This window comes from Streptococcus infantarius subsp. infantarius ATCC BAA-102, assembly GCF_000154985.1.
Lineage (GTDB): Bacteria > Bacillota > Bacilli > Lactobacillales > Streptococcaceae > Streptococcus > Streptococcus infantarius.
Genome location: NZ_DS572692.1, coordinates 1 through 115343, shown reverse-complemented (window position 1 = coordinate 115343; position 115343 = coordinate 1). Strand labels below are relative to the sequence as shown.

The following is a 115343-nucleotide window of genomic DNA, read 5'->3' as shown; positions in this document are numbered from 1 at the left end:
TTCACTTCCGACAACTATCAACTCGATGAATTTTCGTTATCACGTGAAGGAATTTTATCAAATGGGAGCAAGCAGATTAACCTTTCTCCAACAGAAAATAAAATCCTTAGTATTCTATTTGAACACCAAAATCAAGTTGTGCCAAAGGAAGAGTTGTTAGAGAAATTGTGGGAAAACGAAAGTTTTATTGACCAAAACACCTTAAGTGTCAATATGACACGCTTACGTAAAAAAGTTCAACCATTAGGATTTGATCGCATTCATACCGTGAGAGGAGTCGGTTATCTTTTAAAATGATACGACAATTTTTTAAAGAATTTGGTGTTTGGTATCTTACCTACACCATTTTAACAACCTTATTTTTAACCACTTTTATTCTATTTCACTTGCCGATTGCCTACTTTAAAGTCAGTTTTAGTGTCAACATCACCATTCTTATCTTTATCACGATTTGGCAATACTATAAATTTAAGCGCAAGCAATTAATTTTACAACAATTTATTTACGTAAAAGAATTGAATGATTTTCACTTGCCGTCTGAACAAGCTTTTAGAGCAATCATCTGTCAGCAAAAAGAAACTCATGCTAGTGAGCTCTTAAAACTTCAAACTCAGATGGAAAATATTCAAAACCTCATTAAAATGTGGTCACATCAGATGAAAGTTCCTTTGTCAGCTCTTTCTTTGATGGCTCAGACTGACCAACTTGACCCAAAAGAAGTGGAACAGCAGTTAAATCGTCTACAAAATTATTTAGATACCTTGTTAAATTATCTTAAATTCAGCCAAAATAAAGACGATTTTCGATTTGAGAAACTATCTGTCAAAAATATCACAACCTCAATCATCAAAAAATATCGTATTCCTTGTTTATTAAAACACCTTTCTGTTGAGGTGACAGGTGATTGGGAACTCAATTCCGACAGAAAGTGGGTTAATTTTGCTTTAACTCAATTAATCGATAATTCTATTAAGTACTCAAAAGAGGGGGGAAAAATTGCCATTCGTATCCCTCAATCTAGCATTGAAATATCAGATGATGGTATCGGCATACTTGAAGAAGATTTACCACGTATTTTTGAAGAAGGTTTCACAGGCTTCAACGGTCATGAACATCAAAAAGCCACAGGTCTTGGTCTTTATATGACAAAACAAGTCCTAGATAGCCTTAATCTTGATATCACAATTCAGAGTCAAATTGACCAAGGAACACAAGTTTTCATCACACCTAAAAAACGTTAAGCAAGACTATTTCGTCTTGCTTTTTTACTGAATATTTTTTATAATATTGTTAGTTTATAAACTAACATAGAAAGGAGGAAGCTATGTTTTCTGGAGAAAAATTAAAAGCACTGCGTCAAGAAAATGGCTATTCTCAAGCTGATTTAGCCAAAAGACTACAAATATCAAGAGCTTCGTACTTTAATTGGGAGAATGGTAAAACAAAACCAAATCAAAAAAATTTAGGACAATTAAGTCAGATTTTTAAAGTTGATGAAACGTATTTTCTTTCTGAGCATGATATTGTCAATACTTACTTACAATTGAATCCAGATAATCGCTTAAAATTAGAGAACTACGCAAAAAATCTCCTAAAAGAGCAAGAAATTGTTAAACCATTACCAAAACTTTACTCTTATAAGGTTTTTGAAAAGTTATCTGCAGGTACTGGTTACTCTTATTTTGGCGATGGCAATTACGATACAGTCTTTTATGATGAGCAGTTAGACCACGATTTTGCATCTTGGGTTTTCGGTGATTCAATGGAACCAACTTATCTAAATGGTGAAGTGGTCCTTATTAAGCAAACTGACTTTGATTATGATGGAGCCATTTACGCCGTTGATTGGGATGGACAAACTTACATCAAAAAAATTTATCGAGAAGAAGATGGATTACGTTTAGTCTCTCTCAATAAACATTATGCTGACAAATTTGCACCTTATTATGAAAATCCACGAATCATTGGAAAAATCGTTGGGAACTTTAAACCTTTAGAAATTTAACTACATAATATTATTTATGCAAAATGGCTAATTAACAGTTTTTAAAATTACTTTAACATATAAAAATCTGGACTAATTTTATAGTCCAGATTACTTTTTACAATTTATCAAGCGCATTTTTTTGTTCATCATTAACGATATGGGTATACAAGTCAGTAACCTGAGTGCTGGCATGCCCTAATTGGTGACTAACCAAAACTTGTGATTTAGTTGCGCCATACAGTCTCGTTGCTAATGTGTGACGAAGTTTGTGGGGAGTCACACGAACCTTAAAATCTTGCGAATACTTGGCAACCAATTTTTCAATACTTGAAGCATCGATACGATTTGGAACACCACGGTATTCTGTTAAAAATAGTGCTTGATCTTGTTTTTCTGCTTTATAACGAGGTGCACGAATTTTTAAATAGTCTTCAAGATAAGGTTTGGCAAAAGCAGCAACATTCACAGAATCGCGTTTGCCACCTTTACGAGTGATTTCGATAACCATCATATTCAGATGTAAATCCTTCAAATCAAGATTAACAGCCTCAGAAAGACGAACACCAGATGCAAGAAGAAGTGAAATAATCGCTAAATCACGCTCCTTGTTCTTCTGAAAGGAGGAGAGAGCGCGGTGTGAGAGCTTGTTTTGGTATTCCTTATCGATGTATTCGATAAATGCCATGGTCTCATCGCCTAAAAAAAGCTTCCCTTTAATATTTTCAGCCCGAGCTGCCAAGGTTTCCTTCTTTTTCTTGGTTGAAATCTTTTTCATGACATTTCGATAGAAGTAGGGGTCACCATTTTCGTCCTCGACCTCTTCTGTCAGATACTTAAATAAGCTTGAAAGTGCTGAGAGAGTGCGGTTGATAGTGGTTTGTGAAACTCCTTGCTTGGTTGAATAGGTGTTTAAAGAAGGACGTTCACGCAGATAAAGTACGAAAGATTCCATATCTTTTTTTGACAAATGTTCTAAAGTACCTAATTCAATATCAGTAATCTGATTAGCATTTGAAATACCTGAATCAAGAATCCATTCAAAAAATCGTCGATATTCCTTGAGGTATTCATACAAGGTTGTAAAACTATATGGTACAGAAAGTTTTGATTGGTAATAGTCAAGGACATACCAAGGCATTATATTTTTTAGTTCATCAATTTTTTCAAGTAATTTTTCTCGTTTCATCTGAAAATCTCCCTGGATATCTTTATAGTAGTAGTTTATCATAGACTGATTTGTTTTTCAAGAAAATTACAGTTTTTCGGAAAGATGTTATGAAAAATTTTAGAAAGAGCTGATTTATATTAATTTTATATTATCGTCAAAAACATTTGATTTTATACGTTTTTCTGCTCATTAGTTTTTATTGACTACTTATTCTTCCTATTCTCATGCTCAAAATTTTTTTCGAAAAAATTTTCACTGGATAAATGGCAAATTGTCTTTAGCAAATCTTTATAAGGTAAAATTTTGACTCTTTATCTGTCTTTTTAGGCTTTATAACTTACCTACTTTTTTAAGTGTTTTTAGGCGTTTTTTTGTCTTTTCTTCGTGTCATTTGTCATGAAATTTGCTAAAAACACCTTCTATTTTGGTTTTTTAGACTTGATTTTTATTATTTGTAAGCGAATTCAGTGTTTTTCACACATTAAAGAACCCCATAGCTTTTAAACTGCGGGGATTTTTTATTCAACAAACTCAATAATATTACCTTTGCAATTCTTGATTAACTCATAATCGTGCGTCACAACGATAATTGTTTTTCCATTATGTGCCATTTCTTGTAAATCGTCAATCATTTTGGTCATTTGTCCGTTGTCCGTGACACAAGCCGCTTGTAGGCTCATCTAAAACGATGATAGGTTTATTGGAAGCTTTTGCCATCGCTAATAACAAACGTTGATTTTCTCTTCCTGATAAACTTTGCGGATGTCTTTCCAGCTTATCGCTCAAACCAAACTAGGTGAGCGCATCTTTTTTAGCTTTCTTGTTATCGCTAACAATGGAAATTTCCGTGTCTTTTTCAATCATCATCAATCGCTTCAATTCCGCCTACACAAACATTCTAACTATCATATTCTTAATGTACACTTTACACAAAAAATAATTGATGACTATTTAGTTGGACAATACGAATTAAGTCAAGAGCTGATTTTTCAAATTTTCCAAGAAACGAAATGTTTTATTAGTGATAAGATAAGTAAAATTGCTGATGAAATTCTCAATTATAAGATTTCATCCGTAGGGAGTGAACTTTTTTACGAAGTCAAAGCGAAAGAGTGGCTAAGCATAATCATCGATGATTACTATAGTCAACAAAAAGAGAAAAAGATTAACCCTGACGATAATCAAGTCCTGGATAATGTCAAACATTACATCAATGATCATTTGACCACCACTATCCCCCAAGATTTACTAGCAAAAATCGCTATGATGAGTAAGACAAAGCTAAAAAATCTATTTAAATTCAAATATAACATGACAATCACTGAGTATATTCAAGAGCAACGCATGAACTTGGCTGAACATTTGTTAACAACAACGCAATTAGAGATTAAAGAGGTTGCTAACGCTGTCGGTTATAAATCACATAGTCGTTTTTCAAGCCTTTTCAAAAAATATATAGGTGTTTATCCTCATGAATTGAAAAAGCAAACAACTCTTCTTACAACAAGACTCCCTTGTGACACTTGTTGTAATCAGACTTGTCAATTACAAAATAACAGCTAATACGTGACAGAGGCTAAACTAAAGGCTGATTTCAAAGTCAAAAATAGGCTCTACAATCTTGTCGAGAACTTCGTAACAAAGATTGTAGAACCTATTTATAAATTTATCCTTCCATACTCAAATGTATTCTTTTCTTGAGTATGCGAAGGAGTAATAATTTCATTTTCTTCCCAATTGATCTGCTATTAGGATTGCCTGTTTGTATTTTTCCGGATCAAACGGTGTATTTTTGTATTCATTTGTCGTCATTGCAACTTCAACAATTTTAGGAACATCTTTTTCTTCTAGTCCCAAATCTTCCAAGGTAACTGGAAGGCCTAGCTTTCTATTAAATTCAGCTACTTGTGTAAGTTCATCCATTTCATCATAATAAGCATGAAGGACTAAGACACCAAACGAAACTACCACACCGTGCAAATATTCTCCCTGACGAGGAATTGACATAGTGGCGTTATAAAAGGCATGAGCGTGGGCAGAATTGTAATAAAAGTCTGGTTGATTAACTAGATTTGAGGCATATCCTGTTGAGACAATGATATCAAGGGCGATTTCTTCGACAGCCTTGCTAGCACGACTGCTTTCCACATCTTTCATGGCTTCTTCACCATAACGATAAAAGGCTTCCTTAGATGATAAGGCAATTGCACGTCCCAAGGTTGCTGTATGTGACAGGATTTGTCCTTTTTTTAGAGCCTCATCTGAGGCGTGTTCAACTTCTGGCGCTTTTGAAATACCATCTGCAATCCCTGCCCAAAAGTATTTTGTTGGTGCTTCCGCAATAATACGAGTATTGATAAAAATATGTAACGGAGCATCGGGATAGCCATATGAGTTGACAGAATGGTCTTCATTGTAAACAACAGCGATAGCTGTTCCTGCTGAACAATTAGAACAAATGGTTGGAAAGGTAAATACAGGCTTATCTAGTGTTTTTGCGACCATTTTAGTTGTATCTAGTGCTCTACCACCACCAAAACCAAAAATAACATCTGCTTTTTGGACATTTTCATCAGCGGCTAACCGCTCAATGGTAGCTAGAGTAGAATTTTCACCATATACTAGACTTGTTAAAATGTCATAGGAAGTACCTTCTAGCACTTGTCGAACTTCCTTCTCAGCACTTGCTAAGGCATTTTCTCCTCCAATAAAAGCAATCTTCTTAAAATCATACTTTTTGAGAACGTCTGGTAATTCTTTGTATGCATCTACACCATAACTATAATTTGACATCATTGTTGTTGTCATATTAAACCCTCTTTTTCTAAAGTATTATCATTATTATACACCTATTTTGAAAATATATACTATTTTTTTAAAATTAATTTATCAGTACTATTGAAATATTTAGCATTTGTATAACTGCATACAGCTACAAGGATCATCCAAAACTGATGATGTCACTTGCTAGTTATCGGTTTTGGGGCAGTGGCTCATTTCATATTAGATTTTGATTTTCTTTGAATAGCTCAAATTATTAAAAACAAAGAGAGCACTCGAATGTAACAAGTGTTCTCCTTCTTTTTTCTATTTGCGTTTTTTCTTAGCTTTCTTAATTTTATTAGCCTGACGCTTCATAGCTTGTTTCATGGCAAATTGTCCGACTTTTCCTTTTAGACCACCACCAAACATTTGGCTCATATCCATATTACCACTCAAAGCAGATAAATCTGGCATACCACCTTGTCCCATCATACCTTCAAGTGATGACATGTCCATGCCGTTTGGCATGTTTTTAGGAAGGTTATTTGGGTTGATACCCATTTTCTTCATCATTTTTTCCATGTCACCAGACATGACACCTTGCATCATTTGTTTTGCTTGGTTGAAATCTTTGATGAATTTGTTGACGTCAACAAAGCTGTTACCTGAACCAGCTGCAATACGACGACGACGGCTAGGTGTTAGCAAATCAGGATTTTCACGTTCTTCAGGTGTCATTGATGACACGATAGCACGTTTACGAGCGACAGCTTTTTCATCAACCTTGAAGTTCTTAAGAGCTGGGTTGTTAGCCATACCAGGAATCATTTTAATCAAGTCTTCCATCGGTCCCATGTTTTGAACTTGGTCAAGTTGTTCGATGAAATCGTTAAAGTCAAAGGTGTTTTCACGCATTTTTTCAGCGAGTTCCATTGAACGTTTTTCATCGTATTCTTGACTTGCTTTTTCGATCAATGTGAGCAAGTCACCCATGCCAAGGATACGGCTTGACATACGGTCTGGGTGGAACGTTTCGATATCAGTGATTTTTTCACCAGTACCAGTGAATTTGATTGGTTTACCAGTGATTTCGCGGATAGAAAGTGCCGCACCACCACGAGTATCACCATCAATTTTAGTCAAGACAACCCCAGTGATATCCAATTGTTTGTTGAATTCGTCAGCGACATTAGCAGCTTCTTGACCAATCATGCTATCAACAACCAAAAGAATTTCATTTGGTTTCGCAAGAGCTTTAACATCACGAAGTTCTTGCATCAAAGCTTCATCGATTTGCAGACGACCAGCTGTATCGATGATAACGTAATCGTTGTGGTTTTCTTTGGCTTGTGCCAAACCATTTGTCACGATTTCAACGGCTGAGTGGTCAGTTCCCATATCAAAGACTGGAACATTGATTTGGCTACCAAGAGTCTTCAATTGGTCGATGGCTGCTGGACGATAGATATCAGCCGCAATCATCATTGGACGTGCATTTTCTTCTTTAATCAGCTTGTTAGCCAATTTACCAGCAAATGTCGTTTTACCAGCACCTTGAAGACCGACCATCATAATGATTGTAGGAATTTTAGGTGATTTTTCAAGCTCAGCTGTTTCAGAACCAAGGATTTCTGTTAATTCTTCGTTAACGATTTTAACGATTTGTTGTGTTGGGTCGAGCGTATCAATGATTTCATGACCAACGGCACGTTCACGAACACGTTTGATAAATGTCTTAACGACCGGAAGAGCAACGTCAGCTTCAAGCAAAGCTAAGCGAATCTCTTTGGTTACTTCTTGAACATCTTTTTCAGATAGCTTTTTCTTTCCGCGAATATTTTTAAAAACCCCTTGCAGGCGTTCTGTCAAACTTTCAAAAGCCATAATAAATTCTCCTACCTAAATCTATAAATTATCAATTATCTGTAAATTAATCTCGGTTATCAATACTGCTCAAAATGGCAATCTTTTCTTTCAAGAAATCATCTGATGGGTATTTATCCAAAAGCTCATCAAAAATCTGACTGCGAACAATATAATCCGAATACATGTGCAGCTTCATCTCATAAGCTTCTAAAATCTTTTCAGTACGTTTGATATTATCATAAACTGCCTGACGGCTAACACCAAATTCCTCAGCAATCTCAGCCAAGCTATAGTCATCCGCATAATACAGTTCGATATAATTCATCTGCTTATCTGTCAAAAGCGCAGCATAAAACTCAAAAAGAGCATTCATACGATTGGTTTTTTCAATTTCCATAGCCTTTATTTTACCATATTTTGCCTAATTTTAATAGTTAGAATTGGTTAATCACACCCAATAAGTCATAAAAGTCGTAAGCGATATCAGTTTAGAAGCAAAAATTAGTGTAACTTTCTCTAAAATGATACAATAAAGCAAGGTTGAGACTGAGTTTAAATCGGTGACGATTTATCCAAAGAGTGCAGTTGTACTAGGTAAAGGTGCTGCCGCCTTGATTTTTTCAAGGAAAATCCCCGAGGGTTCTCAACCTTTTTATATTTGATGACAAAAGAGAGCAAGAAAACTTGCTCTCTTATTTTTAATTATTCTCCAAATAAAATTCGAAGCGGTCGCCGACATACTGACTGTGTACGTACTCAAATGGTCTACCATCTGTGAAATATGAGACCTGTGTCAAAGCCAGTACGGCATGATTTTTCGGAACCTTAAGGTAGTTAGCCACGCGCTCACTCGCATTTTTGGCATAAATGGTTTGTTGACTCTTACCAATCTCATAACCATTATCCGTCAAAGTCTGGAAAAAATGCTCCGTGATATCCTCACGCTTAAACTCACGAATCAACTTCTCTGGGATTGACGCCACCTCAAAAACAAGCGGCATGTTATCCGCATAACGCACACGCTCCATGCGAACCACATAATCACTAGGTTTCAGTTGCAACTGCTGAATTTCAGTCTCATTAGCAGGCTTACGCTGATAAGAAACCACCTGAGATGACGGGCTCTTGCCTTGTGAACGCACAATCTCTGTGAAACTCGTTGTTCCTCGCATCTTCTCTTGCACGCGATGACTCGCCACATAAGTCCCGCTACCCACACGGCGCTCAAGAATCCCTTCTTCCACCAAAAGCGTAATCGCCTGACGAAGCGTCATACGACTCACCTCGTAGTCATCCGCCAAATCACGCTCACTCGGCAAACGCTGACCAATCTCCCAAAAACCATCGTCAATCTTTTTCTTTAACGCATCATGAATTCTAATATATGCTGGAATCATAACCTCTACTCCCGTTCTGTTCTAAATAACTTAGCTCTATTTTAGCATAAAATCAAGGAAGTTTTTAGTCACGATATTATTTCTTTTGGAAGTTGGCAGGGCTGTAAAGAATTATGAAAGAACAATGTTTGTGTGAATTCTTTGTGAGTATGTAGAAAATTAGCTAGCGCTGGAAGAATTGGGGAAGGAGATAATCACGCTTGGGAACTGCGTAAGTTAGATAAAATTATTGATGTTCATTCTGGTAGAGACTATAAACACCTTAACAAAGGAAATATACCTGTTTATGGTACTGGTGGATATATGCTAAGTGTCAACGAAGCTTTATCAGAAAAAACTGATGCCATTGGTATCGGACGAAAAGGAACAATCGATAAACCATACTTGCTTAAAGCACCATTTTGGACTGTAGATACTTTATTCTATGCTACTCCACAAACAAATATTGACTTACAATTTACCTTAGCAATTTTTAAAAAAATTAATTGGAAGAAATATGATGAATCAACAGGTGTTCCTAGTTTATCTAAAAGTGTGATTAATAATGTTTTTGCCTTTCTACCAAGTTTCAAAGAGCAAAAAAAAATTGGCTCATTCTTCCAACAACTCGACGACACTATCACTCTTCATCAGCGTAAGGTATTTTATACCTTAAAACAGATATTTTATAGGTGTTGTGATACATTATTGTCAGGAGGCTTATAAAAATGGATGAAATGATAATCAATTCTGAAAAAATGTTATTCTGTGACTACTACAAACAATGGATTATGGTTTATAAAGAGGGAGCGATTCGACCAATCACTATGCAAAAATATTATATGGCCTATCGATGGCTTGAAAAGCTTGTACCAAAACTACAGATACAGCATTTAGACCGTATTTCTTATCAAAAAATATTAAATCAATACGCTAGTGTTCACGAAAGACAAACAACTATGGATTTTCATCATCATTTAAAATGTGCGATTCTTGATGCAGTAGATGAGGGACTTATTCCACGGGATCCAACTCGAAAAGCTATCATAAAAGGAAAACAGCCACGCGAAAAGAAGCCTAAATTTCTCAATCAATATGAACTCCACAAACTTCTTGATGATTTGGATTTAAAAAGTGAGATTAATATGGATTGGCTCATTCTTCTTATTGCTAAAACAGGCTTGCGATTTTCCGAAGCTTTAGCACTAACCCCAAAAGATTTTGATTTAACAAGACAAACTCTCTCTGTCTCAAAAACATGGAACTATAAAGAGAACGGTGGCTTTCTTCCTACAAAAAACGAATCTTCTGTTCGTAAAATCCCTATTGATTGGCAAACCGTTATTCAATTTGCTGAGCTTTTAAAAAGTTTACCCGAAGACAAACCTATTTTTGTCAAAGGAAAAGTGTACAATTCTACTGTCAATGACCGTCTAGCGCGTCATTGTAAAAACGCTGGCGTTCCAATTATTTCTATCCATGGTTTACGTCATACACACGCTTCACTACTGCTCTTTGCAGGCGTTTCTATAGCAAGTGTGGCTAGACGACTAGGACACTCAAACATGACAACAACACAAAAAACATATCTTCACATCATTAACGAACTAGAAAGCAAAGATATCGATATTATCATGTGGTCATTATCAAGTTTGAATTCGTAAAAAAAGAAGGAGACTCTCTCCTTCTTTTATTTTTCATCGACTATTTCTATATCAAATCCACCACTTGTAATAAAATTTCGTAATAATTTATCTACTTTTATTCCAACTTTTGGAGGAATGATTTTCTTTCCTTCAATTTTTTCCAGATACTCTTTTGCTTTTCCTTTATCAACAGTATCTTTTAACTCTGAATAACGTCCAAATTCATTAATATTTGCTTCATTAAGCTTCAAGTTCATTATATAACGTAATTTCTCTTCATCGAGACCAAGGTTTTCAGCTAAATTATGAATTTGATCATTTTTATTCCTTGCTATATATTCTGTTATATAATCTCTAAACGTTTTGTCCTCAGATACCTCTACTTCTCCTCGTTGAATTTCATGAAGAAAAATATTAGCAAATTTTTGTTCTTCTTGTGTCAAAGTTGCAAAAGTTTTATGAAGCTCTTCCTCAGCATTTGATATTGCTTTACTTGATGAAGAATCATTTAGTAATTTTAAATACTTGCTGAATCGTGAATTCATATAATCTGCATCAATCACACCAGTATCAAGTTCTGTAATGTAAGAACTTATATCATACGGAACTATATCTTCTCCAACATCAATTCCATCACCAGAGTCTTTAGAATAAAGTTCTTGATATCTCAATGATAGTACGTAATATTCCGTTTTAGTAAAATTAACTTTTATTTGCTGAGATTCATCTGTATATATATCCTTTTTCCAGGTAAAACCTTGAATTTTAGCAGCCTCTAAACATGCTTTGAATTCACTAAAAAGTTTGGCAAATTTACGAGAAACTGATTTATCATCTGGAATTTTCTCAAAATTCTTAATACCTGAGTGTATAAATAAATCGGAAATTTCTTTATACAAACGATTCATATTTTCGATATTTTTAACAATATGCTGAACAAATAATCCTAATGGCTTATCTCCAGAATACAATTTTACAGCATCTTCTATATTTCGTTCCATCGTATGGGGTTTTCTATAATAACGAATTGTACCAAATGGCTTTTCGTCACCAAATAAACGATTAGTTCTAGAAAAAGCTTGAATGATGTTTTCGTATTGAAGGATTTTATCCATATAAAGAGTATTAATCCATTTAGAATCAAAACCAGTTAACATTTGATCAACAACGATTAATAAATCAATTTGTTGACCTGTAGATAATCTTTGATATGGTTTCTTATGAGCTAAACGAGCTGAAATATCTTTCTTCATTTTAGAAAACGTTGGAATAGCAAAGTTTTGATCATATCTTTTGTTATAGTCTTTAATAATTTCAGACAACCCATCTTCTTTAAAATCAATATTTCCACTATTGTCAATATTAGGATCGAATAATGCAGTAACTTTTAAATCAGGTTTCAATTCTTTTAATTTTCGGTAATAGACAATAGCCTCTGGAATACTGCTCGTGGCAAATATTGCATGAAATTTGCCACCGCGACTTAACCTTACCCAATTTTCTAAGATATCATTAACTACACTGTTAATATGATCATCAGTTTGATATTGGACCATTGGAACATAATCTTCTATTCCTTTTACGTATCGCCCATTATCTTCAGTATGTCCTGCCATTCCAATTTCATTTGAAGCCATATATTTATAATATATTTTAGCTTTTTGAGGATCAGAAATAGCTTCTTCTTCAGTTTTAGCTTTTGCTTTTTCTAAAGCAACTGATTGTCGTATATCTTTATCTCTAAAAGTAAGAACTTTATATGGATCAAAACCTAAAACATTTTTATCTCTTATACCATCAGCAATACTGTAACGATGTAATTCATTTCCAAACACAGTCGAGGTTGTATTGTTTTTCTTTTGATTTTCTTCTTGAATTGGTGTACCCGTAAATCCAAAGAAGATTGCCTTTGGAAATGTCTTTTTAATCGTAATAAGCATATCACCAAAAGTTGAACGATGAGCTTCATCAATAATAAACACTATGCGTTTACTGTTCATTAACTCAATATCACTAGAATTAAGCCCTTCTGGTTCATTCTTGATATTACTCATTTTTTGAATAGATGTCACAATTAACGTATTTGAAGGCTCAGTACTTTTTAACTTAGCAATAAGAACACCAGTATTTTCTGTTGCTTGTACTCCTTCATTCTCTGAAGCAAATCCTCGGTATTCTTTTAAAGATTGAGTTCCTAGTTCAATGCGATCCATTAAAAAAATGACTTTATCTGCATCCTTAGAAGCTGCGATTAATTGAGCAGATTTAAAACTTGTCATTGTCTTCCCTGAACCTGTTGTATGCCAAACATAACCACCTAATTGATTATCACCATCCCAATTTGTTTGAGCTACTTTATCGGATATAGCATTTGCTGCAAAATATTGATAACTACGCATAACTTTTAAAACGCCATCTGAATTATCTGCAACTGTATAAAAACCAATTAATTGGTGTGCCATCGGAATCGATAAAAGTGTGGACACAATTTTATCCCACTCATTAATAGGTTCATTATTAAAATCAGCCCAATGGAAATAATAACTTTTATTAAATTGACCATCTGGACCCGGATTTGCAAAATAGACCGTTTCATCAGGCTCCATTGCAACAAAAATTTGAACTAATGAAAATAGTCCTGTGAATACTCCCTCTCGCGAATATTTCTCAATTTGGTGGTAAGCATCACTGACAGGAACGCCACTTTTCTTTAACTCAATATGAATAACAGGCATTCCATTAATCAAAAGCATTAAATCACCACGACGGTCGTTGAGTATTTTAGATTTTGTAGGGAATTTAGGTTGCTGAACAATCTGATAACGACTTTGACCAGCAGCAATTTCACGGCGATCATAAATTTTTAAACTCACTTCTTTTCCATAATGGAGTTTATCATCTGGATTATCCCTAGTTATTGAAACACTTTTACCATTAATAAAGCCATTTAATTTTAATGGTGTACGCAAATTTTCAATTTGCTCTAAAATCTGTTGCATTTCAGTATCTGTAAGTGGATAATCATTTAGACGATCAATACCACGATTATTTTCAAAAAGAATATCAGCCCAGTTACGTAATAAATCCTTTTCTGTATAGTTTTTTAAAACTTTTTTCTCCCAGCCCTTTTCAGAAAGGAGTTTAATTAAGGCTTCTTCGAATTCTGATTCACTATTAAAAACCATAATATTCTCCTAATTACTAAATAAACATTTTTTCAAGCATTGCTTTTTTTACTGTTTTTAACTTATCTAACTTACGCTGATGAAGAGTGATGAGGCTGTCGAGGTGGCTGAAGAATCCAGCAATCTTTTCTTGTTCATCATATGAAGCTACGTCCACAATAAATTTCTGCATCTCAGAAGCGAGGATATGTTTAATGGTATTACCTGTTGTTATGTTCTCGATTTTCTTTTTTGCCTTGACTGTCTGGTACTGATAATTCAAAAAATACGGTTCAATCTTAAACTTTGGATTTCTGAACATAATAAGTGCGTGGGCGGCTGAACAGTCCAGCTCTTCTGGAATTACAGCAGCATGACCAACATGTCCAGATTGAACCATAACCATATCACCAGTGTGCAGCCATTTATCTTTTTGTTTCTCATAAAACTCATCATTAATAAATACTTCGGTATTATGGTTTATCTGTCCGTCTTTTACATTATTGGATTCAAGATAGAAATGTCCCTCTTCAACATAATACGGAGTAGCAGTTCCAACAAATGCATTTCCAATATCTCTGTATATATCCGACAACTTACGCTGTTCCCAATCATCAGTAAATCCTGAAAAACGAATTTCTGGAACACTTTCACCATTTTTAGGAAACATTTTTTCAAGCATAGCTTTTTTTACATTTTTTAGACCATTTAACTTACGCTGATGAAGAGTGATGAGGCTGTCGAGGTGGCTGAAGAATCCAGCAATCTTTTCTTGTTCATCATATGAAGCTACGTCCACAATAAATTTCTGCATCTCAGAAGCGAGGATATGTTTAATGGTATTACCTGTTGTTATGTTCTCGATTTTCTTTTTTGCCTTGACTGTCTGGTACTGATAATTCAAAAAATACGGTTCAATCTTAAACTTTGGATTTCTGAACATAATAAGTGCGTGGGCGGCTGAACAGTCCAGCTCTTCTGGAATTACAGCAGCATGACCAACATGTCCAGATTGAACCATAACCATATCACCAGTGTGCAGCCATTTATCTTTTTGTTTCTCATAAAACTCATCATTAATAAATACTTCGGTATTATGGTTTATCTGTCCGTCTTTTACATTATTGGATTCAAGATAGAAATGTCCCTCTTCAACATAATACGGAGTAGCAGTTCCAACAAATGCATTTCCAATATCTCTGTATATATCCGACAACTTACGCTGTTCCCAATCATCAGTAAATCCTGAAAAACGAACTTCTGGGTTTAACTTATTTGTATCTTTCATCAGTTATTCTCCCAATAATTTAATGAGTTCTTGAATACCACTCATATCGAATTCGTTACCTTCTAAATCTTGTAACATTGAAGCTAAAGTAGACTCTGCTTCTTTTATTTCATTATCGATATCAGATAGTGTTTCATCATACTTCTGAGAAAGTTGTTCAATTTTTTGAACTAACTCATTGACTAACTCTTGAGTCAGTGATTGCATTTGTTCGATGAATGGAGTAATCCATTTTTTCTCCAATAGCATGTAAACTTGGGCATTAGACAATTGTTCAATTTGAACTTTAGTTTTATTTTGGAGATTGTCAACAGCTGATTTTACATCAGATTTAAGAGATTTTTCTTCGTTTTGAAGACTAACTACTTGTTTTAAGATATCTCTTACCGCTAGATCCAGTGTCTCATCCTTTTGAGCTTTCTTAACTTTAGCATTAACAAATGCATCCTTAGCATCATTGACGAAGTCTTTTTCTTTTTCTTCTTCTGGTAATTCTTCAAAAAGTTCTTCGATTTCTGCTGAAATATCATTTAAGCGATTTTCCTTATTAGAAATTGAGTTAACTTCATCAGCCAGTAATTCCTTTTGGACCAAATCAAATGGCAAAACATGTCCCAGCCATCCTTCTTGAACCTCTACTTCTTTACCTGATTTTTTCTTGATAACTAGATTAGGATCAACTTTTTTTGCAGCGTCAAATCCTTCTGTTTGAAGAATCTCAATATCAGTTTGCATATACTGCCATTGTGTATCTAATTTCTCATACGCATCATATTTATCAATTAGCGGCATGCTTTCTAAACGTTTAAATATATATTGTGCTAATTTTTCTTCTTCTCTCTGAACATGTACTTCATTAATATGATCAATTAATTCCTCTCGCATATATTGCGGAATGTCTGAGAAAACTTTTCGAGATGTTTCAAAAAACTGTTGAATTTCTGGATGAGAAAAAACAGCTTTCTTGATATCAGACACTTTTAATTGATACGTAGATGCATTTATCTCTTGGAATAAATCTGATTTTAAATTTGGAAAAGCATTCCAAAAATCACTTAAATCTTCTAATTCAGATTTTGGAATACCACCAAACATTGTTGCAAAAATATCCCAACTTTCAGTTTTCTCTGAAGAATCAACATAACGAGGAATATTAAGATTGTAATTATTGTTTCGAATTTCATCGCGAGATACCACGCGCGAAAAGTTTGCAACATTTTCACGATTTATCACAACATCAACAATACGTTTAATATCAGAAGCTCGTAATTTATTATTTTTTCCTGATTTAATAAAACCTTTAGAGGCATCAACTACCAATACATCAGTATTTTCACGTTTTTGTTTCAAAATCATGATAATCGTTGGAATACCGGTTCCAAAAAAGATGTTTGACGGTAAACCGATAATAGCATCGATATGATTTTGTTCAATTAAGTTTTTACGAATTTCGCCTTCTTCACCACCTCGGAATAATACACCGTGTGGCAATACGATTGTCATGATTCCATCGCTTTTAATGTGAAAAAGATCATGAAGTAAAAAGGCATAGTCTGCTTTTCCTTTTGGCGCTAATCCAAAGCGAGCATATCGTGGATCAGTTTCTTTATCAGTAGGATCCCATGATTGTGAATATGGCGGATTAGAAACAACTGCATCAACATACAAAGGTTCATAAGTAGCAATTGGATCTTTGTCATCAAAATAAGGCCAATCATCCTCCAAGGTATCTCCATTTCGCGTAACAATATTATCTGGCAAAATACCTCGCATAACAAGATTCATACGTGTCAAATTATATGTGTTCTGCTTTAACTCTTGGGCATAATACTTAATATTGTCCTTATTAGATATATATTTTGAGGCACTTTTACCAATATTAATCAGCAATGAGCCAGAACCACTTGTAGGATCGTAGATTTTAATTGACTCTCTATCTTTTAAATGTTCAGCAACAATTTCTGACATTAACAGTGAAACTTCGTGAGGGGTATAAAATTCACCAGCTTTTTTACCAGCATTTGCAGCAAACATGCTAATCAGGTATTCATAGATAAATCCTAAAACATCATAATCTTGTTTTCCATCCATAGGAATATCCCTAATAAGATAGATTAAATCACTAATAGCTTTTGTTTGAGAAGCTGAACCTTCACCTAATTTTGAAAGTCCAGTTTGCAGTGTATCAAAAACACCTTCAAAGACATCTTTGTGAGCAGAATCTATTAATCGACTAAAAGCTGATAATGCATCTCGTACATCTTGGACACTAAAATCACTACCCTTTTTAATCCAAGTAGAAAATAAATTATTGTATGAAATAAAATATCCAAGATTTTTTTGAATACTTTCAACAACTTCTGGATCTTCTTCAGTTAGTTCACATAAATATTTGTCAGTCCAGTCATTTTCCTTTAAATATTTTTCTTCTTGTTCAGAAAGGAATTTATAGAATATAAAACCCAAAATATAGTCTTTATATTCGTTAGCTTCAATTTTAGAACGCATTTTATTAGCTGATTCCCAAATTTTTGAAGCAAGTTGCTGTTTATTCATAATCTTCCTCCGATTACTTGATTTTCTAATTTATATACCAATATATAATACCATATATCAATACTTTTATCTTTACTATTCCCTTATCCAGCTTCTATATAAAACCAGGTAAGGTGATTTTTATTTAGTCTTCTTGTTCTTCCTCTTCCAATCCCACTAACTGTCTCTGGCGTTTTTTGGCTTGGTCAGCAATGTATTTCATAACGGTTTTAAATTCTTTTGCGGTGCCATTGTTAGACAGCTCAGAAAAGCTTTCGTCATATTTATCAACGATTCTTTTTACTTCATCCTTTGTGGTCATTGTAGTCTCCTTATATCTTTTCCTCACACTCCTTCGACTTCAACGCCAATGGCTAGGATGTCCTTGGTTTTGATGAGGTGGTATTGGGATTTTGTTTTGATGGTGATTTCGTGTGGGGTGAGGTCGGTGATTTTGCCCCTTAGTTGTTGGCTGTGGTCTTTGTCTTTTGCGGTTGTACAAACACCAGTGAGATGGCTGGTGTAGAGTTGGCTTAGGAGAAGGGCTTTTTGGTCTTTAGTAAGGTTGGTGTGTAGGAGTTCTTTAGTTTTGTCAGCTTTTAGTGAGCTGGTGTGTTCTGATAAGAAAAAGCCCATCCATTTTTCCATGCCTCTGTCGTAGTGCTCACGCGCCGCTTGAAATGGTAAATAACTGCGGTCAATCATCTTAACTTAATCCATCCAATCCTCCTGCTGAATGCCCTCCGACCAATTTGCTGCGCTCTAAACTGCGTGAGGCTTCCTGCAGAGCATTAGCTTTTTGAATAGTCGTAAAGCCAAACTGGTCACGAATAGCATCAATAGCTGATTGGAGCCTTTCTTCTTTTTCTATTTTTTCAATGTCATCAAATAAAGAAAACGTAGTGTATGATTCATCGACTAAGCCTGAATAAGATACCGCGATATGTCTGACTGCACCCGAATCATATTTTTTGCGCAGCAGAGTTAAAACGTGCTCAGTCAGTTGCTTGGTGTTATTGCTAGGCTCGATTTTCATTTGCGCCTGAATGCGGTGCTTTTTCTCTTGCTTTGAAAAGCCGATATAAATCGACACATTTGTCGCCTTCTTGTGAGCTCTTCTCAGGCGAATAGCAACCTGCTCTGCCATTTCCCTAAAAACTAACTCGATATCGGCCTTCTTGCGATAATCGCGTGGCAAAACCTGAGAATTGCCAATGCTCTTAGACTTAGGCTTGTAGGGCTGGTGAACGTTGCTTTCATCAATGCCGTTAGCATGAAAGAAGAGGTCAACCCCCACGATACCAAGCTCTTTCTTGAGAATATCGGGATTGAAATTAGCGAGTTCTTTGATGGTAAAAATGCCAAGCTTATTAAGACGTTTTTCCATACGGCTGCCAATCCCCCAGAAGTCAGTCATCTTAGGTATCGCCCAAACCTTAGTCTCGACATCCTCGTAAGACCAATTGGCACGCATGTTCTGATTGTGCTTGGCTTCATTATCGAGAGCAAGCTTTGCAAGCAATGGATTGGCATTTGACATGCCAACTGTTGAGTAGATGCCTGTTTTTTGCCAAATTTCTCGCTGAATCATAGCAGAAACCTTATCTAACTTTTCTTTCTTACCTAGGGTCTTATCTGGGATAAAATAGTTCAGCGATGAGGTCAAGTCGATAAAACCTTCGTCGATAGAGTAAGGCAAGATATCTTCGATGCTACCATAGTTTTGAAAGATATGCTGAATCTCTAGATTTTTCTCAATGTAGCGGTCCATTCGCGGCGGTACTATCCAAGTCGCCTTTGCCCAATTTTCAATGAAAGCCACATACTCAGGCGTGGTTGGTAAACCTTGACGTTTGGCATTGTAATAAGAAAACTTGCGCGTGTGAACATCAAACGGCAAATCATAAGCTCGGCTGACATTTGATGTTCCAAAAACTTTCTTAAATGTCGGTGAAGACGCTAAAATCAAGCCACTGGCATTTTCAGCTCGGCTCATAACGCAAAGCGAAGTTTTCAAAGGATGCAAGCCACGGTCCACGCACTCCACACTAGCATAAAAGGACTTCATATCCACAAAGGCGATATCAGAACGCGGCTCTCGTGAATAATCAAAATAGCCCATCTAAGTCTCCATGGTGATTAAAATCGAATCATTAACCAAGAAAGCATAAGGTGAGAGTTCGCTCTCTTTATCCTCTGGTAAATAAACCTTTGAAAAACGCTGATGCATGACAGAATCTGCAAAATCATCCATATCAAAAATTTCGACCTTGCTATCTAGTGCTAAATCATATGAATCCAAATCTAAAATATCTTTTAAATGCATCTTATCCTCCTATGATTGGCATGAAGTTGCCGACAATTTTTCCAACAATACGTGGATTTTCACTATATGGCGCAAATTTATCATCGTAATCTTTATTGATTGATACTAAGCGCAGCCCATTTTCCTCACGATAGACCTTTTTGATGTAAGTCTGTGAGTTCCAAACGACTGCATAAACCGCACCATCGTAGTCAAACCCAGTCTCACGAATGAGAGCCACAGAGCCATTGTGATAAGTAGGCTCCATAGAATCCCCATCAATCCACGAGGCAAAATCATGCGCCAAGTCTTTATCAAAATAAACTGTGTCGTAATCCATATCATCATAGACATTAGCACCGATACCAGCTGACAAACGTTCGTAAACCTTGTAGGCAAAACGTGGTTCTTGAACCATAGTAACCACCTTGCGCTGCTGTTCAAGTAAATCTTGAACATAAGTCAAAGCTTTTTCTTGATTCTGGTCAGTTAATTGCTTGTACAAAGTGGCAATTTCAAGCTCAGAAAAATAGCCGTGCGACACCTGCAAAAGTTCTTCTAACTTAGCCAAGTTAGCTTTTGTTGGCTTTGCCGTACCTTTTTCCCAAGCAAAATAAGATTGCTTAGAAATACCAAGTTCCTTTGCCAGTTCTGTCTGCTTCAAACCAAGCTCCAAACGACGATTTTTTAACTTTTCAGGAAAATACATCAAACTCACCTCTTTTATCGCATTTTGTAAAGATAAACTGATTTGTTTTTAAAAAGTCAGTTATATAACTGACTTTATTATATAAAAAAAGTGAATCATTGTCCACTTTGACATGTAGATGAAGTCGCAAAGATTATTACCAATTTTTCCATTAAATCTGGATGTTTAGCAGAAAAAAAGCGAACTTAGGCCCGCTTAGATTTTTTATCATTATTTATCGATATCCATTTCACGAAGTTGTTCAATGACAGCCTCAAATGGAACACCTACTTGCAGTAAAGAGGCTGCTGTATAAGCCCCTTCAACGAGAGGAACTTTACACATAAGGATGTTCTTTTCAGACAATTCCCAACCATTTCTAGATTCATCTTTGAAGAGCCAAAATCAAAGAATCCTAATATAGTGTCTGCGGCATTATTGTCGACTGTTTCTTTGATTTGTTGGAAACTTGTTCCGATTCTGCCATCTTCAGTCCCACCAGAGAATGTAATGGGAACGTCTGTCGCAACTTATGAGATTAATTCTACAATGCCTTGAGCAATATCTTTTGAGTGTGACACAATAACAATACCAGTTTTCTTAGACATAATTATTTTCCTCCGCTTCTAATAATGCTTTAAACAATAGACCTGATGAATACGAACCAGGATCGACAAGCCCAAGTGAACCATCTGCAGCATATGCATGACGTCCCTTTTTAGCTCTCAAAAGAGCTGTCTTTAGAATATACTCATCAATACGCTCTGGTGTTAGCTGATGATTTTTCAAATCTTCTACTACAGGCGCCCAGACGTCAACCATAGTTTTATCACCGATTTCTGCTCGACCAAGCCTTTGAATCATGACCAAGCCTTCTTTGATATCATAGTAAAGCTAGTCACCTGCTTCTTCAGCCCTTGCCATTCCTAAAAATGCTGAATCATATCAGGTTCCAGATACGCCACCGACTTTTGTAAGAAGAAGCATTCCTGTCTCCTTAAATAAATCAGATGTCGATGCAAATTCCTTTGGTTCAACGGTATTGACAACAGCTGTCATACCACGTAGCATGTTTTCACCATGGTCTCCATCTCCTCCCATCGTTGAGTCCAGTTCAGCTAAAACAGCTAGATTTTCTTGGATTTTTTCGTAGAACAAGATGAGCCATCTTTTTGCAGTCTCTAATTTCATATAAAACACTCCTTTTATCATCCTAAACACTGCAAAAAAGAAAACGCTATCATAGAAACCTTTTTCTTCGTTATAAAACTTTTTAATCAAAAGGTCTCACATAAAGTCGTAAAACGGCCTATTTTTTGACAATTTGTCAATTTTGGTGAAAACAGCTTATTTAATGGTATTCATCCATTTTCTACTGCGGAACATAAAGACTGATACCATAAAACGGAACAATTCCTCTTGCGATAGAATAAAATAAACCCAAACAATTGGAAGTTTAAGAACCAGTCCCGTAAAGAGCCCTAAAGGCACACCAATACACCATGTACCCAAAATATCGATAATCATGATGTACTTGGTTCTCCCACCACTTCGGATAATACCACCACCCAAAATCATATTTTGGACTTTAACTGGTGCTAAAATCGCAAAAGTCAACAAGAGTTGTAACCCGACTTGTCTAACATCAGGACCAACATTATATAAGTCAATGTAGAGATTTTCACCTACAACTAAGAAGATTGATAAAATGAGTGACCCTACAAAGCCATAAAAACACAAACGTTTCGAATCATGATAAGCTCGTTCGTAATCATGCTCACCAAGCCTGCGTCCGATTAAAATCCCCGCAGCTTGTGACAACCCAGACAAAGCCCCGATAAATAGCCCTTGAATGGGACCAGTTAGAGACATCCCAGCAAGTTCGCTCGTTCCCATGTGCCCATAAATGTAGGTATTGACATTTTGCCCCAAAGTCCAAAGCAACTCATTAACCACAATAGGCGTTAGTATGATGAGATACTGACTAATCTCCGAAGCCTTCATCCGCAAATCAAAGCTAAATTGACAAGTTCTATGGTAAAAATAAACCATCAAAGCCAGATTCACTACTTGAGACATTAAGCTAGCTAGCGCTGCCCCCTTGATTCCCATGGCAGGAAAACCAAAATGTCCAAAAATCAAAAGATAATTTAAGCATGTATTGACCACCGCAGCGACTGCACTGATATAGAGCGGATACTTAGCGTAATTTCGGCAACGCAGCTGAACCGCTAAAAGTGTTGCAACCCCAGATAAAGGATAGACCCAAGCTAAGAGCTGAATATAGGGCTTAGCCGTCACCACAACTTCAGTATCCTTAGTGAAGATTCCTGCCAAAACATCAGGGAAGATTAAGCACAAGCCCATGGTAAATAAAGCCAAGCACAGCATGACTAAGAGGTTAACTGACATGCTGGTATTAATCTTTTTCTGATCATTTTTTCCCATATATTGAGAAATCATGATACCTGTTACGGTCGCAATCGCTCCGCTAACAAAGGCAAAGACAAACTGTGGCTTTCCGCCAACTTCCACAGCTGCAATGGCAGTCTTTCCAAACTGCCCAACCATTAATTGGTCAATCATTGAAAAGGATGACTGCAGCATGGCTTGTAAAGCTACAGGGATTGCAATCGTCATTGCTTCTCTCAAGAAATGTTCTCTTTTTGCCATAATTTTTCTCCATCATTATTACTAAGTGCATTATATCGCAAACGCTTGCATATCACTAGTGTTCTATCTGCACAATTTTTTTGGTCATTTAAACCCAAAAAAAGCACCCCAGCCAAATTCAGCTAAGAGTGCCTATTGTAAGATTTCAGTTAAGATAACCAATGAATCAAGGTAGCTATCACATCGCTACTATTGCCGATAAGATTTCCAATAAAATGCGCCGTCATAACAACGTAAATATTTCTAGTTTTGATATATGATAAACTCAACGGAAATGCCCAAATCATAGTCAAGAAAATTCCCCAAAAAGAAAGCGAATGTCCCAAAGCATAAAGTAACATACTAAAAAAGGTCGTGAGGACAATTATTTTCTTGCTAGCAAAACGAATCATATTTTTTCTATGAAATGTTTCTTCGGTCACTGCTGGCAAAAAGATGGTCGAAATAACAAATACGATTAAGGTCAGCCAACTATCTCTTCTTAAACTGATACTCCCTATCTCAAAGTTTGGAAAAAATCCTTCTAACATCCTTGTCAAAGCAAAGGTAAGCACGAATCATAAAAACGTCAATAAAACCTGAATCCAGTACTTTCTGCCGCTTTTAAAACTCCTAAACCATTCTTTTAAATTAAGGTCTTTAGAGATGAGAAAATAAACCAAAAGCAAAAAGTAAAACAAAGCATTGGTGTAGATAAGGTAGCTTGACGGGACAATCAAACACGACAAGATAAAAACCACTTCAATCAAAATAGGAATAGCATTTGAAGCAATATAATCTCTAAAACTAGTCTTTTTCTGTTCACTCATCATAGCCTGAAATCTCCTTTTTAGATGTTAACTTATCTTAGTATTGAAATACTAAAGAATCTTCCTTCACCAAAACTATACACCAATGCTAATGAAACTTAAAGTTTTCAGCATAAAAAAGCTACCAAATACTAGCACGCACATCACTAGATTTGATAGCTTTTTATTATGAAGTTATTGCTTGTTTAAATCCATTTAGTATTGAAATACTAACATACTTTTTGATGACTGCTTATGCTTCTACAAGAGCTACATCTTCCAAATCTCCAGTTTTTGCATCGTAATAATGTTTGTTCCCTTCAGCGTCTGTTGCGAATCCGCCTTTAGTTTGAAGACCATTTTCATCGAAATGCAATTCTTGACCGTTGATTTCTTGGTCACCAGTTACCACTTGACCATTTTCGTCAAAGTAATACCAGTTGTCACCGTCACCGATAAATTTATTTGTGGCAAGGTCACCTGAATCTGGATCGTAAAAGTGACGGTTTCCTTCAGCGTCTATCACAAAAATACCTTTAGCTTGAAGGCCATCTTCAGCAAAGTAAAGTTTTTGACCACGGATAACTTGTGAACCTGTTGCCAAGTTACCATTTTCGTCAGCATAATACCAGTGGTTATCACCTGTTGTGAAGAAGTCACCAACAAATTTTTCACCAGATTTGGCATCGTAGTAACTACGTGTACCGTCTTCGTTTGTTACGAAGATACCTTTTGCTTGGATACCATTTTCATCGAAGTACAATTGTTGACCGTTAATTGTTTGAGCACCTTTAACAGCTACACCATCTTCGTTGAAGTAATACCATCCACCATTGATAAGAGCGAATTCAGAAGCAACCATTGCACCTGAGTCACCTTTGAAGTAACGTGTATTACCATCTTTGTCTTTAACAAGTTGGCCTTTAACTTGGTTCCCATTTTCATCGTAATATTGGTAATCTTCACCAATTTTAACAAGACCACGCGCCATGATACCATCTTTACCGAAGTAGCGCCAGTTAGTTACAGTTTTGGCAACACCATCAACTGTTTCAGTTGTGTTGAAGACATAGTAATGACCACCTTCATAACGGCTACCTGTTTTACCGAAGTAGTATTGGTTTCCTTCTGCATCTTCATAGATAGCGTCACGAATTTCAATACCATTTTGCAAGAAGTAATAAGTTTGACCGTCGATTTCACGCATACCAGTTACCATGTGACCATCTTCGTCAAAGTAGTAATGGTTTCCGTTGTAAAGAACGAATGAAGATTTAGCTTGGTAACCACTTGTTGAGTAGTAAGTCATACCTTTACCATCATAGTAGAAACCAGTTTGAGCTGAATCTGATGTCATTTGTTTTGGAAGGAATGCGCCATTTTCATTAACAGTGAAGTAAGTACCTGTTGCTTGGTCGTTAAGAACGTAATCTGAACCTTTACCAAGGATGTTTGTTCCGTTGAAGTATTCAGCTTTCCAAACTTTAATCTTAGTTGATGGATCGATTTTCTTACCGTTAGAAATCATAACACGTTCAAAGATTGATGGGTATTTTTCTTGAAGGTATTCTAAGAATTCACCACCATATTGTGCTTGATAGTCTTTACCACTACTTTTAGTGTTTGCAGCATATGGTTTGTTCTTAATTTGAGCACCTTCGCGTTCTTCACCGTAGTCGTTAACACGTGTTGCAGTAACGATTTCTTCACCTGGAAGAGCGTAGATTTGGTCTGGAACCCAGTCAGCAATGACTTGAATACCTTTAGAGTGAAGGGCTTTGATAGCATTTCTAAGGTTTTCTGCTGAACCGTATTTATTGTTTTTGCTCATTGCCAAGTCATAACGGTCGCTGAAGGCATAACCATTTTGAATGATTGAGTCAAGGAATGTACCATCAGTTGATGACACGTATTGTGGTGCCAATTCAAATAATGTGACACCCCATGAAGCAAAGAGATCAGCATTTTCAGCAATGACTTTGTTAGTGTATTGTGATGGGTCTTTAACAAAGTCTTGGAAGTTTGAGAATCCTTCAAAGATAATTTGTGAGTCAAGAGCTGCTGAAGTTTCGTAAGTTAATTTGCCTGCTTCTTTAGCTTCTGTGCTTGCTTTCACACGGATATCTTGATCAGCAGATGCACCAACTGGTACCCAAACAGTAAGGAAACCATTCATATCAACTGTTTGGAAGCCTTTGATTTCATCACCTGTGAAGTAGATAAATCCGTTTTCGTCAACCAATTTAGTGATGTCTGTATCAGAATCGTTGAGGTAAGCTTGCAAACCATTTTCAGTTGGTGAAAGCAATGGACGGTAGTATTGACCTGCGTGAGCAATACCAACTTGTACAGCAATCACATCAGAACTGTTCAATTTAAGGTTTGGATTATTAGAAATGATTGTTACAATACCTGAAGTTGTTACAGAATCGTCAGTCACTTTTTGATCAGCTGTCATGATACCTTTACCAAAACGAACTGATGTCAAAACGCCACCGTTAGCGCCATCAGGGTATTGAACATTCATTGCTTGACCACCAGCTGCGTATTTAATACGTGATTTAAGAAGAGCAACGATTTGATCATAGTATGGAGATTTAACTGCCATATATTGACCATTATCAGTGAACAAGTCACCGTAGTAAACACGTGGAACAGATTCCATATTTGTCAAAAGCAAAGCGTATGCTGCTGGGATATTGAAATGAGTGTATTGTTTATGAACGCTGTTCATATCAGCGTTATAAATTTCGAAAGCTTGTTTCAATTCATCAAGTGTGAATGTGAAACCATCTGTTTTAGGATTGATTTGACCAGCGATGATTGATGCAATGATACCTTGAACTTCACTATCGTGTGCACGAACGAAAGCATATGATGGCATAGTATCACCATAAGCGCTATCTACGGTACGGTCAGTCATACCAAGATCATTATGAATCAATGATTCCAAGTTTGATCGGCTACCTTCTGGACGTGTTAAAACATCAAGGAAAGCCATACGAAGACCGTTATCGATAGCAAGTGCAGCACCGTTTGTATCGTGGTTATAATCAGGGTCGTTAAAGCTCCAAGCTTCTAGGATAGAAATGTGAGCAAGAGCTTGTGCTTCTGTTTTGTTAACGCCGTAAGCTGCTTCAAACAAATCAGTGTAAAGTTGAAGAAGGTCAGCGTCCACGTTATCAACGGCATCGACACGAACACCATCAAAGTTAGCGTCAGCGTCACCAAAGACGACTTTACCCCAGTTCATAAGGTAGTAAAGTTGGTTCAATTGTTCTGCTTGAACAACTGGGTTTGAGTTATCAACGTCGTTTGCAAGTAAGAAGTCATAACCACCTGTACGGTCAGCTTTGTGGTAGTTTGTTTGACCATTTTGGTAAGTAGGTGCGCGGTTAAGAAGACGATAGTCTGAATTAGCCCATTCAGTCAAATCACTGTTAACGTAAAGAAGGGCACCACCTTGCAAGTGGTCAGTGTCACGATCTTCTGAGTTTATGTTCCATTTGTCTTGAGTTGATACAAATGAAGCAATGATATCACGCAACCAAGCTACGTCACCACGACGTTTGATTTCTTGTTCAATTTTAATTTGAATAGCTTCTGCTGCAACGTTTAATGTTGATTGTTTATCAGTTGCAGAATATGTTTTATCCAAACCAAAGTATTTAGACATATGGTTAAGGTAGTTCACTTGTGTGTCAACATCAGGCCACCATGCCATTACCAATGGACGGAAAGTTTCTTCAGTTGAATCTATCCATTTTTCACCATTATTATCTAAAACTTTAGTAGGGCGATACCAAGAATTAGCTGTTAAATAACCATCAACCAATTCAAAGCTTTTTTCTGTTGAATCGTAAGCTTGGTTATTTTTTGAGAAGTTATCGACAAGGTCTGTCAATCCTTCTGTAAATGAGTAAGTTGATGTTGATGACAATGCACCTGTTTCAGCATCAAAGTAAAGCAATTGACCATTTACTGTGATGGCAAAGTTTTTCTTAACTGTACCATCTTCTTGGATGTAGTAGTATTTTCCATCAATTTTTTTGATGTTATCCAAGCTCAATTGGTCAACAGCAGCTTTTTCGGCGTCTGAATCAGCAGCTTTGTTTGTTTTGTCATCACGTACTTCTTCATCAGTAGCTTTGTGTGATTCTTCTGATGGGTTAGTTTCAGAAGTTTCACTTGTTTCTGTTGAAGTAGCTTCTGAAGGTTTAGTTGTTTCTTCAGATGATGCTTTTGTTTCTTCAGATGCTTCAGTTGCTGAAGTTTCAGTAGTCTTGTCATCAGCTTTAGCAGATGTAGCATCTGTAGTTTTTTGTGAGTCTTCCGCAACTACTGTTTCTTCTGTTGATGAAGCTTCAGTTGTTGTTTCTTGACTTTGTTCTGTAGCAGTACTTGTTTGTGTTTGGCTACTACTTGACGCTGGGGTATCACTTCCTCTTGTAACAGCAACAACGTTTGTTTCGTCGGCAGATACTTCATGTGTAGAGCAAGCAACTCCAACACCAACTCCAACCAATGCCATACTTGTAACAGCAATGGTTACCCATTGTTTTTTAACTTTGTGTAGCTTATAGCGAATCTTGTTTTCCATAAATCCTCCTAAATAAATTCCATAAAAAGACTACACGTATAGTTTACTTAAAATTACAAATGAGTTAATTCTTTTTGCATATGTGATGTTTCTTGTTTTAAATCAGAAATTCTATCCAACATTTGTTGAGCAATGCTATGACATTCAAGAAACATCATGATTTCTGCGCATTTTTCCATCGTTTGAAGGCCAGATAGATTACCTGTTTTAAGTAGGTAATAACCTCGACAATACTTGACCGCATTGCGAATGAACAAATCGGTTTCATCTTTTTTCAAATTATCAGCATAGTTAAGCAATTTGAAAGCTAATGAAAAACGACTTCTTTCAATACAAACGTTAATCACGTTAAACAACATTTGATTGACCAAGCGACGATTCTCAGGAATTTCTTGATAGAACTGCGTGCGGTTAATCATTTCACAAGCGAAAGTTTCAACCAAGTTACTTGTCATCAATGAGGCACTGTAAGTGAAAAGCCAGAGCTCATAACGTCCCCATTGTTCAACTGAAAACAGGTAATCTACCAAGAATTGAACGTCCTTTTTTGCGACCTTTTCTTTCTTGTCACACTGCTGCAAAACAGCTTTGACAATGATTGTATTGAGTTTGTGAAATTTTTGGTGTGGCGATGAAGCTTCAAGTTGCTGACATTTGACTAGATAGTGTTTTAGGGTTAGTGTATTTTTTTCAATGTAAGCCTTAGCCACTTCATCTTGAAAAAGCAGTGTTTGATTTTGTAAGTAATTCCTACAAACACACTGAAATTCTGCAATAGAGACATTCATATTCTCCAAACACTGATAAAGCGTATCAGCGTTAATATTACTAACACCACGTTCAAAACGTGATAACTGCGCGATGGAAATAACCTCCCCAGCTATTTCCTTTTGCGATAAGCCTTTTGATTCTCTCAAAAGCTTAAAGCATTTTCCCAAATTATTTTCCATGATGTATCCCTTTCCATAAAAAATAGAACATTATCTATATTACTCCATTTTTAGGTTTATGAAAAGACATTTTTGTATGTTTTCAAGAAAATTTCAGAAAAATTAAAATTATCATTCGAATTTTGCATCATTGCAAAGCATTGATTTGATAATTGAAATTATTTTTATTGAAAAGGTAGTCAATAAATAAAAAAGCCATTTCAAAAAATGAAATGACTTTACTAAATATAAGGAATTAAGCGATAACGAACTTTTTTTGATAAACTTCATAACCTTGCAAGTCACGTACCAGAACCACTTCTTCATTACGGATACGTTTGACAATAAGAGGCAAGTAAGCAAGTAATATGAGAAATGATACAAGGCTCCCGAGAACAAGGCCCATCGCTAAGAATAAAAGTAAAGTTGCAGCATACATAGGGTGGCGAACAATACTATACAATCCTGTATCAATCACTTTTTGCCCTTCTTGAACCTCAATCGTTCGAGCTAGATAGGCATTTTCACGCAAAACTTCTGCATATAAACCATAAGCTAGTAAGAATATCACAGCTGCAACATAACTGATATTAGGTGATAAGCGCAGCCAATGGAAACGAAAGCTAAAACCAGCTGTCAAAAAAGCTGTGATAAACATCAGCGCGCTAAACTTAATGACCTGCTGCTGCTCTTTTTCACTTTCTTTGGCATTAAGACGCTTTTTAAGCAATTCTGGACTAAAAATCATCATGACAAGCCCTGAGATAAACATGGGAATAAACAGAATCGCTAACAAAAGCCAAGCGTTCCAATAATACAAAGTCCCTGCTGAAAGAAATAACAAAGTAGCAACAAACAAAAAGCCAAAGAAAAATTTGCTGATAGCTTGCATAAAAAGTTTCTTACTCATTTATCTCACCCCATTCAAATCAAATAGGCAACCCAAATAAACAAAAGCGAATAAAATCAACGGTACCGTGAGCAATCATAGCTGATACAATATCTCGTTTTCTCTGCAAAAAAGCAAAAATCAGTCCAAAAATAAGGATGTATAAAACCACTGAAATCAGCCATTCCAGCAATCCAGATAGAAAACCATTGTTAAAACACTCCACCGTATGCGGTAATATATGCGGAACAGTCATCATGGCATAAGTTGTCAATTCCTGACCTTTCGTATTCAGCTTCTCACCACTTATCATGGTTAAACAAAAAGCGTAAAAAACAGTTCGATAAGCAACTTCTTCAATAATAGCTGGGCTTAAAGAAAGTAAAAAAGCTTTAAAAATACTAGAAGGCTGAAGGCCATTACTTCCCAACATCAGTATACAATTAATAGCACCCCAAATGAGTCCACATAGTATTCCAATACTAACACTTATTGCAATACTTTTCTTGAATGTCCTTTAAACCATTTTAGTGCTCCTTCTGGTTTTTGAGCAAAAACAGCCATCACAGCACAAGCCGATAAAAAGACAAGTATGATATTAAAAATCGACAAGGGTGTTGGATGAATCATTTCAGACAAGGTATACAAGCCACAAAGTCCGCATGAAATAATCAGGTGCTTAGGCTGCAAATAACGATGGTATTTCCAAAGGATAAAACCAGAAATCACAAGCACATAAAATTCTAAAAGAAGCCAAACAAGCTGTTTTTGATTAAGTATTAGACTACCTAGCCAAAAAAACAGCAAATATATCAAAAATGATAGCCATACTCTATTTAATTTCGTATTTTCTTTTTTCATAATTCTCTTCATAGTGATTATTAATTATAGTTATCATATCATATTTAAAATCTTTACCCAAATTGAGTAAAAGATTTTTTTATTTTATAAATGCTTCTAATTCTGTCACATAAGCTGCCGTATTACCAGCAAAATAACCACAATGTGGGTAGCCCTTTCGGATAATCACATCAACTTCTGGAAGATATTTTTTAAAAGCTTTTTTAGAAACGCCGAGATCAAAATCTTTCTCGCCATATTCTAAATGAAGTTTGCTTTGTTGTTCTGCTGTTAACAGATGTAAATCATAATGGCAACAAGCGTGACAATTAGCATCGATATCCTGACTAGTAATTCTATCAGAATTTTTCGTCATCAACTTAGCCAAATCCTCGCCATACATTTTAACAAGAGATTGTGATGCAGCTGCGCCTGACTTTTTTAGTGCTCATTTCTTTTGTCTAAAAAGAAGGCGCGTGACATTTTCCAACAACCAAGCATTTTTCTTCAAAGCAACTCCATCAAACCAAGCGTATTCAATTTTGAAACGTTGGTCATTAAATAATCGCCATCCAATAGCTACACCCAGTGAGGCGCCATAAACCAGTTTAATATCAAAATACCCTTTTTCGACAAGATAATCTTTCAATTGCCGATATTCATCATCAACACTCAAATACTGTCCCGCTTTACCATGACCACCTTGGTCGAGTGCGATAATGCAATAATCACCTTTCAAATATGGTTTCATCAAATGATATAAATTTTCACCAGATATCATCATCGGTGCTAAGAGGATTACCTTAGGATGTTCAGGATTACCAAATTTATGGATATACATGTATCATTCACTTCTTTCACTAACTTTTTAATCTTTATTTTTCAAGAGCAATAAGCCATAAACGCCTAACAGAACATAAGCTACAAGTGACGTTATCAAGGCTATAATAAAATTTAACATCAATGTAAAATACATTGGTTTAATATCTTTGAAAGTTACTTGACCTAAAAAAGCTGCAGGTAGGGCTGAGAGCTCCATAAAAGCCATTAACAAAGTTAAAATAAGCACTTTCATTCTTGATAGCTTATATGTCATCGTTATCTCCTGATTCTAAGTGTCGCTGCCACAACTATTTTCATTAAATTTTCAAAACATTTTTATTATACGTTACCTGAAAATGCATTTCAAGAAAGAAATCAAAAAGCCTCAAAGAAATTCTTTAAGGCTTTAGGCTATATATTCTATTCAAAATAAATATCTGTTGTACCGAGACCATTATCAATGTTAAGTTTCAACAATGGCAATGTTTCATCTGTTGCTGGATTACCATGAGTGTTAACGGTACCGAGACCATTATCAATATTGACTGATACTCTAAATTCTTTTGGAACGTAAACTTGCAGTTTACCTAGACCATTATCGATATCAATCGTAGCACCCGCTTCATCTAAACTTGTGCCATTAAGATAAACAATCAAACTACCTAGGGCATTTTCAATTTTACCATGTCTTAAATCATTCACAGACATATAAGCTGTTCTTTCACCAAGACTATTGTCTACTGTAAATGTCCCGTCAGCATCCGAATATTCCTTAGAATCTGAAACATTACTATAGATGTACTTGCCTCCAAAATCATGACGAACATATGCCTTCTTACCAAAAATCATAGAAAGACCAACTCCAATCAAAATAGAAACCAAAATGATGATAAACGGAGATACCATACCAATCCCAAGCAAATCAGAGAATAAACAAGCAATAATACCAAGTGAGAATGTCACACCAAGAAAACTTCTTTTACCGATACCATTCACAATGATGAAGTAAGCTAAAATGACTATCAAAGCAATTTTCATCTAATTTTCGCCTGGTTTTGTAAATGTCCTGCGAAGTATGAATAAGAATATAATTACCATCTGATTCCATAAAAATGATTGTTTTTAATTCTAAAAAATGTTCAACATCATCCTGAAAAGCTGAGATGCGAAGACTTCCCACAGATTTACTGACTAAACTTTTTTGAAGTTCTAAAATATCATCTGTCAGCTCTTTACAATGAATGGTTATATAATCTTGCTCCAGAGAATCATCTACATCAATAGTGATTTTCAATCCTTTTCCCTCCTTTTGATTATAGTAAAACATACTTACTTTTAATTCGCAATAGTTTGGGATAAGAGGTAAATTTATTGTGATGAAAGGTCAAAATCAAAACAAAAAAGCTAACCAAATCTGGTTAGCTCATCACATTGAATTTAGGTTTATCCTAATTCTGCAATAAAATTTTGGATTCGTTGTGTAGCAAGCTCCTCTCGAGACATGCCACGCAATTCATCACAAGTCACCCATTTATAAGCAGAGATTTCACCTTCTTGTAAAACAATACTATCCTTATCGACGTCTGTATGACAAAGATAATTGACATAATAAGTTTGATGCCTTTGGTGTAAGACGCGCCCTACTTCAACAAAATCATCTGTCACGATTCCTGTCTCTTCACGTAATTCTCGTTTTGCGCAATCTAAAGGACTTTCGCCTTGCAAAGCTGAGCCACCTGCGCTCGCTTCCCACATGCCACCTAGATTTTTTCTTGGATCTCTTTGTGTTAATAAATAAGTCCCATCACTATGCTTAACAATAATTTCACTAACTAAATGAAAAACACCACAAGGAATCTTTTTCTCACGAACCAAAACTTGACCACCGATAACATTCAAATGCGCATCATAAGCATCCCAAAGTTCCATTTCAAACCTCCTTTAAAAAGCGAAAATAAACAATACAAAATTGCTAAAATATTATATCATACAAGAAATTTTTCTGCAGTGGAAAGTATAAAAAACGTTTCCGCAGATTCATCCAAAGCTCCATAAATAACGAATAATTTCCATGAAGATAGTCATAATTTCCATCTACACTACATGCCCAAAAGTTGCAAGTCACATAGTCATATCCAATCACTGATTCAATTATATCGCCGCAGTGCTTACACTGGATGGCATTCTAATTATCTTACGCATACTATTCTCCAATATTATTTGATTAAGCGGATATTGCTTCACACCACATCTCTATCTTTTCCACTGCATTTTCTTTACCCTGCAAATGAGCTTTAACATGAAGCGGATTTATCTTATATAGAAAGCAAATAACATCTCTTGCAGTTCTTCGTTTATCTGCATCTGAAATGTAATCAAAGAAATTCATATCGTCTATTGTTTTTACCTTTTCCTCCATGTGGCTGCCCGTATTCAATACAAGCCTATACATTAAATTTTCGTAATAAGCCTGATCTTCTTTTGAAAGATTTGCCATAATGCTTTCATCTGTAGAAAGCTGAGCCATTCCTTTCTTATACACAAATGTACCGAATGCCTCCATTACTTTTCGCATAACATTACCAATACTGACAGAATATTGTGTATCAATCTCCTCAGCATCAGCATAATCAAACACCGTTCCAAGTAAAGCTGTATATTCATTCCTCTTTTGTATATCTATTTTATCGACGCTCTTATTTTTAAGCTCCCAATCTCTAACATACTTGCTTGCTCCGTTTTTATATTTAGAGCTTAGCAATTCAAGCACAAAATGGCGCATATCATAAAATGTCTGCATATCATGAGTAAATAACAAAAATTTCGATTTATCATTTCCCTTCAAATATTGCCCCAATTTATATTTCAAATAGGATAATATACCTATGCGATTTTCCATATCGAAACTCGACACTGGATCGTCGATAACCAGCAAATACTTAGAATTAAAGACTTTCTCTTCATCCTTGTTCTCCATTATTCTATTAAAGAAATAGCAAAGCCCTATTGCATTTCTTTCTCCAACCGAAACGTTTCCGGGTTCCACTAATCTTTCATGTGAATAAAGGACGTATTTATCATGGTCATAATCAATCCTTAATCTTGTCTTAGAAAAGAAAATATAGGCCAAATCGTCATTAATAGCTTTCATGGCTATACGTGCATTTTTCTTCTCCTGCTCTAATACCTCAATTTTCTTTCTAAGATCATTTGCAGTTTGATTTAATTTATTAGATTTTTCCTCTTCTGTTTTCTTCTCTGCAATTTGCTTTTGATACTTTTCGTATAATTCCTTCAAATCATAATATGCAATCTCATTATTTACATTAGTAAGCTCTTTTATAAGAGGTTTAGTAGCTGTGGTTTTTTCATTAAAAGATTTTCGCGCCTCCTCCAACTCTTCCAAAGAAGCTACACACTCATCGTACTTATTCTTTAAACAAAAACCTTCGTTCAATATCGGTTTATATACGTTTTCGATTTTCTGATTAATCAACTCATTTACTTGTTCTATCGAAGAATTAAGTACCCCGATTTTTGTCTCACACTCTTTGACTTTTTCTGGTGATAATTCATTAAAGGCCACAAGGTTTACCTCAAAAATAGATAATCTGGCTTTCAACAATTTACCTTGATGTTCTTCGACCTTTTTACTAAGAATCTTCTCTATACTCTGCACCAAATCATCCGCATACTTCTCATCAACATCTTGAAAACAAAACGGACAAGTTATTTTCTGAGGACCAGTAAAATGATTTTTTATATTAGTCAATTTTTGATTACCGTTATCATCTTGAAGAATATGAAATAGTGATTTCTCCCTTTCTGACAAAACAGGTTTTTCTATTTTTTCTTTAAGAAGATTTACAATATCGTTCTCAATATCCTCAAACGTTTCTAAAGTTGGAACAACAGTCTCAATTCTTTTACTACCACTTTTTGCAGCTTCCAACTTTTTCATCGTAGCATCATAAACCAACACTAACTCATCTCTGCTTTTTGTTGGATGTAACTCTACAAACTGAGTATATGTATTACGTCTAACCTTGCTATTAGTCTTGTTGTTACGAATCTTTGCATCTCGTGAAGCCCAACTATTATCACCTTTTAGCGCTTCCTGCATTTTGTTTATATAGTATTCTGGACAAAGATTATTGTCACTATCTGAGTATTTATTAAAAACTTCTTTCTGTGCTTGCGCCTCAGATAAACTCTTCTCATAAGTAGGCTGAATCTGTTTTATATTGTCGTCAACATCTTTAACTGCGCCCATTACAACTATTGCACTTAATCCGTCATCCTCGATTTTAATATTGTCTTCTATAAATTCTTCATTAAATACATAAGTATTATTTTTTTCTTCTTCACAAACCTCTATAGTGGAGCCGTCCGCGTCGAGTAATTCCATTGATTCGATTTGCAACTCCTCATCGCCAGTAATCTTTCTAAATCCACGCGATATGGTACTCTTGCCACTTCCGTTTTTTCCATAAATCAGAGAAAAATTTGGTTTTTGGGTCTTTTCTTTTTCAAATATAGGCAAATCTGTTTCTGTTTCAAAAATACCTCCTTTAATCTTTATTGATGCAATATCTTCAATCATGTCCTCGTTGTCTCCCTCCAAAATATATTATTTGCTCTCTTTACTATTATTTCCCTATTTACCCTTACTAAAATTTTATTATTTTCTCAATAAATAAGATTCCATCAATAATGGATATACAAGAGTTTCTTATCAATTTTCTCTCTTACCTTTGTCTCCAAACTAATTTTTATTCTTACCTCATCCTCATCAATAATAAATTCACAGAGATCCTCTATATTATAACTCAGTGTTCTACAATTTTTCCAGCACTTGCGTACTTATAAGTTCATTTTCTAATTTAGCTGATGCATTTACAATAAGCCATGATTAAACTTTGAAATATTTTTACTGTTTCCTTGTCAATCAAATGAAGTGTCTAAGTCTTGTCAGCCACCATATAGTTGCTGGTTTTTCTCTGTGAGAAAAACTGTCTTGAAATCATCCATAGTTTCTGCTTCTTGTTCTTAGGCCACTATTTCAGGGGGGACATCAACTCTGATGGCGCTTCACTTATCAGTCGTTGTATCATTTAAACTCGCAGCAGTTCATGGCTAGCTAAAACTAATCACATCATCATTTTTACTCCTTGCTCTTAGACCGCTGTTGCAGGGGGAGGGGGAATACATCAGCTCTCTTGTACTTGGATTTTTAAACTAAAAAAGCTAGTCTAATCTGACTAGCTTTCTTTATCTCCAGTGGTTCGCTGTTAACTCATCACGTCGTCTCTTTTTACTCCTTGTTCTGAGACAGCTATCGCAGGGAGATATCAGTTCTGATGGTACTTCTTGTGTCGAACATAAAAACCACTTAGACTAGCTTGTTCTAAGTGGTTATATCGTTTAAACTCGCAGCAGTTCGTGGCTAACTAATCGCTGCGTCGTTTTCACTCCTTGCTCTTAGGCCACTATTGCAGGGGTCTTGTACTAACGTACTGCGAATCGCTGTGCATTACTCCCACTCAACTGTTGCGGGTGGTTTACTTGTAATATCGTATACGATGCGGTTAACGTGGTCAACTTCATTTACGATACGAACAGAGATTTTTTGAAGAACATCCCATGGGATACGTGCAAAGTCTGCTGTCATACCGTCGATTGATGTGATTGCACGGATTGCGATTGTGTAATCATAAGTACGTCCGTCACCCATAACACCAACTGAGCGCACACCTGTGTTAACTGTGAAGTATTGCCAGATATCACGATCAAGACCAGCTTTAGCAATTTCTTCACGAAGGATAGCATCAGATTCACGAACTGTTTCAAGACGTTCTGCTGTGATTTCACCCATCACACGGATAGCAAGTCCTGGTCCTGGGAATGGTTGACGCCAAACGATTTCGTCAGGCATATCAAGAGCTGTACCAAGCGCACGAACTTCGTCTTTGAAAAGTGTGTTAAGTGGTTCAATCAATTCAAATTGCATGTCTTCTGGAAGACCACCAACGTTGTGGTGTGATTTGATTGTTTGGGCTGTATCTGTACCAGATTCGATAACGTCTGTGTAAAGAGTACCTTGTGCTAAGAAGTCAACACCTTTAAGTTTTCTTGCTTCGTCGTCAAATACACTGACAAATTCATTACCGATGATTTTACGTTTTTTCTCTGGGTCATCAACGCCAGCAAGAAGGTCTAAGAAACGTTTTGAAGCATCAACACGAATGATATTCAATCCGAATTTACCACCAAGCATGTTCATAACTTGGTCACCTTCTCCTTTACGAAGAAGACCGTGGTCAACGAAGATACATGTCAATTGGTCACCGATAGCACGTTGAAGAAGGACACCTACAACTGATGAGTCAACACCACCTGAAAGTCCCAAAAGAACTTTACGGTCACCAACTTTTTGACGGATTTCATTGATTTGCAAGTCAATGAAGTTATCCATTGACCAATCGCCTTTAGCACCACAGATTCGGAAAGCAAAGTTACGTAAAATATCCTTACCATATACTGAGTGACGAACTTCTGGGTGGAATTGGATACCGAAGATTTTCTTCTCAGTATTTTCAATTGCTGCGTAAGGGCAATCAGCAGAGTCCCCAACCAAGTGGAAGCCTGCAGGAATTTCAGTAACAGCATCGCCGTGGCTCATCAAAACAGTTTGTTCATCTGGTGTTTCAGCAAAAAGTTCTGATTTAGCTTTTAGACGAAGTGTTGATTGACCGTATTCGCTGTGACCAGTTTGTCCAGCTGGAACAACTTTACCACCAAGTTTGTCAGTCAACAATTGCATACCATAACAGATACCAAGAATTGGAATACCCAATTCAAAAATTTCCTCATCAATACCAAAGGCATTGTCAGCATAAACTGAATTTGGACCACCTGAAAGTACGATACCAATTGGGTTAATTGCGCGAACTTCATCAGCTGTTATTTTGTGGCTTCGTAGTTCAGAGAAGACACCAAATTCACGGATACGACGAGCAATCAATTGGTTGTACTGGCTACCATAGTCAAGAACAATGATTTTTTGAACATCGTTCAAAGTAGATTTGTCAGTCATTATTACCCTTTCTATTAACGTCAGCCCTTTGGCTAACAGTATTCACTTTAATTGTAGCATAAATTTATACATTTGGCAGTAGATTTTAGGTATCTTATTAAAATTAGAAATTTAACAACTATTCACATAATTATATAATTAACTAAAGCGTTTTCTACGCTTGATTTTGGAAAATTTAGTTGCTAAAAAGCCACGATTGCTCGTGACTTCTATTTTTTAATCAATAATCTGTTCCATGCGTGTTTCTTGAGGTGTCATGTCTTGGCGTTCATAGAAGCGAACTGCTGATTTATTAGCACTCCAGACATTCAACGTTAAGTTGTAACAACCAATCTCTTTGGCATACTGCAAGGCAAACTGATATAACTGCTCACCAATCTTTTGCCCACGCGCAGCTTCATCCACACACAAGTCATCAACAAAAAGTGTCTTTTGCGGCACTTTTGGCGCTGATGAATGCTCGATAATGGTAAACATATGTCCAAGAACTTCTCCCTCTTCGTCTTCATAGACAAAAATCGGACGATTATCATCAGCAATCAACTCAGCTAATTGGGTTTCCGTATATTTGACACCCTTTTCTTGGAACAAATCAGGTCTAACCTTGTGGTGCACCAAGAGAACTTGCTCTAGTAAATCAATCAGTTTTGAAATATCACTTTCTTTTGCTCGTCTAATCGTCATATTAGTCTCTCCTTCTTACAACTTGCCGTCCCATTCTGCGTAGAATTCTTTTAAGAATTCTTCCAAAACAGCGTGGCGGTGCTCAGCCATTTTTCTAGCGTGGCTTGTGTTCATCAAGTCTTTAAGTTTAAGCAGTTTCTCGTAAAAATGCATGATTGCTGTGTCCTTGCTATTACGATACTCCTCAGCAGTCAAATGTTCACGGGCAGTCATGCTGGGGTCATGAATTGGACGACCCTTGCTGCCCGAATAAGCCATACAACGCGCAATACCAATCGCACCAATAGCATCCAAACGGTCAGCATCTTGCACAACTTTTCCTTCTAAAGTTGCTGGAACACTGCTACCATCTCCTTTAAAAGACATGGTATTGATGATTTGAATAATGTGTTCAACGTCTGCTTGAGAAAGTTGCTGCTCAACGAGCCAAGCTTTTAAATTAGCTAGAGCTTGCTTAGGATCATCATTTAACTTTTCATCAGCCATATCATGCACCAAAGCTGTCAACTGACAGATAAAGCTATCTGCTCCTTCTTTTTCAGCTAATTCACGCGCTGTATTTCTCACACGAACCGCATGCCACCAGTCATGACCACTAGCTTCTGCGTGTAATTTATCATAAACAAGCTTTTCAGCCCTTTGTAAAATATCATTTTTATCAGTCATAAAATGATTATATCATAAAAGCAGGACAAATTTGCCCTGCTAAAAAATAGGAATATGTTTAAAGAGAATGTTCTATTGGTATTCTAATGCTCCTGGCCACGCTGATGTGCCACCATCAACATTTACCACTTTATAGCCTTGGTCATCTAGAAAAAAGCAGGCTTGTTCTGAACGGGCACCACTTTGGCAAATGATATGATATGTTTTATCTTTATCAAGTGCTTGGTAGACAGATACAAATTCACTCAAAGGAAGGTTAACTGCTGTTGGAATGTGTCCCATGGCAAACTCCACTCGCTCACGGACATCAATAATGTTTAATGGCTGTTCCTTTAAAGCCTCTTGTAGTTGACTAGCTGAAATGTATTTAATCACGTTTAATCTCCTCTGGTTTTACAGTACTATAGAGGTGGTATGCCCCATCAAGGTTCTTCACTTTAAAGCCATTTTGTTTCAAGATACGTTCGCCAATGTAAGAACGAAGACCGCTGTGACAGCTAATAATGTATTCCTTGTTAGGGTCTAACTCAGACAAACGGTCACGCAAACTATCTAGTGGTATGTTAATACCATTTGCAATATAACCTCTAGCAACTTCTGCTTCAGTACGGACATCAAGAAAGACCTTGCCTTTGGCTAATTCGTCAGCTAATTCATACCATTGGATAGATTCACTAACGCCTTCAATGATATTAAGTGCAGCATATCCTGCCATATTAACCGGATCTTTTGCTGCTCCAAATGGTGGCGCATAAGTAAATTCTAATTCAGGAAGATCTACCACGGTCAAGCCTGCTTTAATGGCTGTCGCTAAAACATCGATACGTTTATCAACACCTTTTTGACCAACTGCTTGAGCTCCATAAATAACACCAGTTTTCTTATTGAAAATCAATTTCAAAACAACATCAGTTGCTCCTGGATAGTATCCAGCATGGTCCTTGTTATTCGTATGAACAACAGCAACATCATCAAAGTTTTGACGAGCAATACGTTCGCTAAGTCCTGTTGAAGCAGCTGCTAAATCAAAGACACGCACAATAGCTGTTCCGATACTACCTTTATTCTGACGCGCAATGCCAGCAATGTTATCCGCAACTTGACGGCCTTGACGGTTAGCTGGACTAGCAAGAGAAATAAGCGCATCTTGACCAGTAATTTCTTGTTTGACAATAATGGCATCACCCACTGCGTAAATATCTGGGTTACTTGTTTGGTAGTTTTGGTTAACCAAAATACCGCCACGAAGGCCGAGCTCAAGACCAGCTTCTTTAGCGAGACTTGATTCAGGTTGAACCCCAACAGACATAATAGTAATATCTGAAGTCAACTCACTACCGTCTTCCAAAATAATCACTTTTCCATTTTCTTTGAAAGCTTTGGCAGATTGATTAGTGTAAACTGTGATACCGTTTCGAGCCAATTCGTTTTTCACAAAGGCTGCCATTTCTTCATCGAGTGGTGGCAAAACATGCGGGGCTTTTTCAACGATAGTCACGTTCAAACCTTTTTTAGCCAAGCTTTCTGCCATTTCAAGCCCGATAAATCCAGCACCGATGACTGTCGCATTTCCTGATTGTACATCAGATAAAGCAGTCATGATTTTATCCAAATCTGGAATATTGCGAAGCACAAAAACATTATCTGCACTGTCTAGACCTTCCATTTCTGGGACAAATGGTTTGGCACCTGGTGATAGGATTAATTTATCATATGATTCTGTGTAGACCTTATCATCATGACGAACAGTGATTTCTTTTTTGTCTGCATCAACTGATAAGACCTCTGATTCTGGACGGACATCAATGTTAAAGCGCGCCTTCAATCGCTCAGGTGTCTGAACTAGCAAATTATCACGCTCTGCTATTTCTCCAGAAACATGAAAAGGTAAGCCACAGTTAGCAAATGACACGTATGGTCCTTTATCAAAAACAATAATTTCAGCGTCTTCCATCAAGCGGCGAAGACGTGTCGCAGCTGACATACCCCCAGCGACACCACCAACAATAATAATCTTAGTCATTTCTTTCCTCCAATGATTTTTCCTTGCCAAGCCATCATGCCACCTTTGACCGAAATCGCATCATAGCCTTTTTGACTCAAAAGTTTAGCTGCACGCTTACTACGTGTGCCAGAGTGACAAATCAAGTAAATCGTACTACCTTTTTTACCCTCGTAGGTATGAATTCTGTCAAGCGGGAAAAGCCGTGCTCCTTTAATATGCCCCCCAGCGTATTCTTGAGCTGTTCGCACATCTAGTAAAACCGTAGACTTGTCCTGCATAACAGCTTCTAGTTCACTTGTCGTAATTGTTCTCACTGACTGAGAAAATAGTTTTTTAAGAAAAATAAGCTTTTTCTCCTTTCCATCGAATACCCCTATAGGTATGATAAAATAATATCATAGCTACTTTCATCCTGTCAACGAAAAGGTCTTAGGTTTGACAATTATACCTACCACCGGTATAATAAAATCAAAGGAGTCCTCATGAAAACAGATAAAAAAGATATTATCAACCGTTTAAAACGTGCCGAAGGCCAACTTCGGGGCATTCAAAAAATGATTGACGAAGACCAAGAATGTATTGATATCGTGACACAACTAACTGCTGTTCGCTCAAGTATTAATCGTACCATTGGTATTGTCATTGGCAATAAAATCAATCAAGTCATCGAAGAGCCCGTGGCAGACCCTAAACAACAAGAAGAGAATCTTGCTAAAGCTATTGATTTGATTATTAAAAAGTAGAGATTGACCTCAAAGTAATCTCTACTTTTTTAATTTCAACTTTCAAACTTCTTTTTCTTGATGCGAATTCCTTAAAAAGGTGATATACTAGTATTTGGGAAAGCGATTTTAAAATTAGTAAGGAGTCCATATGACTAAGAAAGAAATGGTAAGCTTCCTATTAGATTACCTTATTATGGAGAATCCGCAATTTAAAGCCATCGATGTTCCAGATGACTTACCTGGACAAGAAACTCTCTTGCGTGCTCTTCTTAATGTCAGACCGCCAATGGCTGTCTCAACGCGTTTTTTAATCATGCAAAATGATTACCTTCAATTAAAAAAAGCTGAACGGGTGGTCGTTTTTTTAAATCATTTACAGCCACTTGCGACAGACGACCGCTTGTATGTCTGGAAAGGTGATATTTCACGACTTCAAGTCGATGCTATCGTCAATACGGCTAATCGCCAAATGCTAGGTTGCTTCCAACCGCTTCACGAATGCACTGACAATACCATTCATACTTATGCCGGTGTTCAACTGCGTCTGGAATGCTATAATCTTATGAAAGACCAAGGACACGATGAACCAGAAGGTAGTGCAAAAATCACTCCTGGTTACAACCTTCCAGCAAAATTCATTCTTCACACCGTTGGTCCTGCCATCAACGAGCACTTAACAGAGTCTGATGCTGATTTGCTTGCCCAAAGCTACCTCTCTTGCCTAACCCTGGCAGAAAAAAATCAAATCGAATCTGTTGCCCTATCATCCCTAGCAACTAATCATGACAAACACTTTATCAACGAAGATGCTGCTAGAATTGCTGTAAACACTGTTAAAGCATTTCTAGATCAAAGTCAGTATGTCAAAAGAATCATTTTCAATGTTGACCAAGACGACGAAGCAGCTATTTATCACGAATTGTTGCATTAAACAACTCAAAAGGAACTGGATTATCCAGTTCCTTTTTTAGTTTTATCATACTAATTTGTAATTTTTCCAAGTGCCTTTGCGGTAGCGGATTTCATAGATGAGTCCCTTAACAAACCAATCTAAGAACATGGCTACCCAAGTTCCAAGCATTCCCATACCAAAATTGACCGATAAAAAGTAGGCGCATACTACGCGAACTAAAAGCATTGAAGCGATACCGATAATCATCGGGAAATTTGCATCTCCCGCACTACGAAAGACTACAGGCAAGACATAACCTGAATTCCAGAAAATACTCACTAAAATCCCATGAGCAAGCACAATAATCCAAACATAATGTGTCGCTTGGTCTGACAAATCATAAATCATCATCAAAAAAGGCATTAAAGCAACGACAACTACTGAAAATAAAGCATTTGCAGCATGAATGATGCAGCTAACTTTTCGCTTGTAAAACTCAGCCTGCTCATAGTCACCAGCACCGACACATTTTGAAATGATAACAGCTAAACCAAGTACAATTGAAATTCCTGGCAAACCTTGAAACATAATGATGGTTCCACCAACTGAATTTGCGGCGATAGCTGCGGTTCCAAAAAGGGAAACAACTGATAAAACAATCAATCGTCCAAGGAAAAACATACCATTTTCAAAACCAAATGGTAGTCCAATACCAAGAACTTTTTTGATCATCTGCCAGTCGACTTTTTCTTTTAAGAAGTTTCCTAAGGTCAAATCTGACTTGATATGATGCGCAAATCACAGAATTAACAGCATGGCACCAACACGAGAAAGAAGAATTGGAACAGCCACTCCTTCAACTCCCCAACCGCAACCATAAATCAAGCTGACGCCCATGACAATATTCAAGCCATTCATCACCAGCATGATATTCATTGGCAGACGAGATTTATTTAAGGTTCTGAAAATCGCTGCGCCCGAATTGTAAAGAGCGATAAACGGTGTTGAGAGTGCAACGATATTAAAATAACGATCAGCTTGCGCGTGAACTTCAGGCGTGATTGATCCAAACAAATGACTCAAAATAAAAGGTTTAATCACAAAAATCAAAAGCGTAATTGCTAAGCTAAAGTACAAAGTGAACTTCACCAACTGGTTGACCGCTTTATTGGCATTTTTACTATCACGGTCACCTAAATATTGACCAGCTACAATCCCACCACCAGTCGCAAATGCCGCAAAAATACTGATAAAAAGAGCCATCAAGAATTCAACCAAGGATACACCTGACACCGCTGCTTCACCAACCCTTGAAACCATGATTGAGGCAATAAGACCAACCAAAAATTCTAAACCCTGCTCAATGATCAAAGGGATAAAAAGTTTGGTTAAATCACGATTACTAAAAAAGTAATTCTTTTCTAACGCCTTATCCGAAAAACTATCCATTCTTTCCTCCTATTTTTGAATTGCTACTATCAATATTACACCTTGGAGCCTACTCAAAGTCAAGAGCTTTTTTAATTTTTCTGTATCTTTTCATAAAAAACAACTAAACATTGGTTTAGCTGTTTTTCATTATTTTGTGGATTTCATTTTCTTCGCTTTAGCTGAATAATCTGTTACCACGACTTTTATCACGGCTACTGGCTTGGTCATTTTCTCGGTGAATTCAAATCTTTTTCCAGTTTGATGTTGCATTAATTGATTTAAAGCGTGTGCTTTTTCATCATGTTTTTCTAAAAGTTCTGCTTTTCCACGTCCGATAAAAGAGGTAAAGAAAGCACCGTACTTACATGGAATCTCGTGGTCATAATCTGGTATGACTTCACCTTCAATTTGGATACAAGCATTTGGATTTTGATGGATTAAATCAATCTTATGGCCTTGTTTTGCACCGTGCATGTAAAAAATAAATTGATTCTTTCCTTCATCGTATTCATAGCCATAATGAAGAGGAACCACGTAAGGAAACTCTTTATCAAAAAGCCCTAAATGTAAAATCATATTTTTCTCAATAATCTCCTTAATTTCTGCTAAATCTGTCACTTGACGATCACGGCGTCTCATCTCTGACATAAATCTACCTCCATACTCTTTTTCAAACATTATAACAAAAAGTAGTTTTCTCTTTAATAATAGAAAACGTCATTTTCAAAGTGTTTCTTTGCGTGCTATCTTCTAATATGCTAAATTAGTAACGTTTCACAACTTTTACAAAGGAGTATTTTTTAAAACACGAAAGCTATTTTGACAGCGGTTTGCTAAGTTATATTGGACACAGCATTATTGCAAGTTTGATTACCTTTTTAACACTTGGTATTTGTGCCCCATGGGGAATTTGCATTATGATCAATTGGAAGGTCAAACAAACTGTCATCGACGGTCACCGTCTTTACTTTGATGGTACAGCTATGCAGCTATTTGGAAATTGGATTAAATGGTTAATTTTAACAGTCATCACGCTAGGTATTTATTCATTCTGGCTTAACATCAAGCTATAACAATGGATTACCAAACACACACATCATTTAGATTAATAGATATAAAAACCAGCTAGTAATTGCTAGCTGGGTCCTTTTTCATTCCACGATTGCTCCCGCAATTTCTTGTGGGGTGATATTAGTGAAATATTGTGTAGTCTCTACGGTTAGGAGTTTGTCTAAGACGTCTTGGTATTCATAGCGAAGACCAATGAGTTCTTCTTCAATATCTGAGACGTCTTTGATGCCAAAAAAGTCACCGTAAATTTTAAGACCTGTTATCACAGATTTTTCGACTTTCACATAACTTGTCAGCTTACCTGCTGGGTAGCGGACTGAACGTTTAATGGTGTAGTCTGGTGATTTGCCGTAAGTCCAATCCCAAGTGGCAAATTGGTTATCGGCTAGATTTTGAATGTTTTCTAAATCAGCTTCAGAAAGAACATACTCCGTCATGTCAGGGTATTGTTCTTTTATTTTGTTAAGTAATTGTTCTGAAAATGCTTCAACAGTCATTTTTTCTGGCAATTCATCTAAGATATTAGTCACACGTGCACGCACTGATTTAACACCCTTTGATTCAATTTTATCCTTTGAAACTTGCAGGGCATTACCAAGAACAGTCATGTCCACGTCAAAAAGCAGGCAACCATGGTGCATCATGCGTCCTTTGTAATAAGCTTGTGCATTCCCACAGAATTTCTTGCCATCGATTTCAAGGTCATTTCTTCCAGTGAAGGTCGCTGTCACACCAAGATCAGCAAGGGTTTCAATGACAGGTTGTGAGAAGGTCTTAAAATCAAAGGCACCTTCTTGGGTTTTATTAGAAATAATGGTGTAGTTCAAATTATTAAGGTCGTGATAAACAGCTCCGCCACCTGACAAACGGCGAACGACATGAATCCCGTGTTCATCAGTGTAAGCCTTGTTAATCTCTTCAATTGCATTCTGGTGTTTTCCAATCACAATGGTCGGCTCATTTATCCAGAGAATAAAAAGCTCATCTTCGTCTCGCAATTCACGAAAAGCGTAAGCTTCCAAGGCAATATTGTAAAAGGGATTGTGGGACTTGTTAACGATGTATTTCATCTAAAAGCTCCTTCATTTTTCATTAGACTTAGTATATCAGAATCAAATTCCACCGTCTCTTAATTTGCTCATTAATTCTCCCAAGCTTTTCTAAGGCGTCTGACACAATCTGGGATGTCTTCCAAATCAATTTTACTAAATCCAAGAAAGAGGCTTTCCTGCGGACAAGCCGCTTTTTCTTGCCAAAATTGCATGGTATCGTAGACTCGAACACCTTCTTTTTCTGCACGCTTGATAACATCACACTGGTTGATTTTATCCGGAAAAGTCACCAAAAAATACTGTCCACTGACGTTTGAAGAGAGTTTTATGGGAGCATTAAACTGCTCAAATTCTTTTTTAAAGGCTTCATAGCGCTTTTTAAAAACATGATTCATCTTGCGAACCAAACGGTCGTAATCACCACTTGATAGAATATTTGCTAGAGCAATCTGATTCAAGAGATTGACCGTGCTGTTGTAAAGCTTGAATTTTTCTAGAAAACTCTCAGTGAACTGTTCTGGCAAAACCATATACCCCATACGAAAAGACGGTGAAAGGATTTTTGAAAAAGTCCCCAGATAAATCACACGACCCAGATAGTCAATTGATTTCAAGGCTGGAATGGGACGTTGGTAATAGCGGAGCTCGCTGTCATAGTCATCCTCAAGAATAAAAGAATTGTACGCTTCAGCAAAACTCAAGAGTTCACGACGTCTAGAAATCGGCATAATCATACCAAGCGGAAATTGGTGAGATGGTGTGGTGTAAATCATCTCAATCTCCGAACTCCTATCAACCTTAGTCAAGTCCAAACCCTTCTCATCAACTTCTGCCGTCACGATTGGATAGGCATTTTTCTTAAAAATTTCACGCGCCTTGGGATAACTCGGGTCCTCCATCAAGACACTTCTTTTCGTATTCCCTAAAAACTGGCAAATATAATCCAAAGATTGTTGAAGCCCGCTAGTGATAATGATTTGGTCTGGGTGACATTTTACCCCTCGAATACGCTCCAGATAACGACTAATTTCCTTTCTCAGCTTGTACTCTCCCTGAAAAGGCTGCAAGGTCGACAATTGCTCTGCTTTATCTAACTCATCAAAGGCATTTTGATAATGTGTTTTCCAAACTTTCTTGGGAAATAGATTACTCGTATGGCTGCTGTTGGTCAAATCGTAAACAATGTGGTCGTCATCAGACTTGGCTTCAGTTTTTAAAATGGGCTCGGTCAAAGTTCTTTCTGACTGAAAAGCCTTTGGCATTTTTAAAACGTAAAAGCCTGCATTTTGACGGCTCTCGATATACCCTTCTAGGGTCAGCTGCATGTAAGCTCGGTCAACCGTATTTCGACTGACGCTCAGCATTTTTGCTAGGGTTCGTGTTCCTAACAGTTTCTCATCAGGCGCTAAATAGCCCTGCAAAATATCTGATTTTATCTGCTGGTAAATCTGCTGGTATAGGGGACTACTCCCTGCACTGCGATTAAGATGTATCATATTTCCTCCAAAGTGGCACCTAAAAATTTTTAAATACCGGTACTTTTTATTATACCACGTATCCTTTACAATTTAGACTGAGGTGAAAAAATGAAGCAAAATCGTACAAATGATAGCAAATATATTTTCTTAATTTTTCTAGCTATTTGTTTTTTAGCAACTGGTGGCATCTTTGTCAAACTCTGTCCCCTACCACCAATCAACACTGGATTTTACCGCGTTTTATTTTCTATCCCCATGCTGATGCCTTTTCTCAAGAAGTCTGAGTTACAGGCTTTAAACCGCAAACAAATCGCAACAATCGTTTTAGCGGGAGCATTTTTAGCGGGTGATTTAACTTTATGGAATAGCTCATTTTCGTATACTAGTGTGGCTAATGCCAATGTTTTGGTGAATCTTACCCCATTCACTGTTATTCCAGTCAGTTATTTCCTATTCAAAGAAAAAATGACGCCTAAATTTTTGTTTGGCGGTCTCGTTACACTTATTGGTGTGCTGGTTCTCATGTCAAATAAAGTGAGTATGTCTCCAGACCGTCTGCTTGGAGATTCACTGAGTCTTGGCTCATCTGTCTTTTACGCCATGTTTATGATTACAGTTTACAAATTGCGCGATTCGGTAACATCAACCATCATTATGTTTATCAGTGCTTTTGGAACTCTACTGGTACTAGCTACTGTGATTTTCTTTACCGAAGGCTTTTATGTGCCACAGAATTTTGGTGAGCTTTGGCCACTTTTGGCACTAGCTCTCCTCTCTCAAATTTTAGGACAAGGCTTATTAGCTTATTGTTTGGGAAAAGTAAATGCTTGCCTATCATCCTTAATTACCCTATCTCAGCCAGTCGTTGCCGCATTATACGCTTGGGTAATTTTTAACGAGAACTTAAATCTGCAAACTGTCATCGCCATTTTAATTACATTAACAGGTGTTTACCTTGCTAAAACACAAACAACAACTAACATCGCACATGAAAAAGCTTAGTCTTTTTAATTGTTACATTCAAAACAGAAACATCCTCAAAACTTAATTCGCACTTCAATTTTTATGCTCAGCTAAAAAGGATTGCAGTAAACACTTAATTGTGACTGCAATCCCTTTTTTATTTGTAAAAAATTCACATATAAAAAGCATGAGAATCCTATCTCATACTCCTTTTAATCTATACTAACTGGTAAGAACTTGTTGAATCATAGCACAAACAAATGCCAAATTTATCAGTAAATAAACCTGAAGAAATCTAATTTCACCTGGGAAAAGTAACGGAAACTCTTATGTATTTCCTTTTTTTCGATAATATTTTGAAAAAAAGAATACTGATTTCACCAATTAACACAGAAATAATAAAGAATACATAAAGAAATAATCTATTGTCATAACCATCAGGTATACCATTATTGAAATGCACCACAATTATCTCAGGTTAGAATAAAAATAGAGCCGTTACAAAGACAAATACTAAAAAATAAAGCAACCTAAGATATAAGGAAAATTTGTTCATATTACACTTCCAATAAACTAGTTAATTTCATAATGTCTAATTTCTTGAAAAGTATAGAACTTAAAAATAATTTTTCAAGTGTTAACATTCTTAGTACATGTCAAATTATTTCTTCGGTGGGTTGTGAATGGCTTGTCCGATGGTGTCTAGAAAAGCTTCGTACATGTTTTCTGAGAAAGTCGGGTGCCCATGGATAGCTTGGGCCACATCATCAACGGTCAATTCATTTTCCATAATAGTTGCTGCTTCGTTGATGAGCTCTGCAGCTGCTGGTCCAATGATATGAACCCCCAAGATTTCATGGTACTTGCTATCTGCAATGACTTTGACAAATCCTTGGGCTTCATTTGAAGCGATAGCACGTCCATTACCAGAAAAACTTGATTTGCCAATCAAAATATCACCGTATTGCTTGCGCGCAGCTTCTTCGGTCAATCCGACCATGGCAACTTCTGGATGCGTATAAACTGCTGCGGGAGTGTACTTGAGTTTTGCTTTGCGATGATTACCAGAAAGAGCATTCTCAGCAGCCACTTCTCCCATGCGGTAAGCAGCGTGCGCCAGCATTTTCTGACCGTTGACGTCGCCTGGGGCATAGATGCCTGGTATTGACGTCTCTTGATAATCGTTAACTTTGATACGATTGCCGTCCATCTCTAAGCCAAGATTTTCAAGACCTTTCATCTGTGGCACACGTCCAATAGATAGCAGAGCTTTATCAGCTTGGATAGTCTCACCATTTGATAATTTCAAGCTTAAGTAACTTGTCTCATCAATGATTTCGCTCACCCCAACATTTGTCTTAATGGTCATGCCCTTTTTAGTCAAGATCTTTTGCAATTCTTGTGAGATTTCTTTGTCCATTGCTGGAATAATGCGGTCAGCCATTTCGATAACAGTCACCTCAACGCCGTAAGATGCCCAGACCAAACCAAGCTCGATACCAACAACGCCACCACCCATGACAACAAGAGATTTCGGCATCTCACGTAAATCAAGAATCTCATCTGATGTCAAAACACGTGGCGAATCAATGCCAGGAATATTGATACGTGACACTTTGGAACCTGTAGCAAGAATAATTTTGCGCCCTTTAATGATTTCAGAACCGATAAGGACTGTTTTATCAGGGTTGACTTTGGCAAGTCCATTAAAAATGGTTACTTTATTAGCCTTTAGAAGTGAACGGACACCGCCAGTTAGCGTTTTTACAACCGTATTTTTAAAATCAACGGTCTTATCCATGTCAATGCTATAATCCGTTGAGGCAAGATTAATACCTCGACCTGCAGCAATTTTAAGGCCGTCTAAAATTTCAGCATTCTTTAGATAAGTTTTGGTTGGAATGCAGCCGACATTCAAGCAAGTCCCACCGAATTCTGATTTTTCAACGATAGCAACTTTAGCCCCTAGCTGAGATCCGCGAATGGCGGCATAGTAACCCGCAGGGCCACCACCAACGACAATCAAGTCATATTCATCTGCCGCTAAATCAGCTGCGCTAAAAACTCCAGCTTTAGCAGAAACAGCATTCGGCACTTCAAGACCTGCAGACTCAAGTTGACTAGCAGCTTCCTTGAGACTGACCTCTTCAGCAATCACTTCCCCTTCTGCTCCGATATATCCAATCACTTCAGTCACTGGCACCACATCACCAGCTGGATGCACAATTTTTAAAAGCACACCAGAGTCGTCAGCTTCGATTTCCATGTTAGTTTTGTCGGACATGATTTCAAGAAGAATATCACCTTCGTTCACTACATCGCCTTCAGATAATTTCCACTCGAGAATCTCACCTTCTTGCATGTCCACACCAAGCTTTGGCATGATAATTTCTACTGCCATAAATTTCCTTTCTTATCTTTTTAATCTCAGATCAGTAGTTCCAAAGGATTTTCCAGCAACGCTTTTAAATCCAACATAAATTTAGCGCCATTCATCCCGTCGACCAAACGGTGATCAATGGTCAAGCTAAGTCCCATAATTGGACGAATCACTACCTGTCCATCAATGGCAACCGGAGTGTCAACAGTCGCTGAAATTCCTAAAATAGCAGAGTTTGGCTGATTAATAATTGGGTTAAAGGACTTAACCCCAAACATCCCTAAGTTTGTGATAGAGAAAGTTGACCCAGACATATCAGTTGCTTTTAATTTGCCAGCTTGCGCTTTTTGAATCACATCTTTTGATGCAACCACAAAATCAGACAAGGTCATCTTATCAGCTCCATGAACAACTGGAACCACCAAACCATCTGGCAAGCCAACGGCAATACCCAGATTGACAAAATGATGCAGCTCAATAGCTTTCGCGTCATTAATCAAAGAGGCATTTAAATAACGATGCTCCTCTTTCATCAAGGCCTTCGTAACCGCAAGTCCAATCAAATCAGTTACAGTCACCTTGTAGCCCGTTTTTGCCATGATTGGCTCAATCAACTGCTTACGAAGCGCCAAAAGATTCGTCATATCTATGTCATAATCAAGCGTGAAAGTTGGAGCTGTAAAGTAAGACTTCGACATGCCTTTTGAAATCGCCTGACGCATGCCAGACATTTTAATCACTTCGATACCATCTGGCACACTGTGAACCTCCTCACTACTCTCACTCTTATCGGCACCTGCTTTAGCAAGGACATCATCTTTAGTAATCTTGCCACTAGCACCAGTGCCAGCGATACCAGAAAGCTCAAGGCCCATATCTGCCGCAATCTTACGAGCAAGCGGCGTCACGCGCACCTTAGCAAACTTCGCCACGTCATCTTTATGAATACGCCCATTTTCACCAGTCCCACTGATGCTATCAAGCGCGATTCCACGCTCTGCGGCTAGCTTTCTTGCTGCTGGTGTCGCACGTATCTTACCTTTTTGAAAAATAGCTGGCGCATCAGACGGTTGAGAGAAATCAGCTGATGCTTCCTGAACAGGCTCTAACTGTTCAGCCTGACCTTCTCCCACCAAATCATCAACGTTTTCCCCTACTGCTCCGATATAGCCGATTACCTCAGTCACTGGTACCACGTCGCCAGCAGGATGCACGATTTTCAGTAGAACACCTGAGTTTTCAGCTTCGATTTCCATATTAGTTTTGTCGGACATGATTTCAAGAAGAATATCACCTTCGTTCACTACATCGCCTTCGGAAAATTTCCACTCGAGAATTTCTCCCTCTTGCATGTCAACGCCAAGTTTTGGCATGATAATCTCATTTGCCACAGAAAGCACCTCCTTTTAATTCGCGCGCCCGTTTCGAGTCATCTTATAAATAGCCGCTTTAATCTTTTCGACATCAGGTAGGATAGCTTGTTCCAAAACACTGGCATAAGGCACTGGTATATCTTCACTCGCCAAACGCACAATTGGATAATCAAGATAATCAAAAGCTTCGCTTTCTGTAACCTGAGCAGCTATTTCTCCAATAAACCCACCCGTTTTATAAGCGTCATTGACTAACATCAACTTTCCCGTTTTCTTAACCGAGTTGACAATCAAATCCTTATCAAGCGGAATGAGGGTGCGAGGGTCAACCACTTCAACACTAATGCCGTCAGCAGCCACTTCATCAGCAGCTTTAAGAACACGTTCCAACATACGACCATAAGTCACAATCGTCAAATCAGTTCCTTCACGTTTAACGTCTCCCTTACCAAGAGGAATGTAAGCATCACTATCTAGAGAAACCTCTTCTTTCTTGCCATAAAGCGCCTTAGGCTCCATGAAAATGACAATATTGTTATCTCGAATGGCTGATTTTAAAAGACCTTTGGCGTCATTTGCAGTTCCAGGTGCCACCACTTTGATGCCTGGAATATGCGTCAGCCAAGCCTCCAAAGATTGCGAGTGCTGAGCCGCTGAACCGATTCCTGAACCTGATGCTACCCGAAAAGTGACCGGCGTTTTCAACCCACCACCAAACATGTAATTGTTTTTAGCACCATTGTTGACAATGGCATCCATCATAATGGTGATAAAATCCATGAAAGTCACATCAACAATCGGACGAAGACCTGTAATAGCAGCTCCAATTGCACTCCCAGCAATAGCCGCTTCTGAAATCGGAGTGTCTCTGGCACGTTCTGGACCAAATTCTTCAAACATTCCTACAGACGTGCCAAAATCTCCGCCGTAAATTCCGACATCTTCTCCCATGAGAAAAATGGACTCATCTTTTCGCATTTCTTCTGTCATGGCAAGATTGATTGCCTCGCGCAAGGCCATTTGTTTTGTTTCAGTCATTATTTTTCTCCTATATTAATGAAAGGCTGCTTAGTCTACCCAGACATCTTCAAAAGCGACTGACAAATCTGGTGCAGGACTATTTTTAGCAAATTCATAAGCCTCATCGATCTCTTTCACCACTTGAGCATCAATAGCATCAAGTTCGGCAATACTTGCTAGCTCATGTTCCGTCAAATAAGTACGGAATTTGACAAGCGGATCTTTTTTCTTCCACTCATCCACCTCTTCTTTGCTGCGATATTTTCCAGCATCAGCTGTTGAATGCCCGAACCAACGGTAAGATTCTACCTCAACAATCGCAGGGCCATTACCAGAACGCACATGTTCCACTGCCTTGCCCATTGTCTCGTAAACTGCTAAAACATCATTGCCATCCTCACAATAAAATCCTGGAATACCATAAGCTTCTGCGCGTGTATAAAGGTGAGGTGTATTTGTCGCACGCTTGATGTTCATCGAAATTCCGTAGCGATTATTGATGATATAAAAAATCACTGGGAGTTTCCAAGTAGCTGCTAAGTTGACCGATTCATGAAAAGAGCCTTCGTTGGTTGCCCCGTCGCCAGAAAAAGCCACAACGATATTGCCAGTTTTTTGATAATCTTGCGTAATGGCTGCGCCGACAGCCAGAGCATAACCACCACCGACAATGCCATTAGTCCCATAATTTCCTTTTTCAAAATCGGCCAAGTGCATAGAACCACCACGACCTTTTGAAACACCAGTACTCTTTCCAGCTAACTCAGCCATCATTTTATTCAAATCCATGTCTTTAGCAATACACTGCCCATGGCCTCTGTGATTTGAGAAGATAATGTCATCATAAGTCAAATGAGCCATCGCCCCAACACTTGCCGCTTCTTCCCCTATAGAAAAATGCGTCATGCCTTGGACAAAACCACGTCGAACGAGTTTATTAATTCGCATATCAAATTCGCGAATACGCTGCATCTTCAGATACATTTCCATATATAGTTCTAGAGACAAAGTCATCTTTTGCCCTCCAATTATCTTTTTCGTAGTTCTTTCATCATATGATAATATCCAGCAAATCACAAATTATTTAACCGCTTTTTTGCAAACGCTTCGAGGTAAATTAAAAAGACGCTTGCTACGCCTTGGATTAACAAGATTTCTAAAATTAGTCGGCCAATAAAAGAGGCAAGTGGCCGGGAAAACCACTTGCTTCGGAGTTATATGAAAAGTTTTTAGGATGATTATATTATATGATTTTCACTTTTATTGCTGCATCCGTCTTAAGACCTATTTTACTTTTTTAAAAAAGTTGACTTATCTCTAAAAAGTTTTACAATGATAGCAGTAAAGAAAGAATCAGATGGGAGATTAGTTTTTGTTTCAACATTACAAAATAATTCAACGCTTAATTCATATCCTATCAGCACTTATCTTTATCATATCTTGTGCCTGTATTTTCTGGCTATATCAGCACGGTTATCTGACCAATCAGGAAAAAATTCAAGCACTCATCGGTCAGGATAAAGTCTGGGGAGCAATCTTGTTCACCATCTTCCAGATGATGCAGGTTGTCGTTCCTATCGTTCCTGCTAGCCTTACTATGATGCTTGCTGTCATGACTTTCCATCCTCTTGTTGGCGTTTTGACAAGTTGTATCGGAATTATTATCGGCACAATGATTTTATTTTTGCTAACGCGTTGGTATGGTAAGCGATTTTGCCTTCTTTTCATCAAAGAAGCCACACTAAAAAAATACGAGGACTTAATTTCTCGTCACAGTTCCTTTACCGCGATTTTCATTATTTGTATGCTTCTACCTTTTGCCCCTGCAGACTTACTGGTTATGTTAGCAGCTCTCAGTAACATGCCGTTTAAAACCTTCGCTAGAATCATCATTTGCTGCAAACCCATCTCAATTATTGGTCACATTTTACTACTTTTTATTGTGGTGAATGGGTCATTCATATCATCTAAGTTCTGGGAATTTTTCTTAGAACTTTTTAGTTATTTTTATAACGCAAACGTTTGCATTATTTGAACTTTCTGCTAAAATAAAAGAAAAAGTCTTTCTCTTTGAGGTACTCTATCATGACAAATGAAACTTTGATGCAATACTTTGAATGGTATTTACCAAATGACGGCAAACACTGGAAACGTTTGGCAGCCGATGCTTCTCATCTTGCCCAAAAAGGTATCACCAAAATTTGGATGCCCCCTGCTTTTAAAGCGACTCATGACAGTGATGTGGGCTATGGCGTCTATGACCTTTTTGACCTAGGTGAATTTAACCAAAAAGGAACCATTCGAACAAAATACGGAACAAAAGCTGATTACCTAGAAGCTATTTCAGCTCTTAAAAATAATGGTATTGAGCCTTTAGCTGACGTCATTTTAAATCATAAGGCTGCTGCTGACCACACCGAAACCTTTAAGGTTGTTGAAGTTGCTCCAGAGGACCGAACAAAGGTTATCAGTCAGCCTTTTGAAATTGAAGGGTGGACAAATTTTACCTTTGAGGGTCGCCACCGTGCCTACAACGACTTTGAATGGCATTGGTACCACTTTACGGGCACAGACTATGATGTCAAAACTGGTAAAACTGGCATTTTCCTAATTCAAGGAGACAACAAAGGTTGGGCAAACCAAGAATTGGTTGACGGTGAAAATGGAAATTACGATTACCTCATGTATGCCGACCTAGATTTCAAACATCCAGAAGTCATCAAAAATATCTACGATTGGGCAGATTGGTTTGTTGAAACAACTGGAGTTAAGGGGTTCCGTTTAGACGCGATTAAGCACATCGATTCTTTCTTCATGAGAAACTTTATCCGTGATATGAAAGCCAAGTACGGCAATAGTTTCTATGTTTTTGGTGAATTTTGGAACGGTGATGAAAAGTCAAATAATGATTACCTAGCAAGTACTGATTATCGGTTTGATTTGGTCGATGTTCGCCTCCACCAAAATCTCTTTGAAGCAAGTAAAGCCAAGGAAGCTTATGATTTACGTCAGATTTTCGAGCAAACTTTAGTGAAAAATCATCCAGATTCTGCTGTTACTTTTGTTGATAATCATGATACCCAGCGTGGTCAAGCACTGGAATCAACTATCGAAGAATGGTTTAAACCAGCAGCTTATGCCCTCATTTTACTTCGTCAAACTGGACTTCCTTGCATTTTCTACGGAGATTATTATGGCATTTCAGGACAATTTGCTCAGGAAAGCTTCCAAACTGTCATTGATAAATTGCTTGAACTTAGAAAAAACGCCGTTTATGGTCAAGAACTAGATTACTTTGACCAAGCTAACTGTATAGGCTGGACTTGCCTTGGAGATGACAAACACCCTACTGCTCTTGCTGTTCTCATCAACAATAGTAAAGCCACATCAAAGCGCATGTTTGTTGGAGAAAAATGGGCTGGAAAATTGTTCACTGATGCTCTTGGTAACCAAGCTGCGCATGTCCAAATCGATGAGCAAGGCTATGGCGATTTCCTAGTCGGTGAAAAATCAATCAGCACTTGGATACCACTAACAAAATAATGATCTAAAAAAGCGATTAGAAAATATTTCTAATCACTTTTTGCATATTTATATTTATGTAACAAAAATGGCCTATCCAGCTTGTACTGTTTGCATTTGATAATAAACGCCTTGTTTTGTCATTAGCTCGTCATGAGTACCGTATTCTACGATATCACCATCAACCATTACCAAAATACAATCAGCTGATTGAATCGTTGATAAGCGGTGAGCGATGATGAAACTTGTACGACCTTTCATTAATTTTTCAAAGGCTTCTTGGACAAGAATTTCAGTACGCGTATCAATTGACGAAGTTGCTTCATCCAAAATCAAGATTTTTGGTAATTTGACAAAAATACGAGCAATAGTCAAAAGCTGACGTTGACCTTGTGACAATGACGCTCCCGCATCAGACAAGTAAGTGTCATAACCATTTGGCAATTGACGAATGAAGAAATCTGCGTTGGCTGCTTTTGCTGCTGCAATCACTTCTTCACGAGTAGCCTCTGGATTACCATAAGCGATGTTATCATGAATGGTACCGACTTTTAACCATGTTTCTTGAAGTACCATGCCAATTTGTTGGCGGAGCTCTTCAACTGAGTAATCAGCCATTGATACACCATCTAGATAAATAGCTCCGCTATCGACTTCATAAAAACGCATCAAAAGATTAATCAAAGTTGATTTACCAGCACCAGTCGGCCCAACGATAGCAACTTTAGAAGCGGCAGGGATTGAGAGATTCAAATGATTAATCAAAGTTTTCTGTGGTGTGTAACCAAATGACACATCTTTAAATTCAATTTGTCCTTGAATCTTATCAGCATCAAGCTGTGCTTTTACTGGAAGTGGCTCGTATTCTTCATCTAAAATATCGTAAAGACGTTCCGCACAGGCAATGGCACCTTGCAATTCAGACAAAACTGATGAAATATCATTAAATGGTTTGGTATATTGAGTGACGTAATTCAAGAAAGTTGTCAACTGACCAACGGTAAAGGCACCTGACATGATACGGAGAGCCCCGACACCTGCAAGCAAAGCGTAAATCAAACTATTGATAAAGCGTGTTGATGGGTTAACCGTTGATGAATAGAAAATGGCACCTTGTGAATAGTCCGCATAAGTATCATTGATTTCTGTGAAAGTTTCAATCGCTGCTTCTTGCGCATTAAAGACATGCAAAAGACTTTCTTGACGAATTATCTCTTCAATGTACTGTGTTTGGCGACCACGAGATTTAGTTTGTTTTTGATACAAATGATAGCTCTTATTAGCAATAAAGCGTGCTAAGAAAAGAGATAAAGGTGTCAAAATAAGCACCAAACCAAGCATCAATAAATCAATGTCAGCCATTGTCACGATAGTAATGATAATTGTCAAAACCCCAATGAAAAATTGGTTGAAGACCATCAAGAGACCATTACTTAATTGCTCAGCGTCAGTTGTGACACGACTGACCAAATCACCAGAGCTTTTCTTATCCAAATAAGAAATCGGCATTTGGTTCAATTTTGCCATAACTCTTTGACGAAGATCATAGATATAACCAAAGGTCAAACGATTGTAAATCAATGGATTCAACCACTGAACCAAAGTATTTAGACCAATGACAATTGCCATTTTCGTGATAATCGGGATAATCAAGGGCAATGATTTTGGTGATAACACCACATCAACTGCATTACCAATTAGGACAGGAAGGTAAACTGTTAGAGCAACTTGGGCAATTGTTCCAAGAGTCGCTCCAATCACAAGTCCTTTTTGAGAAAGAAGTTCTTTAAACAAACGACGGCTTGTATCAGATTGTTTTCTAGCTTTCATCTTCTAGTCCTCCTTTCCTTTTTGGTGTTGTGAGTAATGGATGTCTCGGTAAAGCTCATTAGTTACAAGCAATTCATCGTGACTAGCAAATCCTAGTTGATGTCCCTTATCCAAAAGCAAAATCTTATCAGCAGCCTTCAAACTATTAGTACGTTGTGAAATCAAAATCAAAGTTGTATCACTCAATTGCTCATGAATAGCAGTCAATAATTTTGATTCTGTCAAGTAATCAAGGGCTGATGTAGAATCATCCAAAATAAGAAGCGGAGCTTTTTGAACAATAGCACGCGCAATCGTCAAACGTTGACGTTGTCCTCCAGAGAAATTACGGCCAAAGGCTTCAACTGTCGCATCTAACTGTCCTTCTTTTTCAGAAACAAAATCACTCGCTTGTGCAATATCCAAAGCTTTCCAAAGCGTCCCATCGCTCACATCACCCTTCATTCCTAGAGTTAAGTTAGAACGAATCGTACCTTGGAAAAGCTCGGCTTTTTGCGGCACCACATTGACCCATGAGCGCCACTCACCTAAGGTTTTAGGCGATTTTTGATTTTGGAAAATGGCTAAGCGACCTTCCTGAGGTGTGTAGAGATGTGTAAGGAGTTCAACTAAGGTTGATTTCCCTGAACCAATTCCCCCAATAACTCCTAAAAAGTCACCTGGATTTAGTTGAAAATCAATGTGTGATAGTGATGGTTCTGCTGCTGTTGGATAAGTGAAGCTCATATCACTCACGCTAACCGCAAAATCAGATGTCATTTCTTCAAGCTCAGTCGACAAGTCTTCAGACTCTTTTTCAAAGACTTCTGTGATACGTTTAGCACTGATAAATGATTGGTTAAGAGAGGTTACAAGCATTGTCATCTTAAGCAATTCAGTCAAAATTTGCAAAAGGTAGTTAACCAAGGCAATCAACATTCCTTGAGAAAGAAGACCTTTACCGATTTGGATATTTCCTTGCCAAATGACAAGAACCAAAGTGCTATTAACCACAAGGTATGTTAATGGTGTGACTAAACTTGAAAGACGTCCTGCTTTTAACTGTAAATCAGTGTAGTTTTGGTTAGCAGCCGCAAATTCTCTTTCTTCTTTGTCCACTTGACCAAAAGCTCGAATAACACGAACCCCTTCCAACTGCTGACGTGTCATGTTAACAATCTTATCTGTTGCACGACGAATGCTAGCATAAATTGGATTCAAAAGATGTGACATAGTAAAGACAATCACAAATAAAATGGCAACCATGACCAAAAAGTCGATAGTCATCTTAGGGCTGATATTAAAAGCCATGATGATAGCACCAAAGACAATAATCGGTGCGCGTAAGAAAAGACGCAAGAATTGGTTAATTCCTGTTTGGATTTGGTAAGTATCGCTGGTTAAGCGTGTTACCAAACTTGAAGTTGTCAGTTTATCACGGTCTTCCTTACTCAAGCCCATGATTTTTTTAAACAAATCCTTGGTCAGCTGACGCGTATAGCCAACTGCGGCTTTTGAAGAAAAGTATTGTGCGGTAATCGCCACAATGACACCGACAACAGCGAATAGGAACAAAAGTTCAACCATCAAAATAAGATTCATCTTGTTATTGCTTGGAATAATCGTATCAACGATTCGCGCAATGATAATAGGAACTAATAATTCAAATGATGCTTCAAACAATTTGAAAAGGGGACCTAAGATAGTCTCTTTAAGGTACCCTTTGAAATAACGACTTAAATATTTCATATTTCTCTTTTTTAATAGAGATATTAAACTCTAAACCTTACTATTTTAAACTAAGCTCATTAATTCAATCAAATATAAATTAAAATGAACCTCACGCGAGTAGTAAATATTACCACCATTTCGATATAGCTGTCCACCTGAAATCAAAGCCAGAGGATGATAGTAAAAATAAGATTCACCAGTTGTGTTACCAAGACTTGGAGCTACTACATCGCGTGAATAAGTTTTAGCTAAAGTAATTGTATTTTTACTACCGTGCCTTGCAACATAATCAATATAAGATGTTCCAAAGTTATAAGCTTGAACAGCTGTCCAAACATCTACTCCTGCCTCATGGGCTAAAGAAAGATTTTCTGAAAGGACTGCGACCCCTTGGCGAATACTCGTTTTACTATCAGTGATGGAATTAGCAACACCGTCTGAACTTTCGCTAGATTGCATAACGTCGCCATCATTTCCCTTTGTTTCTGTGTAAATCATTGCCAAGACCAACTCAACGTTGTCTGTGGTGTCATTATCGTCTAAAATCTCTTTGACCATGCTTTTATACTGCAATACATTATGAACATTTTCATGAGTAACGTAAACTTGGTAGCCACAGAAAATGACAAATGCCAGTACAATCAGGCGCTTTAAGAACTTAAACATTATTTATTTTGAATATCCTCTATATTTTTAATCAAGATGGAATAGGTTCCATTTGAATTTTGAATAAATTCAACCGACTCAGCATCCTCATAAACATTATTAGGAACAATCAATTGAATACCATTTGACAGTGACAATTTTTGATTCTCTAATTTTTTCGTTTGACGCGAGTGGTCAATATCCGACACCTGAATAGGCTCTGGAATGCTCTCTTTCAACTCATCAACAAAGGTTAAACGAGCTGTTAAATTATTGTCAAAGAGTTGATCTGCCAGTTTTTCAGGTGATAATTCTTGCTCTTCTTCCAAGTTTTTGTGAATGGCTGCTTTCATTTTTGATTGGAAAGCAAAATCATCTTGTTGGAAGTTTTCAGCAATTTTCTGAGCAGCTTGTTCCACCATTTTAATCGATTTTTTGACCGACTGTTCAGGCTGAACTTGCAAGAGATTCTCTGAGAAATAGTTAGCAAAGCTACCATTGTGCTTAATGCGTTTTTCAATCAAATAATAATGATGGTTAACACGATTAATCACCAAGGCTTCATCTGGTGTCTGAGCCGCAGATGGGTAATTATTTTGTGTGATTTTAATCGGACTTTCACTGTCACTTGAGATATGCGTGAAATTTTCTCTTAACGCCACACGAAGGAAAGCAAAATGCTCAACACCGTCTTTATCAAATTGGATGAAAACCAAATCATTTGTCTTTTGATTATCAGAAATGACAAACTCTTCTTTCCAAAGCTGAGCGATTTTAACGGATGATTCCATCAAATCATCACTCAAATAACTAAGAAAGACATTGTCTTCTGAGAACGTTCCACGTTTGGCTTCATCTGAGAAAACTTTGCTTAATTTTTTACGAAAATACTCATCAATACGTGGCGTAATCGTCAATAACTGATCTGACAAAATCAATTCCGTATCATTTGGCGTAAATTGATGAATAACAATGCGTTTAATATACAAATCAATCATGGTTAAGTCTGTCTGAACACTTAAAAGTGTTCAGCTGTTCGTTAATAAAGTGGGAAAGCATCTGTCAATGCTTTAACCTCACGACGAACCTCCTCTAAAATAGTTTCGTTTTGATAGTTTTCAAGAGCTTTTACAATCAATTCAGCAATAAGGCGTGATTCTTTCTCACCCATTCCACGACTGGTAATGGCAGGTGAGCCAATACGGATACCAGATGTCTTAAACGGTGACAGGGTTTCAAATGGAATTGAATTTTTGTTGAGCGTAATGTTAACAGACTCAAGAATATTTTGTGCCAATTTTCCATTTTCAACCACTTTAGTCACGTCAACCAAAAAGACGTGGTTGTCTGTACCGCCTGAAATGACACGAAAATCAGAGTGTTGATTAAAGATATCAGCCATAGCAGCTGCATTTTTAATCACCTGTTCACCGTATTCTTTGAAAGCTGGATCCAGCGCTTCTTTTAGAGCGACAGCTTTTCCAGCAATCACATGCATTAATGGACCACCTTGAAGACCCGGAAAGACCGCAGAATTAATTTTCTTAGCAATAGCTTCATCATTCGTCAAAATGAGTCCGCCACGAGGGCCACGAAGGGTTTTGTGAGTAGTTGTCGTTGTCACATGAGCATATGGGACTGGACTTGGGTGATGACCAGATGCCACAAGACCAGCAATGTGGGCCATATCAACTATTAGATAAGCACCAACGCTGTCAGCAATCTCGCGAAATCTCGGAAAATCAATAATACGTGAATAAGCTGACGCCCCAGCAACGATTAATTTTGGTTTGACTTCTTTAGCCAAATCTGCCAATTTATCATAATCGATACGTTCTGTGACAGGGTCAACTGAATAAGAGATAAAATGATATGTTTTTCCTGAAAAGCTGACTGATGCACCGTGAGTCAAGTGACCTCCTGCAGATAAATCCATTCCAAGGACAGTATCACCTGGTTGGATTAAAGCCATGTATGCTGCGGCATTAGCTTGACTTCCTGAATGCGGTTGAACATTGGCAAACTTAGCACCAAACAATTCTTTGGCACGTTCGATAGCCAAATTTTCAACCACGTCCACATAATCAGTACCGCCATAATAACGTTTGCCAGGATAACCTTCGGCATATTTATTTGTCAGTACTGTTCCTTGAGCTGCCATAACAGCTTTAGAAACAACATTTTCAGAGGCAATGAGTTCAATGTTATTTTGTTGACGAACTTCTTCCGTATGGATAGCTTGCCAAAGTTCGGTGTCAAATGCTTCGTAGTTTTCCTTGTCAAAAATCATATCCTTATCTCCTTTTGATAAGATCAAGTCACAATCTTCTCTCGATTGTAAAAGCCGAAACAGTATCAAATAAATTCCAAATCTAATCTTTTGCAAACGTCAACTCAGGGACACGCGCCAACAAATCTTCTTTTGTAATAGCTCCCTGACGTAAAATACGTGCAAAATCACCAGACAAATCCAAAATTGTCGAGTCAACACCAGTGATGGAAGAATCATCGGCAAACCCTTCGACTGAATTGTCAAACTGCTTCTGGATTTGGGCAAAAACTTTACCACTTTCTTGACCAGAAATATTAGCTGATGGTCCAATGAGAGGACCAGTCTCTTTAATAAGAGCCAAAGTCTGCGGGTGTTTTGGAATTCTAAAACCAATTGTTGATAAGCCAGAATTGATCCAAGCTGGCACGCGGTCATTTGCCTGTAAAATAATTGTTAACGGTCCAGGTAAAAAAGCATCATAGAGTTTTTTTAGATAAGTTGGCTGATTTTTTGAAAAAGCTAAAATCGTCTCGTAATCTGCCACATTAAGATTCATGGCTTTGTCTTTAGGACGACATTTTAAGCGATAAACATGTTCAACTGCTTCTTCATTCATGGCTTGTGCAAAAAGTCCATAAACTGTTTCTGTCGGCAAGATCACCGCACCACCCGTTTGAAGTATTTCTTCCAAATTAGTCATTATCCATCACGACCTTTCTATCTTTACCAAATATGTCTTCTAAGACACGGATACGTTTTTGTGGGAAATGTTTGCTAAGCAAAGCACGCAAACCATCTCCTTGCTTATAGCCAATTTCAAAATAAAGTTTACCATTTTCTGATAAATGCTCACCAGCACCTTCGATAATTTGACGGTAAATGGCAAAGCCATCCTCATCCGCAAAAAGTGCCAAGTGAGGTTCAGAAGCAAGAACATTCATCCCAACTTCATCCTTATCACCATAAGCAATGTAAGGTGGGTTTGAAATAATCACATCAAAAGTCCCTGTAATCTGACCGAAAACATCTGATTCCACAAAATCAAGCGACACTTGGTTGAGCTTACTGTTTTCTTCTGCCAATTGCAGAGCACCTTGCGAGATATCTGAGGCTGTAACTTGCCAGTCAGGTCGCGCAGACTTGAGTGAAATGGCAATAGCTCCGCTGCCTGTTCCAATATCTAAAACACGTAAATCAGCTTTGCTATTTTCCTTCAAAACCAAATCAACCAATTCTTCCGTTTCAGGTCTCGGAATCAAGACACGCTCATCAACCGCAAGCTCTAAATCACGAAAATAAGCTTTTCCAGTGATGTACTGTGGTGAGCGATGATCTTCTAGCTGAGCCATGATTGACTCAAGGATCTTCTGGTCTGATTCAGTCACTTCTTTATTTTGATGTAAGATGAAATCAAGAAGACTCCAGCTCTTTAACTCACGAAAAACGTAAGTGAGGTTTTCTGGATCTTCTCCAATTTCTTGTAAGTTTTTTTCTAGTTGGCTGATTGTTTCAACGTAGTTCATTATTTATTTAACTCTTCTAGTTTCTTTGTTTGATCAAAAAGAATAAGCGCATCAATCACTTCATCCAATTTACCTGACAAAATGCTATCAAGTTTTTGCAATGTCAAACCAATACGGTGGTCTGTCACACGGTTTTGTGGGAAGTTATATGTACGGATACGTTCTGAACGATCACCAGTACCAACTGTTGATTTACGTTCAGCATCTTGTTCGTCTTGAGCGATTTGAGCAAAGTGGTCCGCAACACGCGCACGAATGATTTTCATGGCTTTATCACGGTTCTTTTGTTGTGTACGTTCTTCTTGCATTTCAACTTTGATACCAGTTGGAATGTGAACCATACGAACAGCTGTCGCAACTTTATTGACGTTTTGTCCACCAGCACCTGATGCATGATAAATGTCCACACGCAAATCTTTTGGATCGATTTCATATTCTACTTCTTCAACTTCAGGCATAACAAGAACTGTCGCTGTTGATGTGTGGACACGGCCTTGGCTCTCTGTGACAGGGACACGTTGAACACGGTGAGCACCTGATTCGTATTTCAACTTAGAGTAAACAGATTGACCAGATACCATGACAATAACTTCTTTGATGCCACCGACACCGTTGTAAGAAGCTTCCATGACATCAAATTTCCAACCTTGGCTTTCAGCATATTTTTGATACATTTGAAGAAGGTCGCCAGCAAAGAGGGCTGCTTCATCACCACCAGCGGCACCGCGAATTTCCAAGATGATGTTCTTATCATCGTTAGGGTCTTTTGGTAAAAGAAGAATTTTAAGTTTTTCTTCGTAATCTTCTTTTGCTGCTTTTGAGTCTTTGAGTTCCTCTTTCGCCATTTCTTCAAGTTCAGGATCGCCACCAGCGTCTTTAATCATTTCTTCGGCATCTTCGATGTTTTGAAGAATTTGTTTGTATTCGCGGTAAACAGTTACGGTTTCACGTGTGCTCGCTTCTTCCTTAGACAAAGCCATAAAGCGTTTTGTATCGCTAACGACATCAGGGTCAGATAGCAATTCGCCTAATTCTTCGTAACGGTCCTCAACCGCTTGTAGTTGATCATAAATGTTCATTTGTTTTCGATTAACCTCTCTTTTGCAAATTCATTTTCTTATTTTTCTTTGGAAATCATTGGGTTAAAATAATGTTTACGGCAAACGGGGATATAAGTTTCGTTGCCACCGATTTGAATTTGATTTCCTTCGTAAACAGGCTTGCCATTTTCAGTTCGCAAGACCATAGTTGCTTTTTTAGAACAAAACTGACAAATGGTTTTAATCTCATCAATTTTATCTGCTAATAACAGTAGATATTTGGAGCCTTCGAACAATTCGTTTTGAAAATCATTTTTTAACCCAAAAGCCATCACAGGAACGTCCAAATCATCAACAACACGCGCCAAATCATAGACATGCTTTTTCGTTAAAAATTGACATTCATCAATTAAAACGCAGTATGGTTTTTCTGGCAATTCTTGAATAAAAGCAAAAATGTCCATTTCTTCCGTAATAGCAATCGCCTTGCGACGCATACCGATACGGCTTGAAACAACACCATAACCATCACGTGTATCAAGTGCTGAAGTCATGATGACAACAGGTTTTCCTTGTTCTTCATAGTTATGGGCTACTTTTAAAATTTCAATGGTCTTACCAGAATTCATGGTTCCATATTTATAATAGAGTTGAGCCAAAAGTGACAATCCTACCTTCTACTAATATTCTACTATTCTACCATAAAATCGCTCATGGATAAACAAGTAGGATAAGCAAATTAACCAGACAAAAACGTCTACATCCCACCAGACTAAGTATTTGACCAACAAAAAAAGCTAAAGCAAATTTTGCTTTAGCTTTTATCACAAAATGTGATATCGGTAACCAACACTATTGAATAACAAATCAACGCACTAAAGAGCGACTAAAACGCCACTCCTTGTGCTGTTAAGTTGTTAATGCTCACTAAAAATTATAACACAGCAAGTCATGTAAATTTGATGACACTTTATTAAAAGAATCACGATTATGTTACAAAAATGTATTGTCCGAAAAAATCTCCTATCAAACAGCCCAAAACCTTATTGACGAAGTAAGCAGATTAAAGTATCTTATAGGAGAAAATGATTTTTTAATACTAAGAGGTTAAACTATGAAAGTTGGATTTAGAAAACCAACTTTAAAGAAGAGTTTGAAAGCTCGTACTACTGCTAAATGGAAAAGACAAGCTAAAAAAGCTATTATTTCAGGATATGGGAAGAAAGGCTCAGGTTGGATTAAAAATCCTAAAAAAGCTGCTTACAATAAAGTCTATCACAAAACAACTTTTGGCTTGTCAGATATTTTAAAACTTTTCAAGTAAGCTTGTTTAAAACGCAGTGCGTTAGCACAAAAGAGAATTCAGTCTTGATTGGAAGTTTTCTAAAAATTTCCTGAATTTTCCTGCAAAATATGCTACAATGTTACTGTTAAATGAATTAAAAAGGAGACTCGTATGCCATTCGTAAAAATCGATTTGTTTGAAGGTCGTACTCAAGAACAAAAAGTTGAGCTCGCTCGCGAAGTAACTGAAGTTGTTTCACGTATTGCTAAAGCTCCAAAAGAAGCAATCCACGTTTTCATCAATGACATGCCAGAAGGTACTTACTACCCACACGGTGAAATGAAAAAGAGAAACTAATTTTTCATAGCAACTAAGCTTGAGGCGATTGTCTTAAGCTTTTTTACTGGCTTAAAAATTGCTTTTTTAACCAGAAAACATTATGCTAAAACTAAGAAACTTTCAGGAGGAAAAGCATGCAACTTAGTCATAGTATCCAGATGATGGGAACTACTATTGATATCTTAATCGATTCTGACACCCCCAAAGAGCACATCTCCGAAGTTTGTCGTCTGCTTACACTTTATAAAAATCGCTTTAGTGCTAACGATGCCGACTCTGAGCTCATGGTCATCAACGACAACTCTAGCATCGCTCCTGTCACTGTTCACCCAGATTTATTTGATTTAATTGCGATTGGTAAAAAGCATAGCTTAGCAACTCCTAGCAACCTCAATATCGCTATTGGTCCTTTGGTACAAAGCTGGCGCATTGGTTTTGACGACGCTAGAGTTCCTAGTCCTCAAAAAATTCAAAAAGCGCTAGCCTTATCTAAACCAGAAAATATCATTTTAGATGCGACTAAACAAAGTGTCTTTCTAAGCCAAAAAGGCATGAAAATCGACCTTGGTGCTCTTGCTAAAGGTTATATTGCTGATAAAATCATGGATTATTTAAAATCAGAAAAAGTCACTTCCGCCATGATTAACCTTGGTGGAAATGTCCTTGTTTACGGCGATAATCCAAGAAACGATAAAGGCATCTGGCGAATTGGCATTCAAAATCCTCAAAAACCAAGAGGCAAGCATATCGGGATTTTGACTCTCAAAAATCAATCTGTCGTCACCTCAGGCATTTATGAACGTCGCCTAAAAGTCGGAAACAAAGAATATCACCATATTTTTGACCAAAAAACAGGCTATCCAATTGACACTGAAATGGCAAGTCTTACCATCCTTTCTGAGTTGTCTGTTGATTGTGAAATCTGGACCACAAGACTCTTTGGTCTTCCTGTCATGCAAGCTCTGGCAACTATTCAAGCTACTCCGCGTATCGAAGGCATTCTCATCACTAAAGATAATCGCTTAGCCTTGACAAATGGCTTACGCTCCAACTTTCAACTCTTACGATAAAAACAAAACACATCTAGGAAAAATTCTAGATGTGTTTATTTATGTCGAAACGCTTATTTTTTTGGTTTTCCGTTTAAAATCAAATTAAGAACAACAGCAAATAATGCAGCAATAACAATACCATTTGTTAAGAACATTTGAACTGTATTTGGAAGGCTAACAAAGAGATTTGTTCCGTTAAAACCAACTCCACAAGCGATTGAAACCGCAGCAATGATGAAGTTGTATTCGTTATTTTGGAAATCAACTTGATTGAGCATTTGAATCCCTTGCAGAGCAACCATACCGAAAAGTACAATCATAGCACCACCAAGAACTGGACTTGGAATCATTTGTGCCATTGCACCGAATTTTGGAAGAAGCCCAAGAATCACAAGGAACAAGGCTGTATAGTAAATTGGACGACGTGTTTTGATTCCTGAAATACGAACCAAACCAACATTTTGTGAGAATCCAGTATATGGGAAAGTATTGAAAATACCTCCAAGAAGAACGGCTGCACCTTCTGCACGGTAACCGTTACGAAGACGTTTGCTATCAAGTTTTTCACCTGTTAAATCAGAAAGTGCCAAATATACACCTGTTGATTCAACCATAGAAACCGTTGCAATGATACACATCATAATGATTGATGTGATTTCAAATTTTGGTGCGCCAAAGTAGAATGGTTGTGGAATGTGAACAAGCGGTGCGTTAGCGACTACTGATGTATCAACCAAGCCCATAAAGGCAGCCACAATCGTTCCACCAATCAAACCAATCAAAATGGCAATTGATTTAATGAATCCTTTAGCAAAAATATTAACCGCAAGAACAATCGCAATGGTTACAAGAGCCAAAATCAATGATTGTGCTGTTGGTTTGTCTGAGTTATCACCCATGTTACCGATAGCAACTGGAATCAAAGTCAAACCAATAGTTGTGATAACTGAACCTGTGACAACCGGTGGGAAGAAATCAGCAATTTTTGAGAAAATGCCAGAAATCAAAATCACATAAATACCAGAGATAATCAAAGCACCAAACATGTAACCAGAACCTTGTTTAGCCCCAATGATTGATAACGGTGCAACAGATTGGAAGGCACAACCAAGAACAACTGGAAGTCCGACACCAAAGTGCTTACGTAACTGCAATTGCAAGAATGTAGCAACCCCACACATGAAAATATCAGTTGAAATGAGGTAAGTTAATTGTTCAGCTGAATAGTTGAGGGCGCTGGCAATCATGATAGGAACCAAGATTGACCCTGCATACATGGCAAGTAAATGTTGCAAACCTAAAATAGCGGCTTGTGAGTGTTTTTGTTCATTCATTTCCATATTATGCATCAGCCTCCATAAAGACAACTTGACCATCTTTAAATTCTTTGATTCGAGCTAGAGATGTTACAGTTACACCTGTTTCTTCAAGTAATCTACGACCAGTTTGGAAAGATTTTTCAATCACAATACCGATACCAGCAACTTTTGCACCTGCTTGACCAATAATTTCAAGTAGCCCTTTAGCAGCTTGCCCATTTGCCAAGAAATCATCAACGATAAGAACAGTGTCGTCTTCTGACAAAAATTTACTTGCGATTGATACTGTGCTTGTCACGCGCTTAGTAAATGAATAAACTTCTGCTGTTAAAATACCTTCTGTCATTGTGACATTTTTAGCTTTTTTAGCGAAAATCATTGGAACGTTCATGGCTTGTGCCGTATATAAAGCTGGTGCAATACCAGATGCTTCAATTGTAACTACTTTTGTGATACCAGCGTCTTTATAAGCTTCCGCAAGAACTTTACCAATTTCTTGCATGAGTTCATAGTCAACTTGATGAGTAAGAAAGCTATCTACTTTCAAGATATCCTCACCCAAAATATTACCATCATTTAAGATACGATCTTCCAATAATTTCATGGATTCTCCTTTTGAAAATTTTTAAAATTGGATTGTTAAAACAAACAACTTACTATGAAACTTTTCAAGCGTCATTAAACAAAGACAGATTGTATAAAAAGAGGTGTTTACGAATTGTAAACACCTCTTGCAAAACTCGGTCACATTTTTACAGGTATGCAAAAATGTTTTCTCAGACAGCAACTGAGAATTGACTTATTGTTAGACATTACGGTGTCTTGTAGAAACACTACGCCTATTCGTAGCATAAATAAGTAATATTGAATTTTAACCATCACATTAATGATAGAACTATTGTATCATTTTAAGCTTGGATTTCAAGATGACATTGGTCCTATTATTAAAGAAGTAATATTCTGAAAATGATGACAACTTTCCTGTTCTAAATTGAATCACCATTCCAGATTGAATTTTTAACGATAACATAATCAACACGTGTCAAGGCATGCAAATCACGACCACCAGCGTATGAAATTGAGCTTTGAAGGTCTTCTTGCATTTCAACAAGTGTGTCTTTTAGATGTCCTTTGACAGGGAGTAAGATTTTCTTACCTTCAACGTTTTTGTGTTCTCCTTTTTGGTACTCAGAAGCAGAACCGTAGTATTCTTTATATTGTTTTCCATCTACTTCTACCAATTTTCCTGGGCTTTCTAAGTGTCCAGCAAAGAGAGAACCAATCATAACCATTGTCGCACCAAAACGAATAGATTTGGCAATGTCACCGTGAGTACGAATACCACCATCAGCGATAATTGGTTTACGAGCTGCTTTTGCGCACCAACGTAGTGCTGCTAATTGCCAGCCGCCTGTTCCAAAACCAGTTTTCACTTTTGTGATACAAACTTTACCAGGACCAATCCCAACTTTTGTGGCGTCAGCACCTGCATTTTCCAACTCACGAACAGCCTCAGGTGTTCCAACATTACCAGCGATAACAAAAGTATCTGGCAATTCTTTTTTAATGTGCTTAATCATCTCAATGACACTATCAGAATGTCCATGAGCGATATCAATGGTAATGAATTCCGGCGCATCATCTTTTAAGCTTGAGACAAAGTCGTACTCATAATCTTTAACACCTACTGAGATTGAAGCAATCAAGCCTTGGTCATGCATGCGTTTGACAAAAGTTTTTCGAGAAGCTTCGTCAAAACGATGCATAATGTAAAAGTAACCATTTTTAGCAAGCTTTTCAGCGATATCTTCATCGATAATCGTCTGCATATTAGCAGGAACAACTGGCAATTTAAAGGTATAATCACCAAGTGTTACATGCGTATCAGCTTCCGAACGGCTTTTAATGATACATTTGTTAGGAATGAGTTGAATATCTTCATAATCAAAGACAGGCATTTCGTTATACATATCAATTTCTCCGTGGTCTCTGTGTCAGTGAACACTCAGACAAGGTCAAAGGACAATCTAAAAAGGTCACCCTTTCTCTGTCAGAGTAACTCAAAAACACTTCGACTCTTTCATTAAAAAATTACCTTCCTATAACTCTATTAAGCATTGACTTAATAAAGCATCGCTAGGTAAAACCTTACCCTTCCATTATCATTTTACAACTTCATTCGTTTTATGTCAATTATTTTTATTTTATATTTTTGTATCGTTCGGTTTTTACGGACGATATTTGGTAGTAGCATTTCCACAATTTTTAAGTTTTGTTTCAGTTTTTTTCAGTTTGACTTAAATTTAATCCCCTAGACTTTTTTGTAATACGATTGCAAAGGAGTTATTGACATGAATTTTATTAAGCGAGCCTGGCTTGCGACAAAAGCTAAAAAAGGACGTGCGGCTTCTTTAAAGTTTTCTGAAGCAAACAAGCCATTATTAGATTCCAAATAGAATTCTAATTCACGGTCATGCAGCCAATCAACAATTGCTCTCGAATCTTCTTTTGAAATCATCTGGTGCATGATAACTTCTTCATTGTATTCGACATATGAACCATTGCCCCCAATCATGCCATCAAGCCCAATCTTCCATAATTCAGGTTGCATTTCTGCACGACTACGTCCCGTACAGACAAAGACTTTATGCCCATTAGCACGCGCTTGTCGAATTGCGATCGCAGCAGATTCTGGAATACGATTGTGATAATCTACCAAGGTTCCATCAACATCTAAAAAAATAATTTTACTCACAGCACTGTCCTCTTCGTTTTTAATGCCACTATTTTACTAAGAAAAGTTTGAAAACAATAGTTATATCTTACGAAAAACTGATACTTTCCTCTGCTTTTTTTCCAGCTGACAGCTTTCAGACAGCTTGCTTGCATTTCTGATACAAAATCGCTATCCTAAAACCATGAAAAATGTAAAAGACTTACTGGCTCATCTTCCTTACCGAGCTAGTTTTTATGATAAAAATTTAAAACTGATTTATAGCAATAATCGTTCAGACGGCTCTTTTTTCTCTGAACCCGAAGAAAATAAATTACCACAATGGGTTTGGACCAGCCTTGAGCAAGCACCAGAACAAGCCCTTCATTTTCAAATTCCTACCGAATCATTTGACCGCATCTTATTTCAAACATATCAAGCGGTTAAGGATGATTCTGGTGAACTTATGGGTATTATTACTTTTATCCAAGACTTAAAGCCTGTTCTGACAAGTTACCTAAATGAATCTGGTCAAGCAATCGTTGGCTGGTCTGATGTCACTTCTGGACCTTCTAGCACCAATCCTATTTTCGATGATTAAAAAAGAGCCCAAAGGCTCTTTTTGTTTATTCTTAATCACGGTAAACAGGCTGCGCACCGTATGTTTGAGACACTGGCATCATTTCAATACGGTTAAAATTAACATGCTCTGGCTGACTAGCCACCCAAGAAACGGTGTTTGCGATATCTTCTGGCGTAATGGCGTGCGCTCCTTCGTAAAGTTTCTCAGTACGTTCATCGTCACCTTTGAAGCGAACATTTGAGAACTCTGTTCCTTCGCAAAGCCCTGGTTCGATATTCGTCACACGAATCTTTGTCCCAGCAAGATCAGCACGCAAATTTAGCGAGAATTGTTTGACAAAGGCTTTTGATGCACCGTAAACATTGGCACCTGGGTATGGAATAGTTCCTGCCGTTGACCCAAGGTTAATAATCATCCCTGAATTATGCTTAACCATGTCTGGTAAGACTTGGCGTGTCAGATAAACAAGGCCTACGATATTGGTATTAATCATGGTCATCCAGTCAGTAAAATCGGCCTCATATGCCTTGTCTAAGCCAAGTGCCAAACCAGCATTATTAACTAAAAGGTCAATGTGTTGCCAAGTTTCTGGTAAACTTGCTAAAGCTTGATCAATGAGTTTTGGCTCAGAAACATCCATTTGTAAAGGATAAACCTTATCACTACCTAGTTCTGCTTGTAAGCTCTGCAATTTTTCCAAACGACGAGCACTGGCAATAACTTGATAACCATCTGCTACTAATTTCTTAACAATAGCTTTTCCAAATCCTGCCGAAGCGCCTGTTACTAATGCAATTTTTGTCATGTTACTCTCTTTCTATACTCTTCTGGATATAAGGAAGTCAGTTGGTTATCAGCCAACTGATTCTTTCTTATTATTCGTTCATGTCATCAACAGCCTGAGCTGCTGTGATAATAGCTAATTTATAAATATCTTCTGCACTTGAACCACGTGATAAATCATTGACTGGTTTGTTCAATCCTTGAAGAATTGGACCGATTGCCTCAAACATACCAAGACGTTGAGCAATCTTGTAACCAATGTTTCCTGATTGAAGGTCTGGGAAGATAAAGACGTTTGCTTGTCCAGCGACATCACTATCTGGTGCTTTTACTTCTGCTGTACTTGGAACAAAAGCGGCATCAAATTGCAATTCACCATCGATAGCCAATTCAGGCTGACGTCCCTTAGCCAGTTGAGTGGCTTCACGAACTTTTTCAGATTGAGGTGCTTTGGCACTTCCTTTTGTTGAAAAGCTAAGCATGGCAATCTTTGGATCAATGTCAAAAATTCTTGCCGTTTCAGCAGTGTTTAAAGCAATTTCAGATAATTCTTGAGCATTCGGATCAATATTGATAGCACAATCCGCGAACATAAAACGTTGATCAGTGCTTTCACGGTTCATCAAGAAAACACCTGATGTTCTGGAAATGCCCGGTTTTGTTTTGATGATTTGAAGAGCTGGGCGAACAGTATCTGCTGTTGAATGAATCGCACCAGAAACCATACCATCAGCCAAACCAAGTTTGACCAACATGACACCAAAATAATTAATGTCTTTCAATAGACGATCAGCATCTTCAGGACTTGCTTTACCTTTTCGGATTTCAAGAAAGGCTTCCTTCATCTCATCAAACTTATCATAAGTTTGCGGGTTAATAATCACATAGTTTTGATCAGCAAAACCGAATTTAGCCAGTAATTCTCGAACTTCCGTAGCTTCTCCTAAAATAATTGGTTCAATCAAACCTTCAAATTTTAAACGAGCGGCTGCACGAAGAACACGTTCATCATTTCCTTCAGGAAAAACAATTTTGAGGTTTTTACCAACAATTTTTTCCCTTAAGCTACCAAATAAAGATCGAATTCCCATAAAAATTAACCTTCCATCTATTTTTGTTGTAGCTTCATGATAACGCTATCAAAGTCATCTGTCAAGTTTGCACTTTGAATAATCTCTTTATTTGTGTAAGGGTCTACAAAACGTAAATAATGGCAATGCAGCGCTTGTCGCGTAATGCCAAGATCCATGCAACCACCATACAAATCATCTCCCAAAAGTGGGAAACCAATGTGAGCAAAATGCACACGAATTTGGTGAGTTCGTCCTGTGTGAAGTCGAATATCTACCAAAGCCACATCGCCAAAGCGTTCCACAACGCGATAACTTGTGTGAGCGTATTTTCCAGACGGATGCACGCGACGTGTGATAATACTATCTTCATCTCGAGCAATCGGCGCAATGATTTCTCCCTCATCTTCTAGTTCACCTTGACCAGAAACCAAGGCATAATAACGTTTTTCAATGGTCTTACTTTGTAGTTGTTTATCAAGTCGAGCATGGGCATAGCCGTGTTTGGCAAAGAGCATCAAGCCGCTTGTATCCTTATCAAGTCGAGTTACGATGTGAACTTGCTTGTTAGGATAATTTTGCTCCATGTAGTAATATTTGACAAAATTAGCGATGGTATTTGAGTGCAAAACACTTGGAATACTAGCATAACCATGGGGTTTATTGAAAATCAAGAAGTGATCATCTTCATAGGCAATATCAAGGTCATGTTTGACTGGAATAAGGGTTTCATGTTCCTGTTCATCAGGAATTTCGATCGTCACCACATCTCCCACATCCAATAAATAAATGGCATTTTGCTCAACGCCATTTACCCAAATATTTCCACCTTTAAATTTCACTTTGGCTAATAAGCCTTTTGAAACATCATGTCCCTTTAAAAAGGTTTTTACTTTGGTTCGTCGGTCCGCAATAAATTCAAATCTCACGAATCTACTTCTCCTATAAAGGCATCTCTCACGCGCTCCCAGAAACTTGTATGGAAGGGTGTTGCCACAAAACTAATTTTTTTATTGTCAATACAATATTCAATTTTAGACACATTTTTATAATGCATTGTTTTGTTATCGATTGACACTGTATAAACGCCTTGGCGTTTAGGAATGATTTCAATTTTATCTTTTTTCGGCACAATCACAGATGACCCAAGGGTGCGATAAACACGGTTGTTAAGACTAGAAATCTCTGTCAACTGCATCGCTTCCATCGTTGGGTGCAAAATAGCTCCGCCTAAAGATTTATTGTAAGCTGTGCTTCCTGTCGGTGTCGATACCGAAATACCATCACCACGGAAACGTTCTAACTTCACTTTATCAATGACAACGTCAGCAACCATTGTTTTCTCAATACGTTTGATGGCTACTTCGTTAAGGGCGCGCGCTTTCACCACACGACCATCATCTAAAGTGATTTTAGCTCGCAAAACTGGATAAGATGCCTTACACCCCTTATCAGCTCGCAAATTCTCAATTAACGTTTCTACTTCAAAATCTCGGTAATCGGTGTAAAACCCCAGATGACCGGTATGAATTCCCACAAAGCGGACTTTATCAAGGATCTTTTCATACGTGTGAAAAGCAGACAACAGCATGCCATCACCACCAATGGAAATGACAATATCTGGATCTTTTTTAGACAAATAGAATCCTTTATCTTCCTTGAATGCCGCAAAAAGCTTTGAGGCAACTCGTCTACTCTGATATTTCCCGTTTGCTATGATAGCAACACGTGTTACTTTATCTGTAATATTCGTCTGTGTCATCACTATTTCCTACACCATCACTTAATTTCCGACTTTCGGGATCAAATAAAAGCTGTGCTTCCCTAATATCCTCGCGAATTTTTCGCATCTCCTCATCCAACTCAAGGGCAATTTTTGCTGTTGTTTCCAAACGTTTTTTAATTTCATCAGGAAACTCGCCTTTATATTTATAATTCAATGAATGTTCAATCGTTGCCCAGAAGTTCATCGCTAAAGTCCTAATTTGAATCTCAGCTAGAACTGTTTTTTGACCATCAATGGTATCAACAGGATATTCCACAATAACATGGTATGAACGATAACCACTGGCTTTCATATGCGTGATGTAATCACGTTCCTGCACGATTTTCATATCATGTCGACTACGTAAAAGTGCCAAAACTTCATCAACGTCATCAACAAATTGAACCATAATACGAAGACCAGCAATATCTTGCAAATCTTGTTCAATGTTCTCTGGTTTAATCCCGCGTAGCACCATTTTTTCCTTGATACTTTCGACCGATTTTACACGACCAGTCACAAACTCAATCGGTGAATGTCGATTTTGTTTACGAAATTGCTTGCGGATTCCGCGCAATTTAATCTTCAATTCACCAACAGTTTGTATGTAAGGATCTAAAAATTTCTCCCAGTCCATCACATTTCCTTCCTAATGGGATGGGCTTGTCACGCAGACATAACCAATCCTTGTCAAAAAATTGACTTTTGTATAGAATTAATATAACAAACCTATTATACCATATTTCTAATTGAGGAAAAAAGGAAAATTATTTTATGACACACCTTGAAATTGAGTACAAAACATTACTCACTAAAGACGAATTCAATCGTCTTAACAGTCAACTTTCACACGTTACACCCGTAACGCAAACGAATTACTACTTCGATTCAGATAATTTTGACATGAAAGCACATCGCATGTCTCTTCGCATTCGGACATTGCCAAATCGCGCAGAAATCACATTGAAAATTCCAAAAGAAGTTGGTAATTTGGAATACAACTATGATTTGAGTGTGGCTGATGCCAAAGAAATCATCAAGTCAGGTCAATTTCCAGAAGTTGATTTTTTGAAACTTATCGAAGAAAATGGTGTTAAACTATCAAGCCTTAAAAATTTTGGTAGTCTGACGACAACACGCCGCGAAACAATGACAGATATTGGTCTTATGGCTCTTGATAGCAATCAATATGCTGATATTAAAGACTATGAACTTGAACTAGAAGTTGAAAATGCTGAAAAAGGCAAAAAAGATTTTGACAACTTCTTAGTTCAGCATGACATTGATTTCAAGTATGCTAAAAGCAAAGTTGCTCGCTTTAGCGCAACCCTTAAGCGAAATTAAAAGGCGCTTTTTCCTTAGAAAATGCTGAATTATTTCAGTTTTTTTGGTAAAATATAAGTATTAATTTTAAAGGAGTTTATTTATATCATGGCAGAACATTACGCCGACAAACAATTCAAGCTTTTTTCTCTTTCTTCTAACGTAGAGATTGCACAAAAAATTGCGGACGAAGTTGGAGTCCCTCTTAGAAAAGTGTCAACACGCAAGTTTTCAGACGGCGAAATCATGATTAACATCGAAGAAACAGTTCGTGGTGATGATATCTATATCATCCAATCAACTAGCTACCCTGTTAATGACAACCTTTGGGAACTCTTGATTATGGTAGACGCTTGTAAACGTGCCAGCGCCAACACTGTCAATGTCGTTATCCCTTACTTCGGATACTCACGTCAAGACCGTATCGCTGCATCACGTGAACCAATCACAGCTAAACTTGTAGCAAACATGCTTGTTAAAGCTGGTGTTGACCGTCTTTTGACTCTTGACCTTCACGCTGTTCAAGTACAAGGTTTCTTTGATGTCCCAGTTGATAACCTCTTTACTGTTCCATTGTTTGCTCAATACTACTGCGACCTTGGTTTGAAAGGTGAAGACGTTGTTGTTGTCAGCCCTAAAAACTCTGGTATCAAACGTGCTCGTAGCTTGGCTCAAACCCTTGATTCACCAATCGCTATCATCGACTACGCTGAAGATGATGCACACCGTGAAGAAGGCTACATTATCGGTGATGTTGCTGGAAAAAAAGCAATCCTTATCGATGACATTTTGAACACTGGTAAAACATTTGCTGAGGCAGCTAAAATCGTTGAACGCGATGGCGCTACTGAAATTTATGCCGTTGCTAGTCACGGTCTATTTGCTGGAGCTGCTGCAGAAAGCCTTGATGCTGCTCCTATTAAAGAAATCTTAGTAACTGACTCAGTTGCTACTAAAGAACGCTTGCCTAAGAACATTAAATACCTTTCAGCAAGCAAATTGATTGCTGACGCGATTATTCGTATCCACGAAAAAACTCCGCTCAGCCCATTATTCTCATATAACGCTAAAAAGGATTAATTTACTATATGATATATCTCGATAATGCTGCAACTACCCCTCTCACACCTTCTGTTATTGATGCAATGACAGAAATTATGGTCAACGATTTTGGTAACCCATCAAGTATTCATGGGATTGGACGTCACGCTAACCAGCGTTTGCGTTCTTACCGCCAGACCATTGCCTCAGCTTTAAAAACTGACCCACGCCGCATTATCTTTACATCTGGTGCTACTGAAAGCAACAACACTGCTATCAAAGGCTATGCTCTTGCTAACCAAGAAAAAGGTAAACACATCATTACCACTTCTATCGAACACCACTCTGTTCTTCATACAATGGAGTATTTGGAAAAACGTTTTGGTTTTGAAGTCACTTACCTAAAACCTGAAGATGGTCATGTTTCTGCTAAACAAGTGGCTGACGCTCTTCGCGATGATACGATTTTAGTCAGCACAATGTTTGCAAACAACGAAACAGGTGACCTTCTTCCCGTTAAAGAAATTGGCGAACTTCTCTCAGACCATCAAGCTGCTTTCCACGTTGATGCTGTTCAAGCAATCGGGAAAATTGATGTTTATCCTGAAGAGATTAAAGCTGATTTTCTTTCAGCTTCAGCTCATAAATTCCACGGACCAAAAGGTGTGGGTATTCTTTACTCAACACCACAACACTTTGATAATTTACTCCATGGTGGGGAACAAGAAGAAAAACGCAGAGCTAGCACTGAAAATATGATTGGTATTGCTGGTATGGCAAAAGCCCTATCAGATGCTGTTGCTAACAAAGATGCTAATTACAAACACGTCCAAGAACTACGTCAAGCCTTCCTTGATGCTATTTCTGGCTTAGACTATTACATCAACGGTAGCCAAAACAAAATACCTCACGTGCTCAACATTGGTTTTCCAAATCAAAACAACGGTATTCTCCTAACTCGCCTTGATTTAGCTGGTATCGCTGTTTCAACTGGTTCTGCATGTACTGCTGGTACTGTTGATCCAAGTCACGTCTTGGCAAGCCTATATGGTGAAGATTCACCACGTTTGGCAGAATCAATCCGCGTTAGCTTATCAGAACTTAACACTATCGAAGAAGTTCAAGAACTCGCTAAAAAATTAATAGGAATTGTAGGAAAATAGGATGGCATTTGAAAAAGAAATCACTTTAAAAGACTGTCTTTACAGCTATGCTATTAGCGATAATATTAAAAAATATACGCTTCGTGACACAACCTTTACGCAAAACCGTATCGGTAATTACGAATTAACGCGTTTATTGGAAAAAGTCCCTAATTCAGGTGATGGATTCCCACTAAAAATTACTATCAACAAAGATGTGACAGGCTTCAAACTAAGCATCACTGACAAATCAGGGCTTCGTTTCGTTAATATCTTCAAATCTGAAGATAATAAAATCCTCCAAGAAAAATTCTATTTCTTGATGGACAGCCTCGTTGAACGTGATATTTTCACTAAAAAAGAAGCTTAATCAATAAAAACAACTCCCAAGCTACTTCTTATTAGCTTTGGAGTTGTTTTTTTACTCTATTTTGTAAAATTTGTTTTTATTTTCACAAAGTTTTTGTTACAATAGATGTAACAAGTAAAAGGGAGATGGTATTGTGACTACTGAGAAATCTATTCCTAAAGCAACGGCTAAGCGACTTTCGCTGTATTATCGCATTTTCAAACGTTTTAATACAGATAATGTCGAAAAAGCAAGTTCAAAACAAATTGCAGATGCTATGGGAATTGATTCTGCAACTGTTCGCCGAGATTTTTCCTATTTTGGTGAGCTAGGAAGACGTGGCTTCGGCTATGACGTACAAAAAATTAATGAACTTCTTCGCTGATATCCTAAACGACCATTCAACGACAAATGTTTTATTGGTCGGATGTGGTAATATCGGTCGAGCATTACTTCACTACCGTTTCCATGATCGTAACAAGATGCAAATTGCTATGGCTTTTGATACAGACGATAATGAAATTGTTGGGCATAAAACATCAGATGGTATTCCAGTTTATGGTATCTCATCACTTAAGGAGCACGCACAAGAAGCTGGTATCGAAACTGCTATTTTAACCGTTCCGAGTAATAAGGCTCAAGAAGTTGCTGATATCTTGGTTGAAGCTGGTATTCGTGGTATTTTAAGTTTTGCTCCCGTCCATCTTAATGTTCCAAAAGGTGTCATCGTCCAATACGTTGACTTAACGAGTGAATTACAGACACTTCTTTATTTCATGAGTCAATCAAATCAATAACAAACTGCAATCCAACTGCTTTTTGCTTAGCTGAGTTTATTTAGTATTAGAATACTTTTTCTTGCCTGAGAGTTTTCCCTTCAGGCTTTTTTAGTTTTACAGTACATCTGTTTCTTCCCTAAAACTATAATATTGGTATTTGCCTACTATAATGTGATCTAAACAGACTATGCCAATATCATCGCAAGCTCGTTTCATTTTCTCGGTAAATCGTAGGTCATTTTCACTCGGTGCTGGTGAACCTGACGGATGATTGTGAATAATAATCACTGAAGTTGCCATGTTTTTACAAGCATAGTACAAAATCTCACGAGGTTCTGCTATTGAACGACGAACCGAACCAATAAAAATCGTCCGTTGTTCGATAATGCGATTCTGAGTATCCAAATAAATCGCCACCAAATGCTCCTGCTTCTGATTGCTCAACTCTAACATCATCTTTCTAGCCAAACGTTCACTACTCATGATACGCTCTTTTTGGACATATTCTGCTTTGCTAATGCGCTTTGCCAGTTCAATCATTGCTTTGATTTCAATAGATTTGACATAGCCAATTCCTTTAATTTTTTGCAATTCTTGTAAGGATAAATGCTGAAAGTCAGCAAGTGTATCGATGTGTTTTAAAATATCATTAGCTACTTCTAAAACTGGTCTTGTCTTGGTACCTGTTCGTAATAAAATGGACAATAATTCTTGATTGCTTAATTGCTCGGCACCTAAATCTCTCAATCGTTCGCGTGGCAACATGGCATCTGCTTTCATTTCTATTGCATACATAAAAATACCTCCACTTATTTATTCGTAAGTTAGAGGTATTTTTTTCTTTAATTCGCTATTCTAAACGATTTTCTTGGCGTTTAGCGACATTGTCCTTGATAATCTGATAAAGACTAGCTGCTAAAGGTACAGCTACTAGCATTCCTAAAACGCCCCAAAGCGCTGCGCCAATGGTAATAGCCATCAATACCCACATACCAGGTAACCCGATTGAGCCACCAACCACGCGCGGGTAAATAAGATTTCCTTCAAATTGCTGAAGAACGACAAGATAAATCACGAAGAAAATAGCTTGAGAGACTGACTGAGTTGCGATCAGAATAAATCCAATTGTCAAACCAATATAAGCTCCTACAACTGGGATTAAAGCCGTGAAGGCCACCAGTATCCCGATAGTTGCTGCATAAGGCAAATGCAACAAAAGCATACCTCCAGCTGTTAAACTACCAAGAATCATCGCTTCCAGGGTCTGTCCGACAAAGAAACCATGGAATCTCTGGTGTAAAATATCTAAAACATAGTGGACAGTCTTAGCGTATTTTCCAAGATAAGAATCAATTAACAGATTAAATTGACGAGATAGTTGTTCTTTGCTAGCTAGCACATAAATTGAAAAGACCAAACTAATAAAGACATTCAGAAGCGTTGAGGCAATGGTACTTACTGACGTTAAAATGCTTGTCAAAACTGACAGAACTTGATTCAAAATCTGTTGACTGTAATCTGACAATGTCGTCGTCACATCTGATGATGTTCCAAAATATGCCAAAACATCTTTGACAACTTTATTGTCATTAACTTCTTTGATGAAGTTCGCAATACCACTAGTATCGATTTTCAATAGTGAATTGATACTAGCAATCAAATCTGGTAGAACAATTGAAAAGAGCCAACTAATCAACAAGATAAAGGTTAAATAAGCCGAAATCATTGAGACAGCCCGTTTTACCTTCAAAAGGTATTTATTTTTAATCAGACGTGTGAAAATCATCTCATAAAGACTCATGACGATATTTACGATATAAGCAATACCAGCTCCAATCAGAAATGGCTGACTAGCTTTAATCACCGTCGCCACAAGTGATGTTCCCGTATCCCAATATGCCTTAATTGCGTAACATATCACAAAAGCAAGAACTATATAATAGACCAGTTTTTTCTCAAATTTCATGGGGAATAAATTCTCCTTAATAAAGTTATTCCCATTATAGCAAATTTTATTAAAATGTCGAAAAGTCTGCTGCTTTGCCTGCCGTTATCATTTCAATCCCGCTCAAAGACATATTCTTGCATGCTTGGATTATAAATCGATTGAACACACATTTCTTTTCCATCATAAGTTATTTTGAAAATCGCACAGTTTGCTGGATGTTTTTTTAGGAGCCGGCGGATTTTTCGTAGCATGCAAATAAAACTGCATAATAGCTCCACCGTGGCTGACAAACAACAAAGTCTCATCTTCTTTGCTAGCTTCCAAAACCTCACGAATAGTACGCTCCATGCGCTCATAAACCTGAGCGGTGGATTCACCACCATAACGCACAAAGAAATCACGGTAACCAGAACCATCTTCATGGTGAACTGGCGGATTCAAATACTCTTGATGCGCTTCATACGCTCCAAAATCCATTTCTTTGATTCCTTTTAAGCGAATGTAGTCTACACGTCCAGTCGCTAACTCAGCAGTGTCACAAGCTCTCTCTTGCGTTGACGAATAGACACGCGTAAAAGAAATCCCTTCTTGCTCAAAATACCGTCTTGCTGCCTTAGCTTGTTCAATCCCTTCATCTGTCAATGGCGAATCACACGCTCCTTGAATTCTCCCTTGAACATTAAAGCGAGTTTGCCCATGTCGCATTAGATAAAAAGTTTTAACCATTTTCTCCTCCACCATCTCATAGAAGCAAAGCAACTCAGTTGAAAACTATCAACCGAGTTTAGCTTATTAATCATTTAAAATATTAGCACCACGTGTTGCAATCAAATCTTTATAATAGAAGAATGAATCCTTACGTGAGCGGTCAAAGCTACCATTACCTTGGTCATCCGCATCAACGTAAACAAAACCGTAGCGTTTAGACATTTCAGACGTTGATGCTGACACAAGGTCTGTACAACCCCACCAAGTATATCCCATCAAGTCAACACCATCTTCAATGGCTTCATACATTTGTTTGACATGAGATTCCAGATAATCGATGCGGTATTGGTCATGAATAGAACCATCTTCTTCCACCTTATCAAGAGCGCCAAGACCATTTTCAACAACCATAAGCGGTACTTGGTAACGGTCATAAAGCTTATTTAAAGTGATACGAAGTCCAACAGGGTCAATTTGCCAGCCCCAGTCAGAAGCTTCCAGATATGGATTAAGTTCACTTAGAATAAGGTTTCCAGCTGTCTCTTCACCAGATTTTTGCTTACGTGCAATAGAGCTCATGTAATATGAGAATGACATGAAATCAACAGGGTATTTTTCAAGAATTTCAAGATCACCATCAGCAATTTCTAACTCAATATTGTTTTCTTTGAAGAAATGTTTCGCGTATGAAGGATATTTACCACGCACTTGAACATCAGAGAAGAAAAGATTTTCATGGTCTTTTTTAATTTCTTCCATGACATCATCAGGATTACATGTAGCTGGATAAGCTTGCATGCGCGCTAGCATACAACCAATTTTAAAGTCAGGATTGATTTCATGACCAACTTTTGTAGCTAAACTTGATGCCACAAATTGGTGATGCGCTGCTTGATACATCTCTTGCAAATTCAATTTACCATCGTCAAATAAGAGGCCACCAGACAAGTAACCTGTCATACCAATAATGTTGATTTCGTTAAAAGTCAACCAGTATTTGACTTTATCTTTGTAGCGATTAAAGACTGTTTCAGCGTAACGCACAAAGCAATCAATCACTTTACGATTTTTCCAACCGCCATATTCTGTGATTAGATGAATTGGAAATTCATAATGTGACAATGTCACAAGGGGTTCGATGCCATATTTATTAAGCTCATTAAAAACTTTGTCATAAAAGGCTAGCCCTGCTTCATTTGGAGTGACATCATCACCATTTGGAAAAATACGTGACCAGGCAATTGACATACGGAAAGTCTTAAAGCGCATTTCCGTATAAAGAGCAATATCTTCTTTGTAATGGTGATAAAAATCTGAACCCCAACGTTTCGGATATAAACTTTCTGTGTCATTTAAAGCAGCATCCAATTTAGCACGAGTCATTGGGCTGTTGAATTCACTTCCCATTGATTTTCTCTCTTCTGGCGCTACTGCACGTGATGTATCTGAGGTAGCAGGTCCGCGTCCATCAACATTCCACGCCCCTTCAAATTGATTGGCAGCTGTTGCACCACCCCATAAAAAATCTTTTGGAAATTGTTTTGTCATATTTTCTCACCTCATACTTTAGTTTACTATTGTAGTATATCTTTAAATGTAAGCGTTTTCTATCTCTATTATCTTAAAAAACAATACTATCACATGATAATAAAACTATTTCCTCACCTTAGAGGAAAAATCTTTTCAAAAAATGAAATCAAGTATGAAAACTACTCATTTTTCATTCATTCTATAGAAGAAAATTTGACAAAAGCCCTTTCTCTCTATATAATTAATTAGTTGAAATTATTCTATTTTTTCTGAAAATGGGAAATATATTTTAATAAGTAGTACTGATTTAATGGCTAAAAGATAAAGAGTCACTTGATGATTTACCCTTTAACCAATGATTACAGTACTATGACTGACTTAGGAGTTTAATTATGTATAATTTTCTATCGTCTTTAGACAGTCTAGTCTGGGGACCACCTCTTCTTGTTCTTCTTGTTGGAACAGGAATTTATTTCTCTTCTCGCTTAGGATTATTGCAAGTTTTCCGCCTCCCAAAGGCCTTAAAACTGATCTTTAAATCTGAAGCAAAAGGTAAAGGGGATATTTCAAGTTTTGCTGCACTAGCTACTGCTCTTGCAGCAACTGTCGGTACTGGGAATATTGTCGGTGTCGCAACTGCCATCAAACTTGGTGGTCCAGGGGCACTTCTTTGGATGTGGATGGCCGCATTCTTTGGAATGGCTACAAAATATGCTGAAGGTGTTTTAGCCATCAAATACCGTACAACAGATGCAAATGGTGAAATTTCTGGTGGTCCAATGCACTACATTGTTAATGGGATGGGAAAACGTTGGAAACCTTTGGCCATTGCCTTCTCAATTTTTGGGGTAATGGTTGCCTTGTTTGGTTCAGGGACTTTCACACAAGTTAACTCAATCACTGATTCACTTAGCAACACTGTTGGCTGGTCACCAAAAATCATCAGTATTGTCTTGGCTGTCCTTGTCAGCATTATCATCTTCGGTGGTATTCAATCAATTTCAAAAGTTGCTGAAAAAATTGTTCCTTTTATGGCAATCATTTATATTCTAGTAACAATTACAATTCTTGCTTTCCATTCTAACCAAATTCTTCCAAGTATTGCTTTGGTTATTAAATCAGCCTTTACTGGAAAAGCAGCAACTGGTGGTTTTGCTGGAGCAACTGTTATCACAGCTATCCAAGCTGGTATCGCACGTGGTATCTTCTCAAATGAATCTGGGCTTGGTTCTGCACCAATCGCTGCTGCTGCTGCGAAAACTGACGAACCTGTTGAACAAGGTCTTGTTTCTATGACTGGTACTTTCATTGATACCATCATTATTTGTACCCTAACAGGACTTTCAATTATTGTTACTGATGGTTGGTCAAGCAATCTTAACGGAGCAACTTTGACACAATCAGCATTCTCTAGTGTCTTTGGAAACTTTGGTGTCTATGCTTTGACATTCAGTTTAATTCTCTTTGCCTTTACCACAATTCTTGGTTGGGGATATTACGGAGAACGTTGTTTTGAATTCCTATTTGGTGTCAAAGCTATTCCAGTTTACCGTATCATTTTCATCGCTATGGTCGCTCTTGGCGGTTACATTAGCCTTGAAACTATCTGGGTTATCGCTGATATCGTTAACGGTTTGATGGCAATTCCAAACTTGATTGCCTTACTAGCCCTTTCACCAATTATTATCAAAGAAACAAAACACTATTTCGATACACATTAAAAAATAAGAGATTAGGGATTATCCTAATCTCTTATTTTTCCCCTTAAAGAAAACGCTTATTAACGGGATTTCTGTGCCAAAAGAGGCGTTTTAGTGATATAATAAAAGATAGCTCAAATTTAACATAATCTACTGATACATTTATAACCTCATTTGAACAAAGGAGGCATTTCTTATGTCAACACCAGAAGAAAACCTACGCTTAGCAAAACGAGGGCCCATTGTTAGTATTATTGCCTACATGGTCATCACCTTATTAAAGCTAATCACTGGTTATTTTTTGAATTCATCATCATTAATCGCTGATGGTTTTAATAACTTGTCTGATATTCTCGGAAATGTTGTACTTTTAATTGGACTACATTTGGCGAGCAAACCAGCCGATGAAGATCACCGCTTTGGTCATTGGAAAATGGAAGACTTATCAAGTTTGATCACTTCTTTCATCATGTTCTACATTGGCTTTAAAGTTCTCTTTCAAACCATTGAAAAAATCATCTCAGGTAGCATGACACCTCTTGATCCTGAAGGTGCCATTGTCGGAGTCATCTCTGCAGCGATTATGTATGGTGTTTACCTTCACAATAAACGCCTCTCACAACGTGTCAAATCAAGCGCACTCTTAGCCGCATCAAAAGATAACCTTTCTGATGCTGTCACTTCTATCGGTACTTCTGTAGCCATCCTCGCAGCTTCATTTAACTTAGTCATCATTGATAGATTGGCCGCCATCGTTATTACTTACTTCATTTTGAAAACAGCCTATGATATTTTTATCGAAAGTGCCTTTAGTCTTTCAGATGGCTTTGACCAAAAAGAACTTCAAAAATACAAAGAGGCCATTCTCAAATTACCAAAAGTGTCAAATGTAAAATCCCAACGTGGTCGCTCATATGGAAGCAACATTTATCTTGATATTGTTGTTGAGATGAATCCTGACCTATCAGTTTACGAAAGCCACGAAGTCACTGAACAAATCGAAGAAATTCTTCGTAAAGATTTCTCTGTTTACGATACTGATGTTCACGTTGAACCAGGAGCAATCCCTGAAGATGAGATTTGGGATAATGTCTACAAAAAGCTTTATAAAGCCGAAAAAACCATTCTCGCTAAGATTCCAGATTACGAAAACCTTATCTCAGATGACTTCTACCTTATCGATGTTGACGGTCATTCCTATACCAAATCTGAAATGACTGCTCGAGAAAAACACTACATGAGCAATATCGAAGCTTTTGAAATGACATCTATCAGTCAAAAAACAAAGCTTATCACTTACAAGCTCGATAATATGACTCATACAAGTATCTGGCGTCGCAAGGAAAATTGGTTCCTTGTCTTCCACCAAATCACTCCACAAACAACAAATTCTCAAGATTAACCGCAAAACCAGGATTAATACTCCTGGTTTTTAGATGCTTAGAATTAATCAGTTATTTTAATTAACTGGTTAACTATTTAATATTATAGCACGATTCTATTGATAATCAAGAAAAAATGAAAACTAAAAAGGTTCTAAGTTTCACTACTTAGAACTCTTTTAATTTATTTTTTAACGGCATCAGTTGCCACGTCATCACCAAACCATTTGTTTGAAATTTCTTGGAACTTGCCTTCTTGATAAAGTTTTTGGAAAGCCTGATTGATTTTCTTAACCAATGTTTTATCAGCTTTTCTAGCCCCTACAGCAAAATCTTCACCATCAAACTCACTAGCTATGATATTGTAGTTATCTAATTCACCTTCTTGTTCAAGGTAATAATTAGCGTAAACTTTATCGATCAAGAGACCATCAATACGATTGTTTTTAAGATCAACGAGGGCTTGTGTGAAGGTTTCATACTGTGTCGCATCACCACCAGATACAATATCTTTCAAAACTTTTGGTTTTGCATTGAAAGCATCGTAACCAGATGAACCTGATTGAGCTCCGAGGACTTTATCTTTCATCCCTGCAAAACTTGTAATTCCTGAAGATTTTTTAGTGACTAGCACTTGTTCATTAACCATGTAAGGATTTGTAAAGAGAACTTTTTCGGCACGTTCATCACTAATAGAATAACCATTCCAAATCAAATCAATCGTACCGTTGTTCAATTCAGTTTCTTTCATATCCCAGTTGATTGATTGCCATTTCACTTTAATACCATACTGTTCAAAGACGGCATTGGCAAGATCGATGTCAAAACCAACATTTTTGCCATCTTCATCTTCATACCCCATTGGTACAAAAGTGTTATCAAAACCAATCGTAATTTTACCATCTTTTTGATAAGTTTTCCATCGGTCTGTCTTAGCAACTTTTTTTGATGACGATGACCCGCAAGCAGCTAAACTAACTGTCGCAACAAGCGCCATAGCACTTAAAAGAACTTTTTTCAATTTCATAAAGACACCTAATGAGACTTTCTGTTATTTTGGATTAATTTTTAAAATGTGATCTGAAATCGTTTCTGCAAATTGTAAATCATGGGTAACCACAATCTGAGTCATTCCAGCTTCTCGGTTTTGTAAAATCAATTTTTCAACTTCTTGACGTAATTCTGGGTCAAGCGCTGACGTTGGTTCATCATAACCAATGATTTGAGGATCAATCATCATCGCACGAGCAAGGGCGACACGTTGCTTTTGCCCACCTGATAATGAGTAAGGATAAGCATCCGCATGTCCTCCCAAACCAAGACGTTTAAGAAGACCAAGCGCCTTTTCTTTTGCCGCTTCTTTTGTCATTCCCATTGTTTTAACAGGTGACAAAATCAAATTATCTAAAACAGACAAATGTGGGAACAATTGAAAGTCTTGGAAAACAAAACCAAGCAAGTTAAGTGTCTCTAAGTGATCAATCGGAACAACTTCACCATTATAGATGATTTCACCCGAATCAATTTTTTCAAGACCAGCAAGCATGCGTAGTAAAGTGGTTTTACCACCACCTGAAGGTCCTACAAGAGACAAAATTTTACCATCTTCAATTGTTAAATTAAAATGATCAAAAATTTTCTTTTGACCAAATTGTTTGGAAATATTTTTTAATTCTAACATCTGGTCACCTCTTATTTATAATAATCAAATTTTTTCTCAGTTTGTTTTGAAATCAAGATAACAATACCAATCATAAGCAAGTAAATAGCCCCTGCCACAAACATCGGTGCAAGTGTTGCATCACGGTTGGCAGCTGTCTTACTTGCAAGCAACAAATCACCAACCCCAAGAACATAAACGAGTGAAGAGTCTTTGACAAGGTTGATAATTTCATTGAAAACACTTGGTAAAACAATCTTGAAAACCTGTGGCAAAATAATATAATGAATGGTTTGCAACTGATTTAATTTCAAAACTTTTGCGGCTTCGTATTGACCCTTAGGAATAGCAGCAATCCCACCACGGAAAATTTCAGCAAAATAAGCTGCATAATTCAAGGTAAATGCCAAAATTGCCGCAGGCATACGGTCCATAACCACTCCTACACTTGGTAAAACATAGTAGAAGAAAATAAGTTGCAATAGCAATGGTGTTCCACGCATAATCCATACATATAATGTCAACAACCATTGCAAAGGTTTAAATTTAATCTGCATCAAAAAAGCTAGGATAGCACCAATCGGAATGGAAAGCACAATAACAATACAGAAAACTTGCAAAGTTACCGCAGCGCCATCTAACAAGCTAGGCAGAACTTGTGAAATATATGACATGTTATCTCCTAAAAAGAATTTGTTACTATTATAGTATTATATCAAATTTTCAAACAATTGGGGAGCAAAGAAGAATATTTTATCATTTGACCTTATAAAAATGAACTTAAATAACATAACTATATTTATGTAAAGAATATCTTTAAATATAAAAAACGCTACGAGAAAAGCTCATAGCGTTAATGTCATTATAGTTTTTTAACAAACTCTGATTTTAATTTCATTGCACCGAAACCATCGATTTTACAATCAATGTTGTGGTCACCTTCAACAAGACGAATGTTTTTAACACGAGTTCCTTGTTTAAGATCTTTTGGTGCACCTTTTACTTTCAAGTTTTTAACGATAGTAACACTGTCACCGTCAGCAAGACGAGTTCCGTTGCTATCAATAACAACCAAACCATCTTCTTCAACTGAATCAGCTGGGTTCCATTCATAAGCGCACTCTGGGCAAACTAACATTAATCCATCTTCGTAAGCATACTCAGAGTTACATTTTGGACAATTTGGTAAAGACATCATTTCTCCTTATCAAAAAATAACTATAACTTTATTACTGTCATAAAGTTAAAAGTTACATTGTCCATTCTACCTTAGAAAGTAAATTTTGGCAAGTATTATTCCACAGTAACCGATTTCGCAAGGTTACGAGGTTTATCAACGTCCAAACCACGTTGAAGTGTTGCGTAATAAGCAGTCAATTGTGCTGGGACTACCATTGCAATAGCTGACAAGAATGGATGTACAGTTGTTACGATGATATCGTCACCTTCACGAGCTTGGCTTTCATCAACAATTGTCAGAACACTTGCTCCACGTGCTTCAACTTCTTGGATATTACCACGTGTATGTGATGCAAGAACAGGATTGCTTGAGATAAGAGCGATAACAGGCACACCTTCTTCAATCAATGAAATTGTACCGTGTTTCAATTCACCAGCTGCAAATCCTTCACATTGAATGTATGAAATTTCTTTTAATTTCAAACTTGCTTCCATGGCAACATAGTAATCTGAACCACGACCAATGTAAAAGGCATTACGAGTTTCTTTAAGAAGTGCTTCTGCTTTTTCAGCAATCGTATCTTTTTCAGAAAGTGTTGCTTCAATAGATTGTGCAACGATAGCAAGTTCGTGAACAACATCAAAATCAGCTGCTGCTTTGTTGCCATTAGCATCGCCTACTGCTTTAGCAAGAATTGCCAATGTAGCAACTTGAGCTGTGTAAGCTTTTGTAGAAGCCACTGCAATTTCAGGACCTGCATGCAAAAGCATAGTGTATGTTGCTTCACGTGACAATGTTGAACCTGGAACGTTTGTAATAGTCAAGCTAGGAATGCCCATTTGATTTGCTTTAACCAAAACTTGACGACTATCAGCGGTTTCACCTGATTGTGAAATCATGATGAAAAGTGGTTTTTTGCTCAATAAAGGCATGTTATAGCCCCATTCAGATGCAATACCGAGTTCAACTGGTGTATCAGTCATTTGTTCAAGGAATGATTTTGAGGCAAAACCAGCATGGTAAGATGTTCCAGCAGCTAAAATGTAAATACGATCTGCTTCTTGAACAGCTTTGATAATTTCAGGATCAACAGTGACTTGATTATTGTCATCTGTGTAAGCAGTGATTAACTTACGCATAACTGTTGGTTGTTCATCAATTTCTTTCAACATATAGTAAGGGTAAGTTCCTTTACCAATATCAGATAAATCAAGTTCAGCTGTGTATGAATCGCGTTCAATAGTATTGCCATCATAATCCATAACTGAAACAGAATGTTTTGTCAAAACAACCAATTCCTTGTCATGGATTTCCATAAATTCTCTAGTTTCGCGAATCATAGCCATAGCATCTGAACATACCATGTTGTATCCGTCACCCAAGCCAATCAAAAGAGGTGATTTATTTTTAGCCACATAAATAGTATCAGGATCTTCAGCATCAACCAAAGCAAACGAATATGAACCTTCAATGATTTTCAAAGCTTTTTTAAAAGCTTCAAGAACTGTCAAACCTTGTTCAACAAATTCACCAACTAAATGAACAGCGATTTCAGTATCAGTTTCACCTTTAAGATGGTGATTTGAAAGATATGTTTCTTTAATTTGTAGATAGTTTTCAATAACACCATTGTGAACCAAGACGAAACGTCCAGTTTCAGATGTATGTGGGTGAGCGTTCAATTCAGTTGGTTGACCGTGAGTTGCCCAACGGGTGTGACCAATACCAGTGTAACCAGCCATATCAATTCCAATTTTCGCACGAAGATCAGCAATACGTCCAACTGATTTAATTAAGCGACCTTGATTAACACCATTAGTAACGTAAATTCCTGCAGAATCGTAACCACGGTACTCCAATTTTTCAAGACCTTGTATTAAGATGTCTGTTGCGTTTTTGTTTCCAACAACACCAACAATACCACACATATTTTTTTACCTTTAATAGGAAAAAACCTATTATCTCTTTCTTATTTTTTGAATTGGTATAGTCTAATAAAGACCTTCCAAAACCTTACAGCAACAGTATATAACTTTACTTTTATCTTGTCAACAGAAAGATTGGTATAAAATATACTATACCAATTCTTTATTGGTATAAAAGGAAAATTAAACCAACAAAAAACAGAGTAGCTAAACTACTCTGTTGTAATAAATCCAAATTGATTAAGTGGTAAAACTTTGAAAGTAACAACACCACGAATTTGACTTTCCTTGATTAGTCCAAAACTACGACTATCATTAGTATTCTGACGATCATCATTTAAGACTAGATAATACCCTTTTGGCACTTCGTTATATTTACCATTAGAAACTGTATTAACAGAAAAATCAGAAGTAAATGGCTGTTGGGTATCCGAAGTTGACAAATATTCGGATTTTATCTTGCTAATGTACGGTTCTTCTTTTACTTTGTTGTTAACATAAAGAATATCATCCATTACAGTCACACTTTGTCCAGCTGTTGCGACAACACGACTAATGTAAAAAATACCATCTTTCTTGTAAACGATGAAATCTTTATAGCGTGGTTCTCGATTTCGATTAACAACTACGACATCACCATTTGATAGGTATGAATTAGCGGCATCCTCATGCACTTTAAATGTTGAAAAGACAAAAACCCTCAACAAAAATATCGCTAAAATAGCAATTAAGACTAAAATAATGTTTCGAATAAAATCGCGCTTAACCATAATTTCTCCTATTCTTTGTTCTATTATATCATGTTTCTGAACATAAAAAAAGTAGGCATGTGACTTTTGACACAAAGTAAGTAAATTAGCCTTTTTTTATCTAGATAAAAGAATAAAAAATGATAATATTTGCCCCAAAAATGCCCCACAACCATAAAAAAAGCCCTATCACACAGGCCGTAAAGCTTGATATGATAGGAACTTTTTCTATTTTCGTCGTAGACTGCTGGATGCTCTTCGTTCAAAGAACTGTGACCATCCTAGCATTCCTGACGGGGGTGCGTCAACGAAATCAAAGATTTCTGACTTACCACCTTATTTTACAGTGCGGATACGCATTGTGTTTGTACCACCTGAACCAACAGGAACACCAGCGACGATAACGATGTTATCACCTGATTGAACCAATCCAGATTCAAGAGCAGCTTTTTCAGCAACTTCAAACATGTCATCAGTTGATGCAGGTTTTTCAGTTACGACTGGAATAACACCCCAGTTAATCATCAATGATTTTTGAGTTTTTTCGTCGAATGTTACAGCCAAAATGTCAGCATCTGGACGGTATTTAGAGATAAGACGAGCAGTGTTACCAGATTCAGTAAGAGCAACTACAAGTTTGATATCCATTGAGCTTGTTGCATCTTTAACTGCAGAAGCAACAACTTCTGTTTTAGAAGTACGAGCGAATGATGATGAATCAAGACGTCCGTATTCGTTAAGAAGAGCTTGAGCGTTTTTATCGATTGTAGCCATTGCACGAACTGCTTCAACTGGGTATTTACCGTTTGCAGATTCACCTGAAAGCATTGTTGCGTCAGTACCATCAATAACAGCGTTGAACACGTCAGATACTTCTGAACGAGTTGCACGTGGTTTTTCAGTCATAGATTCAAGCATGTTTGTTGCTGTGATAACTGCTTTACCAGCTGCGTTAACTTTAGTGATGATCATTTTTTGGTAAACTGGAACCATTTCAAATGGAACTTCGATACCCATGTCACCACGAGCGATCATGATACCATCAGCAGCTTCGATGATTTCGTCGATGTTTTCGATACCTTGTTGGTTTTCGATTTTAGCGAACAAACGAACGTGCCCGTTACCAGTTTCTTCACAGATTGCACGAACTTCTTCAACGTCTTTTGCAGTACGTACGAATGAGATAGCGATGAAGTTAAGACCTTGTTCAAGACCAAAACGGATATCAGCGTTATCACGTTCAGCAAGAGCTGGGAATGGGATTTTAGTGTAAGGAATGTTTACACCTTTTTGTTTAGCGATAATACCATCGTTTTCAACTTCAACAACAAATTCACGAGTTGCATCGTCTTTAGCGACAACACGAAGACCAAGTTTACCATCGTCAACAAGAACTTGTTTACCAACTTCAACGTCATCGTAGATGTCAAGGGAACCGGCAACGTTCAAAGCGATAACTTCGCGAGTTGATTTGATACCTTGTTTAGTAGCAACACGGATTTGTTCACCAGTTTTGTATGAATATTCTTTAGCTTCGCCTTCAAAAAGTTCAGTACGGATTTCAGGTCCTTTAGTGTCAAGAAGGAAACCAACTTTTTGTCCAGCAATTTCTTCGGCACGACGTACAGTTGCCATACGTTCACCTTGTTCTGCATGGTCACCGTGTGAGAAGTTGAAACGGAAGACGTTTGCACCTTCTTTAATTAATTGAGCGATTTTTTGTGCTGATGCTTCAACATCAAGGCTTTCACCCCAATATCCATCTTCACCGAATTTTTTACCGCCACGGATTTCAACCGCAGGACCAAGTGTTGCAACGATTTTTACGCGTTTATTCATGATAATATGAAACTCCCTTTATTTTTAAGCCGAATGAACGGCTATTAATAACAATAATTTTTAATCTAATAATATACTATATTACAAATGAGCAATGTCTCGATTTAATTGAGCAAAGTCAAGACGTGCTTTGTGTGGCATGTTGACGATAATGCTACCATCTTCTGCCAATGAGAATAGAGCACCTTCTTCTTTAGTACCAAGAATTGGGCTTTCTACTAATTCTTCGTTGTGGATACCAACGGCAAGTCCACCACGACCTTGTTGAAGCAATTCAACAGCGTGAGCACCCATCCAAGAAGCAAGAACACGATCACGAGGTGATGGTGCACCACCACGAAGGATGTGACCAAGGTTAGTTGCGCGAAGGTCGCTAGTATCACCAGCTTCTTTCATCAACTCTGCAAATTTTTCAGCATGCATTACACCTTCAGCAAGAACGATAAGGTGACGTTCTTTACCTTTGTTTTCGTAACCATCTTTAACTTTTGCAACAACTTCGTTGATGTCATATTCTTCTTCAGGAATAATGATTTGGTCAGCACCTGCAGCAATACCTGCCCAAAGAGCGATATCACCAGCGTTACGTCCCATTACTTCAACAACAAATGTACGTTTGTGACTGTAAGATGTATCACGGATTTTGTCAAGAGCTTCCATAGCTGTGTTTACAGCTGTATCAAACCCAATAGTGTAATCTGTACCAGCGATATCGTTATCGATTGTACCTGGGATACCAACTGCTGGGAATCCGTGTTCTGTCAAGCGCATAGCACCGTGATAAGAACCGTCACCACCGATAACAACGACACCTTCGATATCGTGTTTTTTAAGTTGTTCGATACCAGCAAGTTGTCCTTCAAGAGTTGCAAACTCAGGGTAACGAGCTGATTGAAGGAAAGTACCACCATGTGACAAAATGTTTGAAACACTTTGAGCATCCAATGGGAAAATGTCGCCATCGACCATACCAGCATAACCACGGTTAATTCCGAAGACTTCCATTCCTTCTTTAATTGCTTTACGAACAACCGCACGAACAGCAGCATTCATACCAGGAGCGTCGCCGCCACTAGTCAAAACAGCAATACGTTTCATTTTGCTAATACTCCTTTTATTAATCTAACGGTTTTATTATAGCACATTACTTTGTAAAAAGCTTTACTTTATTTTATTTTTACTAAATTTTTATTGATAAATCGCTTTCACTGTATATGGAGTTAAAGCTTGTAAAAGCTCTTCGTCCTTTTTAACCAAATGTCTCTGACTTTGCAAGGTTTGCTTACTATCTTGATAATGCAAAATCACGGGAATATTTCCTGGATATTGTGACAAGATTTCTGAAACTTCTCTATCATGTAAATGATTTGGAAGTAATAACCACAAGCGTTCACTACTTGTTTCTTGAACATGATTTAACACCATCTGCAAACGATTGTTGCGATTTTGAATCTTACCAGTTAAATAATAAAATCTCCCTTCTTGCAATTCGTCTTTATAACGTGTGAAGACTTCTGGAAAGAGAGTGACGTCAAATTTTTTCTGTGTGTCTGTCACATTCAGAAAAGCCATCTGCTCACCCTTGGTTTTTGTTCGAATCACACGAATCTGACTTAATTCAACAAGAATAGTCGCTTCAGTATTTTCATGCAAATCGGCTAAAGCCGTAAAAGCAACAGATGAGTTCTTGGCAATTTCAAGAAGTGGGTGTGGACTGATTCCTACTCCTAGTAATCCCTGTTCCTGACGATATTTTTCAGTATTTGGAAAGTCTTCTACTTCAATCCAATTATAAGAATTTTCAGCAAAAAGACTACCTAGTTCATTAACGAATATGAAAAGAGGTTCCAGATTTTCAATAATCTTGCGGCGATTTTTTTCAAAATTATCAAAAGCACCGACTTCAACCAATGGTGTGATAAGTTCCTTCTTCTGGTAATTCTCAGGCAACTTAGTCAAGAAGTCCTCAATACTTGAAAATGGTCGATGATCAATAATCCAGTAACATAAATCACGTGGAAGTGCGCGTAGATTTTTTAAGCCAAGATAAATTTGACCATCAGCTATCTTATCGTTATAGGGCACTGTATTGATGTCGATTTTCTTGATGCGAAACTCTGATTCCATAGCATCCGTAATATAATCAGCACTTGAATAATTCAACATGACATCATAAAAAACTGCAGGATAGTGTGCCTTAAAGTAAGCTAGTTGAAAAGCTAATGCTGAGTAAGCAAAGGCGTGACTTCTATTAAAACCGTAGCCAGCAAATTTAGCCATGCGAGAAAATAAATCTTTGGCCGTTTCAAGCGGTCGCCCCAGAGCCTGTGCACCTTTTAAGAACTCGCTTTCCATTTTTTGCATGTCTTCTGCCTTTTTCTTTGACATGGCACGACGCAACAAATCCGCTTTTCCTAGAGTGAATCCTGCATAGACCTGTGCAATTTGCATCACTTGCTCTTGATAAAGCATGATGCCATAGGTTGGCTCCAAAATTTTTGCCACCAAAGGATCGATTAAATCAATCGCTTCTTGTCCAAAACGACGTCTAATAAAGTTCTCGGTGTAATCACTAGCCCCTGGACGGTTCAAACTTGTTGTTGCCACAATATCTTCAAATTTTTGTGGTTTAATACGTTTTAACAGATTAATGGCACCAGCTTGTTCAAATTGAAAAATCCCTTTTGTCTTTCCTGCTGCAAATAAAGCCAGCGTTTGCTGATCTTCTAGATCAATAGATTTGACATCAATATTAATACCATAATCTTTTGCCACTTTTTCTTGCATGCGCTGTACAAAAGTAAGGTTTCGCAAACCAAGAAAGTCCATTTTGAGGAGTCCATTAGCTTCAACCGCGGCAGCATCATACTGGGTAATCATCATGTCTTCCCCAGCTTTTAATGGAATATGCTCGGTCAGATTGTCATCGCTCATCACAACACCGGCTGCGTGTATAGAGGTCTGACGAGGATTTCCTTCTATACGCTTAGCAATAGCAAATGCTTTTTGATACTCAATCTTAGCATTAATAATTTGACGAAAAGCTAGATTTTTTTCATAAACTGATGTCAAATTATCTTTGAAACTAATTTTCTTTGTGATATTTGTCAGTTCGTGTTCTGGGGCGCCAAAACGTTTAAAAACATCGCGAATAGCTTGTTTAGCACCAAAAGTTGAAAAAGTCACAATTTGAGCCGAGTGAAGACTACCGTAACGATTACGGACATAATGAAGAAACTCACTGCGATAAACATCTGGGAGGTCAATATCAATATCAGGCATGCTATAACGTTCTTCATTTAGGAAACGTTCAAAAAGCAGATTGTTCTTCACTGGGTCAATACCAGTAATATCAAGAGCATAGGAAACTAAACTTCCCGCAGCAGAACCGCGTCCCATTCCCATGTAATACCCTCGACTACGACCAAAGCGCAGTAAATCCCAAACGATAAGGAAGTAATCATCAAATCCCATCTTGTGAATGACCGAAAGTTCTTTGGCTAAGCGTTCTTGGTACTCTGGCAACCAAAGATTTTTAGCCTTAAGCCCTGCTTCAGTTAATTCTATCAATTCCTCTTGAGCAGGTTTTTGACGATTAAAACGCGGTAATTTTAATTCACTATTAAAGTCATAATGAATTTCAGCGACTAATTTTTCTAAGTTTTCTAGAGCTTGTGGAAATTTTTGCTCAAAAGCCTGTGTTAAAATATCACAAGCCATCAACTGTTGTCCTTGCGGTGCAGCTGACGCATCTTTCAAGCTAATATTATCTCGAATAGCATGAAGCATGTGAAGCGTTTCGACTTCATTAGTATTAAAATACCGTACTGTATGAAGTGGAATTAAAGGTTTGTCATAATCCCTTTCTTCTGAATGAACATTCACTCCGATATAATACTCAAAAGGAAGCGACAAGCTCTCCAAACCATCAAAATCCGGGATAATAACCACTAAGCCTGACAAGTAATCCTTTAAATCCTCTACCTGAATACCAGATGTCATCTGACGACTAGACACTTTCATCAAGTTTTTGTAACCTGTCGTATCACGCGCAATTAAGTACACACTTAAGGAAAGATTTTCCTGTAAATTAAGCGTCAACTCAAGCCCCAAAACAGGACGCAGACCTTCGCTTTTAGCTTTTGTAATAAAATGAAAGGCGGCATAGAGATTATCTTTGTCCATAATCCCAATGGTTTGGTAGCCTAATACTTTTGCTTCTTTGACATAGCCCTCTAAGTCAATTAAGCTATCCATAAAAGAATAAACAGTCTTGGTATCTAATTGGGCAAACATAAAAGCCCTCCTTTCTCCGATTGATTTCTGTATCCATTATACACTAAAAATGAAGGCATTTTGGGGTTAAACCGAAATTAGATGTCTCAGTGATTGATTCCTTGACATTTCAAACTTATTTTTGTACCATTTATTTAGTACAAGACTTCTTCTAATTAATACAATTAAGACTTCTTTAAATTTTAATAGAAAGGGGTTATCGTATGTCCTGGAAATTTGATGAAAAATCACCTATTTATGTTCAAATTGCACAACATATTAAGATGCAAATCATCAGTCAAGAAATCAAAAGCGGTGATCAACTCCCAACCGTTCGCGAATTAGCTGAAGAAGCTGGTGTCAATCCCAACACAATGCAACGCGCTTTTTCAGAACTAGAACGCGAAGGCATGGTTTACTCTCAACGAACTTCTGGCCGCTTTGTTACAGATGACACTGACCTCATCATGCAAAAACGTCGCGAAGTTGCTGAGGCAGAATTGCAATCATTTGTTAATAACATGCAAAAAATAGGATTTGAAATCGACGATATTGTGACTACACTAGAATCGTATATTAAGGAGAAAAAATAGGATGAGTCAATTACTCCAACTACATCACGTTACCAAAAAATACAAAAAACATGTAGCTGTTGACGATGTGACACTTAGTTTACCTGCCGGTAAGATTATTGGCTTACTAGGCCCAAATGGAAGCGGAAAAACGACACTAATTAAACTAATCAATGGACTTCTTCACCCAACAACTGGAGAAATCGTCATTGATGGTTACCGTCCTTCAGTTGACACTAAAAAAATCATTTCATATCTTCCAGATACTTCTTACCTCAGAGAAGATATGAAAATTAAGGATGCCCTTGCTTTCTTCGAAGATTTTTACGAAGACTTCTCTCGTGAAAAAGCTGAACACCTTTTAGAAGATTTAGAGCTTAATCCAAATGACATCCTCAAAAATCTATCAAAAGGGAATAAAGAAAAAGTGCAGCTAATCTTGGTCATGAGCCGACAAGCGAAACTTTATATTCTTGATGAACCAATCGGGGGTGTTGACCCAGCCGCGCGCGACTACATTTTACGCACTATCATCAATAATTACTGTGAAGAGGCTTCTGTTATTATCTCAACGCACTTAATTTCAGAAATCGAACCAATCCTTGATGAAATCATTTTCCTTAAGGACGGAAAAATTATTTTGCAAGGCAATACGGATGATATTCGTGAAGAGCACGGTCAATCCATTGATTCACTCTTCCGTGAGACTTACAAAGCTTAGGGAGGAATTATGTTTTCAAAACTTTTAAAATACGAACTAAAATCTGTTGGTAAATGGTACTTCGCACTTAATGCATCAATTATCGCTATTTCCATCTTCCTTGGCTTTAGCATCAAGACACTTACAGACTATGCTGAAAACTTTGCAACAAGCAATGCTAATCATTACACACAACTTATTCCAATCATCTTATCAATCATGTTTGGTGTTGTGGTTGCTAGTGCTTGGATTGCTACACTAGCTATCATCGTGCGACGTTTTTATAAAAATATCTTTGGTCGCGAAGGTTACCTTACTTTAACCTTGCCAGTATCTACTCACCAAATCATTTTATCTAAATTAATTGCTTCACTGATTTGGACAGCCTTTAACGCAATCGTGGTTACCATTGGAGTGACCTTACTTGTCATACCCATTTTTGGCCTAGGTCATTTCTTAGCCTTCCTACCACAATTAGCTAAAATGCTCACTCCTGCCGAATGGGGAATTGGGTTCCTTTGGTTAGCAATCTCTTCTATTTCAGGAATTTTGCTCATCTACTTAGCTATTACAATCGGGCAATTATTTGCTAATAGACGTGCTCTTATGGCATTCGTTGCCTACTTCGTCGTTTCATTCATTGTTTTATTAGTGTCTGAAATTCTCGGAAGCCACGAACTAAATAGTGACCTTACTATCCATTTCTTTATCTATTCTTGTATTGAGTGCTTTATCGAAGGTATCATCTTCTACTTAGCAACACATTACTTGCTTAAAAACAAAATTAATATTCAATAAATATTATAGCCACCAAATTCTGGTGGCTATTTTTATATATAGAATTGTGTCTGGGTGAAAGCACAAAAAACATTCTCGCAGTCTTCCTACTACTGATAGTGAAAAAAATTTTTTGTGTTTCTTTTTGTGTTTCTCTAAAAGGCAAAACTAGGCAAAACGTAAAAACAAAAAACGTTGATATATCAACGTTTTGCGTAACTTTGCTAAACTATGAAAGGCTTTTATGGAGCCGGTGGGAGTCGAACCCACGTCCAAACACCTGCCAATACATTCGTCTACAACCATAGGTTATGTCTTTGATTTAACTTAAGCTCGATACATAACTCAAACCTAGATTAAGCGAGCCTATAAATCTCTTTTTGACTAGCTAGGCAATAATCAAACGTAGCTTGCTAATCAATGAAACCTCTAGCAAAACACAAGCAATCCTGTAGAGATCACGCGAGCTGGTTTTTAGGCAGCTACAGCGTAAGAATTTGTATTTTTTGCAGTTATATTTAACTGGCATTTTTACATCTGCCGATGAGTCGCAGAATGTATCTCATAGTGCCTGTCGAATCCGTAACGACCCCAGATATTATAAAGTAATCAAAAGCTACGTATGTTATTATAGCAAATAATGTTTAAAATAGCAAAAAAGAAATTCTTATGATATGATAAGAATTATGAAAATGAAGATGTTCGACCACTATGCCTTTTGGCAGCGACTGATCAAGTTTCTGGGAGTATTAGCCTTGCTGGGAACGTTTGTTTTAGTCATCTGGTTCTACCATTTAGGGATTCTAAACGATAGTAATGCACTCAAAGATTTTGTTAATCAGCACAGTGTCTGTGGGCCCTTAGTTTTTATCTTAGTGCAAATCTTTCAAGTTGTCTTCCCAGTGATTCCAGGTGGTGTCACAACAGTTGCTGGCTTTTTAATTTTTGATCCAATCCTAGCCTTCTTTTACAACTATGTGGGTATTGTGATTGGTAGTATCATTCTATTTATTCTTGTTAGGCTATATGGTCGCAAGTTTATTCTACTTTTTGTCGATGAGAAGACTTTTTACAAATACGAAGCGAAGCTTAACACTCAAAATTATGAAAACTTCTTCATCATTTGCATGTTATCACCCATTTCACCAGCCGATATCGTGGTGATGATAACTGGATTATCTCGCATTTCATTGAAACGATTCACCTTCATTATCCTACTAACCAAGCCAATTTCAATTATTTCTTATAGTTATATCTGGATTTTTGGAGGAAATATCCTAAAATTACTATTAGGTCACTAAAGCCTGAGCTTAGCTCGGCTTTTTCTTTTTTCATTACAACTATAATTTTTCAAAAAAATTTCATGTAAACATTTTCACAGTATTGAAAAATTCTTACATAGTAGTAGACTTATAACGAAGGAGTTTACTAATGAAGTTATACGTTCAATTTATGATAATTCTCATCTTTTCATTTATTGGGGAGGCGATTTCTCATTTACTCAATTTACCTGTTCCTGGTAGCATTATTGGGTTAGTGCTACTTTTTCTTGCCCTGGAATTCAAGGTAATTCGTTTGAGACACATAGATGTTGTGGGAAATTTCTTGCTCAATAATATGACCATTCTGTTCTTGCCTGCGGCTGTCGGAATCATGGATCGATTCAATGACATCAAGGATTATTTGCTTCCTATCACCATTATCATTCTTGTAGCTATCTTTTTGAATGTTGCTACTATTGGTTTTGTTGTTCAATTCATCAAAACACGCTTTGAGGGAGACTATGTTGATAAAGGAGGTCATCATGACTGATATTCTTACAAATCCAATCTTTGGTATCATGCTATCAATCCTAGCATACCTTATGGGCATGCTTATTTTTAGGCGTTTTCCACACCCAATTACTACCCCTTTACTATTGGCAACCTTTTTTATTATTGCCTTTTTAAAGATTACTAAGATTTCCTACCATGATTATTACATTGGCGGAAGTTATCTTAATACATTGATTGTTCCATCAACAGTAGCACTTGGTATTCCACTCTACCGTTCATTCCACTTGATGAAACATCACATCAGAAGTATCCTAACTGGTATTATTGCTGCTTGTATTGTCAACACGACTTTTACCGCTCTTGTTGCGAAAACATTTGGTATTAAATATTTGCTAGCTATTTCATTATTCCCTAAATCAGTAACAACTGCAATGGCTGTTGGTATCACTGAAAAAATGGGAGGAATTACAACTGTAACACTTGTTGTCGTTGTTATTACAGGAATTTTAACAAGTGTTCTTGGACCCGTTTTTTTAAAACTCTTACGAATCGAAGATCCTGTTGCTATCGGGCTTAGCCTTGGAGGAACAGGGCACGCAATCGGTACTGGGACAGCTCTAAAATACGGTCTCGTTGAAGGTGCGATGGGCGGACTTGCTATCGGAGTTACCGGAATTGTTTATGTTATTATCAGTCCAATCGTAGCTCAAATTATTTTAAAATAAGCTTTTATAAGTGCCTGTGGTGAAAATCACAGGCCTTTTATTTGTCCTTAAACTGCTCGTAATGCCATCCAATATTAACTTGCGACAACTTTCCTTAAATTCTTCTACAAGCTTCACAACACGGCTTTTATGGGCATATATAAAAAGAAAAAGCCAGTTATTGGCTTTTTCTAATTGGTATAATACTCCACTCTAAGGGAATCGAACCCCTATTTCAAGAACCGGAATCTTGCGTGATATCCATTACACTAAGAGTGGCAACTACTATATTATACCACATCGAAACAAAAAGAAAAGACTTGGAAATCAAGTCTTTACTCATTTATAATTATAATTCAATGTCGCCAAACAAGTCAGCCATTGAGAATCCAGTTTGAGTTTCTGGAAGTTCGTAATCACGCTTAGCTTCACGTTTTGGACGACGTGGACGTGATTGACGTTTTTCTTCGTTTTCAGCTTGTGCTGGACGTTCTTCAAGAGCTTTGATTGAAAGTGATACACGTTCTGCAGCAGCGTTAACTTCAAGAACTTTAACGTTAACTTCTTGACCTACTGAAAGAACATCTTTTGGATTTTCAACACGTTTGTGTGAGATTTGTGAGATGTGAACAAGTCCATCGATACCAGGCAACACTTCAACGAAAGCACCGAAGTCAGTCAAACGTTTAACTTTACCTTCAACAACATCACGAGCAGCAAGTTTTTGTTCTACACCATCCCATGGTCCAGGTGTTGTAGCTTTAAGTGAAAGTGATACACGACCTGCTTCTTCGTCGATTGAAAGAACTTTAACTTCAACTTCTTCACCAACAGAAACAACTGATTTAGGTGAAACGTTGCGTTCGTGTGACAATTCAGTTACGTGAACAAGTCCGTCAACACCACCAAGATCGATGAAAGCACCGAAGCTTGTCAAGCGAGCAACCTTACCTTTAACGATTGCACCTTCTTCAAGTTTAGAGAAGACTTCTTTACGAGCTGCAGCAGCTTTTTCTTCAATAACTTCACGACGTGAAAGGATGAAGCGGTTTTCAGCTGGAACAACTTCTTTGATTTTAGCTTCAAATTCTTGACCAACGAATTTTTCAGTGTTACGTACGAAACGTGTATCGATCATTGAAGCAGGGGTGAATCCGCGAAGTCCTTCAAATTCAACTGAAAGACCACCTTTAACAGCGCGTGTACCTTTAACAGTAACAACTTCGCCTTCGCGACCAACAAGTTTATCCCAAGCTTTGCGAGCTTCCAAGCGTTTTTTAGAGACAAGGAAAGTAACTGTATCAGTATCTTTACCTACTACTTGACGAAGAACAAGTACTTCAACTGTGTCGCCAGTTTTAACGAAATCGTTAATATCAGCATCGCGATCGTTAGTCAATTCACGAAGTGTAAGAACACCTTCAACACCTGTTCCTTCGATAACAACGTTTGCTTGATCATTATCAACAGTTAAAACTTCCGCAGTGACAACATCACCAGGGTTTACTTCGCTAACACTGTTTAGCAAATCTTCAAATTCATTCATTCTAAAAAATCCTCCAATAAAAGCTAGCTTAAGCTAGCTTTTGACAACAATAATATTTCTCAAGGTAACCCGCAACGACAACAACTTTTATCTTTGACGGTGTCAAGCCGAAACTCGATACCTTTGACTGGGGTAGCTGGATTCGAACCAACGCATGAGGGAGTCAAAGTCCCTTGCCTTACCGCTTGGCTATACCCCAAAAATAAGGTTCAATTAATTCTAAGATAAAATCTTAGAAATGGAAGGGGAGGGATTCGAACCCCCGAACCCGAAGGAGCGGATTTACAGTCCGCCGCGTTTAGCCTCTTCGCTACCCTTCCGTTACGACAAAAACTATTCTAGCATAGTTTTTGTTCTCTGACAAGTACTTTTCGCTATTTTTTAGCGATTTAAGTTGTAATTTTCAATAATACTTTCAATTGCTTGCTCTAAAGTTTTGAAAAGCGCTTCCACTTCTCCATTTTTGACAACAGCAAATTTGTTATCAAGCTCAGCAATTTCACCGATAACTTTTTTTCCAGCAGTCAAATTATAACCATCGACATTAGCATTATTGATGGTAACTTTGGCGTCAGCAAGTTGAATTTCGATTTTTTTATCTTTTTTGCTCATTTTTCCACCTCACGCTATTCATTTTACCGAAAAACAAAAAAGCTTGCAAGAGCAAGCTTTAATTTATTAGTCAACTTTGTAAATCCAGCCTTCTGGAGCTTCAATGTCACCAAATTGGATGCCGACAAGTTCGTCATACAATTTGCGAGTAACAGGTCCTACTTCTGTTTCACTGTAGAAGACATGGAAATCATCACCGTGTTGAACACCACCAATTGGTGAAATGACGGCTGCTGTACCACAGGCACCTGCCTCAACAAATTTATCCAATTCATCAATTTTAACATCTCCTTGGATAGCTTTCATGCCAAAACGGTGTTCTGCCAAATAAAGGAGTGAGTATTTTGTAATAGATGGCAAGATTGATGGGCTAAGTGGTGTAATAAATTCATTATCAGCCGTAATACCAAAGAAGTTTGCAGAGCCGACTTCTTCAATCTTAGTGTGTGTCGCAGGATCTAGGTAAATAACATCAGAGAACTTACGGTCATGCGCCATTTTACCTGGAAGGAGACTTGAAGCATAGTTACCACCTACTTTTGCAGCTCCTGTACCATGCGGAGCAGCACGGTCATATTCGTCTTGAATCAAGAAGTTAGTTGGTACCAAACCACCTTTGAAGTAGTTACCAACAGGCATTGCGAAAATAGTGAAAATGTATTCATCTGCAGGGTGAACACCAATAATGTCACCGATACCAATCAAAAGAGGACGTAGGTAAAGTGTTGCACCAGTGCCATATGGTGGTACAAATTCTTCGTTAGCACGAACGACTTGTTTTGCAGCATCAATAAATTTTTCTGTAGGCACTTGTGGCATAAGAAGACGATCTGCAGTGCGTTGCAAACGTTCAGCGTTCATATTTGGGCGGAACAATTGTACTGAACCATCTTTTGTACGATAGGCTTTCAACCCTTCAAAGGCTTGTTGGCCATAGTGCAAAGCTGGTGATGCTTCAGAAATGTGAAGCATTGAATCTTCTGTTAATTTTCCTTCATCCCATTTACCATCTTTGTAGTAAGAGATGTAACGAAATGGTAATTTACGATAGGCAAAGCCTAGATTTTCCCAGTCTAAATCTACTGTCATAACTATTCCTCTTTCTTTATTTTTATCCTATTGTACGCTTTTTAAATCTTTTTTCAAGTACTTTTTCATAAAATTCTGAAAATTTGTTCAAAAAATAAATCGGAGAAAATCTCCGACTTATTATCGCTATTTAATTCTTGCGCTAAAGACACCTTCATCTGAAATTTTATCTGAAATAAAGGAACCATTACTTGTGCGTTCTGACAAGGTCAAATCTTCAAGAATGGCTTGATAATGATTGCCCTTATTTGAGTAAACTTCCAAGGTTTCAATCTTATCAGAATCAAGTGGCTCAATGATGAACAAATCAATATTTTGGACATCCTTTGAAGCGTGTACTGGTCCTGCCATAAAGACGCGATGTGGTTTTGATTTGAGTTCACGAAGGACTTGCAAGCCTCGATTAGCACGACTTGCTGCTGGAATTAGCTCAGTCGCCATACGTTTAAGGCTACCACGTTGAGTCAAGATAAAGAAGCTTTCTGTATTGGCGATAAAGGCTGACACGACAAAATCATCATCCTTAAGATTGATTGATTTAACCCCAGCCGCTTTGGCACCGACTACTGGTACTTCGTCAATATTGAAATGCAAAGCATAGCCATTATGCGTAATGACCATGACATCATCAAGTGCAATTGGCGCAATAGTCACAACAATATCATCGTCTTTTTTCAACTTAGCGTACTTAACAGCTTTTGATTTGTAAGTGCGCCATGGCGTGAATTCTTTGCGTTCAAAGCGTTTGATTTGACCATATTTTGTGGCTGCAAAATAAGTTTGCGGACCAAACTCATCGACAATTTCAGCATACAAGACATACTCGTCTGTTGCAAAATTAGTGATGGTTTGTGATAAATGTTCCCCAATGTCTTTCCAGCGAATATCTGTCAATTCATGAACTGGACGATAGATTACATTGCCAAGATTTGTGAAAATCAACAAATGTTGAGTTGTCTTAGCTTGTGAGACGAAGACCAGTTCATCATCATCACGTTTACCAATTTCTTCAACCGTAGAAGCATTATAAGAACGCGGACTTGTACGTTTGATGTAACCACCTTTTGTCACGCTAACATAAGTATCTTCTTCGACAATCAAGCTTGCTACATCGATTTCAATTGTTTGTGCTTCGGCTTGCAATTCTGTCAAACGTGGGTTAGCAAATTTTTTCTTAACTTCACGTAGTTCACGTTTCATGACATTGTACATGGTACGTTCGTCACCGATAATTGCTTTAAGCATAGTGATGCGTTCACGAAGCTCTGCTTCTTCATTTTCAAGCGTCACGATATCGGTATTTGTCAAACGGTACAATTGTAAAGTCACAATGGCTTCGGCTTGTTCTTCTGAAAATTCATAGCTGACTTTGAGGTTTTCTTTGGCGTCAGCTTTATTTTCAGACGCACGAATAAGCGCAATAACCTCATCCAGAATTGAAACAACACGAATCAAGCCTTCCACGATGTGAAGACGTTTTTCAGCTTTTTCCTTGTCAAATTTTGAACGGGCAACGATGATGTCCTTACGGTGAGCAATGTAACTTGTCAACATCGGAATGATACCCACTTGGCGTGGTGTATAGTTGTCAATAGCAACCATGTTGAAGTTATAGTTCACTTGCAAATCAGTGTATTTCAACAAATAGTTGAGAATCGTTTGCTCATCAGCATCTTTTTTAAGTTCGATAGCAATACGAAGTCCATCACGGTCTGACTCATCACGAACTTCTGCAATGCCAGGGACTTTATTGTTGACACGAACATCGTCAATTTTCTTAACAAGTACGGCTTTATTGACTTCATAAGGAATTTCAGTAACGACGATTTGTTTTTTACCGCCACGAAGGGTCTCAATGTCAGTGCGTGAGCGAACCACAACACGACCTTTACCAGTCTCATAAGCCTTACGAATACCATCTTTACCTTGGATGATTGCTCCTGTTGGGAAATCAGGCCCAGGCAAGAATTCCATTAATTTGTCTAATTTAGCATTTGGATGATCAATAAGGTAAACCACCGCATCAATCACTTCTGCCAAGTTGTGTGGCGGAATATCAGTTGCATAACCTGCTGAAATACCTGTCGCACCATTCACTAAAAGGTTAGGAAAGGCAGCTGGTAAAACAGTTGGTTCTTTTTCGGTATCATCAAAGTTCCAAGCAAATGGAACAGTATCTTTATCAATATCACGAAGCAAATACCCTGCAATTTCTGACAAGCGCGCTTCGGTATAACGCATGGCGGCCGGTGGATCACCATCCATAGAACCGTTGTTACCATGCATTTCAATCAAGGTTTCACGGTTTTTCCAGTCCTGACTCATGCGCACCATAGCGTCATAAATAGAGGAATCACCGTGTGGGTGGAAATTACCCATAACGTTACCGACTGATTTAGCCGATTTACGGAAACCTTTATCAAAAGTATTGCCGTCCTTATTCATTGAATAAAGTATACGACGTTGAACAGGCTTCAAACCATCACGAATATCTGGCAAAGCCCGCTCTTGAATAATATATTTGGAGTATCGCCCAAAACGATCCCCCATAATGTCTTCGAGAGACATATTTTGTACATTTGACATAATTATTATCCTTTACTTTTCACGTCAAAAATTTTGTGGATTTATCACAGACCATTAAAACACTGTATTTTCTTCCAAAGTGAATTTAACGTTGTCTTCAATCCATTTGCGGCGTGGTTCAACTTTGTCACCCATAAGGACACTGACACGGCGTTCGGCACGCGCCAAGTCATCAATAGTCACACGAATAAGCGTACGTGTTTCTGGGTTCATCGTTGTTTCCCACAATTGGTCAGCGTTCATTTCACCAAGACCTTTGTAACGTTGGAGTTGAGCTCCTTTACCAAATTTTTGACGCAATTCTTCTAACTCACCATCTGTCCAAGCGTACTCAACTTGCTCTTTCTTGCCTTTACCTTTAGACATTTTATACAAAGGTGGCAAAGCGATATAGACATGACCTGTTTCAACAAGCGGACGCATGTAACGGTAAAAGAAAGTTAGTAACAATGTCTGAATGTGAGCACCATCGGTATCCGCATCTGTCATTATAATAATCTTATCGTAGTTTGAATTTTCAACTTTAAAATCTGCACCGACGCCTGCACCAATTGTGTAAATCATGGTATTGATTTCTTCGTTTTTCAAAATGTCAGACATCTTAGCTTTTGCTGTATTTAAGACTTTACCACGCAATGGCAAAATAGCTTGGAATTTACGGTCACGACCTTGCTTGGCTGAACCGCCGGCAGAATCCCCTTCGACCAGATAAAGTTCATTTTTCTTAGGGTTCTTAGATTGTGCTGGTGTCAATTTACCAGAAAGGAGTCCTTTGTCTTTCTTGTTCTTCTTACCATTACGAGATTCATCACGCGCTTTACGAGCTGCTTCTCTGGCATCACGCGCTTTAATCGCCTTACGAACAAGGTTAGACGCTACTTCACCATTTTCCAAAAGGAAGAAAGTGAGTTTTTCAGAGACAATACTGTCTACAATCGGACGCGCTAGAGGACTACCGAGTTTATCTTTAGTTTGTCCTTCGAATTGCAAATGTTCTTCTGGAACCAAGATTGAAAGCACTGCAGATAGCCCTTCACGGTAATCTGACCCTTCAAGGTTCTTATCTTTTTCTTTCAAAAGGCCTGACTTGCGAGCGTAGTCATTCATCGCCTTAGTAATGGCAGATTTCAATCCTGTCTCGTGTGTTCCACCATCTTTAGTACGAACATTGTTAACAAAAGAAAGGATATTATCTGAGAATCCATCATTGTATTGAAGTGCAACTTCAACTTGGAAACCTTGGTCTTCACCAGTCACCCAAATCACAGGCGTTAATGTTTCTTTGTCTTCGTTAAGGTATTCAACAAAGTCCTGCACTCCATTTTCATAATGGAATTCTAGATGTTCTGCTTCTTCTGGACGATTATCCGTCAACGTCAATGTGACATTCTTAAGCAAAAAGGCAGATTCTTTTAAGCGCTCAGCAATGGTGTTAAATTTAAAGTCAGTCGTTGAGAAAATCGTATCATCAGGCATGAATGTTACCATAGTACCTGACTTAGATTTTGGTGCTGTTCCAATCTTTTTAAGGGTTGTCACGGGTTTACCACCATTTTCAAAACGTTGTTTGTAAACCGCACCGTCACGAGTAATTTCGACTTCAAGCCATCTTGAGAGGGCATTAACAACTGAAGACCCCACACCGTGAAGCCCACCAGATGTTTTATAACCACCTTGACCAAATTTACCACCTGCGTGAAGCACAGTGAAGATAACTTCTACAGTTGGAATCCCCATAGCGTGCTTACCAGTTGGCATCCCACGTCCTTGGTCTTTTACGGTCACACTACCATCTTGATTAAGAATAACATCAATCTGAGTACCAAAGCCAGAAAGAGCTTCATCGACGGCATTGTCAACAATCTCCCAAACTAAATGATGTAGTCCTGTCGCATCTGTTGAACCGATGTACATTCCGGGACGTTTACGAACAGCGTCCAATCCTTCTAATACTTGAATGGCATCGTCATTATAATTATTTACATTAATTTCTTTTTTAGCCAAAAGCGACCTCCAAATAATTCATCTTTTTTATCTTACAAGTTTTTTCAGTATTTTGCAAAAAAAAAATCAAAGTTAATATCGATTTTACAAGGAAAATCACCAATTTTTTTATGAAATAGTATATCAAATTTAAAGCGTTATCACAATTTTAGCTTGATTCTTCAAGTCATTTATTCTTCAAATTTCTCCTTTTCTTAATAAGCGATTGTGTTATAATGGAAACATGAAAATTTTAGTTATGATTCTGATTGCTTACTTGTTGGGGTCAATCCCAACTGGACTTTGGATTGGAAAATTCTTCTACCACACAAATCTTAGAGAACATGGTAGCGGTAATACTGGGACAACCAATACTTTTCGAGTTTTAGGTGTCAAAGCAGGAATTGTCACATTTGTGATTGACATGCTAAAAGGAACTCTGGCAGCACTTCTTCCACTTATCTTTGGTGTTAGTGGTGTGTCACCTGTTCTTATCGGTTTGTTTGCCATTATTGGTCATACCTTCCCACTATTTGCACGGTTTAAAGGTGGAAAGGCAGTTGCGACAAGTGCTGGTGTTCTTCTTGGATATGCACCACTATTTCTTCTCTTTCTTGCCGTTATCTTTGTCATCACCCTTTACCTTTATAGCATGATTTCATTGTCTAGTGTTGTTGCTGCAAGCGCAGCTGTGGTGAGCGTTCTTGTCTTTCCAGCATTTGGCTTCTTACTTACTCACTATGATTTGCTCTTTACATTACTCATTATCATTATTGCAGGCATTATCATTGTACGACACAGAGACAACATTACTCGTATTAAAAATCACCAAGAAAACCTCGTTCCTTGGGGAAT

Annotated in this window: 106 protein-coding genes, 3 tRNA genes, 1 other RNA gene, 7 pseudogenes and 1 riboswitch (1 of these 118 running past the window's edge); of the genes and pseudogenes, 30 read left to right on the top strand and 87 right to left on the bottom strand. The window is 37.5% G+C overall.

Going from position 1 to position 115343, the window contains the following annotated elements; all coding sequences use genetic code 11:
• The 3 genes from STRINF_RS05840 to STRINF_RS05830 all read left to right on the top strand — a co-directional run.
• Window positions 1-297: the 3' portion of a DNA-binding response regulator gene (locus STRINF_RS05840; RefSeq protein WP_006532126.1), read on the top strand. The gene continues 366 nt to the left of window position 1, outside the view; 297 of the gene's 663 nt are visible here — the last part of the coding sequence; its start codon lies off the left edge, out of view; its stop codon occupies window positions 295-297.
• Entirely contained in the window at window positions 294-1241 is a 948-nt protein-coding gene (locus tag STRINF_RS05835) for a sensor histidine kinase (RefSeq protein WP_006532125.1), read from the top strand. Before STRINF_RS05840 ends, STRINF_RS05835 begins: the two co-directional genes overlap by 4 nt.
• An 83-nt stretch (window positions 1242-1324) precedes the next feature.
• Window positions 1325-2005, top strand: coding sequence for an XRE family transcriptional regulator (locus STRINF_RS05830; protein WP_006532124.1), 681 nt, complete (start codon window positions 1325-1327; stop codon window positions 2003-2005).
• A 97-nt stretch (window positions 2006-2102) separates the two neighbouring features.
• Here STRINF_RS05830 and xerS read toward each other — a convergent pair whose 3' ends face one another.
• Together xerS and STRINF_RS10570 are read right to left on the bottom strand one after the other, a co-directional pair.
• Window positions 2103-3173 carry a tyrosine recombinase XerS gene (xerS, locus tag STRINF_RS05825; protein WP_014334723.1) on the bottom strand — a complete coding sequence of 357 codons (1071 nt, stop codon included), beginning with the start codon at window positions 3171-3173 and terminating at the stop codon, window positions 2103-2105.
• A gap of 606 nt (window positions 3174-3779) precedes the next feature.
• The gene (locus STRINF_RS10570; RefSeq protein ID WP_231158968.1) at window positions 3780-3884 is read right to left on the bottom strand and encodes a hypothetical protein; all 105 of its coding nucleotides are present in this window, start codon (window positions 3882-3884) and stop codon (window positions 3780-3782) included.
• A gap of 33 nt (window positions 3885-3917) precedes the next feature.
• Between STRINF_RS10570 and STRINF_RS05820 the strand changes: the two genes are divergently transcribed.
• Window positions 3918-4718, top strand: coding sequence for an AraC family transcriptional regulator (locus tag STRINF_RS05820; RefSeq protein WP_006532121.1), 801 nt, complete (start codon window positions 3918-3920; stop codon window positions 4716-4718).
• A 159-nt stretch (window positions 4719-4877) separates the two neighbouring features.
• Here STRINF_RS05820 and STRINF_RS05815 read toward each other — a convergent pair whose 3' ends face one another.
• The 4 genes from STRINF_RS05815 to STRINF_RS05800 all read right to left on the bottom strand — a co-directional run bounded on the left by STRINF_RS05815 (window position 4878) and on the right by STRINF_RS05800 (window position 9181).
• A complete protein-coding gene (locus tag STRINF_RS05815) occupies window positions 4878-5963 on the bottom strand; it encodes an iron-containing alcohol dehydrogenase family protein (protein WP_006532120.1) in 1086 nt (361 codons plus the stop codon).
• A gap of 279 nt (window positions 5964-6242) precedes the next feature.
• Window positions 6243-7802 (bottom strand): signal recognition particle protein, encoded by a 1560-nt coding sequence (ffh, locus tag STRINF_RS05810; protein ID WP_006532119.1) that lies wholly within the window; start codon window positions 7800-7802, stop codon window positions 6243-6245.
• Window positions 7803-7848: 46 nt separating this feature from the next.
• Window positions 7849-8181, bottom strand: a complete 333-nt coding sequence (locus STRINF_RS05805; RefSeq protein ID WP_006532118.1) for a putative DNA-binding protein — start codon at window positions 8179-8181, stop codon at window positions 7849-7851.
• Between the two features lie 301 nt (window positions 8182-8482).
• Window positions 8483-9181 carry a GntR family transcriptional regulator gene (locus STRINF_RS05800; RefSeq protein ID WP_006532117.1) on the bottom strand — a complete coding sequence of 233 codons (699 nt, stop codon included), beginning with the start codon at window positions 9179-9181 and terminating at the stop codon, window positions 8483-8485.
• Between the two features lie 177 nt (window positions 9182-9358).
• Between STRINF_RS05800 and STRINF_RS05795 the strand changes: the two genes are divergently transcribed.
• Window positions 9359-9886, top strand: coding sequence for a restriction endonuclease subunit S (locus tag STRINF_RS05795; protein ID WP_081442279.1), 528 nt, complete (start codon window positions 9359-9361; stop codon window positions 9884-9886).
• An 11-nt stretch (window positions 9887-9897) separates the two neighbouring features.
• Entirely contained in the window at window positions 9898-10824 is a 927-nt protein-coding gene (locus tag STRINF_RS05790) for a site-specific integrase (protein ID WP_196792636.1), read from the top strand.
• A 26-nt stretch (window positions 10825-10850) separates the two neighbouring features.
• On the opposite strand, the gene STRINF_RS05785 is transcribed toward STRINF_RS05790, so the two are convergent.
• The 31 genes and pseudogenes from STRINF_RS05785 to STRINF_RS05635 all read right to left on the bottom strand — a co-directional run bounded on the left by STRINF_RS05785 (window position 10851) and on the right by STRINF_RS05635 (window position 43092).
• A complete protein-coding gene (locus STRINF_RS05785) occupies window positions 10851-13991 on the bottom strand; it encodes a type I restriction endonuclease subunit R (protein WP_006532114.1) in 3141 nt (1046 codons plus the stop codon).
• 16 nt (window positions 13992-14007) lie between these two features.
• Window positions 14008-15258, bottom strand: a complete 1251-nt coding sequence (locus STRINF_RS05780) for a restriction endonuclease subunit S (RefSeq protein WP_006532113.1) — start codon at window positions 15256-15258, stop codon at window positions 14008-14010.
• A gap of 3 nt (window positions 15259-15261) precedes the next feature.
• A complete protein-coding gene (locus STRINF_RS05775) occupies window positions 15262-17814 on the bottom strand; it encodes a type I restriction-modification system subunit M (RefSeq protein ID WP_006532112.1) in 2553 nt (850 codons plus the stop codon).
• A 124-nt stretch (window positions 17815-17938) separates the two neighbouring features.
• Window positions 17939-18115 (bottom strand): hypothetical protein, encoded by a 177-nt coding sequence (locus tag STRINF_RS10325; RefSeq protein ID WP_174221227.1) that lies wholly within the window; start codon window positions 18113-18115, stop codon window positions 17939-17941.
• A gap of 23 nt (window positions 18116-18138) precedes the next feature.
• Entirely contained in the window at window positions 18139-18498 is a 360-nt protein-coding gene (locus tag STRINF_RS05770; RefSeq protein WP_006532110.1) for a hypothetical protein, read from the bottom strand.
• A 1-nt stretch (window position 18499) separates the two neighbouring features.
• Window positions 18500-19915 carry a Y-family DNA polymerase gene (locus STRINF_RS05765; RefSeq protein ID WP_006532109.1) on the bottom strand — a complete coding sequence of 472 codons (1416 nt, stop codon included), beginning with the start codon at window positions 19913-19915 and terminating at the stop codon, window positions 18500-18502.
• Window positions 19916-20119: a hypothetical protein gene (locus STRINF_RS05760; protein WP_006532108.1), complete on the bottom strand. Its 204-nt coding sequence runs from the start codon at window positions 20117-20119 to the stop codon at window positions 19916-19918.
• Window position 20120: 1 nt separating this feature from the next.
• A complete protein-coding gene (locus tag STRINF_RS05755) occupies window positions 20121-20807 on the bottom strand; it encodes a LexA family transcriptional regulator (RefSeq protein ID WP_006532107.1) in 687 nt (228 codons plus the stop codon).
• A gap of 210 nt (window positions 20808-21017) precedes the next feature.
• Window positions 21018-21394 (bottom strand): annotated as a pseudogene (gene dhaM / locus STRINF_RS05750) (dihydroxyacetone kinase phosphoryl donor subunit DhaM).
• Window positions 21387-21977: pseudogene (gene dhaL, locus STRINF_RS10180) on the bottom strand (dihydroxyacetone kinase subunit DhaL). The pseudogenes dhaM and dhaL overlap by 8 nt, the downstream one beginning before the upstream one ends.
• A gap of 156 nt (window positions 21978-22133) precedes the next feature.
• A complete protein-coding gene (locus tag STRINF_RS05735) occupies window positions 22134-23459 on the bottom strand; it encodes an MATE family efflux transporter (protein WP_006532104.1) in 1326 nt (441 codons plus the stop codon).
• 149 nt (window positions 23460-23608) lie between these two features.
• The gene (locus STRINF_RS10565) at window positions 23609-23989 is read right to left on the bottom strand and encodes a CPBP family intramembrane glutamic endopeptidase (RefSeq protein WP_006532103.1); all 381 of its coding nucleotides are present in this window, start codon (window positions 23987-23989) and stop codon (window positions 23609-23611) included.
• A gap of 511 nt (window positions 23990-24500) precedes the next feature.
• Window positions 24501-28847 (bottom strand): glycoside hydrolase family 70 protein, encoded by a 4347-nt coding sequence (locus STRINF_RS05720; RefSeq protein WP_006532101.1) that lies wholly within the window; start codon window positions 28845-28847, stop codon window positions 24501-24503.
• Window positions 28848-28900: 53 nt separating this feature from the next.
• Window positions 28901-29797, bottom strand: a complete 897-nt coding sequence (locus STRINF_RS05715; RefSeq protein WP_006532100.1) for an Rgg/GadR/MutR family transcriptional regulator — start codon at window positions 29795-29797, stop codon at window positions 28901-28903.
• 235 nt (window positions 29798-30032) lie between these two features.
• Window positions 30033-30686 carry a methyltransferase family protein gene (locus STRINF_RS05710; protein ID WP_006532099.1) on the bottom strand — a complete coding sequence of 218 codons (654 nt, stop codon included), beginning with the start codon at window positions 30684-30686 and terminating at the stop codon, window positions 30033-30035.
• 19 nt (window positions 30687-30705) lie between these two features.
• Window positions 30706-31098 carry a CPBP family glutamic-type intramembrane protease gene (locus STRINF_RS05705; RefSeq protein ID WP_006532098.1) on the bottom strand — a complete coding sequence of 131 codons (393 nt, stop codon included), beginning with the start codon at window positions 31096-31098 and terminating at the stop codon, window positions 30706-30708.
• A gap of 56 nt (window positions 31099-31154) precedes the next feature.
• Window positions 31155-31526, bottom strand: a complete 372-nt coding sequence (locus STRINF_RS05700) for a hypothetical protein (RefSeq protein ID WP_043878367.1) — start codon at window positions 31524-31526, stop codon at window positions 31155-31157.
• A gap of 79 nt (window positions 31527-31605) precedes the next feature.
• Window positions 31606-31908 carry a hypothetical protein gene (locus tag STRINF_RS05695; RefSeq protein ID WP_006532096.1) on the bottom strand — a complete coding sequence of 101 codons (303 nt, stop codon included), beginning with the start codon at window positions 31906-31908 and terminating at the stop codon, window positions 31606-31608.
• Between the two features lie 45 nt (window positions 31909-31953).
• The gene (locus STRINF_RS05690) at window positions 31954-32346 is read right to left on the bottom strand and encodes an alpha/beta fold hydrolase (RefSeq protein WP_006532095.1); all 393 of its coding nucleotides are present in this window, start codon (window positions 32344-32346) and stop codon (window positions 31954-31956) included.
• Between the two features lie 27 nt (window positions 32347-32373).
• Window positions 32374-32601, bottom strand: a complete 228-nt coding sequence (locus STRINF_RS05685; protein ID WP_006532094.1) for a hypothetical protein — start codon at window positions 32599-32601, stop codon at window positions 32374-32376.
• A gap of 146 nt (window positions 32602-32747) precedes the next feature.
• Window positions 32748-33365, bottom strand: coding sequence for a hypothetical protein (locus STRINF_RS05680; protein WP_223903564.1), 618 nt, complete (start codon window positions 33363-33365; stop codon window positions 32748-32750).
• A complete protein-coding gene (locus STRINF_RS05675; RefSeq protein ID WP_043878366.1) occupies window positions 33307-33621 on the bottom strand; it encodes a hypothetical protein in 315 nt (104 codons plus the stop codon). The genes STRINF_RS05680 and STRINF_RS05675 overlap by 59 nt, the downstream gene beginning before the upstream one ends.
• A 149-nt stretch (window positions 33622-33770) precedes the next feature.
• Window positions 33771-34256 carry an NUDIX hydrolase gene (locus tag STRINF_RS05670; RefSeq protein WP_006532091.1) on the bottom strand — a complete coding sequence of 162 codons (486 nt, stop codon included), beginning with the start codon at window positions 34254-34256 and terminating at the stop codon, window positions 33771-33773.
• A gap of 43 nt (window positions 34257-34299) precedes the next feature.
• Window positions 34300-34506 (bottom strand): DUF7695 domain-containing protein, encoded by a 207-nt coding sequence (locus STRINF_RS10915; protein ID WP_423646230.1) that lies wholly within the window; start codon window positions 34504-34506, stop codon window positions 34300-34302.
• 45 nt (window positions 34507-34551) lie between these two features.
• Window positions 34552-36930 carry an AAA family ATPase gene (locus STRINF_RS05665; RefSeq protein ID WP_043878365.1) on the bottom strand — a complete coding sequence of 793 codons (2379 nt, stop codon included), beginning with the start codon at window positions 36928-36930 and terminating at the stop codon, window positions 34552-34554.
• A gap of 930 nt (window positions 36931-37860) precedes the next feature.
• Window positions 37861-39423, bottom strand: coding sequence for a glutamine-hydrolyzing GMP synthase (gene guaA / locus STRINF_RS05660; RefSeq protein WP_006532089.1), 1563 nt, complete (start codon window positions 39421-39423; stop codon window positions 37861-37863).
• Between the two features lie 216 nt (window positions 39424-39639).
• Entirely contained in the window at window positions 39640-40107 is a 468-nt protein-coding gene (locus STRINF_RS05655) for a GNAT family N-acetyltransferase (RefSeq protein ID WP_006532088.1), read from the bottom strand.
• Window positions 40108-40122: 15 nt separating this feature from the next.
• Entirely contained in the window at window positions 40123-40773 is a 651-nt protein-coding gene (locus tag STRINF_RS05650; RefSeq protein ID WP_006532087.1) for an HD domain-containing protein, read from the bottom strand.
• Window positions 40774-40845: 72 nt separating this feature from the next.
• Window positions 40846-41148 carry a rhodanese-like domain-containing protein gene (locus STRINF_RS05645; protein ID WP_006532086.1) on the bottom strand — a complete coding sequence of 101 codons (303 nt, stop codon included), beginning with the start codon at window positions 41146-41148 and terminating at the stop codon, window positions 40846-40848.
• Window positions 41141-42796 (bottom strand): FAD-dependent oxidoreductase, encoded by a 1656-nt coding sequence (locus tag STRINF_RS05640; RefSeq protein ID WP_006532085.1) that lies wholly within the window; start codon window positions 42794-42796, stop codon window positions 41141-41143. Before STRINF_RS05640 ends, STRINF_RS05645 begins: the two co-directional genes overlap by 8 nt.
• A complete protein-coding gene (locus STRINF_RS05635; RefSeq protein ID WP_006532084.1) occupies window positions 42793-43092 on the bottom strand; it encodes a rhodanese-like domain-containing protein in 300 nt (99 codons plus the stop codon). The genes STRINF_RS05640 and STRINF_RS05635 overlap by 4 nt, the downstream gene beginning before the upstream one ends.
• Window positions 43093-43260: 168 nt before the next feature.
• Here STRINF_RS05635 and STRINF_RS05630 point away from each other — a divergent pair, with 168 nt between their 5' ends.
• Window positions 43261-43521 (top strand): metal-sensitive transcriptional regulator, encoded by a 261-nt coding sequence (locus tag STRINF_RS05630; protein WP_006532083.1) that lies wholly within the window; start codon window positions 43261-43263, stop codon window positions 43519-43521.
• Window positions 43522-43651: 130 nt separating this feature from the next.
• Window positions 43652-44434 (top strand): protein-ADP-ribose hydrolase, encoded by a 783-nt coding sequence (locus STRINF_RS05625; protein WP_006532082.1) that lies wholly within the window; start codon window positions 43652-43654, stop codon window positions 44432-44434.
• Between the two features lie 45 nt (window positions 44435-44479).
• Here the strand turns inward: STRINF_RS05625 and STRINF_RS10560 are convergent, their stop codons facing one another.
• The 3 genes from STRINF_RS10560 to STRINF_RS05615 all read right to left on the bottom strand — a co-directional run bounded on the left by STRINF_RS10560 (window position 44480) and on the right by STRINF_RS05615 (window position 46474).
• On the bottom strand, window positions 44480-45127 hold the full coding sequence (locus STRINF_RS10560) for an MATE family efflux transporter (protein ID WP_223903563.1): 648 nt from the start codon (window positions 45125-45127) through the stop codon (window positions 44480-44482).
• Between the two features lie 66 nt (window positions 45128-45193).
• The gene (locus STRINF_RS10555; protein WP_006532080.1) at window positions 45194-45844 is read right to left on the bottom strand and encodes an MATE family efflux transporter; all 651 of its coding nucleotides are present in this window, start codon (window positions 45842-45844) and stop codon (window positions 45194-45196) included.
• Window positions 45845-45973: 129 nt separating this feature from the next.
• Window positions 45974-46474 (bottom strand): pyridoxamine 5'-phosphate oxidase family protein, encoded by a 501-nt coding sequence (locus STRINF_RS05615; RefSeq protein WP_115283748.1) that lies wholly within the window; start codon window positions 46472-46474, stop codon window positions 45974-45976.
• Between the two features lie 182 nt (window positions 46475-46656).
• Here STRINF_RS05615 and STRINF_RS05610 point away from each other — a divergent pair, with 182 nt between their 5' ends.
• Complete coding sequence (locus tag STRINF_RS05610) at window positions 46657-46899, top strand: DUF898 family protein (protein WP_043878363.1); 243 nt, start codon at window positions 46657-46659, stop codon at window positions 46897-46899.
• A gap of 78 nt (window positions 46900-46977) precedes the next feature.
• Here the strand turns inward: STRINF_RS05610 and STRINF_RS05605 are convergent, their stop codons facing one another.
• Window positions 46978-47967: a lipoate--protein ligase gene (locus tag STRINF_RS05605; RefSeq protein WP_006532077.1), complete on the bottom strand. Its 990-nt coding sequence runs from the start codon at window positions 47965-47967 to the stop codon at window positions 46978-46980.
• Between the two features lie 71 nt (window positions 47968-48038).
• Window positions 48039-49445 carry a MocR-like pyridoxine biosynthesis transcription factor PdxR gene (gene pdxR, locus STRINF_RS05600; protein ID WP_006532076.1) on the bottom strand — a complete coding sequence of 469 codons (1407 nt, stop codon included), beginning with the start codon at window positions 49443-49445 and terminating at the stop codon, window positions 48039-48041.
• A 90-nt stretch (window positions 49446-49535) separates the two neighbouring features.
• Between pdxR and STRINF_RS05595 the strand changes: the two genes are divergently transcribed.
• Entirely contained in the window at window positions 49536-50429 is an 894-nt protein-coding gene (locus tag STRINF_RS05595) for a DMT family transporter (protein ID WP_006532075.1), read from the top strand.
• A 622-nt stretch (window positions 50430-51051) separates the two neighbouring features.
• On the opposite strand, the gene lpdA is transcribed toward STRINF_RS05595, so the two are convergent.
• From lpdA to STRINF_RS05575, 5 genes and pseudogenes are all read right to left on the bottom strand, one after another.
• Window positions 51052-52791 (bottom strand): dihydrolipoyl dehydrogenase, encoded by a 1740-nt coding sequence (gene lpdA / locus STRINF_RS05590; protein ID WP_006532074.1) that lies wholly within the window; start codon window positions 52789-52791, stop codon window positions 51052-51054.
• Window positions 52792-52817: 26 nt separating this feature from the next.
• Window positions 52818-53810 (bottom strand): annotated as a pseudogene (locus tag STRINF_RS05585) (dihydrolipoamide acetyltransferase); the annotation flags it as partial.
• 183 nt (window positions 53811-53993) lie between these two features.
• Window positions 53994-54122: pseudogene (locus STRINF_RS10885) on the bottom strand (biotin/lipoyl-containing protein); the annotation flags it as partial.
• 54 nt (window positions 54123-54176) lie between these two features.
• Complete coding sequence (locus tag STRINF_RS05580) at window positions 54177-55181, bottom strand: alpha-ketoacid dehydrogenase subunit beta (RefSeq protein ID WP_006532072.1); 1005 nt, start codon at window positions 55179-55181, stop codon at window positions 54177-54179.
• Between the two features lie 30 nt (window positions 55182-55211).
• Entirely contained in the window at window positions 55212-56177 is a 966-nt protein-coding gene (locus STRINF_RS05575) for a thiamine pyrophosphate-dependent dehydrogenase E1 component subunit alpha (protein ID WP_014334679.1), read from the bottom strand.
• Window positions 56178-56535: 358 nt separating this feature from the next.
• On the opposite strand from STRINF_RS05575, the gene STRINF_RS05570 reads away from it, so the two are divergent.
• Window positions 56536-57198, top strand: coding sequence for a TVP38/TMEM64 family protein (locus STRINF_RS05570; RefSeq protein WP_006532070.1), 663 nt, complete (start codon window positions 56536-56538; stop codon window positions 57196-57198).
• A 50-nt stretch (window positions 57199-57248) separates the two neighbouring features.
• Window positions 57249-58706, top strand: coding sequence for an alpha-amylase (locus STRINF_RS05565; RefSeq protein ID WP_006532069.1), 1458 nt, complete (start codon window positions 57249-57251; stop codon window positions 58704-58706).
• Between the two features lie 72 nt (window positions 58707-58778).
• Here the strand turns inward: STRINF_RS05565 and STRINF_RS05560 are convergent, their stop codons facing one another.
• The 9 genes from STRINF_RS05560 to STRINF_RS05520 form a co-directional block, all read right to left on the bottom strand.
• Complete coding sequence (locus STRINF_RS05560) at window positions 58779-60515, bottom strand: ABC transporter ATP-binding protein (protein ID WP_006532068.1); 1737 nt, start codon at window positions 60513-60515, stop codon at window positions 58779-58781.
• A 3-nt stretch (window positions 60516-60518) separates the two neighbouring features.
• Window positions 60519-62243, bottom strand: coding sequence for an ABC transporter ATP-binding protein (locus STRINF_RS05555; RefSeq protein ID WP_006532067.1), 1725 nt, complete (start codon window positions 62241-62243; stop codon window positions 60519-60521).
• 45 nt (window positions 62244-62288) lie between these two features.
• A complete protein-coding gene (locus STRINF_RS05550) occupies window positions 62289-62891 on the bottom strand; it encodes a lysozyme family protein (RefSeq protein ID WP_006532066.1) in 603 nt (200 codons plus the stop codon).
• On the bottom strand, window positions 62891-63868 hold the full coding sequence (locus STRINF_RS05545) for a nucleoid-associated protein (protein WP_006532065.1): 978 nt from the start codon (window positions 63866-63868) through the stop codon (window positions 62891-62893). The genes STRINF_RS05550 and STRINF_RS05545 overlap by 1 nt, the downstream gene beginning before the upstream one ends.
• A gap of 41 nt (window positions 63869-63909) precedes the next feature.
• A complete protein-coding gene (glyA, locus tag STRINF_RS05540; RefSeq protein WP_043878362.1) occupies window positions 63910-65160 on the bottom strand; it encodes a serine hydroxymethyltransferase in 1251 nt (416 codons plus the stop codon).
• An 82-nt stretch (window positions 65161-65242) separates the two neighbouring features.
• Complete coding sequence (locus STRINF_RS05535) at window positions 65243-65842, bottom strand: L-threonylcarbamoyladenylate synthase (RefSeq protein ID WP_006532063.1); 600 nt, start codon at window positions 65840-65842, stop codon at window positions 65243-65245.
• Entirely contained in the window at window positions 65835-66665 is an 831-nt protein-coding gene (gene prmC / locus STRINF_RS05530; protein WP_006532062.1) for a peptide chain release factor N(5)-glutamine methyltransferase, read from the bottom strand. Before prmC ends, STRINF_RS05535 begins: the two co-directional genes overlap by 8 nt.
• Window positions 66665-67744, bottom strand: coding sequence for a peptide chain release factor 1 (prfA, locus tag STRINF_RS05525; RefSeq protein WP_006532061.1), 1080 nt, complete (start codon window positions 67742-67744; stop codon window positions 66665-66667). The genes prmC and prfA overlap by 1 nt, the downstream gene beginning before the upstream one ends.
• Window positions 67745-67782: 38 nt before the next feature.
• Entirely contained in the window at window positions 67783-68364 is a 582-nt protein-coding gene (locus STRINF_RS05520; protein ID WP_012961935.1) for a thymidine kinase, read from the bottom strand.
• A gap of 455 nt (window positions 68365-68819) precedes the next feature.
• On the opposite strand from STRINF_RS05520, the gene STRINF_RS05515 reads away from it, so the two are divergent.
• From STRINF_RS05515 to STRINF_RS05505, 3 genes are all read left to right on the top strand, one after another.
• Entirely contained in the window at window positions 68820-69029 is a 210-nt protein-coding gene (locus STRINF_RS05515) for a hypothetical protein (RefSeq protein WP_006532059.1), read from the top strand.
• Between the two features lie 132 nt (window positions 69030-69161).
• Window positions 69162-69347, top strand: a complete 186-nt coding sequence (locus tag STRINF_RS05510) for a 4-oxalocrotonate tautomerase (RefSeq protein ID WP_006532058.1) — start codon at window positions 69162-69164, stop codon at window positions 69345-69347.
• Between the two features lie 116 nt (window positions 69348-69463).
• Window positions 69464-70399 carry an FAD:protein FMN transferase gene (locus STRINF_RS05505; RefSeq protein WP_006532057.1) on the top strand — a complete coding sequence of 312 codons (936 nt, stop codon included), beginning with the start codon at window positions 69464-69466 and terminating at the stop codon, window positions 70397-70399.
• Between the two features lie 53 nt (window positions 70400-70452).
• Here the strand turns inward: STRINF_RS05505 and STRINF_RS05500 are convergent, their stop codons facing one another.
• The 4 genes and pseudogenes from STRINF_RS05500 to STRINF_RS05485 form a co-directional block, all read right to left on the bottom strand.
• The gene (locus tag STRINF_RS05500; protein WP_006532056.1) at window positions 70453-71730 is read right to left on the bottom strand and encodes a nucleobase:cation symporter-2 family protein; all 1278 of its coding nucleotides are present in this window, start codon (window positions 71728-71730) and stop codon (window positions 70453-70455) included.
• A complete protein-coding gene (locus STRINF_RS05495; RefSeq protein WP_006532055.1) occupies window positions 71723-72304 on the bottom strand; it encodes a xanthine phosphoribosyltransferase in 582 nt (193 codons plus the stop codon). The genes STRINF_RS05500 and STRINF_RS05495 overlap by 8 nt, the downstream gene beginning before the upstream one ends.
• 178 nt (window positions 72305-72482) lie before the next feature.
• Window positions 72483-72578, bottom strand: a riboswitch (purine riboswitch).
• A 108-nt stretch (window positions 72579-72686) separates the two neighbouring features.
• Window positions 72687-73670, bottom strand: coding sequence for a GMP reductase (gene guaC / locus STRINF_RS05490; protein WP_006532054.1), 984 nt, complete (start codon window positions 73668-73670; stop codon window positions 72687-72689).
• 419 nt (window positions 73671-74089) lie between these two features.
• Window positions 74090-74455: pseudogene (locus STRINF_RS05485) on the bottom strand (HAD-IIB family hydrolase); the annotation flags it as partial.
• Window positions 74456-74618: 163 nt separating this feature from the next.
• On the opposite strand from STRINF_RS05485, the gene STRINF_RS05480 reads away from it, so the two are divergent.
• Window positions 74619-75014, top strand: coding sequence for a hypothetical protein (locus STRINF_RS05480; protein WP_006532052.1), 396 nt, complete (start codon window positions 74619-74621; stop codon window positions 75012-75014).
• Between the two features lie 31 nt (window positions 75015-75045).
• Here the strand turns inward: STRINF_RS05480 and STRINF_RS05475 are convergent, their stop codons facing one another.
• From STRINF_RS05475 to STRINF_RS05455, 5 genes are all read right to left on the bottom strand, one after another.
• Complete coding sequence (locus STRINF_RS05475) at window positions 75046-75801, bottom strand: SDR family oxidoreductase (RefSeq protein ID WP_006532051.1); 756 nt, start codon at window positions 75799-75801, stop codon at window positions 75046-75048.
• Window positions 75802-75871: 70 nt separating this feature from the next.
• The gene (pta, locus tag STRINF_RS05470) at window positions 75872-76870 is read right to left on the bottom strand and encodes a phosphate acetyltransferase (RefSeq protein WP_006532050.1); all 999 of its coding nucleotides are present in this window, start codon (window positions 76868-76870) and stop codon (window positions 75872-75874) included.
• Between the two features lie 17 nt (window positions 76871-76887).
• Window positions 76888-77778 (bottom strand): RluA family pseudouridine synthase, encoded by an 891-nt coding sequence (locus STRINF_RS05465; protein ID WP_006532049.1) that lies wholly within the window; start codon window positions 77776-77778, stop codon window positions 76888-76890.
• Window positions 77775-78611 carry an NAD kinase gene (locus tag STRINF_RS05460; protein WP_006532048.1) on the bottom strand — a complete coding sequence of 279 codons (837 nt, stop codon included), beginning with the start codon at window positions 78609-78611 and terminating at the stop codon, window positions 77775-77777. Before STRINF_RS05460 ends, STRINF_RS05465 begins: the two co-directional genes overlap by 4 nt.
• Window positions 78586-79251, bottom strand: coding sequence for a GTP pyrophosphokinase (locus tag STRINF_RS05455; protein ID WP_006532047.1), 666 nt, complete (start codon window positions 79249-79251; stop codon window positions 78586-78588). Before STRINF_RS05455 ends, STRINF_RS05460 begins: the two co-directional genes overlap by 26 nt.
• A gap of 137 nt (window positions 79252-79388) precedes the next feature.
• Between STRINF_RS05455 and STRINF_RS05450 the strand changes: the two genes are divergently transcribed.
• The 5 genes and pseudogenes from STRINF_RS05450 to STRINF_RS05430 all read left to right on the top strand — a co-directional run bounded on the left by STRINF_RS05450 (window position 79389) and on the right by STRINF_RS05430 (window position 83266).
• Window positions 79389-79958: a CYTH domain-containing protein gene (locus STRINF_RS05450; RefSeq protein WP_006532046.1), complete on the top strand. Its 570-nt coding sequence runs from the start codon at window positions 79389-79391 to the stop codon at window positions 79956-79958.
• Between the two features lie 87 nt (window positions 79959-80045).
• On the top strand, window positions 80046-81017 hold the full coding sequence (locus STRINF_RS05445; RefSeq protein ID WP_006532045.1) for a ribose-phosphate diphosphokinase: 972 nt from the start codon (window positions 80046-80048) through the stop codon (window positions 81015-81017).
• An 8-nt stretch (window positions 81018-81025) separates the two neighbouring features.
• Entirely contained in the window at window positions 81026-82141 is a 1116-nt protein-coding gene (locus STRINF_RS05440; RefSeq protein ID WP_006532044.1) for a cysteine desulfurase family protein, read from the top strand.
• Between the two features lies 1 nt (window position 82142).
• A complete protein-coding gene (locus STRINF_RS05435) occupies window positions 82143-82490 on the top strand; it encodes a DUF1831 domain-containing protein (protein ID WP_006532043.1) in 348 nt (115 codons plus the stop codon).
• Between the two features lie 133 nt (window positions 82491-82623).
• Window positions 82624-83266 (top strand): annotated as a pseudogene (locus STRINF_RS05430) (redox-sensing transcriptional repressor Rex).
• A gap of 96 nt (window positions 83267-83362) precedes the next feature.
• Here STRINF_RS05430 and radC read toward each other — a convergent pair.
• From radC to STRINF_RS05410, 4 genes and pseudogenes are all read right to left on the bottom strand, one after another.
• A complete protein-coding gene (radC, locus tag STRINF_RS05425) occupies window positions 83363-84043 on the bottom strand; it encodes a RadC family protein (protein WP_006532040.1) in 681 nt (226 codons plus the stop codon).
• A 55-nt stretch (window positions 84044-84098) separates the two neighbouring features.
• Window positions 84099-85214, bottom strand: a complete 1116-nt coding sequence (locus STRINF_RS05420) for an AI-2E family transporter (RefSeq protein WP_006532039.1) — start codon at window positions 85212-85214, stop codon at window positions 84099-84101.
• A gap of 92 nt (window positions 85215-85306) precedes the next feature.
• Window positions 85307-85922, bottom strand: a pseudogene (locus tag STRINF_RS05415) (histidine phosphatase family protein).
• Window positions 85923-85988: 66 nt separating this feature from the next.
• Window positions 85989-87452, bottom strand: a complete 1464-nt coding sequence (locus tag STRINF_RS05410; RefSeq protein ID WP_006532037.1) for a glycoside hydrolase family 1 protein — start codon at window positions 87450-87452, stop codon at window positions 85989-85991.
• Window positions 87453-87826: 374 nt separating this feature from the next.
• Between STRINF_RS05410 and STRINF_RS05405 the strand changes: the two genes are divergently transcribed.
• Both STRINF_RS05405 and STRINF_RS05400 read left to right on the top strand, forming a co-directional pair.
• The gene (locus STRINF_RS05405) at window positions 87827-89155 is read left to right on the top strand and encodes an alanine/glycine:cation symporter family protein (RefSeq protein WP_006532036.1); all 1329 of its coding nucleotides are present in this window, start codon (window positions 87827-87829) and stop codon (window positions 89153-89155) included.
• Between the two features lie 175 nt (window positions 89156-89330).
• Window positions 89331-90536, top strand: a complete 1206-nt coding sequence (locus STRINF_RS05400; protein WP_006532035.1) for a cation diffusion facilitator family transporter — start codon at window positions 89331-89333, stop codon at window positions 90534-90536.
• A 164-nt stretch (window positions 90537-90700) separates the two neighbouring features.
• On the opposite strand, the gene STRINF_RS05395 is transcribed toward STRINF_RS05400, so the two are convergent.
• The 9 genes from STRINF_RS05395 to STRINF_RS05355 form a co-directional block, all read right to left on the bottom strand.
• Entirely contained in the window at window positions 90701-91543 is an 843-nt protein-coding gene (locus tag STRINF_RS05395) for an amino acid ABC transporter substrate-binding protein (protein WP_006532034.1), read from the bottom strand.
• Window positions 91544-91567: 24 nt separating this feature from the next.
• Entirely contained in the window at window positions 91568-92197 is a 630-nt protein-coding gene (locus STRINF_RS05390; RefSeq protein WP_006532033.1) for an amino acid ABC transporter ATP-binding protein, read from the bottom strand.
• Window positions 92198-92208: 11 nt separating this feature from the next.
• Entirely contained in the window at window positions 92209-92850 is a 642-nt protein-coding gene (locus STRINF_RS05385; protein WP_006532032.1) for an amino acid ABC transporter permease, read from the bottom strand.
• Window positions 92851-93038: 188 nt separating this feature from the next.
• Entirely contained in the window at window positions 93039-93371 is a 333-nt protein-coding gene (locus STRINF_RS05380; RefSeq protein WP_006532031.1) for a zinc ribbon domain-containing protein YjdM, read from the bottom strand.
• 98 nt (window positions 93372-93469) lie between these two features.
• Window positions 93470-95284 carry a glutamine--fructose-6-phosphate transaminase (isomerizing) gene (gene glmS, locus STRINF_RS05375; protein WP_006532030.1) on the bottom strand — a complete coding sequence of 605 codons (1815 nt, stop codon included), beginning with the start codon at window positions 95282-95284 and terminating at the stop codon, window positions 93470-93472.
• A 209-nt stretch (window positions 95285-95493) separates the two neighbouring features.
• The gene (gene lepB / locus STRINF_RS05370; protein WP_014334655.1) at window positions 95494-96051 is read right to left on the bottom strand and encodes a signal peptidase I; all 558 of its coding nucleotides are present in this window, start codon (window positions 96049-96051) and stop codon (window positions 95494-95496) included.
• Window positions 96052-96366: 315 nt separating this feature from the next.
• On the bottom strand, window positions 96367-97869 hold the full coding sequence (pyk, locus tag STRINF_RS05365) for a pyruvate kinase (RefSeq protein ID WP_006532028.1): 1503 nt from the start codon (window positions 97867-97869) through the stop codon (window positions 96367-96369).
• Between the two features lie 81 nt (window positions 97870-97950).
• Window positions 97951-98967 carry a 6-phosphofructokinase gene (pfkA, locus tag STRINF_RS05360; RefSeq protein ID WP_006532027.1) on the bottom strand — a complete coding sequence of 339 codons (1017 nt, stop codon included), beginning with the start codon at window positions 98965-98967 and terminating at the stop codon, window positions 97951-97953.
• A gap of 90 nt (window positions 98968-99057) precedes the next feature.
• Window positions 99058-102165 carry a DNA polymerase III subunit alpha gene (locus STRINF_RS05355; protein ID WP_006532026.1) on the bottom strand — a complete coding sequence of 1036 codons (3108 nt, stop codon included), beginning with the start codon at window positions 102163-102165 and terminating at the stop codon, window positions 99058-99060.
• A gap of 203 nt (window positions 102166-102368) precedes the next feature.
• Here STRINF_RS05355 and STRINF_RS05350 point away from each other — a divergent pair, with 203 nt between their 5' ends.
• Genes STRINF_RS05350 through STRINF_RS05340 form a run of 3 tightly spaced genes read left to right on the top strand, consistent with a single transcriptional unit; the run spans window position 102369 to window position 104214 of the window.
• Window positions 102369-102737, top strand: a complete 369-nt coding sequence (locus STRINF_RS05350; protein ID WP_006532025.1) for a GntR family transcriptional regulator — start codon at window positions 102369-102371, stop codon at window positions 102735-102737.
• A 1-nt stretch (window position 102738) separates the two neighbouring features.
• Entirely contained in the window at window positions 102739-103437 is a 699-nt protein-coding gene (locus STRINF_RS05345) for an ABC transporter ATP-binding protein (RefSeq protein WP_006532024.1), read from the top strand.
• 9 nt (window positions 103438-103446) lie between these two features.
• Window positions 103447-104214: a hypothetical protein gene (locus tag STRINF_RS05340; protein ID WP_006532023.1), complete on the top strand. Its 768-nt coding sequence runs from the start codon at window positions 103447-103449 to the stop codon at window positions 104212-104214.
• Window positions 104215-104435: 221 nt separating this feature from the next.
• On the opposite strand, the gene ssrA is transcribed toward STRINF_RS05340, so the two are convergent.
• Window positions 104436-104786, bottom strand: a transfer-messenger RNA (tmRNA) gene (ssrA, locus tag STRINF_RS09960).
• 93 nt (window positions 104787-104879) lie between these two features.
• Between ssrA and STRINF_RS05335 the strand changes: the two genes are divergently transcribed.
• The 3 genes from STRINF_RS05335 (at window position 104880) to STRINF_RS05325 (ending at window position 106693) form a co-directional block, all read left to right on the top strand.
• Window positions 104880-105494, top strand: a complete 615-nt coding sequence (locus STRINF_RS05335; protein WP_043878382.1) for a TVP38/TMEM64 family protein — start codon at window positions 104880-104882, stop codon at window positions 105492-105494.
• A 130-nt stretch (window positions 105495-105624) separates the two neighbouring features.
• On the top strand, window positions 105625-106005 hold the full coding sequence (locus STRINF_RS05330; protein ID WP_006532021.1) for a CidA/LrgA family protein: 381 nt from the start codon (window positions 105625-105627) through the stop codon (window positions 106003-106005).
• Entirely contained in the window at window positions 105998-106693 is a 696-nt protein-coding gene (locus STRINF_RS05325) for an LrgB family protein (protein WP_006532020.1), read from the top strand. The genes STRINF_RS05330 and STRINF_RS05325 overlap by 8 nt, the downstream gene beginning before the upstream one ends.
• A 186-nt stretch (window positions 106694-106879) precedes the next feature.
• Here STRINF_RS05325 and STRINF_RS05315 read toward each other — a convergent pair.
• The 8 genes from STRINF_RS05315 to parE form a co-directional block, all read right to left on the bottom strand.
• Window positions 106880-106951, bottom strand: a tRNA-Arg gene (locus STRINF_RS05315).
• Window positions 106952-107021: 70 nt separating this feature from the next.
• The gene (gene rpsA / locus STRINF_RS05310) at window positions 107022-108218 is read right to left on the bottom strand and encodes a 30S ribosomal protein S1 (protein WP_006532019.1); all 1197 of its coding nucleotides are present in this window, start codon (window positions 108216-108218) and stop codon (window positions 107022-107024) included.
• A gap of 127 nt (window positions 108219-108345) precedes the next feature.
• Window positions 108346-108417: transfer RNA gene (locus STRINF_RS05305), tRNA-Gln, on the bottom strand.
• 40 nt (window positions 108418-108457) lie between these two features.
• Window positions 108458-108538, bottom strand: a tRNA-Tyr gene (locus tag STRINF_RS05300).
• 61 nt (window positions 108539-108599) lie between these two features.
• Entirely contained in the window at window positions 108600-108830 is a 231-nt protein-coding gene (locus tag STRINF_RS05295) for a DUF2969 domain-containing protein (RefSeq protein WP_006532018.1), read from the bottom strand.
• A gap of 66 nt (window positions 108831-108896) precedes the next feature.
• Window positions 108897-109919, bottom strand: a complete 1023-nt coding sequence (locus STRINF_RS05290) for a branched-chain amino acid aminotransferase (RefSeq protein ID WP_006532017.1) — start codon at window positions 109917-109919, stop codon at window positions 108897-108899.
• 126 nt (window positions 109920-110045) lie between these two features.
• On the bottom strand, window positions 110046-112505 hold the full coding sequence (gene parC / locus STRINF_RS05285; protein WP_006532016.1) for a DNA topoisomerase IV subunit A: 2460 nt from the start codon (window positions 112503-112505) through the stop codon (window positions 110046-110048).
• A gap of 54 nt (window positions 112506-112559) precedes the next feature.
• Window positions 112560-114509: a DNA topoisomerase IV subunit B gene (gene parE, locus STRINF_RS05280; RefSeq protein WP_006532015.1), complete on the bottom strand. Its 1950-nt coding sequence runs from the start codon at window positions 114507-114509 to the stop codon at window positions 112560-112562.
• Between the two features lie 223 nt (window positions 114510-114732).
• Between parE and plsY the strand changes: the two genes are divergently transcribed.
• Window positions 114733-115343: glycerol-3-phosphate 1-O-acyltransferase PlsY (plsY, locus tag STRINF_RS05275; protein ID WP_006532014.1), on the top strand; the 611-nt coding region annotated here is incomplete at its 3' end.

What these genes read in the sequence shown, in the direction of transcription:
- pfkA (WP_006532027.1), bottom strand. Translation starts at nt 98,967, where the DNA reads ATGAAACGTATTGCTGTTTTGACTAGTGGCGGCGACGCTCCTGGTATG.
- STRINF_RS05295 (WP_006532018.1), bottom strand. Translation starts at nt 108,830, where the DNA reads ATGAGCAAAAAAGATAAAAAAATCGAAATTCAACTTGCTGACGCCAAA.
- STRINF_RS05495 (WP_006532055.1), bottom strand. Translation starts at nt 72,304, where the DNA reads ATGAAATTATTGGAAGATCGTATCTTAAATGATGGTAATATTTTGGGT.
- STRINF_RS05720 (WP_006532101.1), bottom strand. Translation starts at nt 28,847, where the DNA reads ATGGAAAACAAGATTCGCTATAAGCTACACAAAGTTAAAAAACAATGG.
- lepB (WP_014334655.1), bottom strand. Translation starts at nt 96,051, where the DNA reads ATGGTTAAGCGCGATTTTATTCGAAACATTATTTTAGTCTTAATTGCT.
- parC (WP_006532016.1), bottom strand. Translation starts at nt 112,505, where the DNA reads ATGTCAAATGTACAAAATATGTCTCTCGAAGACATTATGGGGGATCGT.
- STRINF_RS05440 (WP_006532044.1), top strand. Translation starts at nt 81,026, where the DNA reads ATGATATATCTCGATAATGCTGCAACTACCCCTCTCACACCTTCTGTT.
- STRINF_RS05390 (WP_006532033.1), bottom strand. Translation starts at nt 92,197, where the DNA reads ATGTTAGAATTAAAAAATATTTCCAAACAATTTGGTCAAAAGAAAATT.
- STRINF_RS05680 (WP_223903564.1), bottom strand. Translation starts at nt 33,365, where the DNA reads ATGAAAATTGCTTTGATAGTCATTTTAGCTTACTTCATCATTGTGAAT.
- STRINF_RS05340 (WP_006532023.1), top strand. Translation starts at nt 103,447, where the DNA reads ATGTTTTCAAAACTTTTAAAATACGAACTAAAATCTGTTGGTAAATGG.
- STRINF_RS05325 (WP_006532020.1), top strand. Translation starts at nt 105,998, where the DNA reads ATGACTGATATTCTTACAAATCCAATCTTTGGTATCATGCTATCAATC.
- STRINF_RS05480 (WP_006532052.1), top strand. Translation starts at nt 74,619, where the DNA reads ATGAAAAATGTAAAAGACTTACTGGCTCATCTTCCTTACCGAGCTAGT.
- STRINF_RS05605 (WP_006532077.1), bottom strand. Translation starts at nt 47,967, where the DNA reads ATGAAATACATCGTTAACAAGTCCCACAATCCCTTTTACAATATTGCC.
- STRINF_RS05800 (WP_006532117.1), bottom strand. Translation starts at nt 9,181, where the DNA reads ATGATTCCAGCATATATTAGAATTCATGATGCGTTAAAGAAAAAGATT.
- STRINF_RS05785 (WP_006532114.1), bottom strand. Translation starts at nt 13,991, where the DNA reads ATGGTTTTTAATAGTGAATCAGAATTCGAAGAAGCCTTAATTAAACTC.
- STRINF_RS05505 (WP_006532057.1), top strand. Translation starts at nt 69,464, where the DNA reads ATGCAACTTAGTCATAGTATCCAGATGATGGGAACTACTATTGATATC.
- STRINF_RS05475 (WP_006532051.1), bottom strand. Translation starts at nt 75,801, where the DNA reads ATGACAAAAATTGCATTAGTAACAGGCGCTTCGGCAGGATTTGGAAAA.
- STRINF_RS05595 (WP_006532075.1), top strand. Translation starts at nt 49,536, where the DNA reads ATGAAGCAAAATCGTACAAATGATAGCAAATATATTTTCTTAATTTTT.
- radC (WP_006532040.1), bottom strand. Translation starts at nt 84,043, where the DNA reads ATGTATGCAATAGAAATGAAAGCAGATGCCATGTTGCCACGCGAACGA.
- STRINF_RS05820 (WP_006532121.1), top strand. Translation starts at nt 3,918, where the DNA reads ATGTCTTTCCAGCTTATCGCTCAAACCAAACTAGGTGAGCGCATCTTT.
- STRINF_RS05615 (WP_115283748.1), bottom strand. Translation starts at nt 46,474, where the DNA reads ATGTCAGAGATGAGACGCCGTGATCGTCAAGTGACAGATTTAGCAGAA.
- prfA (WP_006532061.1), bottom strand. Translation starts at nt 67,744, where the DNA reads ATGAACATTTATGATCAACTACAAGCGGTTGAGGACCGTTACGAAGAA.
- STRINF_RS05335 (WP_043878382.1), top strand. Translation starts at nt 104,880, where the DNA reads ATGAAAATGAAGATGTTCGACCACTATGCCTTTTGGCAGCGACTGATC.
- STRINF_RS05410 (WP_006532037.1), bottom strand. Translation starts at nt 87,452, where the DNA reads ATGACAAAACAATTTCCAAAAGATTTTTTATGGGGTGGTGCAACAGCT.
- STRINF_RS05420 (WP_006532039.1), bottom strand. Translation starts at nt 85,214, where the DNA reads ATGAAATTTGAGAAAAAACTGGTCTATTATATAGTTCTTGCTTTTGTG.
- STRINF_RS05700 (WP_043878367.1), bottom strand. Translation starts at nt 31,526, where the DNA reads ATGAAAAAAGAAAATACGAAATTAAATAGAGTATGGCTATCATTTTTG.
- STRINF_RS05625 (WP_006532082.1), top strand. Translation starts at nt 43,652, where the DNA reads ATGACTAAGAAAGAAATGGTAAGCTTCCTATTAGATTACCTTATTATG.
- guaC (WP_006532054.1), bottom strand. Translation starts at nt 73,670, where the DNA reads ATGTATAACGAAATGCCTGTCTTTGATTATGAAGATATTCAACTCATT.
- STRINF_RS05760 (WP_006532108.1), bottom strand. Translation starts at nt 20,119, where the DNA reads ATGCATTTAAAAGATATTTTAGATTTGGATTCATATGATTTAGCACTA.
- STRINF_RS05555 (WP_006532067.1), bottom strand. Translation starts at nt 62,243, where the DNA reads ATGAAATATTTAAGTCGTTATTTCAAAGGGTACCTTAAAGAGACTATC.
- STRINF_RS05515 (WP_006532059.1), top strand. Translation starts at nt 68,820, where the DNA reads ATGAAAGTTGGATTTAGAAAACCAACTTTAAAGAAGAGTTTGAAAGCT.
- STRINF_RS05575 (WP_014334679.1), bottom strand. Translation starts at nt 56,177, where the DNA reads ATGACTTTGTCTCTAGAACTATATATGGAAATGTATCTGAAGATGCAG.
- STRINF_RS05685 (WP_006532094.1), bottom strand. Translation starts at nt 32,601, where the DNA reads ATGACATATAAGCTATCAAGAATGAAAGTGCTTATTTTAACTTTGTTA.
- STRINF_RS05455 (WP_006532047.1), bottom strand. Translation starts at nt 79,251, where the DNA reads ATGGACTGGGAGAAATTTTTAGATCCTTACATACAAACTGTTGGTGAA.
- STRINF_RS05775 (WP_006532112.1), bottom strand. Translation starts at nt 17,814, where the DNA reads ATGAATAAACAGCAACTTGCTTCAAAAATTTGGGAATCAGCTAATAAA.
- prmC (WP_006532062.1), bottom strand. Translation starts at nt 66,665, where the DNA reads ATGAACTACGTTGAAACAATCAGCCAACTAGAAAAAAACTTACAAGAA.
- STRINF_RS05695 (WP_006532096.1), bottom strand. Translation starts at nt 31,908, where the DNA reads ATGTATGGCGAGGATTTGGCTAAGTTGATGACGAAAAATTCTGATAGA.
- STRINF_RS05435 (WP_006532043.1), top strand. Translation starts at nt 82,143, where the DNA reads ATGGCATTTGAAAAAGAAATCACTTTAAAAGACTGTCTTTACAGCTAT.
- glyA (WP_043878362.1), bottom strand. Translation starts at nt 65,160, where the DNA reads ATGATTTTTGACAAGGAAAACTACGAAGCATTTGACACCGAACTTTGG.
- STRINF_RS05535 (WP_006532063.1), bottom strand. Translation starts at nt 65,842, where the DNA reads ATGACTAATTTGGAAGAAATACTTCAAACGGGTGGTGCGGTGATCTTG.
- STRINF_RS10565 (WP_006532103.1), bottom strand. Translation starts at nt 23,989, where the DNA reads ATGTTAGAAGGATTTTTTCCAAACTTTGAGATAGGGAGTATCAGTTTA.
- STRINF_RS05780 (WP_006532113.1), bottom strand. Translation starts at nt 15,258, where the DNA reads ATGAAAGATACAAATAAGTTAAACCCAGAAGTTCGTTTTTCAGGATTT.
- STRINF_RS05705 (WP_006532098.1), bottom strand. Translation starts at nt 31,098, where the DNA reads ATGTTGGGAAGTAATGGCCTTCAGCCTTCTAGTATTTTTAAAGCTTTT.
- STRINF_RS05765 (WP_006532109.1), bottom strand. Translation starts at nt 19,915, where the DNA reads ATGGGCTATTTTGATTATTCACGAGAGCCGCGTTCTGATATCGCCTTT.
- STRINF_RS05545 (WP_006532065.1), bottom strand. Translation starts at nt 63,868, where the DNA reads ATGATTGATTTGTATATTAAACGCATTGTTATTCATCAATTTACGCCA.
- STRINF_RS05510 (WP_006532058.1), top strand. Translation starts at nt 69,162, where the DNA reads ATGCCATTCGTAAAAATCGATTTGTTTGAAGGTCGTACTCAAGAACAA.
- glmS (WP_006532030.1), bottom strand. Translation starts at nt 95,284, where the DNA reads ATGTGTGGTATTGTTGGTGTTGTTGGAAACAAAAACGCAACAGACATC.
- pta (WP_006532050.1), bottom strand. Translation starts at nt 76,870, where the DNA reads ATGGGAATTCGATCTTTATTTGGTAGCTTAAGGGAAAAAATTGTTGGT.
- STRINF_RS05565 (WP_006532069.1), top strand. Translation starts at nt 57,249, where the DNA reads ATGACAAATGAAACTTTGATGCAATACTTTGAATGGTATTTACCAAAT.
- STRINF_RS05670 (WP_006532091.1), bottom strand. Translation starts at nt 34,256, where the DNA reads ATGGAACTTTGGGATGCTTATGATGCGCATTTGAATGTTATCGGTGGT.
- STRINF_RS05560 (WP_006532068.1), bottom strand. Translation starts at nt 60,515, where the DNA reads ATGAAAGCTAGAAAACAATCTGATACAAGCCGTCGTTTGTTTAAAGAA.
- STRINF_RS10560 (WP_223903563.1), bottom strand. Translation starts at nt 45,127, where the DNA reads ATGATCAAAAAAGTTCTTGGTATTGGACTACCATTTGGTTTTGAAAAT.
- STRINF_RS05640 (WP_006532085.1), bottom strand. Translation starts at nt 42,796, where the DNA reads ATGACTAAGATTATTATTGTTGGTGGTGTCGCTGGGGGTATGTCAGCT.
- lpdA (WP_006532074.1), bottom strand. Translation starts at nt 52,791, where the DNA reads ATGGCAGTAGAAATTATCATGCCAAAGCTTGGTGTGGACATGCAAGAA.
- STRINF_RS05630 (WP_006532083.1), top strand. Translation starts at nt 43,261, where the DNA reads ATGAAAACAGATAAAAAAGATATTATCAACCGTTTAAAACGTGCCGAA.
- STRINF_RS05805 (WP_006532118.1), bottom strand. Translation starts at nt 8,181, where the DNA reads ATGGAAATTGAAAAAACCAATCGTATGAATGCTCTTTTTGAGTTTTAT.
- STRINF_RS05460 (WP_006532048.1), bottom strand. Translation starts at nt 78,611, where the DNA reads ATGACACAGACGAATATTACAGATAAAGTAACACGTGTTGCTATCATA.
- STRINF_RS05665 (WP_043878365.1), bottom strand. Translation starts at nt 36,930, where the DNA reads ATGATTGAAGATATTGCATCAATAAAGATTAAAGGAGGTATTTTTGAA.
- STRINF_RS05790 (WP_196792636.1), top strand. Translation starts at nt 9,898, where the DNA reads ATGATAATCAATTCTGAAAAAATGTTATTCTGTGACTACTACAAACAA.
- ffh (WP_006532119.1), bottom strand. Translation starts at nt 7,802, where the DNA reads ATGGCTTTTGAAAGTTTGACAGAACGCCTGCAAGGGGTTTTTAAAAAT.
- STRINF_RS05330 (WP_006532021.1), top strand. Translation starts at nt 105,625, where the DNA reads ATGAAGTTATACGTTCAATTTATGATAATTCTCATCTTTTCATTTATT.
- STRINF_RS05830 (WP_006532124.1), top strand. Translation starts at nt 1,325, where the DNA reads ATGTTTTCTGGAGAAAAATTAAAAGCACTGCGTCAAGAAAATGGCTAT.
- STRINF_RS05650 (WP_006532087.1), bottom strand. Translation starts at nt 40,773, where the DNA reads ATGACTGATAAAAATGATATTTTACAAAGGGCTGAAAAGCTTGTTTAT.
- pdxR (WP_006532076.1), bottom strand. Translation starts at nt 49,445, where the DNA reads ATGATACATCTTAATCGCAGTGCAGGGAGTAGTCCCCTATACCAGCAG.
- STRINF_RS05405 (WP_006532036.1), top strand. Translation starts at nt 87,827, where the DNA reads ATGTATAATTTTCTATCGTCTTTAGACAGTCTAGTCTGGGGACCACCT.
- STRINF_RS05655 (WP_006532088.1), bottom strand. Translation starts at nt 40,107, where the DNA reads ATGACGATTAGACGAGCAAAAGAAAGTGATATTTCAAAACTGATTGAT.
- STRINF_RS05290 (WP_006532017.1), bottom strand. Translation starts at nt 109,919, where the DNA reads ATGACAGTAGATTTAGACTGGGAAAATCTAGGCTTTGCCTATCGTAAA.
- STRINF_RS05715 (WP_006532100.1), bottom strand. Translation starts at nt 29,797, where the DNA reads ATGGAAAATAATTTGGGAAAATGCTTTAAGCTTTTGAGAGAATCAAAA.
- STRINF_RS05355 (WP_006532026.1), bottom strand. Translation starts at nt 102,165, where the DNA reads ATGTTTGCCCAATTAGATACCAAGACTGTTTATTCTTTTATGGATAGC.
- STRINF_RS05380 (WP_006532031.1), bottom strand. Translation starts at nt 93,371, where the DNA reads ATGTCTTTACCAAATTGTCCAAAATGTAACTCTGAGTATGCTTACGAA.
- STRINF_RS05445 (WP_006532045.1), top strand. Translation starts at nt 80,046, where the DNA reads ATGGCAGAACATTACGCCGACAAACAATTCAAGCTTTTTTCTCTTTCT.
- STRINF_RS05735 (WP_006532104.1), bottom strand. Translation starts at nt 23,459, where the DNA reads ATGGCAAAAAGAGAACATTTCTTGAGAGAAGCAATGACGATTGCAATC.
- STRINF_RS05450 (WP_006532046.1), top strand. Translation starts at nt 79,389, where the DNA reads ATGACACACCTTGAAATTGAGTACAAAACATTACTCACTAAAGACGAA.
- STRINF_RS05500 (WP_006532056.1), bottom strand. Translation starts at nt 71,730, where the DNA reads ATGCATAATATGGAAATGAATGAACAAAAACACTCACAAGCCGCTATT.
- STRINF_RS05350 (WP_006532025.1), top strand. Translation starts at nt 102,369, where the DNA reads ATGTCCTGGAAATTTGATGAAAAATCACCTATTTATGTTCAAATTGCA.
- STRINF_RS05710 (WP_006532099.1), bottom strand. Translation starts at nt 30,686, where the DNA reads ATGAGTAAGAAACTTTTTATGCAAGCTATCAGCAAATTTTTCTTTGGC.
- guaA (WP_006532089.1), bottom strand. Translation starts at nt 39,423, where the DNA reads ATGACTGACAAATCTACTTTGAACGATGTTCAAAAAATCATTGTTCTT.
- STRINF_RS05385 (WP_006532032.1), bottom strand. Translation starts at nt 92,850, where the DNA reads ATGTCATATATTTCACAAGTTCTGCCTAGCTTGTTAGATGGCGCTGCG.
- xerS (WP_014334723.1), bottom strand. Translation starts at nt 3,173, where the DNA reads ATGAAACGAGAAAAATTACTTGAAAAAATTGATGAACTAAAAAATATA.
- STRINF_RS05580 (WP_006532072.1), bottom strand. Translation starts at nt 55,181, where the DNA reads ATGACTGAAACAAAACAAATGGCCTTGCGCGAGGCAATCAATCTTGCC.
- STRINF_RS05835 (WP_006532125.1), top strand. Translation starts at nt 294, where the DNA reads ATGATACGACAATTTTTTAAAGAATTTGGTGTTTGGTATCTTACCTAC.
- STRINF_RS05815 (WP_006532120.1), bottom strand. Translation starts at nt 5,963, where the DNA reads ATGACAACAACAATGATGTCAAATTATAGTTATGGTGTAGATGCATAC.
- STRINF_RS05400 (WP_006532035.1), top strand. Translation starts at nt 89,331, where the DNA reads ATGTCAACACCAGAAGAAAACCTACGCTTAGCAAAACGAGGGCCCATT.
- STRINF_RS10325 (WP_174221227.1), bottom strand. Translation starts at nt 18,115, where the DNA reads ATGACCACAAAGGATGAAGTAAAAAGAATCGTTGATAAATATGACGAA.
- STRINF_RS05395 (WP_006532034.1), bottom strand. Translation starts at nt 91,543, where the DNA reads ATGAAATTGAAAAAAGTTCTTTTAAGTGCTATGGCGCTTGTTGCGACA.
- STRINF_RS05345 (WP_006532024.1), top strand. Translation starts at nt 102,739, where the DNA reads ATGAGTCAATTACTCCAACTACATCACGTTACCAAAAAATACAAAAAA.
- STRINF_RS05550 (WP_006532066.1), bottom strand. Translation starts at nt 62,891, where the DNA reads ATGTTTAAGTTCTTAAAGCGCCTGATTGTACTGGCATTTGTCATTTTC.
- STRINF_RS10555 (WP_006532080.1), bottom strand. Translation starts at nt 45,844, where the DNA reads ATGGATAGTTTTTCGGATAAGGCGTTAGAAAAGAATTACTTTTTTAGT.
- rpsA (WP_006532019.1), bottom strand. Translation starts at nt 108,218, where the DNA reads ATGAATGAATTTGAAGATTTGCTAAACAGTGTTAGCGAAGTAAACCCT.
- STRINF_RS05755 (WP_006532107.1), bottom strand. Translation starts at nt 20,807, where the DNA reads ATGTATTTTCCTGAAAAGTTAAAAAATCGTCGTTTGGAGCTTGGTTTG.
- STRINF_RS05690 (WP_006532095.1), bottom strand. Translation starts at nt 32,346, where the DNA reads ATGTATATCCATAAATTTGGTAATCCTGAACATCCTAAGGTAATCCTC.
- pyk (WP_006532028.1), bottom strand. Translation starts at nt 97,869, where the DNA reads ATGAATAAACGCGTAAAAATCGTTGCAACACTTGGTCCTGCGGTTGAA.
- STRINF_RS05770 (WP_006532110.1), bottom strand. Translation starts at nt 18,498, where the DNA reads ATGATTGACCGCAGTTATTTACCATTTCAAGCGGCGCGTGAGCACTAC.